The organism is Vibrio sp. Vb0304 (assembly GCF_033338995.1).
GTDB lineage: Bacteria > Pseudomonadota > Gammaproteobacteria > Enterobacterales > Vibrionaceae > Vibrio > Vibrio alginolyticus.
This window is the reverse complement of sequence record NZ_JAWOTT010000009.1, coordinates 57,672-159,986: the sequence shown is the minus strand read 5'-3', so window position 1 is coordinate 159,986 and position 102,315 is coordinate 57,672. Positions and strand designations below refer to the sequence as shown.

86 protein-coding genes, 1 tRNA gene, 1 other RNA gene and 2 pseudogenes (1 of these 90 cut by a window edge) are annotated in these 102,315 nt (G+C 44.8%); 32 read left to right on the top strand and 58 right to left on the bottom strand.

Going from position 1 to position 102,315, the window contains the following annotated elements:
* Positions 1 to 5 precede the first annotated feature (5 nt).
* The 8 genes from mraY to rsmI form a co-directional block, all read right to left on the bottom strand.
* A complete protein-coding gene (gene mraY, locus R7P35_RS13490) occupies positions 6 to 1,088 on the bottom strand; it encodes a phospho-N-acetylmuramoyl-pentapeptide-transferase (RefSeq protein WP_005372931.1) in 1,083 nt (360 codons plus the stop codon).
* Positions 1,088 to 2,452 carry a UDP-N-acetylmuramoyl-tripeptide--D-alanyl-D-alanine ligase gene (locus R7P35_RS13485; RefSeq protein ID WP_054574276.1) on the bottom strand — a complete coding sequence of 455 codons (1,365 nt, stop codon included), beginning with the start codon at positions 2,450 to 2,452 and terminating at the stop codon, positions 1,088 to 1,090. Before R7P35_RS13485 ends, mraY begins: the two co-directional genes overlap by 1 nt.
* Entirely contained in the window at positions 2,449 to 3,930 is a 1,482-nt protein-coding gene (gene murE / locus R7P35_RS13480) for a UDP-N-acetylmuramoyl-L-alanyl-D-glutamate--2,6-diaminopimelate ligase (RefSeq protein WP_053304336.1), read from the bottom strand. Before murE ends, R7P35_RS13485 begins: the two co-directional genes overlap by 4 nt.
* A 62-nt stretch (positions 3,931 to 3,992) precedes the next feature.
* Complete coding sequence (locus tag R7P35_RS13475) at positions 3,993 to 5,786, bottom strand: penicillin-binding transpeptidase domain-containing protein (protein ID WP_086046525.1); 1,794 nt, start codon at positions 5,784 to 5,786, stop codon at positions 3,993 to 3,995.
* On the bottom strand, positions 5,783 to 6,100 hold the full coding sequence (ftsL, locus tag R7P35_RS13470; RefSeq protein ID WP_005387405.1) for a cell division protein FtsL: 318 nt from the start codon (positions 6,098 to 6,100) through the stop codon (positions 5,783 to 5,785). Before ftsL ends, R7P35_RS13475 begins: the two co-directional genes overlap by 4 nt.
* Before the next feature lie 5 nt (positions 6,101 to 6,105).
* On the bottom strand, positions 6,106 to 7,056 hold the full coding sequence (gene rsmH, locus R7P35_RS13465) for a 16S rRNA (cytosine(1402)-N(4))-methyltransferase RsmH (protein ID WP_005372918.1): 951 nt from the start codon (positions 7,054 to 7,056) through the stop codon (positions 6,106 to 6,108).
* Between the two features lie 176 nt (positions 7,057 to 7,232).
* An RNA gene (gene rnpB, locus R7P35_RS13460) (RNase P RNA component class A) lies at positions 7,233 to 7,663 on the bottom strand.
* A 167-nt stretch (positions 7,664 to 7,830) separates the two neighbouring features.
* Entirely contained in the window at positions 7,831 to 8,694 is an 864-nt protein-coding gene (gene rsmI, locus R7P35_RS13455; RefSeq protein WP_149192031.1) for a 16S rRNA (cytidine(1402)-2'-O)-methyltransferase, read from the bottom strand.
* Between the two features lie 68 nt (positions 8,695 to 8,762).
* On the opposite strand from rsmI, the gene R7P35_RS13450 reads away from it, so the two are divergent.
* The 4 genes from R7P35_RS13450 to R7P35_RS13435 are packed head-to-tail and all read left to right on the top strand — an operon-like array spanning position 8,763 to position 12,213.
* Positions 8,763 to 10,574, top strand: coding sequence for a penicillin-binding protein activator (locus R7P35_RS13450; RefSeq protein ID WP_005372905.1), 1,812 nt, complete (start codon positions 8,763 to 8,765; stop codon positions 10,572 to 10,574).
* The gene (locus tag R7P35_RS13445) at positions 10,561 to 10,929 is read left to right on the top strand and encodes a YraN family protein (RefSeq protein WP_005372903.1); all 369 of its coding nucleotides are present in this window, start codon (positions 10,561 to 10,563) and stop codon (positions 10,927 to 10,929) included. Before R7P35_RS13450 ends, R7P35_RS13445 begins: the two co-directional genes overlap by 14 nt.
* Before the next feature lie 3 nt (positions 10,930 to 10,932).
* Positions 10,933 to 11,523, top strand: a complete 591-nt coding sequence (locus R7P35_RS13440; RefSeq protein ID WP_005372901.1) for a phosphoheptose isomerase — start codon at positions 10,933 to 10,935, stop codon at positions 11,521 to 11,523.
* Positions 11,524 to 11,544: 21 nt separating this feature from the next.
* Positions 11,545 to 12,213: a BON domain-containing protein gene (locus R7P35_RS13435; protein ID WP_017633609.1), complete on the top strand. Its 669-nt coding sequence runs from the start codon at positions 11,545 to 11,547 to the stop codon at positions 12,211 to 12,213.
* 71 nt (positions 12,214 to 12,284) lie between these two features.
* On the opposite strand, the gene sspB is transcribed toward R7P35_RS13435, so the two are convergent.
* From sspB to zapE, 8 genes are all read right to left on the bottom strand, one after another.
* Entirely contained in the window at positions 12,285 to 12,770 is a 486-nt protein-coding gene (gene sspB, locus R7P35_RS13430) for a ClpXP protease specificity-enhancing factor (protein WP_318092194.1), read from the bottom strand.
* A 17-nt stretch (positions 12,771 to 12,787) separates the two neighbouring features.
* Complete coding sequence (sspA, locus tag R7P35_RS13425; protein WP_005372897.1) at positions 12,788 to 13,423, bottom strand: stringent starvation protein SspA; 636 nt, start codon at positions 13,421 to 13,423, stop codon at positions 12,788 to 12,790.
* 96 nt (positions 13,424 to 13,519) lie between these two features.
* Positions 13,520 to 14,257: a cytochrome c1 gene (locus R7P35_RS13420; protein WP_005372881.1), complete on the bottom strand. Its 738-nt coding sequence runs from the start codon at positions 14,255 to 14,257 to the stop codon at positions 13,520 to 13,522.
* Positions 14,254 to 15,519, bottom strand: coding sequence for a cytochrome b (locus R7P35_RS13415; protein WP_005372880.1), 1,266 nt, complete (start codon positions 15,517 to 15,519; stop codon positions 14,254 to 14,256). Before R7P35_RS13415 ends, R7P35_RS13420 begins: the two co-directional genes overlap by 4 nt.
* The gene (petA, locus tag R7P35_RS13410; RefSeq protein WP_005372877.1) at positions 15,519 to 16,109 is read right to left on the bottom strand and encodes a ubiquinol-cytochrome c reductase iron-sulfur subunit; all 591 of its coding nucleotides are present in this window, start codon (positions 16,107 to 16,109) and stop codon (positions 15,519 to 15,521) included. The genes R7P35_RS13415 and petA overlap by 1 nt, the downstream gene beginning before the upstream one ends.
* Before the next feature lie 673 nt (positions 16,110 to 16,782).
* On the bottom strand, positions 16,783 to 17,175 hold the full coding sequence (gene rpsI / locus R7P35_RS13405; RefSeq protein ID WP_005372876.1) for a 30S ribosomal protein S9: 393 nt from the start codon (positions 17,173 to 17,175) through the stop codon (positions 16,783 to 16,785).
* Positions 17,176 to 17,190: 15 nt separating this feature from the next.
* A complete protein-coding gene (gene rplM / locus R7P35_RS13400; protein WP_005372872.1) occupies positions 17,191 to 17,619 on the bottom strand; it encodes a 50S ribosomal protein L13 in 429 nt (142 codons plus the stop codon).
* Positions 17,620 to 17,869: 250 nt separating this feature from the next.
* Complete coding sequence (gene zapE / locus R7P35_RS13395; protein WP_104975847.1) at positions 17,870 to 18,973, bottom strand: cell division protein ZapE; 1,104 nt, start codon at positions 18,971 to 18,973, stop codon at positions 17,870 to 17,872.
* Between the two features lie 195 nt (positions 18,974 to 19,168).
* Between zapE and zapG the strand changes: the two genes are divergently transcribed.
* The 3 genes from zapG to degS all read left to right on the top strand — a co-directional run bounded on the left by zapG (position 19,169) and on the right by degS (position 22,435).
* Positions 19,169 to 19,612 (top strand): Z-ring associated protein ZapG, encoded by a 444-nt coding sequence (zapG, locus tag R7P35_RS13390; protein ID WP_005379861.1) that lies wholly within the window; start codon positions 19,169 to 19,171, stop codon positions 19,610 to 19,612.
* 200 nt (positions 19,613 to 19,812) lie between these two features.
* The gene (locus tag R7P35_RS13385; protein ID WP_025768400.1) at positions 19,813 to 21,180 is read left to right on the top strand and encodes a Do family serine endopeptidase; all 1,368 of its coding nucleotides are present in this window, start codon (positions 19,813 to 19,815) and stop codon (positions 21,178 to 21,180) included.
* A 190-nt stretch (positions 21,181 to 21,370) separates the two neighbouring features.
* Positions 21,371 to 22,435, top strand: a complete 1,065-nt coding sequence (gene degS / locus R7P35_RS13380) for an outer membrane-stress sensor serine endopeptidase DegS (RefSeq protein WP_318092192.1) — start codon at positions 21,371 to 21,373, stop codon at positions 22,433 to 22,435.
* Positions 22,436 to 22,472: 37 nt separating this feature from the next.
* On the opposite strand, the gene parC is transcribed toward degS, so the two are convergent.
* The 6 genes from parC to nudF form a co-directional block, all read right to left on the bottom strand.
* Positions 22,473 to 24,758 carry a DNA topoisomerase IV subunit A gene (gene parC, locus R7P35_RS13375; RefSeq protein ID WP_017633605.1) on the bottom strand — a complete coding sequence of 762 codons (2,286 nt, stop codon included), beginning with the start codon at positions 24,756 to 24,758 and terminating at the stop codon, positions 22,473 to 22,475.
* Positions 24,759 to 24,761: 3 nt separating this feature from the next.
* On the bottom strand, positions 24,762 to 26,642 hold the full coding sequence (parE, locus tag R7P35_RS13370; RefSeq protein ID WP_005387417.1) for a DNA topoisomerase IV subunit B: 1,881 nt from the start codon (positions 26,640 to 26,642) through the stop codon (positions 24,762 to 24,764).
* Between the two features lie 249 nt (positions 26,643 to 26,891).
* Positions 26,892 to 27,476, bottom strand: a complete 585-nt coding sequence (yqiA, locus tag R7P35_RS13365) for an esterase YqiA (RefSeq protein ID WP_104975846.1) — start codon at positions 27,474 to 27,476, stop codon at positions 26,892 to 26,894.
* Between the two features lie 47 nt (positions 27,477 to 27,523).
* Entirely contained in the window at positions 27,524 to 28,330 is an 807-nt protein-coding gene (cpdA, locus tag R7P35_RS13360) for a 3',5'-cyclic-AMP phosphodiesterase (protein ID WP_005387419.1), read from the bottom strand.
* Between the two features lie 61 nt (positions 28,331 to 28,391).
* Positions 28,392 to 28,835 (bottom strand): DUF1249 family protein, encoded by a 444-nt coding sequence (locus R7P35_RS13355; RefSeq protein WP_017633603.1) that lies wholly within the window; start codon positions 28,833 to 28,835, stop codon positions 28,392 to 28,394.
* Positions 28,835 to 29,485, bottom strand: coding sequence for an ADP-ribose diphosphatase (gene nudF / locus R7P35_RS13350; protein WP_025768397.1), 651 nt, complete (start codon positions 29,483 to 29,485; stop codon positions 28,835 to 28,837). Before nudF ends, R7P35_RS13355 begins: the two co-directional genes overlap by 1 nt.
* Before the next feature lie 229 nt (positions 29,486 to 29,714).
* On the opposite strand from nudF, the gene tolC reads away from it, so the two are divergent.
* Entirely contained in the window at positions 29,715 to 31,043 is a 1,329-nt protein-coding gene (tolC, locus tag R7P35_RS13345) for an outer membrane channel protein TolC (protein WP_005379884.1), read from the top strand.
* 178 nt (positions 31,044 to 31,221) lie between these two features.
* Here the strand turns inward: tolC and hldE are convergent, their stop codons facing one another.
* The 3 genes from hldE to R7P35_RS13330 form a co-directional block, all read right to left on the bottom strand.
* Positions 31,222 to 32,652 (bottom strand): bifunctional D-glycero-beta-D-manno-heptose-7-phosphate kinase/D-glycero-beta-D-manno-heptose 1-phosphate adenylyltransferase HldE, encoded by a 1,431-nt coding sequence (gene hldE / locus R7P35_RS13340; RefSeq protein ID WP_017633601.1) that lies wholly within the window; start codon positions 32,650 to 32,652, stop codon positions 31,222 to 31,224.
* A 67-nt stretch (positions 32,653 to 32,719) separates the two neighbouring features.
* A complete protein-coding gene (glnE, locus tag R7P35_RS13335; protein WP_213904798.1) occupies positions 32,720 to 35,563 on the bottom strand; it encodes a bifunctional [glutamate--ammonia ligase]-adenylyl-L-tyrosine phosphorylase/[glutamate--ammonia-ligase] adenylyltransferase in 2,844 nt (947 codons plus the stop codon).
* Positions 35,564 to 35,676: 113 nt separating this feature from the next.
* Positions 35,677 to 36,933 (bottom strand): methyl-accepting chemotaxis protein, encoded by a 1,257-nt coding sequence (locus R7P35_RS13330; protein ID WP_005379890.1) that lies wholly within the window; start codon positions 36,931 to 36,933, stop codon positions 35,677 to 35,679.
* 105 nt (positions 36,934 to 37,038) lie between these two features.
* On the opposite strand from R7P35_RS13330, the gene R7P35_RS13325 reads away from it, so the two are divergent.
* On the top strand, positions 37,039 to 37,812 hold the full coding sequence (locus tag R7P35_RS13325) for a potassium channel family protein (RefSeq protein WP_025768395.1): 774 nt from the start codon (positions 37,039 to 37,041) through the stop codon (positions 37,810 to 37,812).
* A 41-nt stretch (positions 37,813 to 37,853) separates the two neighbouring features.
* Here R7P35_RS13325 and R7P35_RS13320 read toward each other — a convergent pair whose 3' ends face one another.
* Positions 37,854 to 39,386: an inorganic triphosphatase gene (locus tag R7P35_RS13320; protein ID WP_053304332.1), complete on the bottom strand. Its 1,533-nt coding sequence runs from the start codon at positions 39,384 to 39,386 to the stop codon at positions 37,854 to 37,856.
* A 212-nt stretch (positions 39,387 to 39,598) separates the two neighbouring features.
* Between R7P35_RS13320 and R7P35_RS13315 the strand changes: the two genes are divergently transcribed.
* The 3 genes from R7P35_RS13315 (at position 39,599) to R7P35_RS13305 (ending at position 42,460) form a co-directional block, all read left to right on the top strand.
* Positions 39,599 to 40,279, top strand: a complete 681-nt coding sequence (locus R7P35_RS13315; protein WP_005379896.1) for a TIGR00153 family protein — start codon at positions 39,599 to 39,601, stop codon at positions 40,277 to 40,279.
* A 131-nt stretch (positions 40,280 to 40,410) separates the two neighbouring features.
* On the top strand, positions 40,411 to 41,670 hold the full coding sequence (locus tag R7P35_RS13310) for an inorganic phosphate transporter (RefSeq protein WP_005379898.1): 1,260 nt from the start codon (positions 40,411 to 40,413) through the stop codon (positions 41,668 to 41,670).
* 178 nt (positions 41,671 to 41,848) lie between these two features.
* Positions 41,849 to 42,460, top strand: coding sequence for a TIGR04211 family SH3 domain-containing protein (locus R7P35_RS13305; RefSeq protein ID WP_005379900.1), 612 nt, complete (start codon positions 41,849 to 41,851; stop codon positions 42,458 to 42,460).
* Between the two features lie 87 nt (positions 42,461 to 42,547).
* Here the strand turns inward: R7P35_RS13305 and ggt are convergent, their stop codons facing one another.
* The 3 genes from ggt to R7P35_RS13290 all read right to left on the bottom strand — a co-directional run bounded on the left by ggt (position 42,548) and on the right by R7P35_RS13290 (position 46,854).
* The gene (gene ggt / locus R7P35_RS13300; protein WP_064353612.1) at positions 42,548 to 44,278 is read right to left on the bottom strand and encodes a gamma-glutamyltransferase; all 1,731 of its coding nucleotides are present in this window, start codon (positions 44,276 to 44,278) and stop codon (positions 42,548 to 42,550) included.
* A 273-nt stretch (positions 44,279 to 44,551) separates the two neighbouring features.
* Complete coding sequence (locus R7P35_RS13295; protein WP_005379904.1) at positions 44,552 to 45,238, bottom strand: general secretion pathway protein GspB; 687 nt, start codon at positions 45,236 to 45,238, stop codon at positions 44,552 to 44,554.
* On the bottom strand, positions 45,238 to 46,854 hold the full coding sequence (locus R7P35_RS13290; protein WP_213896523.1) for an ExeA family protein: 1,617 nt from the start codon (positions 46,852 to 46,854) through the stop codon (positions 45,238 to 45,240). The genes R7P35_RS13295 and R7P35_RS13290 overlap by 1 nt, the downstream gene beginning before the upstream one ends.
* A gap of 137 nt (positions 46,855 to 46,991) precedes the next feature.
* Here R7P35_RS13290 and R7P35_RS13285 point away from each other — a divergent pair, with 137 nt between their 5' ends.
* A complete protein-coding gene (locus R7P35_RS13285; protein ID WP_064353610.1) occupies positions 46,992 to 48,212 on the top strand; it encodes a multifunctional CCA addition/repair protein in 1,221 nt (406 codons plus the stop codon).
* Between the two features lie 52 nt (positions 48,213 to 48,264).
* On the opposite strand, the gene R7P35_RS13280 is transcribed toward R7P35_RS13285, so the two are convergent.
* From R7P35_RS13280 to folB, 3 genes are read right to left on the bottom strand one after another with little or no spacing between them, the layout of a single operon-like run.
* Positions 48,265 to 49,068 (bottom strand): undecaprenyl-diphosphate phosphatase, encoded by an 804-nt coding sequence (locus R7P35_RS13280; RefSeq protein ID WP_017636143.1) that lies wholly within the window; start codon positions 49,066 to 49,068, stop codon positions 48,265 to 48,267.
* Positions 49,069 to 49,082: 14 nt separating this feature from the next.
* Positions 49,083 to 49,565, bottom strand: coding sequence for a 2-amino-4-hydroxy-6-hydroxymethyldihydropteridine diphosphokinase (gene folK / locus R7P35_RS13275; protein WP_005387457.1), 483 nt, complete (start codon positions 49,563 to 49,565; stop codon positions 49,083 to 49,085).
* Entirely contained in the window at positions 49,562 to 49,921 is a 360-nt protein-coding gene (gene folB / locus R7P35_RS13270) for a bifunctional dihydroneopterin aldolase/7,8-dihydroneopterin epimerase (RefSeq protein WP_005387458.1), read from the bottom strand. Before folB ends, folK begins: the two co-directional genes overlap by 4 nt.
* Before the next feature lie 250 nt (positions 49,922 to 50,171).
* Between folB and plsY the strand changes: the two genes are divergently transcribed.
* On the top strand, positions 50,172 to 50,783 hold the full coding sequence (gene plsY / locus R7P35_RS13265; RefSeq protein ID WP_005379857.1) for a glycerol-3-phosphate 1-O-acyltransferase PlsY: 612 nt from the start codon (positions 50,172 to 50,174) through the stop codon (positions 50,781 to 50,783).
* 34 nt (positions 50,784 to 50,817) lie between these two features.
* Here the strand turns inward: plsY and R7P35_RS13260 are convergent, their stop codons facing one another.
* Both R7P35_RS13260 and tsaD read right to left on the bottom strand, forming a co-directional pair.
* Positions 50,818 to 51,633 (bottom strand): alpha/beta fold hydrolase, encoded by an 816-nt coding sequence (locus R7P35_RS13260; RefSeq protein ID WP_005379855.1) that lies wholly within the window; start codon positions 51,631 to 51,633, stop codon positions 50,818 to 50,820.
* 176 nt (positions 51,634 to 51,809) lie between these two features.
* Positions 51,810 to 52,826, bottom strand: a complete 1,017-nt coding sequence (gene tsaD / locus R7P35_RS13255; protein WP_005379854.1) for a tRNA (adenosine(37)-N6)-threonylcarbamoyltransferase complex transferase subunit TsaD — start codon at positions 52,824 to 52,826, stop codon at positions 51,810 to 51,812.
* A 230-nt stretch (positions 52,827 to 53,056) separates the two neighbouring features.
* Between tsaD and rpsU the strand changes: the two genes are divergently transcribed.
* The 5 genes from rpsU (at position 53,057) to R7P35_RS13230 (ending at position 57,852) form a co-directional block, all read left to right on the top strand.
* Positions 53,057 to 53,272, top strand: coding sequence for a 30S ribosomal protein S21 (rpsU, locus tag R7P35_RS13250; protein WP_001145625.1), 216 nt, complete (start codon positions 53,057 to 53,059; stop codon positions 53,270 to 53,272).
* Between the two features lie 27 nt (positions 53,273 to 53,299).
* The gene (locus R7P35_RS13245) at positions 53,300 to 53,743 is read left to right on the top strand and encodes a GatB/YqeY domain-containing protein (RefSeq protein WP_005379720.1); all 444 of its coding nucleotides are present in this window, start codon (positions 53,300 to 53,302) and stop codon (positions 53,741 to 53,743) included.
* Between the two features lie 149 nt (positions 53,744 to 53,892).
* Complete coding sequence (dnaG, locus tag R7P35_RS13240) at positions 53,893 to 55,659, top strand: DNA primase (RefSeq protein WP_005379719.1); 1,767 nt, start codon at positions 53,893 to 53,895, stop codon at positions 55,657 to 55,659.
* Positions 55,660 to 55,758: 99 nt separating this feature from the next.
* Positions 55,759 to 57,621, top strand: a complete 1,863-nt coding sequence (rpoD, locus tag R7P35_RS13235) for an RNA polymerase sigma factor RpoD (RefSeq protein ID WP_005395986.1) — start codon at positions 55,759 to 55,761, stop codon at positions 57,619 to 57,621.
* A 155-nt stretch (positions 57,622 to 57,776) separates the two neighbouring features.
* A tRNA-Ile gene (locus tag R7P35_RS13230) sits at positions 57,777 to 57,852 on the top strand.
* Between the two features lie 224 nt (positions 57,853 to 58,076).
* Here R7P35_RS13230 and R7P35_RS13225 read toward each other — a convergent pair.
* The 3 genes from R7P35_RS13225 to R7P35_RS13215 all read right to left on the bottom strand — a co-directional run bounded on the left by R7P35_RS13225 (position 58,077) and on the right by R7P35_RS13215 (position 59,957).
* Positions 58,077 to 58,208 (bottom strand): hypothetical protein, encoded by a 132-nt coding sequence (locus R7P35_RS13225; protein WP_017634400.1) that lies wholly within the window; start codon positions 58,206 to 58,208, stop codon positions 58,077 to 58,079.
* Between the two features lie 67 nt (positions 58,209 to 58,275).
* Entirely contained in the window at positions 58,276 to 59,151 is an 876-nt protein-coding gene (locus tag R7P35_RS13220) for a phage integrase N-terminal domain-containing protein (RefSeq protein ID WP_033906066.1), read from the bottom strand.
* Positions 59,152 to 59,633: 482 nt separating this feature from the next.
* Positions 59,634 to 59,957 (bottom strand): hypothetical protein, encoded by a 324-nt coding sequence (locus tag R7P35_RS13215; protein ID WP_017634402.1) that lies wholly within the window; start codon positions 59,955 to 59,957, stop codon positions 59,634 to 59,636.
* A gap of 314 nt (positions 59,958 to 60,271) precedes the next feature.
* On the opposite strand from R7P35_RS13215, the gene R7P35_RS13210 reads away from it, so the two are divergent.
* The 3 genes from R7P35_RS13210 (at position 60,272) to R7P35_RS13200 (ending at position 62,190) form a co-directional block, all read left to right on the top strand.
* Positions 60,272 to 60,775, top strand: coding sequence for an Hcp family type VI secretion system effector (locus R7P35_RS13210; protein WP_140331584.1), 504 nt, complete (start codon positions 60,272 to 60,274; stop codon positions 60,773 to 60,775).
* Entirely contained in the window at positions 60,772 to 61,557 is a 786-nt protein-coding gene (locus R7P35_RS13205; RefSeq protein WP_158173645.1) for a DUF4225 domain-containing protein, read from the top strand. The genes R7P35_RS13210 and R7P35_RS13205 overlap by 4 nt, the downstream gene beginning before the upstream one ends.
* Positions 61,558 to 61,941: 384 nt before the next feature.
* Positions 61,942 to 62,190, top strand: coding sequence for a hypothetical protein (locus R7P35_RS13200; protein ID WP_213906564.1), 249 nt, complete (start codon positions 61,942 to 61,944; stop codon positions 62,188 to 62,190).
* A gap of 60 nt (positions 62,191 to 62,250) precedes the next feature.
* Here R7P35_RS13200 and R7P35_RS13195 read toward each other — a convergent pair whose 3' ends face one another.
* The 7 genes from R7P35_RS13195 to R7P35_RS13165 form a co-directional block, all read right to left on the bottom strand.
* Positions 62,251 to 63,021: a hypothetical protein gene (locus R7P35_RS13195; protein WP_213906565.1), complete on the bottom strand. Its 771-nt coding sequence runs from the start codon at positions 63,019 to 63,021 to the stop codon at positions 62,251 to 62,253.
* 183 nt (positions 63,022 to 63,204) lie between these two features.
* Positions 63,205 to 63,405 carry a helix-turn-helix transcriptional regulator gene (locus R7P35_RS13190; RefSeq protein WP_318092187.1) on the bottom strand — a complete coding sequence of 67 codons (201 nt, stop codon included), beginning with the start codon at positions 63,403 to 63,405 and terminating at the stop codon, positions 63,205 to 63,207.
* 195 nt (positions 63,406 to 63,600) lie between these two features.
* Positions 63,601 to 64,869, bottom strand: a complete 1,269-nt coding sequence (locus R7P35_RS13185) for a VapE domain-containing protein (RefSeq protein ID WP_213906566.1) — start codon at positions 64,867 to 64,869, stop codon at positions 63,601 to 63,603.
* On the bottom strand, positions 64,853 to 65,053 hold the full coding sequence (locus R7P35_RS13180) for a helix-turn-helix transcriptional regulator (protein ID WP_213906567.1): 201 nt from the start codon (positions 65,051 to 65,053) through the stop codon (positions 64,853 to 64,855). The genes R7P35_RS13185 and R7P35_RS13180 overlap by 17 nt, the downstream gene beginning before the upstream one ends.
* A 387-nt stretch (positions 65,054 to 65,440) precedes the next feature.
* Complete coding sequence (locus R7P35_RS13175; RefSeq protein WP_213906568.1) at positions 65,441 to 65,995, bottom strand: hypothetical protein; 555 nt, start codon at positions 65,993 to 65,995, stop codon at positions 65,441 to 65,443.
* Positions 65,995 to 66,591, bottom strand: coding sequence for a ComF family protein (locus R7P35_RS13170; RefSeq protein ID WP_213906569.1), 597 nt, complete (start codon positions 66,589 to 66,591; stop codon positions 65,995 to 65,997). Before R7P35_RS13170 ends, R7P35_RS13175 begins: the two co-directional genes overlap by 1 nt.
* A 408-nt stretch (positions 66,592 to 66,999) precedes the next feature.
* Positions 67,000 to 68,757, bottom strand: a complete 1,758-nt coding sequence (locus tag R7P35_RS13165; RefSeq protein WP_213906570.1) for a hypothetical protein — start codon at positions 68,755 to 68,757, stop codon at positions 67,000 to 67,002.
* 224 nt (positions 68,758 to 68,981) lie between these two features.
* Between R7P35_RS13165 and tnpA the strand changes: the two are divergent.
* A pseudogene (gene tnpA / locus R7P35_RS13160) lies at positions 68,982 to 69,263 on the top strand (IS200/IS605 family transposase); the annotation flags it as partial.
* Between the two features lie 375 nt (positions 69,264 to 69,638).
* Here the strand turns inward: tnpA and R7P35_RS13155 are convergent.
* On the bottom strand, positions 69,639 to 70,934 hold the full coding sequence (locus R7P35_RS13155; protein ID WP_213906571.1) for a tyrosine-type recombinase/integrase: 1,296 nt from the start codon (positions 70,932 to 70,934) through the stop codon (positions 69,639 to 69,641).
* A gap of 490 nt (positions 70,935 to 71,424) precedes the next feature.
* On the opposite strand from R7P35_RS13155, the gene R7P35_RS13150 reads away from it, so the two are divergent.
* Entirely contained in the window at positions 71,425 to 72,228 is an 804-nt protein-coding gene (locus R7P35_RS13150) for a MetQ/NlpA family ABC transporter substrate-binding protein (RefSeq protein ID WP_017633488.1), read from the top strand.
* Between the two features lie 95 nt (positions 72,229 to 72,323).
* Here R7P35_RS13150 and R7P35_RS13145 read toward each other — a convergent pair whose 3' ends face one another.
* Positions 72,324 to 72,599 (bottom strand): hypothetical protein, encoded by a 276-nt coding sequence (locus R7P35_RS13145; RefSeq protein WP_005379716.1) that lies wholly within the window; start codon positions 72,597 to 72,599, stop codon positions 72,324 to 72,326.
* A 223-nt stretch (positions 72,600 to 72,822) separates the two neighbouring features.
* Positions 72,823 to 73,542, bottom strand: a complete 720-nt coding sequence (locus R7P35_RS13140; RefSeq protein WP_005379714.1) for an SIMPL domain-containing protein — start codon at positions 73,540 to 73,542, stop codon at positions 72,823 to 72,825.
* Positions 73,543 to 73,775: 233 nt separating this feature from the next.
* Between R7P35_RS13140 and R7P35_RS13135 the strand changes: the two genes are divergently transcribed.
* The 5 genes and pseudogenes from R7P35_RS13135 to dhaR all read left to right on the top strand — a co-directional run bounded on the left by R7P35_RS13135 (position 73,776) and on the right by dhaR (position 82,036).
* Positions 73,776 to 75,527, top strand: coding sequence for a lysophospholipid acyltransferase family protein (locus R7P35_RS13135; RefSeq protein WP_064353604.1), 1,752 nt, complete (start codon positions 73,776 to 73,778; stop codon positions 75,525 to 75,527).
* A 608-nt stretch (positions 75,528 to 76,135) separates the two neighbouring features.
* Complete coding sequence (locus tag R7P35_RS13130; RefSeq protein ID WP_005379710.1) at positions 76,136 to 78,088, top strand: PTS mannitol transporter subunit IICBA; 1,953 nt, start codon at positions 76,136 to 76,138, stop codon at positions 78,086 to 78,088.
* 111 nt (positions 78,089 to 78,199) lie between these two features.
* The gene (locus R7P35_RS13125) at positions 78,200 to 79,348 is read left to right on the top strand and encodes a mannitol-1-phosphate 5-dehydrogenase (RefSeq protein ID WP_054579256.1); all 1,149 of its coding nucleotides are present in this window, start codon (positions 78,200 to 78,202) and stop codon (positions 79,346 to 79,348) included.
* A gap of 86 nt (positions 79,349 to 79,434) precedes the next feature.
* Complete coding sequence (locus R7P35_RS13120; RefSeq protein ID WP_005379708.1) at positions 79,435 to 79,965, top strand: MltR family transcriptional regulator; 531 nt, start codon at positions 79,435 to 79,437, stop codon at positions 79,963 to 79,965.
* Between the two features lie 145 nt (positions 79,966 to 80,110).
* Positions 80,111 to 82,036 (top strand): annotated as a pseudogene (gene dhaR / locus R7P35_RS13115) (dihydroxyacetone kinase operon transcriptional regulator DhaR).
* 62 nt (positions 82,037 to 82,098) lie between these two features.
* Here dhaR and ptsP read toward each other — a convergent pair.
* The 3 genes from ptsP to dhaK are packed head-to-tail and all read right to left on the bottom strand — an operon-like array spanning position 82,099 to position 86,227.
* Entirely contained in the window at positions 82,099 to 84,516 is a 2,418-nt protein-coding gene (gene ptsP / locus R7P35_RS13110; protein ID WP_318092183.1) for a phosphoenolpyruvate--protein phosphotransferase, read from the bottom strand.
* 1 nt (position 84,517) lies between these two features.
* Entirely contained in the window at positions 84,518 to 85,153 is a 636-nt protein-coding gene (gene dhaL, locus R7P35_RS13105) for a dihydroxyacetone kinase subunit DhaL (protein WP_005379705.1), read from the bottom strand.
* A 15-nt stretch (positions 85,154 to 85,168) separates the two neighbouring features.
* Positions 85,169 to 86,227: a dihydroxyacetone kinase subunit DhaK gene (gene dhaK, locus R7P35_RS13100; protein WP_318092181.1), complete on the bottom strand. Its 1,059-nt coding sequence runs from the start codon at positions 86,225 to 86,227 to the stop codon at positions 85,169 to 85,171.
* A gap of 353 nt (positions 86,228 to 86,580) precedes the next feature.
* Here dhaK and R7P35_RS13095 point away from each other — a divergent pair, with 353 nt between their 5' ends.
* Positions 86,581 to 87,663: a glycerol dehydrogenase gene (locus tag R7P35_RS13095; RefSeq protein ID WP_005379703.1), complete on the top strand. Its 1,083-nt coding sequence runs from the start codon at positions 86,581 to 86,583 to the stop codon at positions 87,661 to 87,663.
* Positions 87,664 to 87,747: 84 nt separating this feature from the next.
* Here the strand turns inward: R7P35_RS13095 and glmS are convergent, their stop codons facing one another.
* Together glmS and R7P35_RS13085 are read right to left on the bottom strand one after the other, a co-directional pair.
* Positions 87,748 to 89,580: a glutamine--fructose-6-phosphate transaminase (isomerizing) gene (gene glmS, locus R7P35_RS13090; protein ID WP_054574261.1), complete on the bottom strand. Its 1,833-nt coding sequence runs from the start codon at positions 89,578 to 89,580 to the stop codon at positions 87,748 to 87,750.
* A gap of 110 nt (positions 89,581 to 89,690) precedes the next feature.
* Entirely contained in the window at positions 89,691 to 90,452 is a 762-nt protein-coding gene (locus tag R7P35_RS13085) for a DeoR/GlpR family DNA-binding transcription regulator (protein WP_054574260.1), read from the bottom strand.
* 433 nt (positions 90,453 to 90,885) lie between these two features.
* Between R7P35_RS13085 and pykF the strand changes: the two genes are divergently transcribed.
* Complete coding sequence (gene pykF / locus R7P35_RS13080; protein WP_005392243.1) at positions 90,886 to 92,298, top strand: pyruvate kinase PykF; 1,413 nt, start codon at positions 90,886 to 90,888, stop codon at positions 92,296 to 92,298.
* Between the two features lie 157 nt (positions 92,299 to 92,455).
* Positions 92,456 to 93,142: a GntR family transcriptional regulator gene (locus tag R7P35_RS13075; protein WP_080659233.1), complete on the top strand. Its 687-nt coding sequence runs from the start codon at positions 92,456 to 92,458 to the stop codon at positions 93,140 to 93,142.
* 54 nt (positions 93,143 to 93,196) lie between these two features.
* On the opposite strand, the gene R7P35_RS13070 is transcribed toward R7P35_RS13075, so the two are convergent.
* The 6 genes from R7P35_RS13070 to R7P35_RS13045 all read right to left on the bottom strand — a co-directional run.
* Positions 93,197 to 95,077 carry a GGDEF domain-containing protein gene (locus R7P35_RS13070; RefSeq protein WP_005379698.1) on the bottom strand — a complete coding sequence of 627 codons (1,881 nt, stop codon included), beginning with the start codon at positions 95,075 to 95,077 and terminating at the stop codon, positions 93,197 to 93,199.
* A gap of 110 nt (positions 95,078 to 95,187) precedes the next feature.
* Complete coding sequence (ilvN, locus tag R7P35_RS13065; RefSeq protein ID WP_005379697.1) at positions 95,188 to 95,682, bottom strand: acetolactate synthase small subunit; 495 nt, start codon at positions 95,680 to 95,682, stop codon at positions 95,188 to 95,190.
* 1 nt (position 95,683) lies between these two features.
* Positions 95,684 to 97,408, bottom strand: a complete 1,725-nt coding sequence (locus R7P35_RS13060; RefSeq protein WP_005379695.1) for an acetolactate synthase 3 large subunit — start codon at positions 97,406 to 97,408, stop codon at positions 95,684 to 95,686.
* Positions 97,409 to 97,857: 449 nt separating this feature from the next.
* On the bottom strand, positions 97,858 to 99,666 hold the full coding sequence (locus R7P35_RS13055; protein WP_033906039.1) for an AMP-dependent synthetase/ligase: 1,809 nt from the start codon (positions 99,664 to 99,666) through the stop codon (positions 97,858 to 97,860).
* A gap of 293 nt (positions 99,667 to 99,959) precedes the next feature.
* Positions 99,960 to 100,919: a LysR family transcriptional regulator CalR gene (gene calR / locus R7P35_RS13050; RefSeq protein ID WP_005379693.1), complete on the bottom strand. Its 960-nt coding sequence runs from the start codon at positions 100,917 to 100,919 to the stop codon at positions 99,960 to 99,962.
* Between the two features lie 555 nt (positions 100,920 to 101,474).
* Positions 101,475 to 102,315, bottom strand: partial view of an MJ1255/VC2487 family glycosyltransferase gene (locus tag R7P35_RS13045; RefSeq protein WP_005379691.1) — the 3' portion only. Its footprint extends 206 nt past the window's final position; the window shows 841 of its 1,047 coding nt (coding positions 207-1,047); the start codon falls outside the window, past its right edge; the stop codon is at positions 101,475 to 101,477.

Genomic DNA, 102,315 nt, shown 5'->3' with positions numbered 1-102,315 from the left:
TGCGATTAACGCACTTTCAATGTCGCAAGACCAATCAGAACAAGAACCATAGAAATAATCCAGAAACGCACGATTACGCGAGGTTCTGGCCAACCTTTCAATTCGTAGTGGTGGTGAATCGGTGCCATACGAAAAATGCGCTGACCACGCAGTTTGTATGAACCCACCTGCAGAATGACTGACAGCGTTTCCATCACAAACACACCGCCCATGATCACCAACACCAACTCTTGACGAACGAGAACAGCAATAGTGCCCAATGCACCGCCAAGCGCTAGTGAGCCGACATCACCCATGAACACTTGTGCTGGATACGTGTTAAACCACAAGAAACCAAGGCCTGCACCGACGATTGCTGTACATACGACAACCAACTCAGAAGCATGTGGTAAGTATGGAATATGAAGGTATTCAGAGAAGTTAACGTTACCGGTCGCCCATGCAATAACCGCGAAGCCTGCTGCAACAAGAACCGTTGGCATGATTGCCAAACCGTCTAGACCATCAGTCAGGTTAACCGCGTTACTTGTACCTACAATGACAAAGTAAGTCAGAATGATATACATCAAACCAAGCTGCGGCATGATGTCTTTAAAGAATGGCACCACTAGCTGAGTTGCTGCTGTGTCTTTACCGTAAGCATACAATGCGAAAGCGACGACAAACGCGATCAACGACTGCCAGAAGTACTTCCAACGCGCGATCAAGCCATCGGTATTTTTGCGTACCACTTTACGATAATCATCAACAAATCCGACCGCACCGTAGCCAAGTAAGACTGTCAGTACCGCCCATACGTAAGGGTTGGATAAGTCTGTCCATAGCAAAATCGTGATTGAGATGGCCGCTAAGATCATGATACCGCCCATTGTTGGGGTACCACGCTTACTAAAGTGAGATTCAGGACCTTCGTTACGCACTACCTGACCAATTTGCAGCATTTGCAAACGCTTGATCATGATCGGTCCCATCCATAATGACAGACCTAGAGCGGTTAATACGCTTAGGATTGCTCGAAAAGACAAGTATTCAAACAATCGGAAAAAAGACAGGTATGGCTGTAGCAGCTCGGCAAGCCAAATAATCATTAATAATACTCCTTCAAAGCAGCAGCGACTTCAAACATACGTGCACCGTTCGCTCCTTTCACCAATATCGTATGGTTTTCAGGAACGGCTTGGTCTAGATGCTGCTTGATGTATTCAATCATCTCTTGGTGCGTCTCAAAATGAATGCCTTGGCAAAGATCACTGATCACCTTGGCGTCTGCACCATATGTGAGAACATGTTCAAATTTTTGTGGGGCAGCATGTTCCCCGACTTGACGATGAAGTGCAAGACTTTCCTCGCCCAATTCCGCCATATTACCTAAAATCAGCCAGCGTTGACCTGGGAAAGCGGCCAATAAATCAACTGCCGCTTTCATGGCTGGCACGCTCGCGTTGTAGCTGTCGTCAATCAATTTTATCTTTTCGCTCAGCGCTTCAACCTCGACGCGACCTTTCACTTTGTTCAAATGTTTAAGGCCAGCGCGAACCTCTTCTAATGTGGCGCCCATTTGTAACGCAATAATAGAAGCAGCGATGGCATTCGCAACGTTGTGTTGACCTATAATACCCAGAGACAGTTCAATTTCTTGTGAGCTTGCTGCGATATGTAAGTCAAAGCTTGCTTCACCTGCGGCGTTCAATACGATGTTAGAAGCGAAGAAGTCTGCATCAGTATTACTTTGTGAAAAAGTAATGACTTTCTTATCTGCTAACACTTCATCCCACTTGGCTTCACCATTGCTGTCTAGGTTAACAATCGCAATACCACCAGCTGAAAGGCCTTGGTAGATTTCACCTTTGGCTTGTTTCACGCCATCGATAGAACCAAAGCCTTCAAGGTGAGCGGCTGCTACATTGTTCACTAACGCGATATCTGGTTTTACTAACTGAGTCGTGTAAGCAATTTCACCTATATGGTTAGCACCAAGCTCAATCACGGCATAATCATCATCCTGCTGTGAGCGTAATAATGTCAACGGAACACCAATATCATTATTGAAGTTACCCGCCGTGAATAGCACTTTGCCTTTCAATTGCAGGATACTCGCAACCATTTCTTTTACGGTCGTTTTACCGCAACTTCCGGTGATCGCAACGGTAGGTGTTTGGCATGCTTGATGCACCCAAGAAGCAAACTCACCCAATGCAAGTTTGGTATCCGACACCACAATTTGCGGCACATTCACATCTAAGCGTTTTTCCACGAGTAAAGCACCGGCACCTGCATCTACCGCTTGTTGGCAAAAGTTGTGCGCATCAAAGCGCTCCCCTACTAACGCCACAAATAGAGCCCCACGCTCAATCGCTCGTGTATCAGTAGAAACCGCGTCGATAAGTAGATCGTCGCCGAATCGCTCGCCACGTGTGATGTCTGCAATTTGAGATAACGTTACTTTGATCATGAGGTCAATCCTAAAAGTTGCATTGCGGACTCGCGGTCGGAGTAATGAATCGTTTCGCCATTACGAATCTGATAATCTTCATGGCCCTTCCCTGCTAACAAGATAATGTCGTTTGGCGAAGCATTTTCAATGGCATAAGACAGTGCTTTGAAGCGGTCATGCTGAACAATCGCTTCAGCAGGTTTTGACAGCCCAGCTAACATGTCTTTCACAATCTGAACCGGGTCTTCGCTGCGTGGGTTATCGTCAGTCAACACCACTCTGTCGCCTAGACGCTCTGCAATTTCCGCCATCATTGGGCGCTTACCTGCATCGCGATCGCCACCGCAGCCAAAAATAGCCCACAGCTGGCCTTCACAATGAACTCGTAAAGCTTGCAGCGCTTTTTCTAAAGCATCAGGAGTATGGGCATAATCAACCACGACTTTGGCACGATCCTCAGTTTGGAATAACTCCATTCGGCCGAGTACAGGTTTCAGTTGACCTGCGGTTTCGAGTAACGCTTGTTTCTCTTTACCTAAGCTTAATAAGGTCGCAAAAGCGAGCATTAAGTTGGTTGCATTAAACTCACCAATCAATGGCGCGTGCAATTCACCTGAGCCAAATTTACCATCGAACTTAATAGTAATCCCTGACTCCGCGTAACTGACTTCCGTCGCCCAAATTGCGCTTTCAAATTCAGTGTTCGGTTTGAGCGAAACAGCGACCGCATTACTTAACTGCGACGCCCATTGATGACCTACTTCATCATCAACATTGATAATGGCACGTTCACATTGGTGTTGCGTGAACAACCCAAGCTTTGCATTGGCATACTCTTCCATCGTGCCATGGTAATCAAGATGGTCACGACTTAAGTTAGTAAACACGCCCGCCGCAAATGATAATGCTTTGACACGACCTTGCGTCAGGCCATGGGAAGATACTTCTAGCGCGGTGTATGTGGCTTGTTGATTTGCGAGAGAGGAGAGCGTTTTCTGAATTTCAACGGCATTCCCCGTTGTATTCGCAGCTTGTTGCAAGTTATTGAGGAAGCCATTTCCTGTTGTTCCCATTACCGCCGCTTTATGGTCAAGCAGTTCTAGCCATTGCGCTATTAACTGGGTAATGGTGGTTTTGCCGTTGGTGCCGGTGACACCGATCAAATCCATATCAGGGTAAGCATAAAGCTTTCCAGCAATTGCGGATAAACGTTGGTCCAACCTATCGATGTAAATGACGGGAACATCATCAATGATTTCCACCGTACCATGTGTTTTGACATCGCAGGCTTGCGCCAGGGCTGCATTTGCACCTTGCTCAATTGCAGAAGCAATGAATTTACGCCCATCCACAACATGGCCAATCACTGCTACAAACGTGGTTCCAGGTTGAACTCTTCGGCTGTCGAGCTCCAATTCAGAAACAAGAACGGACGATAAGCTAGGGCAATCCACCCAAGGGGAAAGCAGCACGTCCATACTGATGGCTTTAGTCATATTTGTTCTCCGAGCTTTGGCTCAGGTTTTCTTAATTTTGTTTGCTCAGTAAACCACAGGGCTTACTGTTGGAATTTGTTTTCGTCAGGTGCAACATTGAGTATTTGTAGCGCGCCTTTCATGATTTCAGAGAAGACAGGAGACGCTACCGAACCACCATAGTAGTCATCGCCTTGAGGCTCATTTACGATCACCACCAAAGCAATTCGCGGATCGCTAACCGGAGCAAGCCCAGCCGTGTAGGTGATGTACTCATCGCTGTACCCACCAGCAGAAGCTTTACGTGATGTACCCGTTTTCGCTCCCACTCGATAACCAGGAACTGCCGCTCTGCGAGCCGAGCCCCCTTTTTGAGTTACGGTTTCCAACATGTCTAATACTTGACGCGCATACTTCGCACTCACCACTTGGCGTGACATGTCATGATCATTGCTTTCGATAATATGAATAGGCTCGTATTTGCCAAGGTTTCCAAGCGTCGCATAAGCATGGGCTAGCTGGATTGGTGTAATCGATAGACCATAACCAAACGCAATCGTGGCGCGCTCAATTGGCGACCAACGAGTTCGTGTAGGAAAAATACCCGTCACTTCCCCAACTAGGTTTAGGCCAGAAAGCTCACCAAAACCCACTGAACTGTACAGCCCAAGAAGCGCCTCTACCGGCATTTGCATTGCTAGCTTCGTCACACCGATATTACTCGACTTTTTAAGGATCGTGGTCAAGCTCGCTTTGCCTACGCGAGAGACATCTCTGACTCGACTACCACCTAAACGTAGGACACCATTACCGGTATCTACGATGGTATCTTTATCGGCTATCCCATTTTCTAAGGCGGCTAAAATAACGAAAGGCTTAATGGTCGAACCGGGCTCCATTGAGTCCGTGATCACTCGGTTACGCATTTGATAGCTTTGCCAATCGCTACGATTGTTAGGGTTGTAAGAAGGAGCATTAACCATGGCCAATACGGCGCCCGTTTTTACATCCAACATGACAACGGAACCTGAAGTGGCGCGGTGGTCCGCAACAGCTTGCTTAATCGCACGATACGCAATCGCCTGTAGGCGCTGATCGATGGTTAACTGAAGTGATTTACCTTCTTGCTTGTCTTGCCAAGCAATGTTTTCCACAACACGACCATAACGGTCTTTACGAATAGTTTTCTTACCCGCCGCGCCAGTGAGCCACTCATCGTAGCTACGCTCCACACCTTCTAGGCCATGCCCGTCAATGCCTGTCACACCGACTAAGTGAGCACTGACCTCACCTGCAGGATAATAACGACGAGATTCCGACTTAAGGCCAACACCTGGCAGCTTTAGCTCACGAATATAGTTCGCCATGGCCGGACTGACCTGGCGCTGCAAGTAGATAAAGCGGCGTTTTTCATTGCGCTTGATTTTGTCTATTAACCCTTGTCGGTCAATACCAAGAACATCCGCTAATGCATGCCAACTTTTGGTCTGGCTTAACGCGTTTTCTTTAAATATCGTGGCAGGATCTGCCCAAACCGCCTCAACCGGTACACTGACAGCAAGCGGCTCACCATTTCGATCCGAAATAATACCGCGAGCAGAAGGAATGGATTTAACACGAACCGAACGGAGGTCACCTTGTTTAATCAGGTTATCTGGCTCAATGATTTGGATGTAGGCTACGCGTGCCACCAAAAGGGCAAATGCACAAAAAACAAAAAACAGTAATAGATGGAAGCGCCAACGAATCAAGAAAGATTCTTCGACCGCCACTTTCACTGCTTTGTTATCGGTTTTCTTATCCCCCGTAGCCGCTTTCTCTTTTGCTACAGGTTTACGCTTATTGGCTTGTTTCGTGTTGGATTTTTTTCTAATCATTTGAGCGTGACAACCACTTCTTTATCGCCATCAGGTCGTTTCATTTCAAGTTCTTTTTTGGCAAGGTCTTGAACACGACTGTGTTCCGCGAGGGCAGTTTCTTCCAACATTAAGTTACGCCATTCGCTATCTAATCGTTCTCGTTCAACCAACGTATGGTCTTTCTCGGTGATCGCTTGACGCGCATGGTGGGTAGCAAATACCACTCCCATTGCCGATGCCACGATCAATAGCAACAACAGTAATGGCCAGCGACCAACAGTGAGGAGATCTGTTGCAATCAACTTAGCAAGATTAGGAGTGGGTTTCGTCATAATAATTAAAGCTTTTCCGCAATTCTTAACACAGAGCTGCGCGAGCGAGGGTTCATTTCAATTTCTTGTTTGCTTGGCTTGATCGCTTTGCTCACCGCTTTCATATTCGCACTACCAAGAGCACGAATTTGCTCTTCCGTCATTGGAATACCGTGTGGCACTTCAGGCCCTTTGCTCTCTTTACGGATAAAACGTTTGACCATACGATCTTCCAGAGAGTGGAAGCTAATCACAGATAAACGGCCTTCAGGAGCCAGAATGCTCGCCGCGCCTTTAAGTGCTGTATCAATTTCTTCTAACTCACTGTTGATGTAAATACGAAAAGCCTGGAAAGCACGAGTCGCAGGGTGTTTTTTCTCTTTAAAACTTTTCGGTGCGGCATCTGAAATCAATTTTGCCAGCTGACCTGTGCGAACCATTGGCTCATTTTCTTCATCTTCACGGTAGGCAACAATCGCTTTTGCAATACGGCGCGCATGTTTATCTTCCCCAAACTCGCGAATGACCCAAGTGATATCATCGAGGTCTGCTTCCATCAACCATTGAGATACTGGAACACCTGATGTCGGGTCCATACGCATATCTAGCGGACCATCTTTCATAAAGCTAAAGCCACGCTCTGCGTCGTCTAACTGAGGAGAAGAAACGCCTAAATCCAGCAGAACACCATCCACTTTTCCAACTAGCCCATACTCTTCAGCATACTCAGCAATACCAGAAAATGGACCATGAATAATGGTGAAGCGAGGGTCATTGATTTTTCCTGCCTCAGCGATCGCTTGAGGGTCACGGTCGATACTGTACAGTCGGCCATTTTCACCGAGTTTAGATAGAATTGTCCGGCTGTGACCGCCACGGCCAAATGTTCCATCAATATAGACGCCGTCTGGTTTGATAGCTAAGCCATCAATGGATTCATTTAATAACACGGAAATATGTTGGAAGGTTTCGGTCATAGCTTTCTCGTTGAATGATCTTGAAGCGATTCTTTAGTGTACTGATTTCCTACATCATCGCCACCACAAGTCTAAAGTTAGACGTGATTTACGCCAAGTTTATTGGTAATGACATAGTTTGCGTCAATTAAATGCAAAAAACCCATCACTACTAAAAGTAATGATGGGTCTCGAATAGGTGGAGCCGACACATAAGCCGGGTTCTGTTCCGCTTGCGCGGCGGTAGCCATTCGTCTAGGCCAGCAATCACTCACTGGCTCGAGCAACCTACCCGCCTCCTTACGCGAGCAACGCAATGTGGAGGCCTATTTGGTCTTGCTTCAGGTGGAGTTTACCCTGCTACGAACTATTGCTAGTCGTCCGGTGCGCTCTTACCGCACCCTTTCACCCTTACCTGTACCCTTACGGGCCATCGGCGGTCTTCTCTCTGCTGCACTTGTCGTAGGCTTGCGCCCCCCAGGCGTTACCTGGCACCTTGCTCTATGAAGCCCGGACTTTCCTCCCCTTTGTCAGTCTCCCGAAGGACGTCAACGTCAGTCTCCCAAAGGGACTTCGACGTCAGTCTCCCGAAGGACATCAACAAAGCAGCGACTACCCAGTCAGCTCCGAGGGCGGATTGTATAGAGTTCTCACTTCAGAGTCTAGTTAGATCACAGATATGATGAAATGAATGCACTAAGTGATGACTTTTTAGTCAACGTGCCAAAAATAGATAATAAAATGGCCGATGCCTAAACATCAGCCCTCATTGACCATTTATCTCGCTAGCGGCACTTAGTCTAAGTTTTCTAAGCCCCATTTATATAGCGCATTCTTCTTCAAGTTATGTATTTCTGCCACCAAAGCAGCTGCTTTTTTCAAAGGCAGCTCTTTGGTCAAAATCCCTAACGTGCGTAAAGCATCTTCAGGTAGTGAGTCGTCTGTTATTTCACGATGGCCATGTACCAACAATACCATTTCACCACGCTGTTGATTATCGTCACTTTTCACCCATTCAATCAGCTCACCTAACGGCATGCCTTGAATGGTTTCAAAGGTTTTTGTTAGCTCTCTTGCCAACACAACTTCTCTATCTGGGCCAAGAACGTCTAACATGTCTTGTAGAGAGTCTAAAATACGGTGCGGTGACTCGTAAAAAATACACGTACGCTCTACCGAAGCAATCTCTAGGAATTTATCCTTACGACCTTTGCTTTTCGGTGGTAAAAAACCTTCGAAGCTAAAGCGATCAGATGGCAAGCCAGAGGCACTTAACGCCGTAATGACCGCACAAGCACCTGGAAGAGGCACAACTCTAACGCCCGCTTGACGACATTTTGTCACCAAATGGTATCCTGGGTCGCTGATAAGTGGCGTACCAGCGTCAGAAACTAATGCGATAGACTGACCGGAAAGCAGCTTTTCTACCAAAACTTGTGCTTTTTGCTGCTCATTGTGGTCGTGTAGAGCAAAAGTTTTGGTTTGAATATTGAAGTGAGACAGTAATTTGCCCGTATGTCGAGTATCCTCAGCGGCAATGATGTCCACAGTCGACAGAATTTCGATAGCACGTTGGGTGATATCCGCTAAATTTCCGATTGGAGTCGGTACGATATAGAGAGTTGGCCCCTCATTCGGCAACTTATTTTTATCTGTCATTTGTTTACCATCACTTCAACGATTAATATAGAGACAATTTTGTACAAAATTATAGAGAACTCACGGCAATGATTAACCATAAGAGACTCAGTGTACCACGCATACTTACTCCTGTTGCACTAGCAATTACGCTCGCCGCCTGTTCTTCAGGTCCAAGACAGCCTGATGGCGTTGATGTAACACTTGAGCCTACTCAGTCTGTTCAGAACTATATGATCCAAGCTGATAGCACGGAAGGCAGTTTACAAAATGACTGGTTGATCATGGCAACCAAAGCCGCGATTCAAGCAAACCAGTTTGATCAAGCAGAAATGTTGATCAAGCGCCTGGCTCGTCAACAGTTAACCGAAGTTCAGCAAGCAGAGTGGCAACTAGCGCGTGCGACCATACAGCAAAAACAGGGTAATTACTCTCAGTTGCTGCAATTGTTGAATTTTAAACCTTGGTGGAAGTTGCCAAATGAGCAATGGAAAGACTATTACTTGATGCGTGCCGACGCTTATCAAGGTCTTAACCAAGCGTTTGAGGCAAACCGCCAACTGGTTGCATTTGGCCAATATGCATCGTCCGCGGAGCAGAGAGAGATTTCTAGCCGTATTTGGATGAACTTTGGCAGCTACTCCGAGTACGAACTGACCTCATTAGAAACAGAGCCAAATGAAGATGTTTTAGATGGTTGGCTACAACTCGCTATTTATGCGAAAACGCTGTCGGGCAACTTATCCCAACTAAAAAATACCCTAGAACGCTGGTTAAACGAGAACCCATCTCACCCAGCCGCTATCTACACACCAGAAGAGATTCAAAACATTCTCTCTCTAGACATTGTTAAACCAAACAACACCGCTTTGTTACTGCCGCTTACTGGTAAATTCTCGCCACAAGCGCAATTAATTCGTGATGGTTTTGTGTTTGCGATGATGAATGATCGTAACCGTGATCCAAGCGCTACCCTCACGGTAATAGACACTAATGCGTATAACGCCGACCAAATTAAACAACGTTTGATCAATGAAAACATCGACTTTGTTGTTGGTCCCCTAGAAAAAGAAAACGTTGAGCTATTGCACACAACCATGGATGGCTCAGAAAATGGTCCTACGATTCCAGCCCTTGCGCTAAATATTCCCGAAGATGTGCAACCAGATAGCAATATTTGCTACTTGGCATTATCACCAGAACAAGAAGCCGCACAGGCAGCGAAACACTTGTTCAGCGAAGGCTATAACTTCCCTCTGATTCTGGCACCAAAGGGCAGCTTTGGTGAGCGTGTAACTGAAGCGTTCAACAAAGAATGGCGCAAGTACAGCTCTAATAAAGTCGCAGCAAGTTATTTTGGCGACAAGCGCCAACTTCAAAAAGACATCAATGAAGTATTTGGTCTGCAAGAAAGCAAACAACGTATTGCTCAGATGCAATCACTAATGCGTATCAAGCTTGAAACACAGCCACGTAGCCGTCGTGATGTCGATGCGGTTTATATTGTTGCTAGAAGCACGGAACTGACTTTGATCAAGCCGTTTATTGAGGTAGCGATTAACCCAGACGCCAAAGCACCACAAATTTTCTCTAGCTCGCGTAGCAACAGTGGCGGCGCGACTTACGAAGATCTAACAGGCATCATCTACAGCGATATCCCATTACTGATTGACCCAGACCCTAGCGTGACCGCTGAAATGAACGAGCTGTGGTCAGAGCAATCTAACATGGAAAAACGTTTGAAAGCACTGGGTATGGATGCGTATAAATTGATTGGGGAGCTGCCACAAATGAAGGTCGTTCCGGGCTACTCAGTTGGCGGCCAAACCGGTATTTTAAGTATCGACAATAATTGTGTTGTACAGCGTGAGCTAAGCTGGGCTGAGCGTGGGGCTCTTTAGTAAGCGCCAAATCGGAAATCAATATGAAGCTCTGGCGAAGCAGTATTTACAACGCCAGGGCTTAAACTTTATTGAACAAAATTTTCTGACTAAGGTCGGTGAGATTGATTTAATCTTCCAACAAGGTGAAACTATTGTGTTTGTTGAAGTCAAATACCGTAAGAACAATCACTTTGGCTCGGCAGCAGAAATGGTGACGCACGCTAAAATGCGCAAGCTAGTCAAAACCGCACAAGTTTGGCTTAGCCAACAAAAGCGCTTAAAACACAATATCGATTATCGATTTGATGTCATCGCCATTCATGATAATGGGCGAGATATCAACTGGATAGAAAACGCAATCTCTGAAGGATAAGCGATGCTAGACAGCATTAAAGACAGCTTTACAGAAAGTATTCAAATTCAAATCGCAGCAGCAGAGGCGCTGCCTGATGCCATTACTCATGCAGCTCAAGCGATGGTGTCGAGCCTGCTTAATGGCAATAAAATTTTATGTTGTGGTAATGGCGGCAGTGCTTCAAACGCTCAACAATTTGTTTCTTGTCTTTTAAACCGTTTTGAAACTGAGCGCCCTAGCCTACCAGCAATGGCCTTAACCGCCGATAATACCACCCTAACCGCAGTGGCCAACGATTACCACTACCAGGAAATCTTCTCAAAACAGGTACGAGCGTTTGGTCAACCAGGCGACATTTTGCTTGCCATGTCGACTAGCGGTAACAGTAAAAATATTATCAAAGCGATGGAAGCAGCCGTAACTCGAGACATGACGATTATCGCGCTCACAGGAAAAGATGGCGGAGAGATGGCAGGGCTGCTCGGTGAGAACGACGTCGAAATTCGTATTCCATCACACCGCACTGCACGTATTCACGAAGTACATATGGTAACACTCCATTGTCTTTGTGATCTTATTGACCAGGTGCTTTTCCCTGCTCACGAAGAGTAACCAAGACTGAGAGTCAGAATTATGATACGTAGCCTTGTTATCTTATTAACAGCATTGAGTTTAAGTGGTTGCGCAGGTTTGTTTATCGCAGGTGCAGCAACCACAGCGAATATTGTCACGGACACACGCACGACAAAACAAATCTGGCAGGACAATAACATCGAATTCGAAGTTGCGGCGATCGGCAATAAAGCACCGTTTAAAGGTGAAGTTCGTGTCGTTGCCAGTTCATATAATGGGACTGTAGTCCTTATGGGACAAGCTCCGACACAAGACCTTATCCTTGCTTTAGAGCGAAGGGCTCGAGAAGTTAGTGGTGTAAAAGTCATACACAATCAAATCAAACAAAAAGAGCCACTCACTGTTACCCAGATTAGCAATGACAGCTGGATCACAACCAAAGTAAAGTCAGCTTTGCTTACTGATTCTGAGCTTAATGGTGTTAAGGTTAAAGTGATCACCGAAGATGGCGACGTTTTTCTGTTTGGTTATGTCACGCCAGAGCAAGGCGATCGAGCGACAGAAATCGCGCGTAATATCTCAGGCGTAAAACAAGTCATTAAAGGGTTCCAATACGGCGAAATGGAGCCTGTTGAAGTAGACTTACCGAGTGACGGTGTACAAACAATAGAAAGTGAGGCAAGTACAGAAAGTGAAGAGAACGTCGAAGTCTTTACGATTAGTGAGTAATTTCCAAAGTCTGGCTTGAAATCATCTTCAACAAGTTAAAAAGAAAAAAGCAGCGTTACGCTGCTTTTTTATTATTTAATCACTCTTAAGCTTGGTTTGCCTTTTGGTCGAGGAGCATCGTCCTCTTCGGCATCTGAATCAGAAACTAACTCAGAAGGCTCATCACTAACCGTTGTGAACGATGGGGATGATTCTTCCTCGGTCATCGCTTCTTCTTCGATGTGAGTGTACGCTTCTTCTGGTTCAAACATAGTACCAGCACCATTCTCACGTGCATAAATAGCTTGAACAGCATACACAGGCACGATCACTGAGTGCGGACGACCGCTAAAGCGAGCATGGAAGGTAATCGCATCATTACCTAACTCAAGATTACCCACTGCACGTGGCGCAATATTCAAAATAATTTGACCATCTTGAATAAATTCAACCGGGACACGCACCCCTGCCATTGTTGCATCCACAACCAAGTGAGGAGTCAAGTCATTGTCTACTAACCAGTCGTAAAATGCGCGAAGCATATACGGGCGGCGAGCAGTCATTTTTGCAATATCCATAACGTGTTTTAAATCGCTTAGCGAACTAGGCGCATTTCACGTTCAGCTTCAGTCAAAGAAGCAAGGAACGAATCACGTTCAAATACGCGGTTCATGTATACCTTGATTTCTTTTGAACCAGGGCCAACAAGATCGATACCAAGTTGAGGCAAACGCCACAATAGTGGAGCTAGGTAACAATCGATCAAGCTGAATTCTTCGCTCATGAAGTACTCATATTCAGCAAAAATTGGCGCTAACGTCAGAAGATCATTACGCAGCTTTGTGCGTGCTTTTTCTGATTCTTCCGCATTACCTTTCATCACTTTTTCAGCGAGTGAATACCAGTTGCGTTCGATACGGTACATCATCAAGCGGCTGTTGCCACGAGCAACAGGGTAAACCGGCATTAGAGGTGGATGAGGGAAACGCTCGTCCAAGTACTCCATGATGATTTTTGAATCGTAAAGAGCTAGCTCACGGTCAACAAGAGTTGGCACTGATTTATATGGGTTTAGCTCAACAAGCTCAGCAGGAAGGTTTGCTTCGTCAACAAGCTCAACTTCAACACTTACGCCTTTTTCAGCTAGTACAATGCGAACCTGATGGCTATACAAATCTGATGCACTTGAGAAAAGAGTCATCACAGAACGTTTATTGGCAGCTACAGCCATGGAGCCCTCCAGTACACTTACAAATAAAAACAATGGAGGCTAAGCCTCCATTGTACATCAATTAAAATTGGGAATTAGCACGGTATTTTAGCACAATTAATGCACATCGCGCCAATACTCTTTCTTGAGCATCACAACAACGATGGTTAGAAGCACTAAGAAGCCCATTACCCACCAGCCTAAAGCATGACGCTCAAGCTGCACTGGGTCACCTGAATAAACTAAGAAGTTAACGAGATCGCCAACCGCTTTGTCATATTCGCCTTCACTCAGCTCACCCGTGCCATCGGTTTCAGTACCAACAACAACTTGTACTTCTTCGCCATCTACGATTTTCGTATCGTAAATCGGCGTCGGGATGCCCTGTAGCTCTTCAAGTACATGCGGCATACCAACACTCGGGAAGACGATGTTGTTCACGCCGAATGGACGAGATGGATCAACATAGAAAGAGCGTAAGTAAGTGTATAACCAATCAGCACCACGAACTCGTGCAACCAACGTAAGATCTGGTGGTGGAGCACCAAACCAGTTTGCCGCTTGCTTCGGTGGCATAGCATTGACCATTAGATCACCGATTTTCGCTTCAGGATTGAAAATCAGGTTTTCTTTCATTAAGTCTGTTGGAATTTCCAAGTCTGTTGCTACACGCTCGTAACGCTGGTATTGCGTAGAGTGACAAGCAAAACAGTAGTTCATGAACAACTTCGCGCCGTTTTGTAGCGAAGCTTTATCCGTAAGGTCAACATTCGCTTTATCCAGCGGAACATTGGCCCCAGCTGCCATCGCTAGTGATGGCAACATAGCAAATAGAATTACAATCCACTTCTTCATTTGAATGTCACCCTCTCTGGTAATGGTTTGGTTGCTTCATTTTTGCTGTAGAAGAACAGCAACACAAAGAACATGAAGTAACACAAGCTAAAGATCTGAGATAGTAGTGTGTACGTTGGTGTCGCAGGTAACGCACCTAAAATACCCAGAGCGATAAAGGCGATAGTGAACTGTACAATATTCAATAGATGAAGTTTGCTACGGTAACGGTATGAACGAACTTTACAACGATCCAACCAAGGTAGAACAAACAGCACTGCAATTGACGCGCCCATTAGGATAACACCTAATAGTTTGTCTGGAACCGCACGTAAGATTGCGTAGAACGGCGTGAAGTACCATACCGGAGCAATATGCTCTGGTGTCTTCAGTGGGTTTGCAGCTTCAAAGTTAGGCGGCTCAAGGAAGTACCCACCCATTTCTGGGTTAAAGAACAGCACGTAACAGAAGAAGAACAAGAAACCAGCGACACCGACCAAGTCCTTAACCGTGCCGTACGGATGGAAAGGAATCGAATCAATGATGTCATATTTCTTCGTATAGTAATCGTGGAACTTGAATTGCGTTTTGTAATCGTCGCCCATTGAGCCTTTTGGCAGCTTAGTTTCGATACCATCCGGGTTGTTTGAGCCTACTTCGTGCAGCGCCAATACGTGCAGAACAACAAGAAGAAGCAAAACAATAGGCAGGGCAATAACGTGTAGTGCGAAGAAACGGTTTAGCGTTGCACCAGAGATGATGTAGTCACCACGAATCCAAAGCGTTAGGTCATCACCGATAACAGGAATAGCACCAAACAGGGAAATGATTACCTGTGCACCCCAGTATGACATCTGACCCCATGGAAGTAGGTAACCCATGAACGCTTCAGCCATGAGAACAAGAAAGATCAACATACCGAAGATCCACAATAGTTCACGAGGTTTTTGGTATGAACCGTAGATCAAACCACGGAACATGTGAAGATACACAACAACGAAAAACGCTGACGCGCCAGTGGAATGCATGTAACGCAGAAGCCAACCGTACTCTACATCACGCATAATGTATTCGATAGACGCAAATGCACCGTCACCTGAAGGAACATAGTTCATCGTTAGCCAAATACCCGTTAGGATTTGGTTAACAAGAACCAGCATCGCCAGAGAACCGAAAAGGTACCAAAAGTTGAAGTTCTTAGGCATTGGGTATTCAGACAAATGCTTTTTATAAGCATTCATTGCAGGAATACGCTTTTCAACCCAATCTAACATTGCTTGCATTATGCATCTCCCTCATCAACACCCACAATGAGCTTGGTATCGCTCAAATACATGTGCTTAGGAACGACAAGGTTCAACGGAGCAGGTACTCCTTGGAACACTCGACCAGCCATGTCGAACTTAGAACCATGACAAGGACAGAAGAAGCCAGATCTTACGCCCTGCACCTGCTCTGAGAAAGAGTCAGGTAGATAGGTTGGTGAACAACCTAAGTGGGTACAGAAACCAACTGCGACGAAAAACTCTTCCTTAATCGAACGAAACTCATTCTGAGCGTACTCAGGCTGCTGCTCCATTTCAGATTGTGGATCGCGAAGCTTATCACCGATCGATTTTAAGTTATCCAGAACGCTTTGAGTGCGGCGAACAATCCATACAGGTTTTCCCTGCCACTCAACACGAACCAGCTGACCTGGTTCAATTTTACTTATATCCACTTCCACCGGTGCGCCCGCCGCTTTGGCTTTAGCACTCGGATTCCATGATTTGATAAAAGGCACGGCGACGGCGACTGCCCCTAACCCACCAACAACTGCCGTTGTAGCGGTTAGAAAACGCCTGCGACCGTTATTTAAAGGCGCGTTGCTCATCCAAACATTCTCCCATTTGCTCCCTTTGGATCGTTATTATTCCGCTTATAAGAGCATGGCTAACAAATAATGAATTTAGTTCTATTTATTGGAGGGAAATGATAAAGAAAACCCTACTTTTTGACAAGATAAAGCTACCTTTTTGTAACATTTGTGAGGCAAATCGCTCGCGTCGTCACAAAAGCGGCAGAATTATAAAAAATTGATGTGATTTGTAACAAGAAAGCACCACATAGAAGCCCCGCTGAAAGCAGATAAAACCTTTTATCTTGGTAGTTTTCAGTTAATTACACAGAGAAATATTTCGTATTACGCGTTCAGCTTACTGTGTTTATATTTTCAATTTTGTAGCACGCAGAATGCTCAAAAAGGAGCGTAAGTCATTTTAAAACATGTTACAGGAAGAATAAGATACAAAGACATTCTTGCTGATGAATACATCTATGCTGCATCGCAAGAGAAAGCGTGGTGAGTCGCGATTAAATAAGGCACAGATATAAAACGGCACTGGCAACCTTTCGACGAAGAGGACGAATAAGAAGGCCTGCTCGGAGTGTGATGATAAGTGAAGGCTGTTCGTTGCTTTAAATACAAAAAAGCCCGGCATAGAGCCGAGCTTTTGGTACACAGTTTCCAGAGTAACTCTGAAAGCATAATTCCCGATAAGAGGAAATTAACGCTTAGAGAACTGTGGACGACGACGTGCTTTACGTAGACCAACTTTCTTACGTTCAACGCAACGAGCGTCACGAGTAACGTAGCCAGCTGCGCGTAGAGCAGGACGTAGAGACTCATCGTATTCCATAAGCGCGCGAGTGATACCGTGACGGATAGCACCAGCTTGACCAGAAATACCGCCGCCTTTAACTGTTACGTAAAGGTCTAGCTTTTCAGTTAGTTCAACTAGCTCTAGAGGTTGTTGTACAACCATACGTGCTGTTGGACGACCGAAGTATTCGTCAAGGTTACGCTTGTTTACTACAATGTTACCGCTGCCTGGTTTAATGAAAACACGTGCAGCTGAGCTTTTGCGACGGCCAGTGCCGTAGTATTGATTCTCTGCCATTTTCGAAATCCCCAATTAGATGTCTAGTACTTGTGGTTGTTGAGCAACATGGTTGTGCTCAGCGCCCGCGTAAACTTTTAGCTTACGGTACATAGCACGGCCTAGAGGACCACGTGGAAGCATGCCTTTAACTGCAAGCTCAAGAGCCATCTCAGGTTTACGATCGATCAACTTTTCAAAAGTGATAGATTTTAGACCACCTGGGAATTCAGAGTGACGGTAGTACACTTTGTTCTTAGCTTTGTTACCAGTTACAGCAACTTTCTCAGCGTTGATAACGATGATGTAATCACCAGTGTCAACGTGAGGAGTGTATTCAGCTTTATGTTTGCCACGTAGGCGAGATGCAATTTCACTTGCTAGACGGCCAAGAGTTTTACCTTCAGCGTCTACAACGTACCAGTCGCGTTTTACAGTTTCTGGTTTAGCAACGAAAGTTTTCATGCTAACAATAACCCGTTAATTAAATTTTAAACTTTAAAGGAACACCCAATAGTGCTCCCACACTGTCTAAGAGCCCAGTCATCACCCCTTCGAGTCGTTGGTACTCTCGACCTTCAATTTCGAAATAACTTCGATAATCAGGTCTGCAGTAACGGTGGGTCGCAGGATTATAGAGAAGAGCGAAGAAAAAATCACCTTTTTTTGCGCCAAATCACTAATTTTTTCTTCACTTTTTAAGAACCCATTGGATCTAGGCCAAATGTTCACGCGCGAGATACTCATGACTTTGCATCTCAGTAAGCCGAGACAAACAGCGCTTAAATTCGAACTCTAACTGCCCGTCAGTATATAAATCGGCCATTGGCACTTCAGCAGAAATAATCAACTTAACATTGCGCTCGTAAAACTCATCGACCAGCGCGATAAAGCGTCTCGCCGCATCATCTATTTTTCGGTTCATTTGTTGAACATCTGCCAGTAATACCGTGTGGTAAATACGAGACAATTCAATGTAGTCATTTTGACTGCGAGCAGTTTGACACAACTGAGCAAACGACGCATGCAGCACCCCGTCGCTTGCTTCAATCACCGCTAGTTGACGGTGGTTAACTTCGATTTGATGAGCAACAAACTGACGCTCTCCAGTCAGCTGCTGATAATATTTGTTAAGGTTTATGCTAGCCTGCTCATCAAGCGGGTAATGGTATATTTCAGCCTGTTCTAACGTTCTTAAGCGATAATCAACGCCACTATCGACATTCAACACTTCACAACGTGCCAAAATCATATCGATCGCGGGCAAAAAGCGCGCTCTTTGCAAACCGTTACGATATAAGTTCTGCGGCTCAATGTTTGAAGTCGCGACTAGGATCATCTGCCGCTTGAACATTTCTTGAAGTAGCGTTGCAAGGAGCATCGCATCAGTAATGTCGGAAACAAAAAATTCATCAAAACAAACCACATCTGCTTCTTCTTTAAATTTATCCGCCACTTTTGATAGAGGATTTTCGACATCACCTAACAGCTTCAACTCATCATGTACTCGATACATAAATCGATGGAAGTGGACGCGCATTTTTCTTTGGGTCGGTAAAGCATCAAAAAATGCGTCCATAAGGTAGGTTTTACCGCGACCTACCCCACCCCAAAAGTAAAGGCCTTTTGGTGGTTCAGGCTTGTCGATTTTTTTCCCCATTAGCTTTTGCCATTTGGAAAGCTGAGGCACAGGCGCTGACTGAAATTCAACGATAGCATGGTAAAGCTTGTCTAATGCAACGACCGCTTGATACTGAGCTTCATCACGCTGAAATCCGTGTTCTGCTATGTCTTTTTGATATTGTTGTAGTGGTGTCATCGTATTAAGTCGTATAGAGGTATAGAGAAAAGGGTTACCTCGGGGTCAACTTTGAGAATAGAGAGAAGTAGTTATCAGTCCCCGAAGACATACTGCTATTTTTCTTTATCGGCTGTTCAAGCCATAGTAACATGGACGAGCACCGCGTGTAACTAAGTAGTAAAAGACTTGTTAAAACAACTATAAGGAGCAGTTATGCCTTGGATTTATGCCATTGTGGGTTTGCTGGTCGGTACAATCGTAGGCGTAGTCATTAGTAGACTAACCACCCCTGAATACAAGAAACAAAAGTCTGTGCAGAAAGAACTTGAAGCGGCCAAGTTTGAATTAGAGCAACAACGTCAAGAGCTCGTCGATCATTTTGCACAAACCGCAGAAATGTTGGACACCCTAGGTAAAGATTACACCAAGCTATACCAACATATGGCCAAGACCTCTTCTGAGCTTTTGCCAAACTTACCAGAACAAGACAACCCGTTTGATAAGAAAACGGCAATGTCGTCTGAAACCATTGCAGAAGATCAACCAGAGTTTAACGAACAACCAAAAGACTACGCTAATGGCGCCACCGGTCTTTTGAAGGATCAAGAGAAAGAAATCATTAATGCTCCCGAAGCGGTAACCGCAAAAGCATCATAATCCTCTCTTACTTCTATCTAGGGCCGATACATTTGTATCGGCCCTTTTTTGAACTTTTTCACCTCACCTTCGCTCTAACTTGGATGTGCACTGCCTCCCCTTTTGATTGTCCGAACTAGACCCTATATTAGTTATTAACAAAGTGAACTAACCGTTCGGATATTTCTTTTTGGCAGACATGTTTCAAGAGGAGTTATTGGATGAAAAAACCACTGCTTGCGCTCACCGTTCTATCTCTGAGTTTGGGGTCGATTATTGCCCCAGTTCAAGCCACTGCCGCATTACCTTTGAATGTGGATGGCCAACAGTTACCTAGCTTGGCACCAATGCTTGAGAAGGTGACCCCAGCTGTTGTGAGTATTGCTGTAGAAGGTAAACAAGTACAAACCAGTCGCATTCCCGAGCAATTTCAATTTTTCTTTGGCCCAGACTTTCCTATGGAACAAAGGCGAGAGCGCCCGTTCAGAGGTTTAGGGTCTGGTGTCATTATTGATGCGAAGAAAGGCCATATTGTCACTAACTACCATGTGATCAAGGGGGCAGATGAGATTCGAGTTCGCCTCTTTGACGGGCGCGAGTATGACGCTACGCTCGTTGGCGGTGATGAAATGGCCGATGTTGCGTTACTTAAATTAGAGAAAGCGAAAAACTTAACGCAGATTAAAGTCGCGGATTCCGACAAACTGCGTGTCGGTGACTTTACGGTTGCGATTGGTAACCCATTTGGACTCGGTCAAACTGTGACTTCGGGTATTGTTTCAGCCCTTGGTCGTAGTGGCTTAAACGTTGAAAACTTCGAAAACTTCATCCAAACCGATGCCGCAATTAACAGCGGTAACTCTGGTGGTGCATTGGTCAACCTTAATGGTGAGCTGATCGGTATTAATACTGCGATTTTAGGCCCTAACGGCGGTAATGTGGGTATTGGCTTTGCGATTCCATCAAACATGATGAAAAACCTCACTGATCAAATTCTAGAGTTTGGTGAAGTCAAACGCGGCATGTTGGGTGTGCAAGGTGGCGAAGTAACCTCTGAGCTAGCTGATGCATTGGGTTACGAGTCGAGTAAAGGGGCCTTTATTGGTCAAGTCGTACCGGACAGCGCAGCCGATAAAGCAGGGTTAAAAGCCGGTGACGTAATTGTATCGGTGAACGGCAAAGCGATTAATACTTTCTCAGAGCTCCGCGCAAAAGTGGCAACACTGGGCGCAGGTAAAGAAATCACATTAGGTGTGGTTCGAGATGGTAAGAATAAAACCTTTGATGTAACGCTTGGCGAATCTACGAATATGAAAGCTAAAGCGGAGACATTACATGAGGGACTCAAAGGTGCGGAATTAAGCAATACAACACCAAGTGATGTAATCCAAGGTGTTAAAGTATCGAGCGTTGCAGATAACTCTCCGGCTGCTCAATATCAATTACAACAAGGTGACATTATTATCGGTGTGAACCGTCAACGAGTGAAAAACCTTGCCGAGCTTCGTACAATCGTAGAGAAACACAAAGGTGTACTGGCTCTTAATATTCAACGTGGTGAACGTACTATTTATCTTGTCATTCGTTAACCACTTTCAAAGTGATAGAAAATAAGGTTTTCGATGCATAATGCTGAGTGATAAGGCTCGATCACTTTTCCTTATCGCTCAATAACTAATGAAAAGGGCAGCGCGATGACGTGCTGCCCTTTTGTTATTTTTCAATGTAATGCTATTCTTCATCTTCGATGCCATTTTGGCGCTCACGCATGGAGAGGATATGCTCAGCTTTTTATTACGTTCTGTCTTTTTAGGCTTGGCTACTGCCGCAGTGGTATTACTGGCGATTCCATCTTTGCGCAACAACGTAATTCCTGCCGCGCTTGATCCTCAACCTGTTAATATCGCATCAGTCGAGTTGACGTTTAATCAAGCGGTCCGAAGAGCAGCGCCTGCAGTGGTAAACATCTACAGTCGTAAGTATGTTGAGAATGATCGCAGTAAACTCTCGACTCAAGGCCTGGGGTCAGGTGTCATTGTTAGTGAGAAAGGCTACATCATTACTAACTATCATGTGGTTGCTCAAGCTGATCAAATTGTTGTGGCATTACAAGACGGCAGAGCCGCAGCGGCTCAGCTCGTAGGGACAGACAAACGTACTGATATAGCCGTGCTGCGTGTCGAAGGTTCGAATTTGCCCGTAATCCCTCTGAACTCTAATTACAAACCACAAGTGGGCGACGTAGTACTAGCCATCGGTAACCCATACAACCTTGGACAAACCACAACGTTCGGCATTATTTCTGCCACAGGTCGTTCATCTATTAGCGACGGTCGTCAAGCATTCATTCAAACCGATGCCGCCATCAATGAAGGTAACTCTGGTGGAGCCCTAGTGAACACACAAGGCGAGCTCGTCGGCATTAACACCGCCTCTTTTCAGCAAGCGACAGACTTAGAAACTTACGGTATTTCTTTTGCGATCCCTGCGCCGCTAGCCAGTAAGATCATGCAGAAAATCATCGCTGATGGCCGCGTGATTCGTGGTTATATTGGAATCGACGGCCAAGACATTAATGCGGTCACTGCTCGCCTACTTGGAAATGAACACATAGGTGGTATTGTCGTACTTGGTATTGATCCAAATGGTCCAGCCAATGCGGCAGGCTTCCAAAAGCAGGACATCATTATCAGCATTGATGGCAATAAAGTGCAAGGGCGTCAGAGCGTTATGGATATCGTCACCGATTTACGTCCTGGCACCACCGTGGACGTCGGTATCATTCGCAAAGGAAAAGAGATGACCTTGAAAGTCACCATTGCCGAAGACAAGCAAGAAGCATAAAAAATCCCAGCCATTGGCTGGGATTTTTATTTGTGCGTTACTCGCTATCGCTCGGTGTTTCCGTCGTATCGGAATCATCTAGCTCAACTTCAATGCGAGTGACTCGCTGCAAACCTCTCGGTAATAACCCACCTCGGCGACCACGTTCGCCACGGAAGTTATCAAGATCAGACGGTTTAAGACCCAACTTTCGCTTACCCGCGTACAGCGTTAACGATGCACCTTTTGGTAAAGACATTAAGTGAGATAGTACTTCTTCTCGCTCTTTTGCTTTAGCAGCAGGAATGTTGATGATCTTATTCCCTTTACCTTTCGCCAGTTGTGGCAAGTCTTTGATTGGGAACAGCAGCATGCGACCTTGGTTAGTGATTGCTAAGATTTCATCAGAGTCTAAATCTTCAATCTCTTTTGGCGTCATGATCTCAGAGTTGGCAGGTAAAGTGACGAGCGCTTTACCACTGCGGTTTTTAGACAGCAAGTCCGCACCTTTACATACAAAGCCGTAACCTGCATCTGAACCCACCAGCCACAGCTGATCTTCTTCACTCATGATGACTTGGCGAATACTGCTACCAGCCGTAATATTCAAGCGACCGGTAATCGGCTCACCTTGACTACGAGCAGAAGGCAGTGAGTGCGATTCCAGAGAGTAACTTCGACCGTCACTACCTAGGAATACCGCAGGCTGATTACTCTTACCTCGAGCATGCGCTAAATACTTATCACCCGACTTATAGTTTAAGCCTTCGGCATCCACGTCATGGCCTTTCGCGTGACGAATCCAACCTTTCTCAGAAAGCACAACCGTGATTGGCTCACTTGGTACGAGGTCACGTTCAGTCAGCGCTTTTGCTTCTGCACGCTCAACCATTGGAGAACGACGGTCATCACCGTATTTCTCTGCATCTGCTTTGATTTCTTTTTTCAGTAGTGTGTTCAGACGACGCTCAGAACCGAGTAGCTGTTCTAGCTTCTCACGCTCTTTCTCTAGCTCGTCTTGCTCACCACGGATCTTCATCTCTTCTAGTTTTGCTAGATGACGAAGTTTGGTATCTAAAATTGCATCCGCTTGGATATCGGTAATACCAAAGCGTTCCATCAGCACCGCTTTTGGATCGTCTTCAGTACGGATGATCTCAATCACTTCATCTAGGTTGAGGTAAGCAACCAACAAACCTTCCAAGATGTGTAGACGAGCCATGACTTTGTCTAGGCGGTGTTGTAAACGACGACGCACAGTCGTACGACGAAACTCGATCCACTCAGACAGAATTTGCACCAGACCTTTAACTTGAGGACGGTTATCCAAACCAATCATGTTCAAGTTAACGCGGTAACTGCGCTCAAGATCCGTTGATGCGAACAAATGGTTCATCAACAAGTCACAATCGACGCGGTTTGACTTAGGCACGACAACAATACGCGTAGGGTTCTCGTGATCCGATTCGTCACGAAGATCGTCAACCATTGGCAGCTTCTTCGCACGCATCTGGTTAGCGATTTGCTCAAGCAGTTTGGCACCCGATACTTGGTGAGGCAAAGAAGTGATAACAATATCAGAACCTTCTTTATGCCAAACCGCGCGCATTTTGATGCTGCCACGACCGTTGCGGTAAATCTTCTCGATATCCGCTTGCGGCGAGATAATTTCTGCTTCTGTTGGGTAATCTGGACCTTTGACATACTGCATCACGTCCGGCAGTTCTGCTTTCGGGTTGTCGATCAAATGAATAGTCGCATCTGCGATTTCACGAACGTTGTGCGGTGGGATGTCTGTTGCCATACCAACGGCAATGCCGGTTACACCGTTAAGCAGGATGTGAGGCAGACGTGCTGGCAACATTTGTGGCTCTTTCATTGTGCCATCAAAGTTAGGTTGCCATTCAACCGTGCCCTGGCCAAGTTCGCCAAGCAATACTTCAGCAAACTTAGACAGTTTTGCTTCGGTATAACGCATTGCCGCAAATGATTTCGGATCATCTGGCGCACCCCAGTTACCTTGACCATCCACTAATGGATAGCGGTAAGAGAATGGCTGAGCCATCAATACCATCGCTTCGTAACACGCTGAATCACCGTGCGGATGGTATTTACCTAGCACGTCACCAACGGTACGTGCAGATTTTTTGTATTTTGCTGATGCAGAGAGACCAAGCTCTGACATCGCATAAATGATGCGTCGTTGAACCGGCTTTAAGCCATCACCAATGTATGGCAAGGCGCGGTCCATGATTACGTACATCGAGTAGTTCAGATAAGCGTCTTCAGTGAACTTGCGCATTGGCAATTGTTCGACGCCATCGTAGGTAATTTCTGTAGACATCCGTTACACCTCTGCCAAGTCGCCGTTGTTTTGTAGCCAAGAACGACGGTCATCTGCACGCTTTTTACCTAGCAGCATGTCCATCATTTCCATGGTCGCCGTAGAGTCGTCAATGGTTAACTGCACTAAGCGACGCGTGTTCGGATCCATGGTGGTTTCACGCAACTGAAGTGGGTTCATCTCACCCAGACCTTTGAATCGTTGCACGTTGATTTTGGCTTTCTTCTTCGACAAGCGCTCTAAAATGCCATCTTTTTCATCGTCATCGAGGGCGTAGAACACTTCTTTCCCGCAGTCGATTCGATACAGAGGCGGCATCGCCACATAGATATGACCCGCTTCCACTAGTGCGCGGAAGTGACGAGTAAATAGAGCACAAAGCAGCGTTGCGATGTGAAGACCATCCGAGTCCGCATCGGCAAGGATACAGATCTTACCGTAACGAAGACTCTCGAGGTTGTCGCTATCTGGGTCAATACCCAAAGCAACAGAGATATCGTGTACTTCTTGAGACGCAAGAACTTGATCGGCAGAGACTTCCCACGTGTTCAAGATCTTACCACGCAGTGGCATCACAGCTTGGAATTCACGGTCACGTGCCTGTTTTGCCGAGCCACCCGCAGAGTCACCCTCCACAAAGAAGATTTCCGTGCGACTTAAGTCCTGTGCAGAACAGTCGGTCAACTTACCTGGCAGTGCCGGGCCGGACGCTACTTTCTTACGTACGACTTTTTTCGCCGCTCTCATACGACGGTGCGCGTTAGCGATACAGACTTCTGCCAATTGCTCTGCGAGCTGAGGCTTTTCGTTCAACCAAAGACTGAACGCATCTTTTACAACGCCAGAGACAAATGCCGCGGTTTGACGAGAAGAGAGACGTTCCTTGGTCTGGCCTGCAAATTGTGGATCTTGAATTTTAACCGACAGCACGTAAGAACAGCGGTCGAAAACGTCATCACCCGTTAGCTTCACACCACGAGGTAATAGATTACGGAACTCACAGAATTCGCGCATCGCTTCCAACAAGCCTTGGCGTAAACCATTAACGTGCGTACCACCTTGAGCGGTTGGGATCAGGTTAACGTAGCTTTCGGTGATCATCTCACCGCCTTCTGGCTGCCAAATTACCGCCCAGTTTGCCGCTTCAGTATCCGCCAAGAACTCACCAGTAAATGGTTCTTCAGGAATAACTGGATAGCCTTTTACACCTTCCGCAAGATAGTCTTTAAGACCGTCTTCGTAGTACCACTTATAGTCTTTGCCATTAACTTTGTCGGTTAATGTGATTTCTAAGCCCGGGCACAAAACCGCTTTTGCGCGGAGGTTGTTGACTAGGCGCGTCACAGAGAAGTTAGCCGAATCGAAGTACTTCGCATCAGGCCAGAAATGCACGCTGGTACCGCGATTGCGACGACCACATGTGCCAGTTACGGTCAGATCAGACACTTTCTCGCCGTGTTCAAATGCAATTTCATACACTTGACCATCACGACGAACTGTTACTTCAACGCGTTTTGACAACGCGTTTACTACAGATATACCTACCCCGTGCAAACCACCAGAGAATTGGTAGTTTTTGTTAGAGAACTTACCACCCGCATGTAGCTTACATAGAATTAGCTCTACGCCTGATACTTTCTCTTCTGGGTGGATATCAACAGGCATGCCTCGACCATCATCGATCACTTCGAGTGATTGGTCAGCATGTAGGATGACTTGTACTTTTGAGGCATGTCCGGCTAGCGCTTCATCGACACTGTTGTCGATAACTTCTTGGCCCAAATGGTTTGGGCGCGCTGTATCCGTATACATCCCTGGTCGGCGACGTACTGGCTCTAAGCCATTCAGTACTTCAATGGCACCAGCATTATATTGTTCAGTCATAATACGGAATTATTCTCAAAGTTTACTTGTTGCCTGAGTATCACCAATGGGCGTACCCATACTCAGGAAACGAAAAAGCCACCCTGTTCACATCACTAAGAGTTTGTAAACATGATGCATAACAAAGTAGCCAGGGTCCTCGACCCTTAAGATCTTTTGGCAAAACATAGTCGGAAAGCATACCGCCCATGTCAAGAAACGGTTGGATATATCAATAAAAACTATGAGCCTTTTCCAATCGCTTTCGAATTACAGTTCTAGAAATTCGATAATCTGTGCAGGATAACGCTCAAAGCCTACAAAACTGTGATCACCGCCTTGTTCTACTGTTTGCTTAGCGTCTGCAAACTTATCTACCGCTTGTCGATAGTCTAAAACCTCATCTTCTGTTTGTTGCAATAACCAAAAAGAATGTGGCGACGCGATGCTTTGTACATCAAGAGCTTTTAACTCGTCAATATGACAAGCTTCAAGTGTATAGGTTTCATGCGTATATGGGTTAGTTTGCTTACCCAAATAATCTACTAGCAACTCATAAGGCTTGACTGCGGGGTTGACCACTACCGCTTTAAACCCAAACTTGTCATTTAGCCACGTTGACATAAAACCGCCTAATGAGCTGCCCACTAGACCAATTTTATAGTCGTCTTTATATTGCTCGATAATATCCGACAACATTTTCGCCGCTTGCTGAGGATAACAAGGTAACTGGGGAACAATCACCTTAATATCAGGCCTATGTTGCTCGCAGTAGGCTCTCATCACATTCGCTTTCATGGAGAGTGGAGAGCTATTAAAGCCATGGATATAGAGAAGAAGTGAAGGTTTACTCATAGATATCTCGCACAAAAAAGCGAGCCCGAACAGAGAGCTCGGGCGCGTTAGTAGCCGTTAGAAGAGAAGTCTGGTTGGAACTGGCCATCAGGAAGCCGACCTACTTGGGTCGTAATATCGCCACAAGCGTGTAGTTGCAGCTCCCGCCAACCAGGCGAAGTGGTATCAAGGGCAAAATCATCCGAGTTAGGCTTAAACTGAACACAAGTTGAGGGTGTTGCCATCACTCGAATACCCTTGTGAAGCACATTCATATCTTGATGAACATGGCCACAGAGAATGCCTTTCACGTTATCAAAACGCTCGACAACCTGCCAAAACGCTTCGGCATCTTTTAAAGTATGTTGATCAAGCCACGCGCTTCCCACCAGTAACGGGTGATGATGCAACAAAACAAGTGTGTGTCTTTCTGGGTGTTCGGCTAGCTTTTCTTCGAGTAGCGTTAATTGCTGATCACTCAAGCGCCCATGAGGAACGCCAACCACTTGCGAGTCTAAAAGAATTAACTGCCAATGCTCGCCAAGCAATACATGCTCTGCGGCTTTGATTTGTGGCGAAGGCAAAACACTGCCCATATTAGGCTTGTAATCATGATTACCAGGTAGCCAAAAACAGTCTTTCTCTAGCGGTTCAATGCCGTTGGCAAAGCGCTGATAAGATTCTGCACTATGGTCTTGGGAAATATCCCCCGTCGCCAAGATGTAATCAAACGCCACGTTGCGGCGTAAAACATCAGCAACAACAGCATTGAAGCTATCGACTGTTTTTACGCTTAGCAAACTTCCCTCATCGGCAGCAAACAGATGAGTATCCGTAATTTGTAAAAGTTTGATGCTGTCACTAGATGATTGCAAAATGAAAACCTGATTCGTCCACTATATCGTTATTTGTTATTTTCCTTTAGTGACGTGACGATCAATTGAAGGCAAGTGGTGTTCTACTGATACCACTTCGTAAACAAAACGTCAGCCATTCACCGAGGAATGTGTTTAATTGATGCTTTTCATCTTTCTGCATCAGTTGGTCATTGGGATAATCATACTTAGCTTTTATGCGAGAGAACTCTCCGCTTGAGCATACTTCGGCTACTCTCGCATCATGATAAAGCCTGACAGACATCGTCGGTAAAGGAAACACTGGCGTTTCATCACTCTGACATATCTCAACAACTGTGGTGTATTTTGTGATTTCATTCACGGTCAATTGGTAAACCATGTTCGCCGCTTGGTAGCAACGTACATCCCCAACTTCAGCAGAAGCAGGCAATAAGGCATTCAATTTAGCGTAGTTGGTCTCATAGGTTCTCATAAGACCAGCTAAATCAACATGATATTGTTGTTTTTCAGCCAATTGTGCCATTACTCACTCTCCACCGTTTGGGATTGTCCCCATTCTGACTTTAACTCTTGATGGTGTAATTGCAGCCATTGCAACGCAATAATCGACGCACCATTTTCAAATTTCCCGTCCTTCACCCATTGATACGCCGTTTCACGACTCATGACATGAACTCGGATATCTTCATTCTCATAGTCTAAACCATGAATGCCGTGCGCTTTAGACGCATCCACTTCACCAACAAAGACGTCTAGCTTTTCCGAGCAACCACCAGCCGAAGGATAATAAGAAGTGACAGGTATAACGCGCCCCACCTGAATCCCCGCTTCTTCGACAGCCTCTCGACGAATTACGGCTTCAGCTGATTCATCGCGGTCAATCATACCGGCGACAATTTCTAGCTGCCAAGGGTGTTCATGTTCCAACGCGCCAATACGAATCTGTTCAATGATTACGACCTGGTCCGTCTTTGGATCATAAGGAAGCATCGCTGCTGCGTGACCACGCTCGAACATTTCTCGTTCGACAACTCCACTCCAACCACCAGCAAATAGCCTATGCTGAAAGCGGTATTTCACCATTTTGAAAAAACCTTCAAATAAGGTTTCTTTCGAGATGACTTTTACATCTCGCGAAGTAAAATCTTGTTGTTGTTTGTCACGCTGTTGCATTCAACACCTCTCTGAGTGAATCCTGTAGTTTACTCATTGTTATTCGCTTGCTCAAAGGACTTGGCTCAACTTTTTGTATAATAGTTACAAATTAATTTAAGTCTTCGCTAAAAATTTATTGCACAAGCGGATAATTACGTGTAAAAAAGTGCAAACTTTAGAGTAAATATCGTGCAAATTGAGTTAAACTACTGAGAATTAACCAATCTATGGACCGCGGGAATAGAAAATGAAAAAATTGCTTCCACTATTTATCAGTGCAGCGCTAGGTAGCATGAGTACGTCTGCGTTCGCAGACTCTTTGGCTGAAATCTACGACTTGGCAAAACAAAATGATCCACAATTGCTCAGTGTAGCAGCACAACGTGACCAAGCTTTCGAAGCAATCACCTCAAGCCGTAGTGCTCTATTACCACAGATCAACCTTACTGCGGGTTACAATTTAACTCGTGGTGATACTGAATACGATTCAAATCTAATTAGTGACGTATCAAACGATGGCAACGCGCTAACCGCGGGCGTTAGCTTTTCACAAGCACTTTACAACCGCGCATCTTGGATCTCTCTAGATACTGCTGAGAAAAGTGCTCGCCAAGCAGACGCAACTTACGCAGCGACGCAACAGGCACTGATTCTTCGCGTGTCACAAGCGTATTTTGAAGTTCTACGCGCACAAGATAATCTTGTTTTCGTACGTGCAGAAAAAGCCGCGGTTGGCCGTCAACTTGAGCAAACTAAACAGCGTTTTGAAGTAGGTTTGTCTGCAATCACTGACGTGCATGACGCACAAGCTCAGTACGACCAAGTGCTAGCGGACGAAGTGTTGGCAGAAAACGCGCTAACTAATAGCTACGAGTCACTGCGTGAAATTACAGGCCAAGAGCACAAAGATCTCAACATTTTGGACACTGGCCGCTTCACTGCTAGCCCATCGACCGTACCAGCTGAATCGCTCATTGATGAAGCAAAAACCAAAAACCTGACCTTGCTATCATCACGTATTCTTCAAGACATTGCGCGTGACAATATTTCACTAGCAAGCTCTGGCCACCTACCAACGCTCTCTCTAGACGGTGGTTACAACTACGGTGATACTTCTCATAGCTCTCGTGACAACACGACAGACAACTTCAATATTGGTGTGAACCTTGCTGTACCGCTATACACAGGTGGTAACGTAACCTCTCAAACCAAACAAGCTGAATACGCGTACGTGGCAGCAAGCGAAGATCTTGAAGCACAGTACCGTAGCGTAGTCAAAGATGTTCGCGCACAAAACAACAACATTAACGCCTCTATCGGCGCATTACGTGCGTATGAGCAAGCGGTTATTTCTGCACGCTCTGCACTAGAAGCAACAGAAGCTGGCTTTGATGTAGGTACTCGTACTATCGTTGATGTACTGGACGCGACTCGTCGTCTATACGATGCGAACAAAAACCTATCGAACGCTCGTTACGACTACATTTTAAGTGTTCTTCAGCTACGCCAAGCAGTTGGTACGCTAAGCGAACAAGACATCTTGGACGTTGATGCAGGTTTGAAAGCGGCAAAATAACCGCGAACTGAATACTTCAGGTCTTAATAAATAAAAAACGCCAGTTGAGTTATCAGCTGGCGTTTTTTATTACTTGTAGTTCAGAGCTTAAAAGTGCCTCTGAACTACAAGTATCAAAAAGGCCGCACTTAGCGACCTTTATGAGCAAATAGCATTTCAATGCTAACAAACAGCAGCCTTAGCCCTTACCGCCTTTGATTGCATTAATGATTTCACTGGTCGAGCAGCCATCTTCAAAGTTCAATACACGAACTTCACCACCCGCCGCAATGACTTCTTTACCACCAGCAATCTCTTCTGGTTTGTAGTCACCGCCTTTTACTAGCAAGCTTGGTAGAACTTCTGAGATCAAACGCTGCGGCGTATCTTCACTAAATGGTACAACCCAATCCACAGCGCCCAAACCTGCCAACACCGCCATGCGGCGATCGGTTGGGTTTACCGGACGACCAGGGCCTTTAAGGCGTTTTACTGACTCATCGGTATTTACCGCAACGATTAGGCGATCGCCCAGTTCAGCAGCATGGTTTAAGTAAGACACATGGCCAGCGTGTAGAATATCAAAGCAGCCATTTGTCATAACGACTTTCTCGCCACGAGCTCGTGCTTTTTTCACCGCTTCGATCAGTGCTTTTTCTGAAATCACACCGTAATCCGTGTCTTGGCTGCCATGTACCGCTTCTGCTAATTCAATCTCAGAAAGCGTTGACGTGCCTAGTTTACCAACTACAACACCTGCCGCTGCGTTTGCTAGTGCACACGCTTCTTCAAATGATTTGCCTGCGGCAACAGACGCTGCCAATACAGAGATAACCGTGTCGCCCGCACCTGTCACGTCGTACACTTCTTTCGCTTGAGTTGGAAGGTGGAACGGTTCCTGACCACGACGAATCAAGGTCATTCCGTTTTCGCTGCGTGTCACTAAAAGCGCTTCAAATTCAAACTCTTCAACCAAAGCCAGCGCTTTCTCTACTAGCTCTTGGTCAGATTTCACTTTACCTACAACGTCTTCGAACTCTTTCATGTTTGGCGTAAGAAGTGTTGCGCCACGGTAGCGTTCAAAATCCGCACCTTTCGGGTCAATGAAAACCGGAATATTTGCTGCGCGCGCTTTTTGAATGTATGCCTGAACATGCTCTAACGAACCTTTTGCGTAGTCAGACATAATCACGGCTTTAACGTTTGGCAGTGCGGCATCCATACGCGATAGCACAGGTGCAGAATCTGTGTTTTCAAATTTGTCTTCGAAGTCGAGGCGGATCAGTTGTTGTCCACGGCTCATTACACGAAGCTTCGTAATCGTTGGGTAATCAGGCAGCGCAACGAAATCGCACTTCACATTGAGCGAGCTCAGCGTCTCCGTCAGCACTTTTGCAGGCTCATCTTCCCCAGTTAGACCAACAATGTGAGCATGGCCACCTAATGATGCGATGTTCATCGCAACGTTCGCAGCACCACCAGGACGCTCTTCATTGTTTTCTACTTTTACAACAGGAACCGGCGCTTCAGGAGAAATGCGCCCGGTTGGGCCATACCAGTAACGATCTAGCATGACATCACCGATGATGAGCACACCAGCGCTGTTGTAATCAGGTAGAATTGGTTTCATTGTTGGTCTCCAAAAATTAAATCGAAGTGAGTTTATCACAGCCCTTATCGAGGCTAAATATATGGTCTTAACTGAACCACTGATTCCAAGCCTGTTTTACCCACTCCCTTTCGGCAACAAACTTATCTTCCACCACATCAGCGTCTAAATTGAGTAGATTTCGGCGGTGTATTTCGTTGCGCATTGTCGTGTAAGCACGTATCAACTGCATTGCTTGGTCTTCGTCCATAACATCTTGCGCAATGAGCGTTTCAAAGATGCGCACATTATCACACCAACGCGTCAATTTCGGCTTATCGTGACTATAGTTGAGCACTAGGTACTGAGCGAGAAATTCGATATCGGTAATCCCACCTACATCTTGCTTGAGCATAAAGCGGCCTGGCTTTTTCCCCCCAAGATGACCGCGCATTTTTTCTCTCATTTCGACAACGTCTTTTTTCAGTGCAGCTTGATCGCGTGCTTTGCACAGCACATCATGCCGCGTATTGTGAAATGCAATTGCCAGTGGTTCATCACCATAAATCATGCGCGCGCGGACAAGTGCTTGATGCTCCCATGTCCACGCGTCTTGATGTTGATAGTCGTCGAACGCGTCCGTTGGACTAACCAACAAACCCGATGCACCGGACGGACGCAATCGGGTATCGACCTCGTATAAAATACCGGAAGCGGTGCGAGTGGAGAAAATATGAATGATACGCTGTGCTAAACGAAGGTAGAACTGACGACCATCAATCTCTTTTTTGCCGTCAGTGTAGACATTGACTGGGCAGTCATGCATGAAGACAATATCCAAGTCGGAGTTATAGCCGAGCTCCCACCCTCCGACTTTACCATAGCCAATTACAGCAAAGCCTTTACCTTCACGATCTTTCACATGCGTTGGCTCGCCGTACTTTTCAGACACTTGCAACCAAGCCTGACTGATCACCGCATCAACGATAGCTTCCGCTAAATAAGTTAAATGGTCACTCACTTTCATCACTGGCAATGCGCCAGCAATATCTGCCGCTGCAATACGCAAAATACAAATTTGCTTAAACTGACGCAACGCTTCCATTTGCTGTTCCATATCATCTTCAGGAATACGCGCCAAATAATCACGTAGCTCTGTACGGTAACTGTCTAATGGAATGGGATTGTACAGCTGCGCAGGGTCGATCAACTCATCAAGCAAGATAGGATAACGAGACAGCTGCTCTGAAATCATTGGGCTTGCGGTACACAAACGTACGAGCTGCACCAGAGCCGCTGGATGCTCATCCAATAATTCCAAGTAAGTCGTGCGAGTGCAGATGTTGTGTAGCAAGTGAAGTACACGAGATAAACCAAACTGTGCATCAGGATGGGCAAAGACCGCATCAAACACTTTCGGCATCAAACGATTGAGCACTTCGCGTCCACGTGGGCCTAACGTTTTTTTGGCCAGATCGGTTTTAAAGTTGATGATGGTTTTCGCGCATGAAGCAAAGTCTTCAATCTGAATATCCTGCTGCAAGATATGCTCAAGAACATCTTGTTTGTCGGCCATATCCCATAGCTCATGAAAATGACGAGCAACGGTAGTCCCCTCGTCTTCTTCATCATCACCAATTAGTGATTCAAAAACTTGGTGAACATTTGCCATATGCTGCTGGGTTTGCTCAATCAATTGATCCCAACAGCTCATTTTCATCGCGGTGGCGAGCTTTAAGCGTTCGGTTTCGCAATCAGGCAGCGTCTGGGTTTGCTTATCCGCCATTGCTTGCAACAAGTTTTCTAATTGACGCAAGTACTTGTATGCGGCTTCTAGATCGCTGACTTCTTGTGGAGTAAGCAATGCCAGTTCTTCAATGCCTTGCAGTGTTTCCAACAGCCCTCGATTACGTAAAGAAGGTTCTCGACCACCTCGAATCAATTGAAAAACTTGAGCGATAAATTCAATTTCTCGAATGCCACCCGCACCTAGCTTAATGTTGTTATTCAACCCTCGGCGGCGAACCTCGCTACTGATCATCGACTTCATTCGACGCAAAGATTGAATCGCACTGAAATCAATATAACGACGAAAAACAAAAGGGCGCAGCATTTGGCGTAGCTCTTGATACTGCGGGTACATCTCACATCCCATCACCCGAGCTTTGATCATCGCGTAACGTTCCCAATCTCGCCCCTGCTCTTGGTAATAATCTTCAAGTGCGGCATAGCTCATTACCAAGGGGCCACTTTCTCCAAATGGGCGAAGTCGCATGTCGACGCGGTAGCAAAAACCATCGAAGGTTTGTTGGTCGAGCGCTTTGATGATGCGTTGACCAAGACGAGTAAAGAACTGGGCATTGGCAATGCTGCGGCGTGCGCCTTGGGTTTCGCCATTCTCTGGATACGTGAAAATTAGATCAATATCGGAAGAAAAGTTTAGCTCGCCACCACCCAGTTTCCCCATGCCGATAATTAACATCGGCTGCACTTCACCGTCCTCACTTGTTGGCGTGCCCCACTCCTGACAACACACTTGATATTGCCATTGATAGGTTTCAAAAATCATCGCTTCTGCCAACTCAGATAAGTGGCTTAAAGACGTCTCTAGAGACCATGCATGCGTGAAATCCTTCCACGCAATGTACACCATTTCTCGATTGCGAAACTGACGCAATACGCGATGACCAGACATCTCATCAGGACATTGTTCCAACAGTTCAGCAAGGCGTGAGCGGTAAGACTCCTGACGACTTGGCTGCGCTAACATACTTGGCAACTCACGGGCTAGGACTTCATCGCGATGAATGGCTTCAGTTATAAACTGGCTTAAGCCCGCCACATAACGAAATTGCTGCGCAACCTCATCGGGCCAAAGGGGAAAATAACCTGCGTCTTGGGCGTTTTGTACGGCAGATTCAGCGATAGAAATCAGTGGCGAAGGCAGCTGCATTTTTCTTCCTTGTTTGAAAAGCACGGTAACTCATTCTTTATACCAGACTGAAAGCAAATAAAAACGCCCACAAAAGGTTTGTGGGCGTTTTATCAAAAGTTCGGGATCGAATATTAAACTTGGAAAGATTTGATCTTCTTGTCTAGCTCACCTGCATTATTTTGCATCATTTCAGAGGTTTCTAGCAGCTCGGTAACAACAACAACTGAGGCTTCAACCAACTCACGTACATTGGTGAGGTTTTGGCTCATCTCTTCTGCAACACTGCTTTGCTGACCAGACGCCGTCGCGATCTGGAAGTTCATGTCATTGATTTGCGTCACTTGCCCAACAATACCATCGAGCTCAGATCCAGCATTAGAAACCAGCTCGTTTCCATCTGCCGCTTCTACAACGCTTTTTTCCATGAGTTCTACCGCAGATTCAGCACTGGTTTGCAGCTGTGCGATCATCTCTTGAATTTCTACCGTCGCTTGTTGTGTACGTTGGGCAAGGTTACGAACTTCATCTGCAACCACAGCAAAACCCCGCCCAGCCTCGCCAGCTCGCGCCGCTTCAATCGCCGCATTCAGTGCAAGCAGGTTGGTTTGTTCAGAAATGCCTTGAATCGTCCCTACAACGCTACCAATGGCTTCAACACGTTCTTCAACTTGGTTAACCGCTTGTGCCGATGAAGCGATATCCGACGAAAGTTCACTCATTTTCGCCATTGTACTTTGCAAGAACTGCTGACCAGAAATTGCTTGTGCGGAAGCTTGCTCTGTTAGAGAAGATGCCGTCTGGGCATGTTCCGCAACCGTTTGGACCGTCGACGACATTTCACTCATCGCCGTAGCAAGTTGATCAATTTCGTTAAACTCTTCTTGCGCCGATTCCTTCGTTTCCGACATGCTCAGCGTCATGACTTCGGTGAGCGTTGATAATTCATCAGACGCATTAATTTGCATTTGAATAACATCGTGCAATTGTCGACGTGTCTTTTCTAATTCACGTGCCACGTCTCCGTATTCATCTTTACAATCCATACCAAATGGAACAGAGAGGTTCTTGCTCGCCATCAGTTTGATCGCGTCGCTCAGATACTGTGTTTGACGCAACATCACTCTAGCCGCCGCTAATAAGAGCACGACAAAAACCACAATCAATAAGGCGGTTTGCCAAGCAACTTGCGTTAAATATGCTTCATAATGCTGTTGGGCAACTTGCGCGTTTTGTGTCGCCGCTAAAAGTGAGTCGTAAAAAGTGTTTGCGTCCCACAGTTGTTTTGCCACGATCAGGACAGTACTGAAGACCATCAACATGACCATTTTAGGCACCAGTCGAATGTCGGATATGACCCTTTCCCATGGCTTAAATGCCAGCTTTTCCATTGTCAGTTCTCCACCGAGTCTTATATAGTCTTTATCTATAATCTTTATATTACTTATAGTTATGTTCGCGCTTTGCGTGGTTACGCGATTTATTTTGAGCTTCGTATGAAAAACAATGATATCAAAGACAGCACACGACCGATGGGCCTGTTGTCACTAATATTGTCTTTTATGGCACTATTTGTGATCTCTGGCTTGTTGTTTTTCCCGATCGATCACGAAACCCGTCAAGTTCTTATCGGTCTGGATTTCATAATCTGTAGTATTTTTCTACTACAGCTCACCATTGATTTGATCCGGTCCACAGATCGCTGGTTATTCCTTAAACGTCATTGGATAGATTTCGTGGCGAGCATCCCATTGATAGAGCCCCTGCGCTTTGCTCGTATTTTTCATATTATGCGAGTGGTATTAGTACTGCGTTCGTCAAAGTTCATTTTGCATCAGCTCAAAGAAAACCGCCGCGAAACCACGGTCGCCTCTATACTGCTATTGATGGTTATCCTCATAACACTCGGTTCTAGTGCAATGCTGTTTATCGAAGCGAAAAACCCAGAAGCGAATATTCGTACTGGCGCCGATGCTTTGTGGTGGGTATTTGTAACAATCTCAACGGTTGGTTACGGCGATCATTATCCAGTGACCTCCATAGGAAAGTTTTTGGCTGTCATCATCATTGTTTGCGGGGTGGGTATCTTTGGTATGATCTCGGGTCTTATCACCTCTATCCTTACTGCCCCAACGAAACAACAGACGCACAGTTCAATCAATAAAGAACGTATGCTCGAGCAGCTTCTAACCCAACAAGCTCAAATACTAGAACGACTCGATTTCATGGAAAAAGAGCTACAACAACGTAAAACAGAGACAAAAAAATAGGACCATGCGGTCCTATTTTTTTGTCGTTATCACCAGAACGATCATTCACGCCAATAAGGCTGAACTTCCACACTGATCGCTCGGGTTTGATCCATTGCATGCAAAATTGAGCGCTCTTGACGGTGCAACCAGCGTTCTAACTGCTCTTTTTCTGCGTCTTCCAGCATATCAACCAACGGGAGCAAGTGGTTCAGCATTAGCAGATCATCGATACCATGCACTAGATCCGCCCATGGTAAACGGAAGCTGTTACGCTCATCCGAGTTATACAAACTCGCGAAACCAATACCAGTATAGAGGTTACGCAATAAGCGATAACGCTGATCAACGTACTCTTGCGCCGTCAAATCGCGCTCTGCTGGGAAAGCTTCCATTAGCTCAGCCCAAGTGCGATCGAGCTGAGTAACTGAAAACGGCATGATGTTGCTTGCCATTTTTTCACGTGCTTTTTCATCAAGAAATGGCTGCCAACCGCGTGCTAAGATCCAGCGGCTTAGATCCAGCAGTAACCCTGTGTAACGAGCGGAATTGAGCAACCCTAGCACTTCTTCACGGCTTGGCAACTCTTGTAACTGCTGAGTCAGCTCAGATACTAAGAACTTACGTGCATCCAACTTGCGCAGCACATTGCCTTTGTCATCTAAAAGCTCTTCAAGGTGTGCATGCTCATCCAACCAACTCAGTTCTTCTTCCAACCATTTAAGCTCTTGGCGCAGAATCGCGCTCGCGCGACGAGGGACAATCCCGCCAAAAATAGTCAATGTTTGACGAATGAAACGAATGGCATTACTGATTTCACGCAGTGCTTCCACGCTGTCACGCTCAGCATAAATTTGCTCGTGATAATGCCAATGAGACAAAGCGTGCTCTAATGAGTTGATCAAGCAAAATTCAACGGTATCCGTCGGACTACTGTCCACAAGTGCCAATGATTTTACTTCATCACCCGCATAACCGCTTGCAAGTCGATAACCTTTCGCCGCTTTGCTCAAGTTACCCAAGCGCATACCGCCTTGCTCGCAAAAGCTGCGTGCCAGTGTGAATAAAGCTTCGGTTTGGCCAGACTTAAGCTCCAGTTCAACTTCGCAAATTGGCTCTTGCTTCTCTTCTTCGTCTTCACCTTTGGCTACAACTAAACCTTGGTCAAAGGCAACTTCAATCTGACTGCCATCGGGCATGCCAATCAGCCATTGTTCACGTGTGAAGTTGGTCGAGAATAATGGCATAAGCTCGGATTGCAGCGTTTCTGCATCTTTACCTGGAGGCCAAATATCTAGAGGATGAAGCGACAGATCAGGCTCGTCGCTAGTGTGCTCAGCATTGTATTCTGGTCTTTGATGTAAGCCTGCGACGACGCGTCCTGCTGTCTTTACGGTTTGGACGAATACATCATCAAAACGGCGAATTCTTAAACCAATGTCGTGCTTTCTAAGCCATTTATCGGCAGTATCAAAATAGGTGTTACCCAAGTCACGACAACTATGCTGAAGTACTTTTGTCTCAGAAATTTTTTCTTTTAAAGTTTCTGAAAATTCAGGAGAAACAAAAAACTTCAGTTCTATTTCGGTTTCCATAGCTATACCTTTCAAAGCAGATAGAAACAGGATATTGCGTAATTTCTCACACGGCAAGAGAGAAATATCGCCGGAATGATGATCTAAAACAGTTTTAATGAGCGATTTAATGCGTTACCATGCGCGCCTTTATAGCCATCGTTCAACATTTCGCCAAGCACTCAGAAATGGTGTATGTTTTTTTAAGGTTATAGTTATTAGGTTGAATGACCATGCCAGTAAATACAATTATGGGGTTATTTGCAAAGTCCCCAATTAAGCCTTTGCAACGCCACGTTGTGTGTGTCAACGAATGTTGTTCACACTTGGTGAAATTCTTTGAAGTATCTTCAAAGGGTGATTGGGAAAAAGCAGCAGAAATCCGTGCACAAATTTCTCACCTAGAGAAAGAAGCGGATGTGCTGAAACGTGAAATCCGTCTAAAACTGCCTCGCGGTTTGTTCATGCCAGTCGACCGTACTGACATGCTTGAGCTTTTGACTCAACAGGACAAACTTGCAAACCTGGCAAAAGACATTGCTGGCCGTGTATATGGTCGTCAACTTGTCATCCCTGAGGCTCTCCAACCAAACTTCCTCGCTTACGTTCAACGTTGTCTTGATGCTGCCGATCAGGCGCAAAAGGTAATCAATGAACTTGATGAATTGCTAGAAACCGGCTTCAAAGGCCGTGAAGTGACGCTCGTCGCTGAAATGATTCATCAATTAGACGTTATCGAAGATGATACCGATGCCATGCAGATTGAACTTCGCCAACAGTTGATGGTGATTGAAGCTGACATGAACCCTATCGATGTCATGTTCCTGTACAAGATTCTTGAATGGGTAGGTGGTATTGCCGACCAAGCGCAGCGCGTAGGTGCTCGTTTGGAAGTCATGCTATCTCGATCTTAAAACATAAAGTTAACGACATAACGAAGAGCATAATTAACACGTGTCATAGGGACGATGACTATTTTCATCGTCTTATGGTTTGGCGCGCGTAAAATTTTGTTCCGCTTGTTATAAAACAACTAGGTATTACGATGGATATCCTTGCGAACTACGGCACTGTCCTGATTATTGTTGCAGCGATTTTTGGTTTCATGATGGCGATTGGTATTGGCGCGAACGACGTTGCTAATGCGATGGGTACATCTGTAGGTTCAAAAGCGCTAACTGTAAAACAAGCTATCATCATTGCGATGATCTTCGAATTTGCAGGTGCTTACCTTGCAGGCGGTGAAGTAACCGACACTATCCGTAAAGGTGTAATCGAAACTTCTTTATTTGCTAGTCAACCAGATGTTCTTGTCTACGGCATGATGTCTGCGCTTTTGGCAGCAGGTACATGGCTGCTTCTTGCTTCTTACATGGGCTGGCCAGTATCAACGACTCACTCAATCATAGGTGCAATCATTGGTTTTGCATGCGTATCAGTAGGTACTGAAGCGGTTGACTGGGGCAGCGTTCAAGGCATTGTTGGTAGCTGGATTATTACGCCAGTGATTTCAGGTTTCTTTGCTTACGTTATCTTTGTCAGCGCACAACGCCTGATTTTTGATACAGAGAACCCTCTGTTTAACGCGAAACGTTTTGTACCTGTTTACATGTTCATCACAACAATGGTGATTGCACTTGTAACCATCAAAAAAGGTCTGAAACACGTTGGTCTTCACCTGACCAATGGTGAAGCCTGGATGTGGGCAGCAGCAGTTTCAGCACTTGTGATGATTGGCGGCTACGTATACATCCAGAAAAAATTCGCTAATCGCGAAGAAGACCGCAGCTTTTCTGGCGTGGAAGGTATCTTCAGCGTTCTGATGGTTATCACCGCTTGTGCGATGGCATTTGCACACGGTTCAAACGACGTTGCAAACGCCATTGGTCCACTGTCTGCTGTCGTATCGACTGTTGAACACATGGGCGAAATCAGCACGAAAAGCACCATCGCTTGGTGGATTCTACCTCTTGGCGGTATTGGTATCGTGGTCGGTCTTGCAACACTGGGTCACAAAGTAATGGCAACCGTTGGTACAGGCATCACTGAGCTAACGCCTAGCCGCGGTTTTGCAGCACAGCTAGCAACAGCATGTACGGTAGTTCTAGCGTCTGGTACAGGCCTGCCAATTTCAACCACTCAAACATTGGTTGGTGCGGTTCTCGGTGTTGGCTTTGCTCGTGGTATCGCAGCACTGAACCTAGGCGTAGTTCGTAACATCGTGGCATCATGGATCGTTACACTACCAGCGGGGGCGTTATTGGCCGTAGTATTCTTCTACGGACTTCAAGCGATGTTCGCTTAAGACACTCGTCAATAGAATGTAAGCGCTTTGTCATTATTGACTCAAACGCACAGAAAGGGAGGCTTTGCCTCCCTTCTTTGTTGCACCGAGGTTTGAAACTGCATACTATTCGTCTATTTCCGGCTCCAATCATTCGGTGCCAACGCTGTCTCCAAGAAAAATCGTTAAGGGATTTACTGTGAAAAAACTAATCATCACGGTTTTGTTTACTTTGCTAGCAGCGCCAGCGGCCCTAGCAGCAGACCGTTATATTTCTGATGACCTCTTCACTTTTATGCACTCAGGTCCAAATAACACCTACCGTATTATTGGTAGTGTTAACGCCGGTTCTAAAGTACAACTGATTAAAACCAACCGAGATACTGGCTACACGCAAGTTCGTGATGACCGTGGTCGCACTGGTTGGGTACAAAGCAAGTTTGTGACAAACCAAGAGAGCATGGCAATTCGCCTTCCTCGCATTGAGAAAGAGCTAGCCGAAGTAAAAGAGCAGCTTGCTAATGCTCGTCAAACTTCTGATGCAGAGAAAGCCGGTCTTGTTACCTCTCTCGAAACACGTAACCAACAAATTTCAGATCTAGAAAATAAATACTCTGAGATCAGCGATCAGCTTACTTCTGTTGAAACAGAAAACCGCGAGCTACGCGCAAAACTGGATACACAAAAAGATGACATGCTGCTTAAGTACTTCACTTATGGCGGCGGTGTCGCAGGTTTAGGTTTACTATTTGGTTTGATTCTTCCGCATGTCATGCCTCGTAGAAAGCGCTCTCCTGCGGGTTGGGCATAAACCTCACGCTTTTATCTTTAAAAAGAACGCAAAAGCCAGTCGATATCGACTGGCTTTTTAGTTTGCTTCGTTTGACAGAAGTGAGTATTACTCCCCCATTGAACTAGAGGCTCGACGACGATCCGTTGCGCCATAAAGCTTGCCATCTTTTAGCTCAATTGCATTCAAACCGCTTACCACTGGAATAACGTGCACTGGGTAGCCAAGCTCCATAAACTCAGGCACCAGCATTTCTGCGAACGTTTTCTTTTCCACCAGCAAGCCAGTCGGGTCATAAGGCTTAGTGCGGTCTATTTTGGTGCCGTACTGAATGTTTGGTAAGTCAATTGCCTCTTGCGCTGATAAGTTCCAATCCAGCACCCCAACCACGGTTTTGAGTACATACCCCGGGATTTGTGAACTACCTGGTGACCCAACCACCAAACGCAAATTATCATCACTGTCCATCACCATTAATGGCGTAATAGCCGAACGTGGACGCTTGCCCGCTTCAATTGAGTTTTGTGTAGGTTTGCCGTTAACCGTTGGCAGAGGTGAGAAGTTAGCCATCTGCGCATTCAAGACAACGCCATCGACCATCACACCCGAGCCCATACCCGTTCCTACCGTGCTGGTCATCGCAATTGCATTTCCATCTCTATCGACGATAGAAATATGCCCTGTATCTTTGCTCTCGAAGCCTTGATATTGCGCATACTGAGTTTGCGTTATCTGTCCTGCTTTTGGATCCTCTTTTGAAGTGCCATTATCGGGGATTAAATCACGTCTCTGATCTAGATAGGCTTTAGACAACAACTGTTCAACTGGCGCTTCCACATAATCTGGGTCTCCGGCATACGCAATACGATCAGCTTTTGCAATTCGCATCGCTTCAGTCATGAGACGCCAAGGTTCCAAATCCGTTTTCGCCATATGGGCAATGTCATAGGGTGCGAGCAGTTCAAGACTCTGAGCGACCATCACACCGCCCGAAGCTGGGTAACCAAAAGAGACGATTTTATTCCCACGGTAGTCGCTCTCAATGATGTCACGCTGCTTCACTTGGTAATGTTTAAAATCTTCTAAAGACAACTTCTCGTGTTGGTCATCAATACGACTATTAACCGTCTCTACGATGTGCTGACCAAGCTCACCACCATAAAGGTAACGATCGCCTTGTTGCGCGATCTTCCTCAGCGTCTCAGCCATCTTAGGGTTCTTCATCAAGGTTCCCGTCGGCTTAATATCGTCCCCTTGCCAATACAAGGCTTTCACTTCCGGATCTTGCTCAAGTCGGCTTTGCTCTCTTACTACGATGTCGTAGGTGTAGCTGTTCATCGCGTACCCATTGCTCGCCAATGTAATCGCCGGCTTAATCAGCTCTGCCCATGGCAACTTGCCGTATTGTTCATGAGTGGTGTAAAGCAACCGCAATGTGCCCGGAACCGCAACAGAACGAGGGCCTAATATTTCGTTGCGACTGAGTACTTCCCCATTCTCAACAAACATTTCAGGGTTCGCGCTAGAGGGCGCTTCATCTCGACCATCAAGGGCCAGAAATTTTTTCTCGTCATGTTGATAAAACAGCGCGAAAGTCCCGCCGCCAATTCCGGTCATATCTGGCTCAACGACAGACATCACCATCTGCATCGCGACCATAGCATCAACAGCGTTACCGCCTTCTTTCAATATTGAGTAACCGGTACTGCTCACGTAAGGATTCGTCGCACTGACCATGAAATCTTGCCCGCGACTATCTGGTGTAACTGGGAATGGGTCTGGCTTTGCAGCATAGCTTGTCGATGCAACAATGCTTAAAGAAAAAATCAGAATACGCATGTGTCTCTGTTTAGACTCCTATTATGTGATGGGGTCTAACGTGGACCAAGTCATTACTCCGAAGTTCGTGAAGATGGTGTCTTTTTACACAACGCTGACTGGAATCGCGCTATCAATAGATGAATGATATTGGTGCTATTTAAACGACTGAGGAAAGCTATATTTTGCTTGTTTGAGTATCTAGAAATCATCACCAGAATAGATGCAAAAGATGCTCTGAAAAATAAAAAGCCAGCGATATGATTTCGCTGGCTTGATGTGTTTCTACAAGAGTTACCCTTTCCACTCATACAACGCTGGTATACGAATTTGCTCACCTTGGAACTCAACAATCACAGCTTGCGGTTGTATTTCTCTTAGAGTGACCTGATCATCAACGACATCCCCCTGATGATACTCAACATTGTTAATTTTCACCCAACGGCGATTTTCATCACTAGCGTACATATGGGTTTGCAAATTAAGCGCAGGTAGACGCCCTTGCCACTGGTGAGCGTTGCGCTCTAAATCGTTCACGCGTGCCGTTTGTGATGACGAATTGTCATCATCTCGGGATAAGGCATTTTCGACCTTCCTAGCTAAATCAGGAGATAATGAGGATAAATCCAGATCATCCAAAGACAACCCGAGGTCCTCTTCAGCAGCAGAAGTCGTTTGGGTTGATGCTGAGTCGCGTGTTTCATCTCTGCTTGGTGTATGGCTCGTGTATTCATCGGGGGTGGTAAATGTACCAAAATCACGCGATAGCTCTGCACTTGGCCACTCTCTTGGCAATTGGGCCAACTGGGTGTTCTCTGGATAGTCTAATACTTTGAAAGGTGATACCACTTCGACCTTTTCTATCGGGGACGTTGTATCTACTTCAACACTCGGTGCAAAGAGATCTAAGTACCAAGCGACTCCGATAGCAGAAGCAGTGATTGGCAGCAAGAACAGACCTATATGTTTCACAGCTGACATTATACGTCCTCCTTCTCTATTCTCGCCAGTTGAGGCGCATCTGGTTGAACATTTTGCTGAAGTCGGTCTAGCGTTCGCTTACCTGCAATACCATCGACACCAATTCCTTGCCAACGTTGAAATAACTCGACTCGCTCTTTCATCGCACCATCAAAAATAGACGTTTCAAGCAGTGGCTCACTCACCGCTTCTGCTAATAATCGGTCTAATACTTCAATCGCAGGGCCTTCCATGTCTAACCGTAATGTTTCATTCAGCGGAGCATGCCGCAGTTCGATAATATTGCCCTGCCACAACGGCTTTAGCCACGAAACTGGCAGACGCAGACGCTGCTTGCCATTGAGCACTTCAGCTTGGTCATTACCGACGGCATATAGAATGACATACCCAACATCACCTTGATAATTCAACTCCAAGATCACAGGGCGATTTTGTTGCATCAACAGCGGCCAAGTCGCCATTTTACGCTCACAACGCATAGTCGACTGCGGTTCTGACAAACAAAGATTATCGCGAACCGATGCTTGATACCCCCACAAACGATACAAATCATTTACAGCGAGGTTCGACTGTTTTTGTGCTAACAATAAATCACGCTGCTCATCCGTTAACTGTTGGCTTACGACGGTTGGTGTTGGCTCTACTCTTGGCTCCGTCACTTGTGTCAACACTGACGTCGCTTGAGCTGGCATATAATTCACGACCGCCCACCCCGTACTTAATGCAGCAATAAGGCCTACCGTGACAGAGCCCCAAGCAGGCCAACGGAAAGTCCGGCGCTCTTTTTTATCTTGCTGATAAATATCTGCCTGAAACTGCATCACCTCTTCACAGGCCTGCTGAACGGTTTGCTTATCCACCACCACATTACCCTGGTGATAACTAATGTTGAGGGATTTGTCACAGATAAGGTTGATGAGCCGCGGTATACCGTGACTGTATTTGGCTATAAGTTTACAAGAAGCACGATTAAACAGTTGCTGGTCGCCACCTGCTGTATGTAGTCGAAATGCGATGTAATCTTCTGTCTCTTTTTCATCCAACGGCAACAGGTGATAACGCCCGGTAATACGCTGGGCAAGTTGGCGTAGTTGTGTTGTTTGTAATAACCGCTGCAATTCAGGCTGCCCGACCAACAACACTTTGAGCAATTTTCTGGTATCGGTTTCCAAGTTGGTCAACAAGCGCAACTGCTCTAGAACGTCGGCAGCAAGGTGTTGAGCCTCATCAATGACCAGCAATGTCTGCCAGCCTGAACGATAATTACGCAGCAAATATTGATGGATAACCTGGTTTAGCTGTTTGAGGTTTGCATCTGGCGGATAGGTGATTTTGAACTCATCGCAAATGGCTTCGAGCAAGTCTCTACTCGAAAACGTGGGATTGAGAATAAGACCCGCTTTGGTGTTATCCCCCAAATTCGCCAGCATCGCTTTTGCGACGGTCGTTTTGCCTGTACCTACTTCGCCAGTAAGCATAGCAAAGCCACCGCCATCGCCTAGCCCAGCTTGGAGATGTGTGATTGCCTCTTTGTGACGTTGGCTTAAATACAAATAACGTGAGTTTGGAACAATCGAAAATGGTTGTTCGACAAACCCAAAAAAGTCCTTATACATTAGGCTCTCCAGCTAAAAAACCACCTGGGAATAGTCAGACATGGTATAAACGCTCTTCTTCTATTCTTAGGAGTAAAGAAAAGTACCATTGCTTGCTACAATGTCCAACGGCATATCCATAAATTAAGAGGTAATTCGTGCAAGTTTATTTAGTAGGTGGCGCAGTTCGAGATAAATTGCTCGGAATTGATAGTTATGACAACGACTGGGTGGTCGTAGGCGCGACGCCCGAGATGATGCTGTCCCAAGGATACACCGCCGTTGGTAAAGACTTTCCTGTATTTCTGCATCCCAAAAGTAAAGAAGAATATGCCCTTGCACGAACAGAGAGAAAGTCAGGTTCTGGTTACACTGGTTTTGAATGTTTCTTCGATCAAAACGTCACCTTAGAAGAAGATTTGATACGTCGTGATTTAACCATTAACGCGATGGCAATGGAGAGTGATGGCACGATCCATGACCCATATGGTGGCCAGCAAGATCTCAACGATAAACTGCTACGCCATGTATCAGACGCCTTTATTGAAGACCCTCTACGCGTTTTACGTGTCGCTCGCTTCGCAGCGAAGCTTGCTGATCTAAACTTTACGGTTGCCGACGAAACCATGCGGTTAATGCGTCACATGGCAGAGTCCGGAGAGCTGAGCACACTGACTCCCGAGCGTGTTTGGCAAGAATGGCATAAATCTCTCTCTACTCCTCGCCCTGATATTTTCTTATCGGTTCTACGAGACTGTGGTGCATTAACCGTGGTGTTACCTGAAATTGATGCACTATTTGGCGTACCTCAACCTGAGAAGTGGCATCCAGAAATCGATACTGGCATCCATACTTTGATGGTGGCAGAGCAAGCCGCAAAATTGAGTAACTCACTCCCCGTCAGGTTTGCCGCCCAAGTGCATGACTTGGGTAAGGGCGTGACGCCAGAGAGCGAATGGCCAAGCCACAAAATGCATTGCCATACAGGATTAAAACTGATCAAAAAGCTGTGCGAACGTGTCCGGGTACCAAATGAGTTTCGTGATTTAGCCTTGATGGTGTGCGAACAGCACTCCAATATTCATCGCGCGGCTGAACTTAAACCACAAACCATAATTAAAATACTCAATAAGCTTGATGGGTGGCGTAAGTCCGAACGTCTGCAAGATATCTTGCTTTGCTGCCAAGCGGATCACGCTGGTCGTAAAGGACTGGAAACGCAACCATATCCACAGGCGGATATTTTTAGGCAAGCCTACCAAGCAGCAGCGGCAGTTGACGTTCAAACCATAATCAAAGAGGGCTTTAAAGGCCCTGCGATTCGTGACGAGCAAGAAAAACGACGTATTGAAGCAGTGAAAGCAGTACTTAAGAAGTAACGAACAAACAAAAACGCCCGCGGATTTCGCGGGCGTTTTTCGTTAGCATCAATTATGCACTTAATAGAAAAGCGAACAAACCGACGCCCAAAATGAGACGGTAAATCACAAACGGTGTCATGCCCATGCGTGAAATCATCTTCAAGAAGAAGTGGATACAGATGTACGCACTGATAAACGATGTGATAATGCCAGTAAGTAAGAAACCAACATGGACAGGTTCACCACTGGTCACTAACTTCATGCCTAAGTAGCTACCAGCTAATGTAATGATTGGGATCGACATTAAAAACGAAAATCGGGCAGCCGCTTCTCGAGTAAAGCCAAGGTAAAGCGCTGCTGTGATGGTCGCCCCTGAACGTGAAGTTCCAGGAATCATCGCTAAGGCTTGAGCAATACCGATAAATACAGCTTTCTTCCAACCCGTTTGGTATTCATCGGCAACGAGTTTAGCGTTTTTGTCTACCCACCATAGCAACAAGCCAAATACGATCGTGGTAGTCGCGATGACGTAAGCGCTACGTAGATACACTTCAATGATGTCTTTCATCAATAGACCGAACACACAAGCTGGAATCGTCGCAATCACGATCATCCAAGCCAATTTAGCCTCTTTACTGCGATCTCCTTTAAAAATCGAAGCAAATAACGCTTGAAACAAAGTGATTACTTCATGACGAAAATAGATCACGACAGCCATTAATGTACCGACGTGAACAGCAACATCAAAGGCCAGACCTTGGTCTTCCCATCCTAAAATAGCGGAAGGCAGGATCAAATGGGCAGAGCTTGAGATAGGCAAAAACTCTGTCAGCCCCTGAATCAGAGCCAAAATAAAGGCTTCAAAATAACTCATGTAAACAACTCAAATTAAAAATGAAAGGAAACGGGTTTGAGCGAATCGACTGGCTGCATAGCATGCCAAATGTCTGCGACTGTGCGTCCATCGCCTGGGATCACTAATTGCGGTTCGAGATCATACAACGGCTTTGTGACAAAAGGATATTTGTAGATATCACTGCGAGGTAGCTCAGGTTTTTTCTTGGAGACGCGCTCACCGAACAACACTATATCGAGATCCAGTGTTCGATCCTGATACTTTTGCGCGTTTTCTTCGCGTCCCCATTTAAATTCAATCTCGCGTAGTTGATGGCTCAACTCTTCTAATGACAACTCGGTACGCATTGCAACGACAAAGTTGTAGAAATTCTTACTGCTAAAACCAATAGGTTCGCATTCATATATCGGTGATACGAGGAGATTTTCTCCAAGCCGTTGCAGCTCCTGATACGCAGCAAGCACATGTTGCTCTCTTTCTACGTTCGTCCCAACACCGATATAGGTGGTGATCATGCTCGGCCTCGCTCAATCACCACACCAACAGCACGTGCTTGCGGCACGGCGCCAGGCTTCGCTAGGCGGATTTTCACCCAAGGCACAGAGAAACGCTGCATGATAAGCTCTGCTACTTCTTCAGCCACGCGCTCGACCAGTAAGAAACGACCATTTTCAATGTGGTTAAGTACCGCCTCACTCACCTGCGAATAATCCAGTGCATCTTGCACATCATCACTTTTGCCCGCAGGTTTATTATCGTGTGCCATTTCAATATCTAGAACCAACTTTTGTTTGATTTGTTGTTCCCAGTCGTACACGCCAATGGTGGTGATTACTTCTAACTGTTCAATAAAAACTTTATCCAGAGCCATCTTATGTCCTTCTATTACAGAGGTCGGATACCCGTGAGGGGTAATTTGATCGTAGTATTCTATACCTAAGTAACATTTACTTTGGTCATCACAATGTTACTTAGGTATAAACTGCGAAAGCATCTTTATATACAAGAAATCACATAATGCAAGCTCTATCACAGTGAGGATTTCTGCATTATGTAAATTCGGGGTATGATAGCAACTACGCGGGAACCGAGCATTAAATTCCAATCCATCAAGGACTTCTATGGACGCACTGGCACTGATAATGACAATGGCCGCCTATTTATTAGGTTCGGTTTCCAGTGCGGTTTTGATCTGTCGACTCTTAAAACTGCCAGACCCACGCAGTGTGGGATCTAACAATCCTGGAGCAACGAACGTATTGCGTATTGGCGGACGAGGAGCCGCTGTTTCAGTCTTGTTGTGCGATATGCTCAAAGGCACTATCCCCGTGTGGGGCGGATACTTTCTTGGTATCGACCCTATCATTCTTGGCGTCATCGCCATTGCTGCCTGTCTTGGCCACATGTACCCCATCTTTTTCCACTTTAAAGGCGGAAAAGGTGTCGCAACCGCGCTTGGCGCTATCGCTCCGATTGGTTTGGACTTAACTGGATTGGTAATGTTAACTTGGCTGTCAGTAGCCGCGCTATTCCGCTATTCATCCTTAGCGGCTCTCGTCACGGTTTTGGTCACTCCGTTTTATACTTGGATGTTTAAACCGCAATACACGTTACCTGTTGCTATGCTGTGCTGCTTAATCGTATTTAAGCATCATCAAAATATTCGTCGGCTTTTGTCTGGCGACGAGCCAAAAATCGGCGAGAAAAAACTGACACAAAAAAACTCGGCTTAATGCCGAGTTTTTCGTTTAAAGAAGGATGTATTGGTTACGCATGAACTCGATTCAGGAAGTTCAACAACATCTGGTTGACGAACTCAGGTTGCTCTAAACAACTGATGTGTCCCGCTTGGGGAATCTCCACCAACTCACTGCCTGTGATACAGTCTTTCATTAAATAAGATTCAAAAACTGGACGTGGTTTATCTTCACAGCCCACTGCAATTAACGTCGGCAGAGCAAATTTTTCCGAATCCTCAATCACATCCCGGCGACCAAACACCATGCGCCCCATGCGAGCTACTTCCACCGCACGCTCACCGTTCAGCTCTTCTAAACTGCGTTTGAATGAAGCGACAAGTTTAGGGTTATCCTGATTGACGTTGTTGGCAAAGAACAGCGGCACAACGGCTTCAATAATTGGCGCAGGCACTGCTTGGACTTGGCTGATGGTATCAAGCATTGCAAAATACTTTTTATACGTAACTTCTGGCTCCCAGCCAATGAAGGTATCCATCAATACCAGTGACTTAACACGTTGCGGCGCTTGAGCCGTTAGCTCAGCTCCCCACATGCCGCCAACAGATAAGCCCACTATCGAGAATTCTTCGATATCTAAATGATCCATCAATGCCAACATATGTTGTGCATAGTCGGCCAATGACTGTGTCGATGCAGGTGCAGCGTCCGATTCACCATGTGCCCAAAGATCTGGCACAATACAACGGAATGACTGGCTTAAAACCTCAACTTGTGGCGCCCACATTTGGCTATCCCAAAGGTAACTATGACCAAATAGAAGCACAGGGCCCTCACCTTTATCTAGATAAGCAAGTTGCTGACCTTCAATTTCAAACTTATTCATTGTTATATCCATTTCTTATTCTTCCACGTCATCCTAGCACTGAAACAATCGCGAACTGATCGCATCAGTCAGAATGTAAAACGAGGCGGTTCATTGAATAATTAAAAATAAAGGCCTCTGAGGAGCAGAGACCTTTATTACAAAGAACCGGTTTCAAACCTACCGCATAAATTTGACTAAGCGACAGGTGTTAGTTGATCAATTGGCCAACGTGGACGAGCCTCTACTGACATATCAGCCACTTCGCCATTCTTCAAGCGCTGCATGCCTGCGTAAGCGATCATCGCACCGTTATCTGTACAGAACTCAGTACGTGGGTAGTAAACTTCGCCGCCAACTTTCTTCGCTAACTTCTCTAACTCAGCTCGCAAACGACGGTTAGCACTCACACCACCAGCAATAACAATGCGTTTCATGCCTGTTTGCTCAAGCGCGCGCTTACATTTAATAGCCAACGTAGCACACACAGCCTCTTCAAATGCCAATGCGATGTCCGCGCGGGTTTGCTCGTCATCACCGTTTGCAGCAATCGTGTTAGCCGTAAAGGTTTTTAGACCAGAGAAACTCATGTCCAAACCTGGCACATTCGTCATTGGGCGCGGGAACTTAAAGCGGCCCGGTGTACCTTTTTCCGCCAGTTTAGATAATAGTGGACCGCCTGGGTAATCCAAACCCATTAGCTTCGCTGTTTTATCAAACGCTTCGCCCGCCGCATCATCAATCGACTCACCTAGAATTTTGTACTCACCGATGCCTCTCACTTCCACCATCATAGAGTGACCGCCCGATACTAATACCGCCACAAACGGGAACGGTGGAGGGTTATCTTCCAACATTGGGGCCAATAGGTGACCTTCCATATGATGAACAGGTACCGCTGGCACTCCCCAAGCATAAGCAATACTGCGACCGATAGTCGCACCCACTAATAGCGCCCCAACAAGACCAGGCCCCGCGGTATACGCGACACCATCGATGTCTTTTGAAGTTAAGTTCGCTTCTTTTAGTGCCTCTTTAATAAGAGGAATGGTTTTCTTTACGTGGTCACGTGAAGCCAACTCAGGCACCACACCGCCGTAATCTGCGTGCAGTTTTACTTGGCTGTATAGCTTGTGTGACAAGAGACCGTTTTCATCGTCATAAATTGCGATGCCAGTCTCGTCACAAGAGGTTTCAATACCAATAATGCGCATGGTTTTCTCAGTATGCTTTCTGTATAGAGGAAATTTGGGCGTCATATTACCTCGCCTTGGTGCTGCAAACAAATTTTGTACAGACAATAATCGACAAAAGGCTTTACAAAGTAGTTGTGATCGGATTAAAATTCCGCACCATTTTTGATCAAGCTGGTAAGAGACCTAACAATTGTGATTTGGTCTGTTGAATACCAGCGTTAACGAATAACCCCTGAGGTGAAAGGCATATGCCAGTAGTTAAAGTACGTGAAAACGAACCGTTCGACGTTGCTCTACGTCGTTTTAAGCGCTCTTGCGAAAAAGCAGGTATCCTTTCTGAAGTGCGTCGTCGTGAGCACTACGAAAAACCAACTACAGTTCGCAAACGCGCTAAAGCAGCAGCTCAAAAGCGTCACGCTAAGAAGCTAGCTCGCGAAAACGCTCGTCGCGTTCGCCTGTACTAATAACTGAGCTCCAAAAGGAATTTAGTTATGGCTCTGATTGATCAACTCAAAGAAGAGCAAAAATTAGCGATGAAAGCCAAGGACAAATTGCGCCTTGGTACTATTCGTTTAGCCCTATCAGCAATCAAGCAACGTGAAGTTGACGAACAGATTACTCTGAACGATGACGACATTCTTGCAGTATTGACCAAGATGGTTAAACAACGTCGCGATTCTGTAGCGCAGTTTGAAGCAGCGGGTCGTCAAGATCTTGCTGATGCGGAACAAGCAGAAATTACCGTTCTTGAGGACTTTATGCCTCAACCACTGACAGACGAAGAAGTAGCGGCTCTCATCGAGAACGCGATTGCTGAATCTGGCGCAGCTGGCATGCAAGACATGGGCAAAGTAATGGGCGTTCTGAAACCGCAAATTCAAGGGCGTGCAGATATGGGTAAAGTAAGCGGTTTAGTTCGCGCTAAATTGGCTTAAGGTACCCCACCCAATTGCAGCAAGCCGTGCTATCCTTTGGAGCGCACGGCTTGTTTGTATCTGGATGGATGGAATGAAATCAATGGGCAATACGCTCATTCTTTTAAGGCATTCACTCCACTCATCATCTTCTTTTTTTGTTAGGTTTTATGGCTGGACACATCCCTCGCAGTTTTATCGATGACCTTCTAGCTCGACTTGATATTGTCGATATCATCGACGCACGTGTGAAACTTAAGAAAAAAGGCAAAAACTACGGCGCATGCTGCCCGTTCCACAACGAAAAGACACCCTCATTCAGTGTCAGTCAAGAAAAGCAGTTCTACCATTGTTTTGGTTGTGGCGCGCATGGAAATGCCATCGATTTTTTGATGGAATTCGACCGACTAGAATTCGTCGAAGCCATTGAAGAACTCGCTTCATACTTGGGTTTAGATGTTCCTCGCGAACAACGTAGCGGCGGTAATGGTTCGTTTCAATCAGGCCCACAAGCAAGCAGCAGTGAAAAACGTAACCTATACGACTTAATGGGCAGCATTGCTCAATTTTATCGTAACCAACTCAAACAGCCAGCAAGTAAGGTGGCGATTGAGTATCTAAAAGATCGCGGCCTGTCTGGTGAAATCGTCCAGAAGTTTGGCATCGGCTATGTGGCTGATGAATGGGATTTAGTTCGTAAGAACTTTGGCCAGAATAAAGAAAACCAAGACATGCTCGTCACTGGCGGCATGTTGATTGAAAACGATAAAGGCAACCGCTACGACCGATTCCGTGGTCGAGTGATGTTTCCTATTCGAGACAGACGCGGTCGAGTAATAGGCTTTGGTGGTCGAGTATTAGGTGATGGGACACCAAAATATCTCAACTCACCCGAAACCCCGATATTTCATAAAGGTAAAGAGTTGTATGGCCTTTATGAAGTACTACAAGCGTACCGTGAGCCACCACAAATTTTAGTGGTTGAAGGCTATATGGATGTTGTCGCGCTTGCTCAATATGGCGTAGATTATTCCGTTGCCTCATTGGGAACCTCGACAACGGGCGATCACTTGCAAGTGTTATTCAGGCAAACAAGCACCGTCGTGTGTTGTTATGACGGTGACCGCGCAGGCCGTGAAGCCGCGTGGCGTGCCATGGAAAATGCATTGCCTTACCTAACGGATGGTCGCCAGTTAAAATTCATGTTTTTGCCGGATGGAGAAGATCCCGACTCTTATATCCGACAAAACGGAAAACAAGCATTTGAGCAGCAAGTGTCTAATGCGATGCCCTTGTCTGAATTCATGTTCAGCTCATTGACTCAGCAGGTCGATATGAGCACGAAAGAAGGCATGGCAAAACTGAGTACTCTTGCGGTTCCTCTCATTGATAAAGTCCCTGGCGGCACTTTAAGACTATACTTGAGAGAATTGCTTGGCCGCCGTTTGGGTTTGGTTGATGAACGCCAACTACAGCAGCTAATTTCAAAACAAGGTAAAGAGGATAAAAGGCCTCAACCTCATAAAGAAATCAAGCGAACGCCGATGCGAGAAGTGATCGCGTTACTGATTCAAAACCCACAATACGTAAGTATGGTGCCAGATCTAACTAGCGTTAGAGATTTGCCCATTCCTGGTCTAAGTTTATTTGTTGATGTACTTGATAAATGCCAAGCGCATCCCCATATCAACACAGGCCAATTATTAGAGCATTGGCGAAACAGCCAAAATGAGACCCTTCTGTCTCGTCTCGCGAGTTGGGACATTCCACTCGATGAGGACAACCAAGAAGAAATCTTTTTAGACTCACTGGATAAAATTATTGCCCAGTGCGTAGAAAAACAAATTGAAAACCTGCAGGCCAAAGCAAGAAGTGTCGGTTTATCAGCCGAAGAGAAAAGGGAGCTGCTAGCACTTATGCTAGATTTAAAAGCGTAACCCTGTTTAATTAGTCAGCAACGATTTAATTTGTTATAGTAAGTGGTTTGCATTTCGCATACTGATTCCTTCACCAGATTACGAAGTTGGATACCGTCTATGGATCACAATCCGCAGTCACAGCTAAAGTCACTTGTTATTAAAGGCAAGGAACAAGGCTATCTGACCTACGCCGAAGTAAATGACCACCTACCTGCTGAAATCGTAGATTCAGAACAGGTAGAAGACATCATTCAGATGATCAACGACATGGGCATTAAGGTAGTAGAAACTGCTCCTGATGCTGATGATTTAGCACTGAACGATGACACAAATATTACCGATGAAGATGCAGCCGAAGCTGCAGCCGCTGCACTTTCTAGCGTAGAGAGTGAGATTGGTCGTACAACAGACCCAGTACGTATGTACATGCGTGAGATGGGTACTGTCGAACTTCTAACTCGCGAAGGCGAAATCGACATCGCAAAACGTATTGAAGAAGGTATTAACCAAGTTCAATCGTCTGTTGCTGAATACCCAGGCACAATTCCGTACATTCTTGAGCAATTTGACAAAGTTCAAGCTGAAGAACTACGTCTTACAGACCTAATTTCAGGTTTTGTAGATCCAGATGCTGACGACACCGCTGCACCAACGGCAACACACATCGGTTCTGAACTGACTGAATCTCAGTTAGAAGAAGAAGACGATGAAGACGTTGATGACGACGAAGATAGCGATGACGATTCAGATGATTCTGAAGAAGATGTAGGTATCGATCCTGAATTAGCGCTAGAGAAATTCAACCAACTACGCAGCACCTATCAAAATCTTCAATTAGCAATCAACGAGTACGGCTATAACAGCCCGAAAGCAACCGTTGCTAATGAAATGATGCTAGACGTATTCCGCGAGTTTCGTCTAACACCTAAACAGTTTGATCACCTAGTGAATGAACTGCGTACTGCTATGGATCGCGTTCGTACTCAAGAGCGTCTGATCATGAAGTCAGTGGTTGAATACGGCAAAATGCCGAAGAAATCATTCATCGCGCTGTTCACTGGTAATGAATCAAGTGAAGCTTGGCTGGATGAAGTTCTTGCTTCAGACAAGCCATACGCTGAAAAGATCAAACGTAACGAAGAAGAAATCCGTCGTTCAATCGCTAAGCTAAAAATGATTGAAGAAGAGACTTCTCTAAACGTACAGAACATTAAAGACATCAGCCGTCGTATGTCTATCGGTGAAGCAAAAGCTCGCCGTGCGAAGAAAGAGATGGTTGAAGCGAACTTGCGTCTTGTAATTTCTATCGCGAAGAAATACACCAACCGTGGCCTACAGTTCTTGGATCTGATCCAGGAAGGTAACATCGGTCTGATGAAAGCGGTAGATAAGTTCGAATATCGTCGTGGTTACAAGTTCTCGACTTACGCAACGTGGTGGATCCGTCAGGCAATCACTCGTTCAATCGCGGACCAAGCACGTACGATTCGTATCCCGGTACACATGATCGAAACGATCAACAAGCTAAACCGTATTTCTCGTCAAATGTTGCAAGAGATGGGTCGCGAGCCACTACCGGAAGAACTGGCAGAGCGCATGCAAATGCCAGAAGACAAGATTCGTAAAGTTCTAAAAATCGCTAAAGAGCCTATCTCAATGGAGACACCAATCGGTGACGACGAAGATTCGCATCTAGGTGATTTTATCGAAGATACAACGCTAGAACTTCCGCTAGATTCTGCAACAGCAACTAGCCTTAAAGTGGCAACAAAAGACGTGCTTGCAGGTCTAACGCCACGTGAAGCGAAAGTACTTCGTATGCGCTTTGGTATCGACATGAACACTGACCATACTCTAGAAGAAGTTGGTAAGCAGTTCGACGTTACTCGTGAGCGTATCCGTCAGATCGAAGCAAAAGCACTACGTAAACTTCGTCACCCAAGCCGCTCAGAGACTCTGCGCAGCTTCCTAGACGAATAATCGCAGCGCATACAAGCTTTTAGAAATCAAAAAAGGTGACTTTAGGTCACCTTTTTTATTATCTACTGTTCTAAGTGGATAAAAACTAAGCGCAATTGCCCTAGTTGGTATCTAGACACCTTGCAACGCTTCCCCTATAATCGTTGTCCTATTAAGGCCCCTTAGCTCAGTGGTTAGAGCAGTCGACTCATAATCGATTGGTCCGCAGTTCAAGTCTGCGAGGGGCCACCATATTCTAGAAGGCGTAGCAGGTTAGTACCTGCTACGCTTTTTTTGTACCTAGTGATTTTGGGTGTAGTTGTGGGTGTAGTTAGGAAGTTGCTTAGCTCACAATTTTGGACGCTTTGCTGAGCTTGCCAACATTTTTCCATCACGAGCAGAACAGAAAATTCGATAAGATAATAAAAAAGCGCCCCCTTATGTGAAAGGGGGCGCTTTTTTATTATCTGCCTATTTTACTCAATTCCGTGTTTACGATCATACCAAATAGCTAACAAAGGCAAACCGATTGTACCAACGGTAACTAGAGCTAAAAATAAAAGTTGAGCTAAAGTCATACCCGTTACATCCAAAAGTTGTACTAACATATTGAAACCCGCCCTAGTGTACTTGTGGTTATATTTTAACCTAAAAATACAAAACTTGATAATGTGCTTACCGGCCAAGATAGATAACTGTAATCTCTTCTCGCTCATGCCCTAACTCTCTACTAATAATAAGGCGAGCTTCTTTATCTGCACTTTTTTGTTCTCTACTCAGCTCTCTGCTAGTTAAACCACCCGCTTTAGGTGCATTCATTCCTGTCAGTTCTATGTATCGCTGTTGAGCATATTGATGGCGTAGACCATGGTTCTTGCATAACCCAACCTTCCTACAAGTATTTTCGTAGTGCTTTAGCTGTTGAATGTACTTTTTGCCTGCGGGAATCAGAGAGCCTCTTGGGGCAATAGCTATAGCCCGCTCTAATACCTGCTTTTGATATTCGTTTCTGATTGGTACCTCTCGCGCCTTGCCACCTTTAGTCCAAGAACCCATTAAATGAATTCTATCTGCTTTAATCGCTATACTGGGGTTAAACTTCAAAGCTTCTTCCCGCCTCAGACCGAATGCAGATTGTAGCTCTAACGCTATTTTTATATATGGGTCTGAGATTGCGTTAAACTTTACTTCATCAAGCTCTTTCGCCTTGTTGGTACTATTGTCACTGAAAACTCTCTTTCCTATCCCCAACTCTTCATTGGACTTGGGTAACAAATGCTCACGTCCAGTCTTTTCGAATACCCAACGAATATGTGCCATTCGGTTTTTTATAGTTCCAACGCTTAAGCCTTGACTTTGCCAATGCTCAACCAAAAATTTTACGTGCTTTAACTTAAGTGTATGTGGAGTTAAGTGCCTGTACCCTCCTCTTTTTAATTGTTTTTCGATTTGGATGAGGATGTTTTTACGTGCAGCTTGAGATGCATAACTCCCATCAATGTTGCGCTTCATTAACAAAACTAGGCCGTGTCGTAAGTTTGGTTTGCTCATGACTCTTACTCCTAAACAAATAAGAGCCATATAGCTCATATGGCTCTATCTACTTGAAAAATGATGGAGAAAACGTAATCAAACCACGTGAACCTGATGGTTAGTGATAAGCCCAATTCAAACTTATGGTTAGTAAGATGAATGCCTCAGAGACGATTAGGGCAAGAGTGATGGTTTGTGTATCGATAGTTACGAATGTCGTACATGATCTACTTGAAGAAGCGTGAGCATCTACGAGAAGAGCATTGTGACATCACAATGCTGGTTACGTTTCTTTCTCCTGTTGAACATTTATGATTTATGAAGAGTCTTTATAGCGACAGCTACTTTTTTATTTACGTGATGAGACTACCAATCTGTCACTTGGCTGTCACCAAGTGACCCCGCTTAAAAGAAATAACGAGAATATAGAAAAAATAAGGTGATGCGCTCGTGGTATACCTCCTGTCACTACCTATTTCACAGCTAGTGACAGGAGGGCTTTAACGTGCGTTCTTTATGCTGTTGAGCAGTGGTTCTTTGATATTATCGATACATAGAACAGCTTCTTGCAAAGACGACTCAAGGCGTGGATCAAAGTAACCATACTGAACGAATATCTGACGTTTGATGTCATCTGGAGATTTCAAGTAATTGATTATATTTTCATCTGTAAGCTTAAATGGTGGCTCTTGGATTAACATGGCCGTAATTGCTTTAGCCATGACGGCGCGATGCTGCAAGTCCAAACTCGTGACAGCATCTCTAAACATACCTTCTATGTCTTCCATGTAGCGCTTCCAAATAAATTCGTCCATCTGCACCATACATCCCCCTTTACGTTGTTTTGTTCGCACTGCGAACATTCACTTACAGTATCACTATAAGCGAATCAGAAAATCTTAATGTGAACAAAGCCAAGAGCAATGAATAAAATGTAATGAAGATGCTCTTCTAAGCAGTAATTAGGTTAATACTAAGGCCTGACTAAAGAATGCTGCTGACCTTCACGAATTTGATAATACCTGCTTTTAGAGCGTCTTCACGGACATTTCAACTAATAAGAACATCGATATGCAAGGTGACCCACTTAGTTTAGTTTGCTAGCATTTTTTGCACGTTTAAGATTCAGGAAAAACCAATGAGTACAAAAGCTTACCTATCCATAGAGAGCATCATGAGTGGTTGTCTATCAACAGGCTGCAATACTTTCTATTCTATGGGAAACAGCTATCAGCTAGGTCATGAGGATGAGATTACCGTCCTATCTTTCTCTCATTCGATTGCACACGATAGCCGCTCGATCCATGCTCCAATTCAAATTGTTAAGAAAATTGATAAATCTTCACCAGTATTGGCTCAAGCGTGCTCCGATGGGGAAGAGTTAAAATGCCGCCTGACTTTTTATAGGCCAAATCATAAAGGTGGGGATGAGCTTTTTTATGAGATAACGTTGAGTGGTGCCCTAATTAGGTCAGTTTCATCTCATATGCCACATGTCGTCGACTTCAACGAAAGCGAGATGACAGAAACTGTCGCTATTTCATACAGGGATATTAACTGGCGTCATGTTGGAGCAAACACTGCTGCTTTTGCATCTTGGATACAGCCACTTTCCGAACTTAAGGAAAAAGCAACCCAATGAGCAATATTCCTACGCACATAGAAGAAGACGAAGTAAGAGTTGCAGTTAGAGGTTTGCTTCGTCAAGCTAACATGTACAGCATGAGTCACTTGCAAGACCCAACCGTCCAACATCAATTTCGGGAAGAATATCGTTTTCTTGGTCAATGCCTATTGAATGATTACAGAGATGGGATTCTAGTAGGGAGCAAAATTGTTCGTCTGGTAAAGCAAGAACGACAAAGCTTGATTGATCAAGCTCTTGAACTGGGCAAATATGGTATTGGTCTTATAGCTGGAGTAGGACAATTATCTGCTGGATATGGTATCTGTGTTACAAGCTCTGTTTTTTCTATAGCTGGCGCGTCTTGGTGCAGTGGCGTTGGTACTCCAATGATTACTCACGGGGGAAACAACATTTATGAAAACTCATACAATATAACTGGTAATATCGTTCAGAACTGGAAAGGGCGATATACCGGCGATTATGGTGACAATAATAGCTTTATACGAAAAGGATATCACTTAGCAGCAGAACAGATGGGAATGGCACCGAGAGATGGTGATGCCGCATACGCTGCCGTAGATATCGCAACAAGCTTATATGGATTAAAAAGCACTTTAAAGGCCGTCCCACATGCGAACGTGCCGAATGCTCGCCAATTTAAACTTTTTTACTACTCATCTAAAGATTTTTCGAAAGGGTGGAGAACAATGTCTAGTGGTGCATTACTCAACGAAACGTTTGGTAATTATAATACTATGGAAGGTGCGATCTCCCCCTACCTTGAAGAGGGCCAATAATGTCAGTAGTGCAATACGCATTCATTAGTCTAATTGGACTAGGAACAAGTCACTTTTTGTCAGAGCGTTACAGAAAAAAAAATACTAATATAAGATTTATTTTATATGTTGCTGCGGCATGTGCATTTGGCCATCAGCACTACAGCATTTTGTTTGAAAAAACCATTGTCGACAATTGGTTATTCTTCATTAATTCTAACTCCGAAACTGTATCAGACTCTCTGAGGTTTATGAGTTTTGTTTTCCTAGTGTCCACTACTGCTACATTACCACCATCTAAGTTTAGCAAGCTCTTTAGTCACTTCTCTCGTCGTGATTGATTAAAGCGCTTCACAAAGTTCGGAAGCCTTATCTATAATTTGAAAGGCAATGTGAGGACGGAACATGGAAGATAAAAAAGCCCTCAGCCCACTATCAATACTCAGCATGACTTGTATTTCACTAATCGAAAGCATCATTTTAATTCTAGACGCCTCAAGAGATAGTGAAGATAGTGAGCATATCAGCTTTGACGATGGGCTATCAGACAACATCTACTTTGATGACATCGGATGTGAGTTCGAGCGGGATTTAGAGGGTAAGTTGAGGAATAGGATTACAGAAAAACGACATAGAGATGATTCAGATTGGTAGCTGGGGAAAAGTGACTCAACATTTACTGTACATTAAGTCACTTCATTCTAATTATATGCTTCAGTCAAGTGTATTTGTTTGGTGATAAGAGAAAGACCATAACCAATCGCCAGCTTCCGCTTCATCTAAAGGCACTGGCTCTTGGTTTAAGCCAAAGATCATCAATTTACTGCTTCTTCCATCTACACTATGAACCAGTTTAAGGTCAACAAGCTCAACTTTCCCATTAAATCTGCAAACGTAGTAAGAGCCTTCATTTGTAGGTTGGCTCATAAACCAAGGTGAGCGCTCTGGTCCTAATGCACTAAAACAATGGATATTCCTAGCAAAGTTAAATACCGCCTCAACGAGCTCCGGTTTACTAAATTCAGACGTAATCTCTACATCATGGGCAAGTTGAAATGGAGATATGCTCCAACCATAACGATTAAAGCTATCAACAAAAAAATCGATTAAGTTATCAGCATTATCTCTTAAGGCATCCATGTAATCATCTAGATAGAATCCAGGCTCATCAAACAATGAGAGGTCCACATATCTAAATACTTTAACCCCCATAACTGACTTAGCCCAATCTAAAGCGGTGCTAAGGTTCAAAAACTGCTTTGTGTCCTTACCGTAATCAACTATTACACAACCAATGTCTTCTATCACAGAACAGAGAGCATTATCATGATTTAACGGAGTCATTGGAGATAAATACTCCTCATAATAACCAAACAACACATTTCTCATGTCAACATGACAAGACATAGCTATACTTGTTTGGTTGCAATATTTAACTGATGCAGAATCAAACTGCTTGCTCCAATTACGCTTAATCCTATTCATATTTCCTTCCTTCTGGTGAATGAGAAGCGAACAACCCCTCAATGTCAGAAAGAATGTTAAAGCCGATGAAGTTAAATATTTTTTTTAAGCTAACGATTACTGCATTTATCCCAACAAGTGGGATTAACGTTCGCAGTGCGAACAAAAAGCGAGGCTCATAGCCTCGCTTACACTTAAATAACTTTAATTGTAATCTTCAAAATACTGTTCTTGAGTAACCAACCAATCAACAAAATCTCTTTTTCGCCACCCCAAACAGCGTCCGTTGATTTGAATTGGTTTAGGAAAGCACTTGTCTTTGGCCCACCAACGCCAGATCGTCCTCGGACTGCGACCTAGTGAGTCTGAAACTTCTTTAAGGGACATAATTCGGTCTCTTGCCATGAACATCCTCCTTTTTTCATTTGATGACTGAACCAGTATCTTTGATAAAAAGAGGTGTAACGGTTTTAAGAGGTCGATTGATTGAATTGATAACAATGTTCGCAGTGCGAACGGTATACACTTGGTTTTTCTCAATTTACTTCACTTACTCCACTTTAAGTGAGGTAAGTGAAGTAAAGTTATAAACATACAATCTCAGAAATGTGGACGATAGCTGCTTGGAAACAAATACAGCCTGTAGCCATCTTTGTAACGAGTTTCAATTTTCCCCTCATCAGCTAATCGCTGTAGAGCTCTGCCGACATGAGCAACATAGTTACATGGTATGCCTAAGATCTGGCTAATTTGGCCAGGTGCAAGCCATTCAGTCTGGCTTCGATTATCATCAGCCTCCATTGATATTCGCTCCTGAAGCATTTTATACCAACGCCCTTTATCCAAATATTTATCTGATACCGTATCAACCAGAGCCTGCTCGTCCATTGACAGTACCCAAGGCTCACCAGCTTCATACATGTGCTTGACCTCCAACCAAAACTGCCGCAATGACTCGGGCTCTTCTTGGCGAAGGCTGCCAGTTCCGTTGTATTGCCACCCGAGAATCCGATTCACAGTAGTCATATCAATGGGTTCATTTAGTTCAATCACACCAAACCGAGTATTACCCGTTCTGTCCTTCAAGAAATCTTGGCCGTTTACCGTCGCTATCAAAAGCGTTTGCCTCGGTTTTTTGAGGTCGGTACGCGCATAGGGCAACCTGATTGTGTCTGCCTCTTGGGATATAAATGCTTTCAGCTGACCTTGACTGTGCTTTGTTGAAGACTCCAGTTCACCGAGTTCAACAATCCATGACTTAATAATAGGTAACACGCTATCTTTACAGCGAGGATCTAAAGCCCGACCTCCAAGAAATGCCCCTTGTACGATGTCACCTATTCTTGATAAGAAAGCAGTTTTTCTAAAAGACTGCTTACTCTGAAGCACTGGCACTAACTTACTACTAAACCGAGGCTCGTACAGCGCCGCAATACAACCAACAAGCCACCTCCGCATAATTAGCTCCGTAACTTCAGGTCTCTTAGAACGGATGCACCCAATAACTTTTTTCACTCGTTCGACGCCATCCCATTTAGAGTCAGCCAGATACAAAACAATAGGGTGATATGAACGCTCTTTTGCCAAAACATGTAGATGATCACCAATTGCTGCTTTTGGTACATCGAATCTTGCACATTCGCTTATCAGCTTACTCATTAACACCTCATATTCCATAACCTTACCGTTATGGATCACTTCTATCTCAGTGTTCATCGCATTTAAGTAAGGGATATACCCTTTGTGCTCTAACAGTACCCTTAGGTTGTCATCTGTATTCAGAATAAGCTTCTTAAGCCCTTCTTTTTTCTTGTCTGGAAAATCGAGTTGATGCTCGCTCGGCTGACTTTTATCACTTGCTGCTGTCACTTTTCCCCCCTTGATTCTCCATCCAGTTATCTAGCTCAGACTCTCGCCACCCAAGGCAGCGTCCATTAATCAGAATGGGTTTCGGAAATGTTTTCTCTTTTGCCCACCATCGCCAAATAGTTTTGGGAGTTCGTCCTAAGGCTTCTGAGACCTCTTTCAAGGACATGATTCGGTCATGTGTCATCAACTTTCTCCTTATCTCATCAAATGACAGGAGTTAGTATCTTGGAAAAAAAAGGAGGGAACGGTTTTAGGAGGCCGATTGCTTTAATTGTTCTTGTCAACAAACTGCAACCAGAGAAAACTGCTCGCAGTGCGAACAGAAGATGAAACTCGGAGCCAAAAGATTTGCTAATAAAAAGTTTGTCGTGATCGACTCAGGCTCCTTCTGGACATAAATTAATTTAGGGTTTCAGTAGCGCTTTCGCTTTCGGATAACTCTTAGTATTGCAAAACGCAATCAGGCTCCCCTTACAGCAGTACTTTAGATAGAAGAAATTGGACAAAGGCATGTTAGCGCTATTGCACTAACACATTCACAATAGATTAGAAAAAGTATTTAGAAGTTGTGTTAAAAGAGTTCGAAAGACTTATGTTTAATAGCTTCAATCTTAGCCTCTAACTTAATCTTGTCGTTCGCTTTTTTATACGCAAAGTCGCTCATGAACGTAACTAAGTGCTCTAAATCTTGTACGGCAGTTATTTTTACGAAAGATTTTTCTTTGTTGACGTATATACGAGACTTTTTATCGCGCTGTAGGAGCTCCACAGCATTACTCAAAGTTCCGGTACTTTTAGTGTCCCAAACCATCAACCCAAAGTCACAATCTTGAGTCATAGCTAAGTCTTTGGCGGTAAAAAACGCCCTAGAACCGGGGGATGCGTTACTAACAATATTTTTTACAGTCCAACGACCTACGTTGTTTCTAGGCTGTCCGCCTGTACAATACACAGTTACATTCTGATAGGAATGTTGCAGTAAGAACTCTTGTATCGAGGTATCCACACCATCAGCATCACCTACTATCACGTCAAACCCAGAGTCAATGATATGCTTTAGACGAAAACGTACATTTTCGTCTAAATTTTTAATTCTCATTGAGCCTGAAATAAAAACCGTAGTCATTACCTTTTCCTAGTAGCTGTAGCAACGAATATTTGGTTAATTTTATCACACTCACGTAGTGTCTGTGTGGCAGCTTCTAAAGATGTACCAGTATCGTACAAATCATCAATTATAAGCACGTTATAACCTGTCTCCGGCAATGTCTTTGCCACTACTTTATCATCGATTTCAAATGCCTCCATCAACAGTTCTATGCGCTCCTGACGACTGGCAATATCTTTCATTTGTGGTGTGGACTTTGATTTAATTAGCAGACCGTCAATACATAGTTTGCCAGCGATGTTAGCGAGCTCTAACGCAATTTCTTGTACAGGTTGTTTGGGTCTGATTTTCGAGGGTGGCATCGCCACGATAAAAGATATAAAAGGCAGTTTCGATACAATATCGTCATTTATGCTTTGAGCAATTTCAGCACACTTAGTAAAGTCATCTCGGTACTTCAAGCGAAACACTGCTTCACCGACATCGGTTCTTACAGTATCAAACTGTGCATGACCCCATTCGTTATCACCAACATATGTACTACTTACAATGTGCTTATCAAGAGAAAAACCAGAGTCCCAGACTCCTGTGATTTCTTTTACATTTACATCCATAATTACACTCCTAGCTTGACGTTGATATTTATCATTCTCTGAAAGGCATAACGAATGATATGGACTCCCTCTCCCTGTATTCCTCCTATGTTGCGGCCGTTTACTATAAGGTGCAATGGGTGTCATATAATTGTGTGAGTCGAAAGCGAATCTAAGGAGAAAACTACGGAAAATTCTCGTATAACTCCCCAAACACATGAATTAGATTAATCCTGTGAGATGTAGTGTCGACGGAGTCGGTTCGACGACACTGAGAAGGAAAGGGGGCACAATATGTCATGCAGCCCTTATAGTATCTGACGCAAAACTAACGATAAACCACTTAGGGCTTTTCTCTATCACCTACTCACCATATTCATTAAGGTATTGATCTGTCCCAGAAAAACTGCACACATTACTAGATGATATTTAGTGGATGACAAATAGCGACATATTTTGCGGTATATCCTCGGTGTTCATGAAATAGTCCTCGTTACCGAGGTGCATAAACGCACCAGCCATGGTATATCCAGAATCCAAAGATTCTTTCTCTAATTTTTTAATAGCGCCAATGGATACAAATTCATTTTTGGCGAGATCATAAATCTTCTCCATTGAAATGGTGTCGTATTCTATCGTGTAATCACCGACAGAGATTTCCTCAGTTTCGCGTTTGGTACACTCATCAATAAATTTACTATGTCCTCTTAGGTGGAAAAGGATGTAGTTAGTGTCACCATCACTTTCATCGATGATATGACCCAAAGTATCTCCATCTATGATTGGGATCGTGTTTTCTGGGAAAAACATCCCAGTACTTTGAGAAGATATTATTGCTGTATCTACAACGATACATATTCCATGTGGGAAAAGATGGCCTATGTCTAGGTTAGGAAATGCTTTGGCAGCGAGATCATAAATGAACGCTAACCCATCATCAGTCTTCAAGAAACTCTTTATAGTCTCGATCTGCGATATAGCTTTTGTAATGAATCCTTTTACTCCGTTGGCTTTTAGATAGTCTTTCCCCCACACTGCAGGTAAATTGTTCTTCACTTCCCCAACAAAAACGTGAAAGCCAAGTGATGGCTCATAAGATATCGCCAATAAATCAATGTCCGGCAGTTTGGGGTCAAATTTATCAAGCTTCACATCGCTGTATACTTTGTAGTTAGGGTATTGTTCGAGTTTTGACTTAATTTTTTCAACCAACCCTTTACCCATAATTGCAGAAACATTACTAGAAAAACTATCTGGATCAGTCTTAGCGAAGTGTCTCAACATGTTTGTGATCCCATCCACCAATGAAAAACAAGTAGGATTCAACATGTACTTATTTTCTTGCTGGATATAGTTAAATGTACATCTAGATGATTCAGCTATATCTCGGAATATCTTTGTCAATGACTCTCTACTTTCTTCAGGATACTGTTGTATAGCTTGTCCCAGAAGTTCATCCTCTCTATAGGTAATGACTCCTGAAATGTTATTTGCTTTAGAGAAGTAGCGTTCATACAACGCTAGTGTTAACAGAGACTTATAAATACCAATGAATGTAGAGTATTTATATCCATCAAGCATCACATTGCTGTCTTCTGGTATATAAGAAAAATAGTACTGTATTTTCCAACCAACAATACCGTCTATTACGGCAAAAGCCTTTTCTACATTAGGGTTAGAAAAGTCGAAAGGTCTAGTGCCTTTGAGGAGCACTTCCGGCTGGTCTCGTTCTTGATCGTAAGGTGTGTATTTTGAGTTTAGGCCAAAAGTCATCCTTTCCGAAGCATATTGTCTTAAAATCGAATCGTCATTTAAAGCAACCTTGATGTTATTATCTTTCATTTTCCATGTTACGGCTTCATCGTTGTCATATGAGTAGAATATAACGTCTCTTAAGGTTAGGAATGTTCTCAGAAAATTAAATAGTTCGACATAATCTAAGGGGCTATATTGTTTTTTTGGAGCATCATTAGATTTATAGTTTTCTAATAGAAAAGGGACAAGAAGTTCACTTGCAGTTCTGATGTGTTCGCCTTCATTGAAACGATCTTGTCTATACATAAACTCAGCAGCTTCACCTAACATGTGAAGGGTATCTGAGTTCGCACCTATATCCTTTACTATGGCTCTTAATTTTTGCTCAAAGATTTTAGCTACTAAAGTTCTAACTGGATTTTCTTTTTTCATGTTCATCTGTCATAGCTGAGAAAGATAACTAATTAGTATCTTATGGGGAGAGAGTGACGCTGCAACAGCAAATAGAATTTAATTCTAGACAATTAAAGCATTTAATGCAGGGTCTTTTTTTTAATTTTCAGCCCTAAACCACCTACTTCAGTAGGTGGTTATCATCCGCTTCGGCTTTGCCTGTAAAACTACTCATGCTAAATGCATCTTTGATTTTTCCAGAAGTCAAAGAGCTAAACGTACAAGTTGACCGAGTACATTTAGTTGTAAAGGTTCCACCAAAGCTTTCGATATCCAAGTTGATGGGGGTATTGAAAGGCAAAATAGCCTTAAAGCTATTTAGCAAGTTTCCTCACCCTAGGAAGAACAGGCTTTGGGGTAGTCACTTTTGGCAAAGAGGCTATTTTGTCGATAGTGTTGGAATCAATGAAGAAATAATACGCCGATATGTAAGACATCAAGAGAAGCAAGAGCGAGCAGAGCAGCAGCAATTGGCGCTGGACTAAACAAAGCCCCCCTTTTAGGGGGCTCACACAAAGCCACCTTCTTTAGAAGGTGGTAATTTACTTTCACCATAAAATCAAGTAGTTAAAATCAAACCTTAGAAGTCAGACTGCACAGTGAGACACAACCTCTGGATACGCTGAATTCAGATAACTTTTAGTAGGGGAAAAGCGCTCACTCGAAATGCAGGCGAATATTTACTCTAAACCATTTTGGGGCACTTCTGAGTTACGGAGTGCCAACTGTGAAAGTTCTGGACATAATCGAGTGAGAATCAATTGAGCATGAAATCGTAAGACGTTATTTACAACTCTACGATACATCAATAAAAAGAAACAAAATAATGCAGCGTTCGCAGTGCGAACATCAATCCCACTTCACCAAAGACTAACCACGTTTGAATCTGTTTTCTCTGCTCTAGATAACTTGCTTTCCCATAACTCCAAAGCATAACGCTTCTCAGCCAAATATTCGTATCTATCGTAATGTTTTGAGCTAACGTCGTTTAGAGCATGGTTTTGTAGCCTGTCTCTCAATGCCTTACTTACCCCAATCTCTCCCATCAATGTTTTACAAGTTCGACGTAAATCCCTAGGGATAAAATACTCAAATTGCGGGTGATCATCTCTATAACGAGCAATGACTTGGCTCAATGAATCTAAGCGAACGTGGTCATTGTCATCTTTATGATGCGGGAAAATAAATGGACTAGCTGAGTTGCTTTCTCTGAGCCTTTCTAAGATAGACATCGCTGATTCAGTTAAAGGGACCAAGTGGCTACGCTTGTTTTTCGAAAGGTCCGGAGTGACAAGTAACGTTCGTTCATCCCAATTGATTGCCGTCCATTTTGATGCTGCAATCTCATAAGGTCTTTGTCCACCAGTATGAATACAAAGAAGAATAAGGCATCGCATCATTTCTGAGGATCGAACTCCTTCTATATCAAACTCAATATCATGCATAAACTGATGTAATTCCGTGAACGTTAGATAGCGCTCCCCTACTCGTTCTGCATCTTTTTGTTTTGGTATAGAAGATACTGGATTAAAGACGAGACCAAACTTAGCGTCTCTCAAGTAATTCGCAGGATCATTGTCATGTGAAAGGCCATAATTAAATGCGGCATGAAGGTAGCTTCTGACTCGATTGCTTTGTGTAGCGGCACCACGTTGTATCATGTGAGCTAATATCGTAACGATATTAGACGTCGTCACATCACAAGCCTTTGTTTCTTTGGAGATAAATGGATAAACCTCTTTCTCCAGTGACCGATAAACGTTTTGATAAGTCCGCTTCCCCTCTTTTTTCATTTGGTTTACATAACTTTGAAACAGCAACTCTAAGCTTCCCTTGCTCTCCTCCTCTCTTCGAGCTACTTCACGCTTTTTCTCTGCGTTAGCTAATTCAAATTTAGGATCGAGTCCCTGCTTTAACATTAAGCCCAGTTTATGCGCCTCCTTCCGCGCATCAACAAGACTGAGCGCCGGAAATCGCCCTAACTGAATAAAGAGACGTTTACCCTCGCGGTAGTAGCGAAAGACAAACCCTTTATTTCCACTAGCAAACACTTTCACTCCAAGACGTCCAGCGCCTTTAGTTCGGTCATCATCCCAAACGTAATACGCATTACTTTTAGGCTTTAAACCCACAATTTCTTTTTGCGTAATTGCCATAACAGTTCCTTTGTTGCGCAACTACACCCAGAATTAAATTGGGTGTAGTTGTGGGTGTAGTTAGGAGGTCTCTTAATGACAGTTTGTGAGATGTCACAAGATAAGGCAAGCTAAATAATCCACTAATTATCAATAATTTAAATACAACTTGAGATAACATGGAATTTGATAAAACAAATATTATCACGACTCATAATCGATTGGTCCGCAGTTCAAGTCTGCGAGGGGCCACCATATTTCGAAAGGCGTAGCAGGTTAATACCTGCTACGCCTTTTTTGTATCTTATATCTTTAGGTACAGTTGCGGTAACTCGTCACTAACCTCGTAATAGCTTTTCCTCTTCCCCTCTTCTTTAACTATTATCTGGCTTTCTATACGAGCAATAGAAACAAAATGTCTGCTCGTGATTTAAACCATTGACCCTCAGACAACTTCTGATAGCATGGACATATAAACATATGGACGTCTAAAACAAAAAATGGAGCTACAATGAAAAGTATTGGTCACTTAAAGAAACTAGCTTTGATTCTCACGGCAGTAGTCGGCTTAAGCGCTTGTGGAGAAAAAGATGACTCTGTCATTAAAGTGGGCGCGACAGTTGGACCACATGCACAAGTAGTCGAGGCGGTAGCGAAGGAGGCAGCGAAGCAAGGTTTGAATGTCGAAGTCATTGAGTTTTCTGACTACGTGACACCTAATGCCGCTCTTAGCGATGGTAGCATCGATATTAATAGCTATCAGCACCAGCCATTTTTAGACAACTTCAACAGTAGCCATAACGCCCAATTAGTATCAATTGGTCAGTCCATTCTTATGCGTATGGGGCTTTATTCCAATAAGTATCGCTCACTGCAAGAGCTTCCAAACAATGCACGTATAGCGCTTCCAAATGACCCTACCAACGGTGGTCGTGGTCTGTTGCTACTCGCCGATGCAGGTTTAATTGAGCTGAAACAGGGTGTTGGCCATAAAGCCGCCCTAACTGATATCACAAAAAACGCAAAATCATTTGAATTTGTCGAGGTAGATGCCGCTCAGCTACCAAGAACATTAGATGATGTGGACGCGGCTGCGATTACAATGAACTACGTAATGTCTTCTGGTTTAGATCCGAAGAAACAAAGTATCTATCTTGAAGCAAAAGACGCCCCATTAGCAGTCATGGTCATCGCCACTCGTGACGCAGACAAAAATAATGAAGCGTATAAAAAGTTCGTTTCTATTTATCAATCTCAAGCGATTCGTGATTATCTCGATCGCACTTTCAAAGGCACAATCGAAGCAGCTTTTTAATCAATAAAGCAGCGAATACTTTGCCCCACGAATCAGATAGAAAAGAGGCTAATGTTTTCTCATAGCCTCTTCTTTTCATTACTCACTAAATCGACTCATTGTCGACTTTCAGCCTCTAACTTCATTGCCAAATAAGCTTGGTCAGCAGAAACCAATTCAGGACGGTTAATCAACTTCCAGAGGAAGTATGGTGGGATTAAAAATACGATGAAGTAGAGAGATTCATGGAAGAAAACATCGGCTATCGTTTGCTGATGCTCCCAAAGTGCCGTCAGTGCGAAGAGCTCTAACATCACGCCTAATACGCCAAAGACGACAGAGACAACAATCGCTAAACCCAGTAGTTCTCTAACAAAGTGCTTGTATGCCATGATACTAATTCCTTCTAGCAATAAGTCATACTAACTTACGCTCATAAGAAACAAGTGAGCTTGATTATTATCAAACTCACCTCATCACTGTTAAGAACTTAGTTTTATAAAAAAGTACTTGTATATAGCGTCATCGAAGACTGATTTCCCTATCACAGAGCATAGATACCTCTACAAATAGAAGGTGATGGAACGACCAACTATTGACTATATGAGCGCAACTTTAATCAGATAAGTAATATTGAACCGTCGATACCACTCGTACTTTCTTAATGTAAGGCGTGTTGCTGTCTCGGTCATAAATCGAGAACTGCCCTTGAGTTGCACGTTTGATCTTACCCAGTGAACTTTGTGAGTCTTTCGCAAATTTCTCAGCCACTTCACGCGCATTCTTAGTCGCTTCTTCGATCATGTCTGGCTTCACATCATTCAGCTTAGTAAAGCTGTACTCAACACGATTTGCATAAGGATCTTGGTTAAGCAAAACGCCTTGCTTTCCTAGCTCACCTATTTCATTGATTGCCGCTCGAACAACATCAACACTCTGGCTATAAACCGTAACGGTTCGCGAGGCCAAATAACGATACTCAATGTCTTGCTCGCTCCCATATTGCTGTGCTTTTCTGTCAATGACCGCTGGGGAAGAAAGGGAAACGCTGGTTTCAGGAAGCCCTTTGGCACTTAGAAAGTCCAAAATCAAACGGGTTTGCTGGTCAATTTCATCAAACATGGCTCCCATATCATTACTCGCTAGAGTAAATTGAATCGGCCAAATCACCGTATCAGCAGGATACTCACGCTCCGACAAACCTTTTACTGTCACGACTCTTTCATAGGCTCGGTATTTCACCGCCGTCTGCTGCATAAAATAGCCAAGTATGCCAAGACCAAGTATCAAACTTAGCCCAATCCAAAGTGCTGCTTTATTGGAAACTCGTTCCATTATTTCCCCCTGATAAATATCAACTTAGCTTAATCTTTGTTCTAGATAAGATAGCCTATCTCTTGTTTTAAGAGGGAGACATAACGCGAGTTTTGATTCATAGCACAGTGATATACCGTTTTCTTTAGTCAATAAAGCTTCATTGGTTTGTCACCAAAGGCTCATGCTTTTGCCTCTGAATTGTCATCTGTAATTTCTACTATCCAATCAGCAACTTGTACGCTGAGGTAAATATGGATAGTTCGACCCCTTTTCGTCTCCCACGTAAAACGCCGTTTGGCATTGGTGAAAACGTTGCTGAATGGGCAACCGGTTTAAACCAACTTGATAAGTTCTACGCCCAACGCCCCGTTAATGCCGATACCAAAACTTTTCTCCGCTTCACGCTGGATATCTTAGGTATCGATTATCGCATTGCTCATGGTTCACTCGACTCAGTACCTAAGCAAGGTGCTACCGTCATTGTGGCGAACCACCCGCTTGGTTGTGTGGAAGGCGTCATCTTGGCCGAACTCTTGTTGATGGTACGAGACGACATCCAAATTCTAGCCAATCAATACCTGAAAACCGTGCCGGAGTTAGATCAGCTCTTCATTGGTGTCGATGTGTTTGAAGGAAAAGACGCCGTCAAATCGAATATGAAGGCCCTCAGAGCGGCTAATAAACACCTAGCAAGTGGCGGCTTATTGCTTGTCTTTCCTGCCGGTGAAGTGTCCCAGTTAGTCGATGCCAAACAACAACGCTTGGAAGACAAAGCGTGGAGTCGAAGCGTAAGTAGCCTAATTCGCAAAAACAAAGCCACGACAGTTCCAGTATTCATCAGTGGCCAGAACTCGAAACGCTTCTATATGGCAGGGAAAATCCATCCACTTTTGCGCACCCTACTGCTTGGGCGAGAACTGCTGAACAAACAGGCGCAAACCATCAACTTATCCTTTGGCCAAGCGATAAAATTTAAAGAGATCAACACGCTTAACGATGATCAAGTAGTGAACTATTTGCGGCTCAACACTTATTTGCTCAATCGTGAAACCCATTCAGTGAAGCCTTCTTCTTCATCAGAAATGCTCTCTCCAATAGCGGCAGGGTTACCCGTAGGCGAATTGCTTGAAGAGCTGAACAACTTACCAAAAGAGTCCAAGCTGCTAACAAGTGGTGAGTTCGATGTTTACTGCACGGAGTCGCAGAGTATCCCTTCCCTACTGCATGAAATTGGTCGCCTACGTGAGCTCAATTTCCGACAAGTTGGCGAAGGGACGGGACTAGCAATAGACATTGACCATTTCGATCATGATTACCTGCATCTGTTTGTGTGGGACAGAGAGGACCAATGCTTGGTGGGCGCGTATCGTTTAGGTCTGGTTGATCAACTGATTGAAAAGCGCGGCGTAGCAGGTCTGTATTCACGAACGTTGTTTAACTATGACCAACGCTTTATCGACCAAATGGGTAAATCCATTGAGATGGGGCGCTCAGTGATTGCGCAGCAATATCAAAAGAGCATGAGCGCGCTACTGCTGCTGTGGAAAGGCATCGCAACGTTCGTTCATCAAAACCCAGATTACACGCACCTATTTGGTCCGGTAAGCATTAGCAACGACTATAGTGATACTGCACGCCAACTGCTTGCCCAATCAATGACACTGCACCACTACGACAACAACTGCGCAGAGTACGTCACGCCTTCTAACCCACTTCCTGAGCACCATCGTGACTGGAACACCAGCATGCTTACTGCTCTGGGAGATTTACAGTTACTATCACGCGTAATTGCCAGAATCGATGAAGGAAAAGGTGTCCCTGTTTTACTGCGTCAGTACTTAAGCCTCAATGGCAAGCTGGTATGCTTCAACGTCGACCCTGCATTCAATAACGCTCTAGATGGATTGATTATGGTGGATTTGCGCGATGTTCAAGAAAAGACATTGGCAAGGTATATGGGACGCGAGCAAGCTCATGACTACCTCGTCTATCATACTAAATAGCAACGATGATTAAGAACAGTGATTAAATAGAGAGTTGGGAATCACAAGAAGAACCGTGTGGCGACTCTCTTTATTTACCCTTTCATTAACTAATTAGGCGTGCTCCGTGAAGTGCGCCGAAAAGACTCTTATAGATACAATCTATCGAAAGATCTAGATAGCATTTATCTCACCAATTCCGTCACAAACTTTCACAAAAAACAAAAACAGATCCAAGTCACACTTTAAATTCACCACAACTCAACACAAAACGTGACATTGATCATCACAAGTATTTAATTCGAATTTCAAAAAAAATTAAAAGTGATCAAAATCACAAGGTATTTTAATTTTAAATTTGTCAGAAGATCGGATTGATCACTAAGATTTTTATTGACAGACTTGAAAGTGGCTTTTTGTTATTAAGTTACAAGTTAATAAGTTGAACTTGGTCACTTAAAAACCGTTTCTCAGCCTAAGAAATTCGGGCGTAGATCACAAAAAACCCGTTGTCAGTTCCAATTGGAAAATGTGTGGTAAATTGATTGGGTACTAAGCAATCAAACAAACGGTTTTGGCGAACCGTTTACTACAACAAGATTCATCAGAACATCGAACGGGGAATTGTTATGATATCACCAGATGCCAAGATCAAGATACAAAATTTTGGTCGTTTTCTGTCAAACATGGTAATGCCAAACATCGGCGCGTTTATCGCGTGGGGCTTTATCACTGCTCTATTTATCCCAACGGGATGGCTACCAAACGAAACATTAGCCTCTATGGTTGGCCCAATGATTACCTACTTGCTGCCACTACTTATCGGTTACACCGGTGGTAAATTAGTTGGTGGCGATCGTGGTGCGGTAGTCGGTGCAATCACAACAATGGGTGTGATTGTCGGCACAGACATCCCAATGTTTATGGGGGCAATGATGGTCGGCCCAATGGGCGGCTGGGCTATCAAGAAATTCGATAACTACATCGATGGTAAAGTAAAAAGTGGCTTCGAGATGTTGGTTAACAACTTCTCTGCGGGCATCATCGGCATGCTATGTGCGATCCTTGCCTTCATCTTTATCGGTCCATTCGTAAAAATTCTTTCTGGTGGCTTGGCGGCTGGCGTTAACTTCCTAGTTTCTGCTCACCTACTACCACTGACTTCAATCTTCGTTGAACCTGCGAAGATCCTGTTCCTAAACAATGCGATCAACCACGGTATTTTCTCTCCACTGGGTATCCAACAAGCGTCTGAAACAGGTCAATCGATCTTCTTCCTAATCGAAGCAAACCCAGGTCCTGGTCTAGGTATCCTGCTAGCTTACATGGTGTTTGGTAAAGGTACGGCTCGTCAAACGGCAGGTGGTGCATCAATCATCCACTTCTTCGGCGGTATCCACGAGATTTACTTCCCATACATCCTAATGAACCCTCGCCTAATCCTTGCGGCTATCGCAGGTGGTATGACTGGCGTATTCGTTCTAACTATCTTTAACGCAGGTATCGTTTCTCCAGCATCACCAGGTTCAATCTTTGCAATCTTGTTGATGACTCAGAAAGGCTCAATCGTTGGTGTTCTAGCGTCTATCGCAGCAGCAACAGGCGTGTCATTCGCCGTAGCAGCACTGCTAATGAAGACTCAAACGTCAACAGAAGAAGACGGTGATGAAGCAGCACTAGAGAAAGCAACATCACAAATGAAAGACATGAAATCTGCATCTAAAAACGATGCGGTGGTAAACAGCCAAAGCAAAGGTGACGTAGACCTAGCGACAGTACAAAGCATCATTGTCGCTTGTGATGCGGGCATGGGCTCGAGTGCAATGGGCGCGAGCATGCTACGCAAAAAGGTTCAAGACGCAGGTCTGAACATCCACGTAACCAACCTTGCCATTAACAGCTTACCAGAGAGTGCAGATATCGTGATTACTCATAAAGACTTAACGGATCGTGCACGTAAGCATGCTCCAAACGCACACCACATTTCATTGACTAACTTCCTAGACAGCGAAATGTACAACCAGCTAGTCACCAAACTACTAGCCGCACAAAACCAATCCGCAGCCAATGACGACCAAATGGTAAAAGTGTCGCTCGTGGCAGCAAACGACGACAACTTCGAGCCACAGCAAACGTCGGTGTTCCAAATCCAGCGTGAGAACATTCACCTAGGTTTGAAAGCTGCCAACAAAGAAGAAGCGATTCGCTTCGCGGGCAACAAGTTGGTCGAACTTGGCTACGCAGAACCAGAATACGTAGACGCGATGTTTGAGCGTGAAGCATTGGTTCCAACTTACCTAGGCGAATCTATCGCAGTGCCTCACGGCACGGTAGAAGCGAAAGACCGCGTGAAGAAAACCGGCATTGTAATCTGCCAATACCCATCGGGTATCCAATTTACTGAAGACGACGATGATGTAGCGAAACTGGTTATCGGCATTGCCGCTAAGAACGATGAGCACATCCAGGTGATTACCACCATTACGAACGCGCTCGATGAGCCGGAGGCAATTGAGAAGCTAACCAGCACCAACGATGTGGAAGAGATTCTGAACATCCTTGGCGGTCAACAAGCGGCTTAATTACCCCTTTAATTTGCTCCTGAGGCAAATGAGGTCAGCTGTCACCCCCTATGCGGTTGGCCTCCCCCTAGTTTCGTAAGTCAACATTTTAGACATTGGTAGGTAAGAATTATGAAAAACGCAGTTCATTTTGGCGCAGGTAACATTGGTCGTGGCTTCATCGGAAAACTCTTAGCAGATGCAGAAGTCGAGGTCACATTTGCAGACGTTGACGCTCCACTCGTCGACCAACTGAGTCACAAGCAAGAATACAAAGTAAAAGTGGTCGGTACTGAGTGCCAAATCGACACAGTAACTCACGTCACCGCGGTAAACTCAGCCAGTGAAGATGTCATCGACCGCATTGTAAAAACCGACTTGGTAACAACAGCGGTTGGCCCTAACGTACTGGACATCATTGCAAAAACCATCGCTACCGGCATTGCTAAACGCTTTGCAGCAGGTAACGATAAACCATTGAACATCATCGCGTGCGAAAACATGGTTCGTGGCACGACTCACCTAAAAGGTGAAGTGTACAAACATTTGGATGAATCATTACACGCGAAAGCAGACGAGCTAGTTGGCTTCGTCGACTCCGCAGTGGACCGCATCGTACCACCAGCAGAAGCGGCGAACGATGACCCACTAGAAGTCACTGTAGAGAGTTTTAGCGAATGGATTGTGGATGAGCAGCAATTCAAGGGCGAAATCCCTGACATAGCTGGCATGGAAAGAACCAACAACCTAATGGCATTCGTAGAACGCAAGCTATTCACTCTCAATACAGGCCACTGCATTACCGCTTACCTAGGTTGCTTGAAAGGCCATCGCACCATTCGTGAAGCAATTGAAGACCCAAGCATTCACGCTGAAGTAAAACAGGCGATGCAAGAGAGTGGTGAAGTGCTGATCAAACGCTACGGCTTCGACCGTGACATGCACAACGCCTACATCGAGAAGATTTTAGGACGCTTTGCCAACCCATACTTAGTGGATGAGGTGGATCGCGTAGGTCGTCAACCAATTAGAAAATTGGGTGCAAACGATAGATTAGTGAAGCCTTTACTCGGTACAATTGAGTATAGCACTGAAAATAAAACACTTTTGAAAGGCATTGCCGCTGCGTTGAAGTACACTAACGACACCGACCCACAAGCAGTAGAACTGCAAACCTCATTAAAAGAAGTGGGTGTGAAGAAGACGCTAGCGACATACACAGGTCTTGCAGAAGACAGTGATGAAGTGGCTCAAATCGAGACACTTTACAACCAACTTTGATTTACCTAGGGGAGCTTGGCTCCCCTTCTATGTCCTTCTCTGCTTGAAGAGTTGGGATAGCTAATAATTAGAAATGTATTCAGTATATGGCAGATAACATCAACGAAACCGAGATCATTGAGCGATTAAACAGCGCACCATCGGTACGAGGCTTTTTCATTGCAGCAGTCGACGTTTTTAACGATTCGATCGACGGGTTGGTGCAAAGAATCTTTCGTAAAGATAACTTCGCTGTTCAATCGGTTGTCGGTCCGCTGCTACAAGACTCTGGACCGCTGGGCGATCTATCTGTTCGTTTGAAGTTATTGTTTGGCTTGGGAGTGCTCCCCGATGACATTTACCACGACATCGAAGACATCATCAAACTCAAAAACCAACTCAATAGTGACGCTTCAGATTACGAATTCACTGACCCGAATATTCTAGAACCAATTAAGAAACTGCACTTGGTGAAGAAAATGGGCATGGTGCAACTGGAAGTCAGCGAACCAGATGACGACATCGACCTTGAGTTTTATCAGCTACAGCTGCAACGTCAACAACAAATCATTAAGTCAGGGCTCTCACTTGCCATTGTCGAGATTTGCAATGAGCTCGGCAAAGACAGCCCTTTTTAATCGAAAAACTGGCAAGGAAGCCTCCTCAACTCGCCCCTCTTTTTGCACATTCTTCTATACAACGTGCGTGAAAGCCATCACAGTCCATATTCCGATGTCTCTGTAACATCAGACCAATCTATCGCTAGTATTGAAACGGGATCGCATGCTTTCAATCGAAGACACTAAAACTAAGTGGGAGTTTTTCCAGAAACACCACTGGGTATCTCCAGAATTTTCCCGCACTCCCGTCCTCGAGTCGTGGGAGCGTTGCATAAAGCAATGCAGCCCTTACACCTGGTCAAAGCCACATATTGCCTCTGGATTTACCTTCTCATCTCTGATGAAACGCAACGAGCACCTCATCGAATGCGCCACGACCGTACTTGAAGACACTTACGACATGCTAGGGGACGAAGACCTGCTATTGATGGTAACCGATGGCAACGGCTGTATTCTCTCCACCGTCGGGCACGACTCTATGCGACAAGAGATGCAAACGCTCGGCATAAAACAAGGCTGTTTTCTCTCCGAAGGAAAGATAGGCACAAATGCAGTCAATCTCTGTATCAATACTCATATCCCGTGTGAAGTTTTTGCTGCCGAACATTTCAATCGCCACTTGCACTCTTATGCCTCTGTAGCTGCGCCTGTTTTTGACCAATTTGGAAAATTACGCGGTACAACATGCCTTTTCAGAAAAGCGGAAAGCTATAAGAAAGAAGACTTAGTCATCATCGCGTCGAGCGCGAAAGAAGTCAGCTTGCAAATCCACATTCAGTCGGAACAATAAAACATGAACCGCCTCACTTGTGCGCATAACGCAACGTTAGAGTGCATGGATGACGGCCTTCTAGCGTGGGATGAAGAAAATCGCATCACCATGGTAAATCACCAGTCCGAGCGTTTGTTAAACATTGAAGCCAGTCAGGTCTTGGATAAAGAAGTCTTTTCTGTTTTGCGCTTCCCACCGAATGTCCTTACTAGTATTGAGTCAGGTGCGAGCATAAACCGTAAACTCACAACGGTAGAGGTTCGTGGCGAGTTTGTTGAGGCGATCATCACCTTGCGTCCACTCAACGACGGCACACACTTATTGTTCTTGCACCCTATCGATAAAATTCGCGAACTTGCTCAACAACAAATAGGTGGCAGTGCGCGCTATACGTTCAGCACTTTGCCCGTCATTTCACGAAAAATGAAGCATGTCATTACCGTGGCAAAACGGGCCATAAAGTCAAAATCACCGATTCTAATTACAGGTGAAGAAGGCGTAGGAAAAGCCACTCTCGCCATGGCGATTCATAACGAAAGCGCCTACAAAGAAGGACCATTCATTACGCTCAACTGCCGCTCCATCAATACAGAGCAACTGGTCAAAGAAACCCTGGGGTACGACGAAGGGCAAGGCATGCCTTCAAAGTTTGAGCTCGCCCATGGCGGTACGCTCTTTTTAGAAAAGGTGGAATATCTGTCGCCCGATTTACAAGCCGTGCTACTTAAGTTGTTAAAAACTGGGCTCGTCAGCCGCAGCGACAGTTTGCGATTGATCCCCGTAGACTTTCAACTTATTACCAGCACCGCTTCAGAGATCAGCGAGTATGTCACTCAGCGCTCATTTGGTCGGCAACTTTATTATGAAATCTCCTCGAACGAGCTGCATATTCCGCCACTACGAAAGCGTAAAGAAGACATTGAATTTCTCGTCCAGCAGCTTATCAGCCATTATGAACGCCGCCACAATGTGACGATCTCGATAGAGCCAGTCGCACTGGAAGCGTTGATGAATTTTCGTTGGTCAGGCAACAACTCTGAATTAAGAAACCGAACTGAGCGAATTTTGCTTAACCGCAGTTCCAACTTAATCAAGCTGAACGATATTCCTGAAGACATTAAACTGAATTCTTGCCATACCGCAGAAAATACGCCAGTAATCACGTTAGAAGAAGCCGAGAGAAGAGCGATTGTTCAGGCTTGGAATCAGTGTGATGGCAAAATGCATGATATGGCGAAAGCATTGCAAATTGGCCGCACGACCTTATGGAGAAAAATTAATAAGTTTGGGCTGCAGGAGCAAATGAAGCTGTATTAAGTCGTGAATTGGCGTTCCTATAACAAAAGTAAAACCGGCGTAAGCACGCCGGTACAGGTGTACTAACGATAAGGTATCGAGTAAACATCGACAGACAACTGACGAATCTGCGCTTTTAGTCCCGGTAGCATGCTCGAACTGGCGCTGAATTTTCGCAACCCCACGCGGAGCAATGTTTCTGTGGCATTTGGATCGCCAGCCATCTCACCACACATACTAACCGGTATGCCCGCGCGATCGCCTGCTGCACACGTGAGCTCAATGGCTTTTAGTACCGATGGTTCAAAGTAGTTCACCAATTCAGCAACAGCAGCGTTACCTCGATCGGCGGCCATAACATATTGAGTCAAATCATTGGTGCCGATAGAGAAAAAGTCGACTTCTTGGGCTAACGCATCAGCATTTAACACCGCGGCTGGTACCTCAATCATAATACCAACGGGCAAATGAGTCGCATCCAAGCCGAGTTGGTTTGCTTGATGCGCCAACAGCACTTTTACTTTTCTCACTTCTTCAACCTGAGCCACCATCGGTATCATCAATTGAATATTCGGTTGCTCGTGAAAGGCTCTCAGAATGGCTCGAAGTTGAGCGGTAAACAATGACTCATGTTGAAGGCACAACCGCACCCCTCTCAAACCTAAAAATGGATTATCTTCTGCTGGCATAGGATAAGCGGCTAAAGGCTTATCACCGCCAACATCTAGACTACGAATCGTAAGTGGCTTATCACCAAGTGCGGCTGCAATATCACGATACACTTGGTATTGCGCTTCCTCAGTCGGCAACTCATCACTGTTTTGAAATAGAAACTCAGTCCGAAATAGACCAACGCCCTCAGCTCCTGATGTTAGTGCATCATCAATATCTTTCGGTCCACCAATATTGGCGAGTACTGGAATATGGACACCATCACAGGTGACTGCGGCTTGCTGAGCACTCGCTAATGCACGTTGTCGGATGCTTTGCCACTCAATTTGCTGAGCTTCTAATTCCTGCAGTACGGCATCTGAAGGAGAGAACCATAAATGCCCTCGGAAGCCATCAATAGTCACCACTTGACCAGCACGCACAGCATCAAGGCAGCCCTGAGCTTTAACGATGGCAGGAATCCCCATCGCACGAGCAAGAATCGCACTGTGAGAGGTTTTCCCTCCCTCACTCAAACAGATACCAAGCACTTTCGATTTATCAAGCCCGGCCACATCAGAAGGCATCAGGTCGCGGGCCAACAAAATACTCGGTTCCTGAATGTCGATGGCATTAGGCGTTACGCCTGTCATTTCGACCATAACTTGGCGTGCTATATCATGCACATCTGCTTCGCGTTCCCGCATGTACTGACTTTCTGCCTGGCGAAACTCTTCGGCCAACGTTTGCAGTGATTCTACCCAAGCTTGCTCGGCTATCATGCCCGTTTGAATTCGCGACTCGACCGATGCCCATAATTCTGGGTCACTGAGCATCATGCTATGAGCAGCAAATATTTCCCCTTTCGGCTGCTTCGCTTGCTCCTGCAAATGTTGAACAACCACGCCTATCGCACGCTTAACCCGTTCAATTTCATCTTGTTCACTTTGGAAATCATGTTCAGGCACTGCTGGCATTTCATGAGTAAAAAGGACAGCAGGAGCAGTAGCGATACCGTCATTGACTCGAATACCAACAACAGCACCTTCAATCTGATTTGAGGCCATGCCATCGAGCAGAGTATCTGAACTTTCTTCAGGTTCGATAATGCCTTGCTCAACCGCCTCTTTTTCTCCGAAGTGCTCATAAGCTAAGGCTTCAAATGCCTTGATTGCTTCACTGGATTGAGAGCCGAGTGCGCACAGCGTGATCGTCTCTTGGCTACGAACGCCAAGTTTCGCAATGCTGTTTAAGCTTTTCGCGTTCACACGGCGCTCGCCTTTTTTCAACCATAATTGGCAGTCAAAAGGCGCGAGTGCACCAACAATGGCCGCAGCGGGACGAGCATGTAATCCATGCGGATTTTGCACTACCCAATCAAATGTCCATTCTTGCTCAAAGTTCTCTGATACTGGCGCTATCTCAGCGGATGTTAGTGGCTGATCACCAAGGTGCTCTTGTTTTACGCTTAACGCATTCTGTGCCTCTTCGACTACCGTCGATAAAGGCAGTCCGGCGGCGGCAGCCACCGACGCCGCCATGGTTCCTTCAACAATAGGTGCCGAGATAAGGGTGACATTTTCCCTCACATGATCATCAATCAGGTCCAGAGCCATTTCCGTGCTAAGCAACGCGCTGCCAAGATCCATCAACACAACAACCCCTTGTTGATCTTGTACCTGCTCAATCGCTTCCATCACGGCAATGGCATCGGTTCCGATCGGGTTCTCTGGATCATCAATCCCAGCAGCAATCGCAAGCTTGGCTTTGCCTTGCGTCATTTGGGTGGCAAGTTCTGCCACCCCTTCGGCAAGTCGACGACTATGAGATACAACTACAATTCCCACCATCTTAATTACCTGCTATTGCCTGCTGTAGTGCTTTAATCATTAACAAAGAAGAGGTTGCACCGGGATCTTGGTGACCAATACTGCGTTCACCTAAATAGCTTGCTCGCCCTTTTTTCGCCAACATTTCAATCGTGGCAACCGCGTTCGTTTCTGCTAGCTCAACCATTTCATTAAGTAAGTGATCGGCGCTCATGCCATTTTCTAACGACGCCTTCACGCTAACTAAAACGGGTAACCAAACATCACACATGGTTTTATCACCCAGTTCCGCTTTACCACGAGACACCACGCCATCCACACCGCTTTTTAGTGCATCGACCAACTCTTCAAACGTTAGTTGCTCTCGGGTTCCGACAGCGGCAGCCGTGCGAATAAACAGCGTGCCATACAGCGGGCCACTTGCCCCACCAACACTAGAAAGTAAGGTCATGCCCGTATTCTTGAGAATGCTGCCGATATTTTGGTCCGCAAATTGCGGCAGTTTTTCAGCAACTTTTTTAAAGCCACGGTTCATATTGAGACCATGGTCTGCGTCACCAATATCACGATCAAGGTCGGTCAGAAAATCTTGATTCTCTTGATACGTTTTTGCACATAACTCTAGCCAGTGAACGATATGTTGTTTTTCAATTTGCATGTTTGCTCCCCCCTCTTACCACTTGATCGCGGCCGTATCGACAGGAGCATCGAACAGCTCCAACATCTCTTTATCTGCCTTCAGCAACGTAATCGAAACGCCTTCCATATCGAGTGACGTACAGAAGTTACCAACCATATTACGCACGATACGGAACCCTGCTTGCTCGCAGTTATGAGCCAGACGGCGGTACACTCCGTAAAGCTCTGAAGTTGGCGTACCACCCATACCATTCACCATCACGATGTAGTCGTGTTCAGCGGCGAAAGGCTCAATGCTGGATTCCACTTCATCCCATTCACCTTCGTCACGATTCCAAATACGCAATGTGCGCTGATAAGGCGTGTTTTCAGCAACTTCAGCAAACATCTCATCCACTAACGTATCGGCGTCGGTGTATTTCACTCGCTTGATACCTGGTTCACCATGGATACCAACACCAAACTCAACTTCATCATCTTCCAGAACAAAAGATGGTTTACCCGCCGCTGGTACAACACAAGCATTAAGTGCCACACCAAATGAACGACAGTGATTATTCACGCGACGAGCCAGTGCTTCACATTGCTCCAACGAATAACCTTTGTTCGCGGCAGCCCCAACTAACTTTTCAACCAATACCGTTCCAGCAACGCCACGGCGACCAGCGGTATACAGGCTGTCTTTGACTGCAACATCGTCATCCACCAACACCGACCCAACTTTGATGCCATCGGTATGAAGCAGCTCCACAGCCGTTTCAAAGTTCAACACGTCTCCGGTGTAGTTTTTAATGATAAATAGCACGCCTTCACCAGTATTCACTTGGTTGCCACATTCGTACATTTGATCTGGCGTTGGTGAAGTAAATACCTCTCCATGGCAGGCGCCTGTCAGCATGCCTTTACCAATAAAACCTGCGTGCAAAGGTTCATGACCACAGCCACCACCAGAAACCAGTGCCACTTGCCCCGGTGTTTCCTCGTGCCACATGTAACGAGGTTCGTAGTTCGCTTTTAGCTCTGGGCGAGATAAAGCCAGACCTTCCATTTGCTGCAATACAACATCATCAACTTGGTTAATTAACTTTTTCATCGTTCTATCTCATTCCATTTATATTTTTATGTAGGGTATGAATTCATCTTAAACAGAGAAAATGCGTGCTCAACAAAAATCAATCCGTTTCATATTGAAACAAAAACTTCGGCATTATTGTTTCAATATGAAACGAAAAACGACAAATTTTCCTGAATAGTGATCGTCGCCATAAAGCATGCTGATTCTTATTACTTCTGGCAGTCGGTTTGACACAGAGGTCATAAAAGCATGGAACAAAACCAGAGATATCCTTCACCACTTACCACACCAAACCTAATATAAACCTTATCCCTACAATGGATATTCATTGCAGTCCAAAACACTCATAAAAAAGGTTAAAGGTTTGAATTATGGACAAAATTATTATCAGCCCAAGCAAATACGTCCAAGGTGAACAAGTACTTACATCTATCGCTCACTATGTGAAAACATTGGGTGAACGCCCGTTAGTAATTGCCGATGAGTTCGTGACTAACCTGGTTGGTGATGACGTCAAACAAAGTTTTGCTGACGAAAAGCTTCCACTCACTATGAACATTTTTGGTGGCGAATGTTCACGCGTTGAGATTGAACGCATCACGGACATTTGTGCCACTCAGAAACACGATGTCATTGTCGGTATTGGTGGTGGTAAAACGTTAGATACAGCAAAGGCTGTTGCGTTTTACACAAAAATTCCTGTCGTGGTGGTTCCTACGATTGCCTCGACTGATGCGCCAACCTCAGCGCTTGCGGTGATATACACACCTGAAGGTGAATTTGCAGAATATTTGATGATCCCTAAAAACCCAGACATGGTCATCATGGATACGTCAGTCATCGCCAAAGCCCCTGTTCGCTTACTTGTATCGGGGATGGGCGACGCGCTTTCCACCTACTTTGAAGCTCGTGCCAACATGACTTCTGGTAAGGCAACAATGGCTGGTGGGTTAGCGACGCGTTCAGCACAAGCGCTTGCGAAACTTTGCTATGAAACCTTGCTTGAAGATGGTGTAAAAGCAAAAGCTGCAGTAGAAAATGGTGTGAGCACCAAAGCGGTAGAAAACATTATTGAAGCCAATACATACCTTAGCGGTATCGGTTTTGAAAGCAGTGGTCTAGCGGGTGCTCACGCTATTCATAACGGCCTAACTAAGCTTGAAGAGTGTCATCATCTCTATCATGGTGAGAAAGTCGCGTTCGGCACACTAGTTCAGCTGGTACTAGAAAACGCAGCGATGGAAGAGATTAATACGGTTCTTGCATTCTGCCGCTCTGTAGGTCTACCAACCAACTTATTTGATATGGGCGTTAAAGAGCTTAACCACGCTAAGTTGCGCGAGGTCGCCGAAGCCTCAACGGCCGAGGGAGAAACCATCCACAATATGCCATTCCCAGTGACGGCAGAAAATGTCTACTCTGCAATTCTAACCGCTCACCAGTTGGGTCAATAACTCACAAACCTTAAAATGGGTTTAAATAAAAAAGCGGCACATACTCTCGCATGTGCCGCTCAGGATTTTTGCTGTTAAGCGTAATTACTCAACCGTTACCGCTTTCGCTAGGTTACGTGGTTGGTCTACGTCCGTACCTTTGATCAGTGCTACGTAGTAAGACAGCAACTGCATTGGGATGGTGTAGTAGATCGCCGCCGTGATTTCACTAACGTGAGGCATAGTGATGATCTTCATTGTCTCATCGCCTTCGAAGCCTGCGTCTGCATCTGCGAATACGTATAGAAGGCCGCCACGCGCACGCACTTCTTCAACGTTTGATTTTAGCTTTTCAAGTAGGTCGTTGCTTGGTGCAACCACAACAACAGGCATGTCAGCATCAATCAGCGCAAGAGGACCGTGTTTTAGTTCACCCGCCGCGTACGCTTCTGCGTGGATGTACGAGATCTCTTTCAGTTTTAGAGACGCTTCCATCGCGATTGGGTAGAACTCGCCACGGCCTAGGAACAATGTGTGGTGCTTGTCTGCAAAATCCGTTGCTAGTGCTTCAATTTCTTTCTCGAAAGAAAGTGCCGCGTTGATTTGCTTAGGAAGTGCGTGTAGCGCTTCAACAATCTCTTTTTCTTTATCTTTGCTGATGCGACCTTGCTCTTTACCCAGTGCCGTTACCAACATAAGTAGTGCAGAAAGTTGAGTCGTGAACGCTTTGGTTGAAGCCACACCGATTTCAACACCAGCGCGAGTCATGAATGCAAAATCTGATTCACGAACCAAAGAGGAACCAGCTACGTTACAGATGGTCATCGCCGCCATGTAACCTTTCTCTTTTGCTAGGCGAAGTGCTGCTAGGGTATCAGCGGTTTCACCAGACTGAGACAACGTGATCAATAGGCTGTTTGGACGAGTCACAAACTTACGGTAACGGAACTCAGACGCGATTTCGACGTCACAGCTCACGCCTGCAATGTCTTCAAACCAGTAACGTGCCGTCATACCTGCGTTGTAAGACGTACCACACGCGACGATTTGTACGTGTTCTACTTTGCTTAGAATGTCTGCCGCGTGCACACCGATCGCGTCTGTCACAACAGAATCTGACGTGATACGACCTTCCATTGTGTTGATCAACGCTTTAGGTTGCTCATAGATTTCTTTTTGCATGAAGTGACGGTATTGGCCTTTATCACCTGCATCATGCTCTGCGTTAGATTCAACAATTTCACGCTCAACTGGCTCACCCGTTGCATCAAACACAGTGACTTCACGGCGAGTAATTTCTGCTACGTCACCTTCTTCTAGGTACATGAAACGGCGCGTAACGTTAAGTAATGCAAGTTGGTCAGACGCTAGGAAGTTTTCACCCACACCAAAACCGATCACGATCGGGCTGCCTGAACGCGCTACTACGATGCGTGAAGGATCTTTGCGATCCAACGCTACCGTGCCGTATGCGCCTTCAAGTTGTTTTGCTGTTTTTTGTACCGCTTCTAATAGCGTTTCTGAAGTACGAAGTTCCCACTCAACCATGTGTGCGATAACTTCTGTATCCGTTTGCGATTCAAACACGTAGCCACGAGATTGAAGCAGCTCACGCAGCTCTTCATGGTTTTCGATGATGCCGTTATGGACCACTGCGATATCACCAGACATGTGTGGGTGAGCATTGATTTCAGAAGGTTCACCGTGCGTCGCCCAACGAGTGTGCGCAATACCAGTTCCGCCGATCACTTTTGCTTCTTCTACTGCATCAGCCAATTCTTGTACTTTACCCAAGCGACGAACGCGCGTTAGGTTTGATTCGCCATCAACAACCGCAACGCCAGCAGAGTCGTAACCGCGGTACTCTAAGCGGCGTAGACCTTCAACCAAAATTTCTGCAACATCTCGTTGTGCTACTGCACCTACGATTCCACACATGTGTTTATCTCCGTTTGTAGTTTTGTTCTTCCCTAGCCATGATTTCAAATAGAGGCAGCAAGCAAAGGCCTTTATCCAGAGGGAAGTGAAATATGAAACTGATTACATTATTAGGCGCAAATGACTTTCACGCCATGTTGTTCAATCTGTACTTTATGCTCTGCTTCGATATCTGCATCGGTCACCAACACATCAACTTGATGCCAAGCGAGCTCTAAGTTTGGGATCTTACGGCCGATTTTTTCGGACTCGATCATTACGATCACTTCACGTGACGCTTCTGCCATTACCTTACTTAAGCCAACCAATTCATTAAATGTCGTGGTTCCACGCTCGAGATCGATGCCATCCGCACCGATGAATAGTTGGTCAAAGTCGTAAGCTCGTAATACAGATTCGGCTACTTTGCCTTGAAAGGACTCTGAGTGCGTATCCCAAGTACCGCCAGTCATCAGCAGTGTCGGTTCGCTCTCTAATTCATTTAGGGCGTTAGCAACATGCAACGAGTTGGTCATGACCACTAAGCCACGTTTATCATTCAACTGTTGAATCAGCGCGGCAGTCGTGCTGCCACTGTCGATCACGATGCGATTATGATCGCGAATCAATGATGCTGCTGCTTTTGCTAAGCTTAACTTTCGAGTCGAAACATTAGCGCCCAATTCTTCGTGAATGACTTCCTTTGGGATAGCAATCGCACCGCCATAGCGGCGTAGAAGTTGGCCGTTTTTCTCTAAAGAAGCTAAATCCTTTCTAATCGTGACCTCTGAGGTTTCGAATTTCTGAGCAAGTTCATCAACGCTGACTTCTCCTAGTTCAGAAACCAAGTTAGAAATGGCGTGTCTTCTTAATTGAGTATTTCGTTTCGACATTTAAGTTTTGATTTTAAGTTTCGATGTGAAACTTATTATAGTCAAACCGAAACTTTTAAGTCCATTTATTTCGATCCAAAAAATTAATATTTCTCGATAAAACCTTGTCCTAAGACAATTCTTAAACAGTGATATTGGATTCATTCAGTGGTAGAATTCGCCACCGAAAAGAAAAAAAATTACAGAATTGAAGGCTATTTTTTTGCAACTTTCTGCATATAAAGTGGGATTAGTCACAAAAAGGTAACCAAAATCGCCGATCTTTTAGTCATAAAATGACTAAACTTGGTGAAAGACTTTCAGAATCTGAAGTTCTAATAATGAGACGAAAAATCGGTGGGTGACAGGTACTAAATGTCATCAAAAACGTCCTGACTTCAGAGTAAATAACCGACTTTCAAATTGTAACTATACTTACCGGAGAGTATCTTCCATGAAAAAGACCAAAATCGTATGTACGATTGGCCCTAAAACAGAATCTGTAGAGAAGCTAACTGAACTAGTTAACGCAGGCATGAACGTAATGCGCCTTAACTTCTCTCACGGTGACTACGAAGAACACGGCACTCGTATCGCGAACTTCCGTAAAGTAATGGAAGCTACTGGCAAACCACTAGCAATTCTTCTAGATACTAAAGGTCCAGAAATCCGCACTATCAAGCTAGAAGGCGGTAACGATGTTGATCTAGTAGCAGGTCAAGAATTCACTTTCACAACTGACACTTCAGTTGTAGGTAACAAAGATAAAGTTGCAGTAACTTACGCTGGTTTCGCAGCCGACCTAAACGTAGGTAACACTATCCTAGTAGACGACGGTCTAATCGAGATGGAAGTTATCTCTAAGACTGAAACTGAAGTTAAATGTAAAGTTCTTAACAACGGTGCACTAGGCGAAAACAAAGGTGTTAACCTTCCTGGCGTTTCTGTAAACCTACCTGCACTATCTGAAAAAGATAAGAACGACCTTAAGTTTGGTTGTGAGCAAGGCGTTGACTTCGTAGCAGCTTCTTTCATCCGTAAAGCGTCTGACGTTCAAGAAATCCGTGAAGTACTTGCTGCAAACGGCGGCGAGAACATCCACATCATCTCTAAGATCGAAAACCAAGAAGGTGTTGATAACTTCGACGAGATCCTAGAGCTTTCTGACGGCATCATGGTTGCACGTGGTGACCTAGGTGTTGAAATCCCAGCTGAAGAAGTAATCTTCGCTCAGAAAATGATGATCGAGAAGTGTAACCGTGCACGTAAGATGGTTATCACAGCAACTCAAATGCTTGATTCTATGATCAACAACCCACGTCCTACTCGTGCGGAAGCAGGCGACGTTGCTAACGCGGTAATGGACGGTACTGACGCAGTAATGCTTTCTGGTGAAACGGCGAAAGGTAAATACCCTGTTGAAGCGGTAACTATCATGGCTCAAATCGCGAACCGTACTGACTCAGCGCTAAAAGCCGAACTAGGTTCTCGTCTAGACAGCCCACGCCTACGCATCACTGAAGCAGTATGTAAAGGTGCAGTAGACACAGCTGAGAAACTAGCTGCTCCACTTATCGTTGTTGCAACTGAAGGCGGTAAGTCTGCACGTTCAGTACGTAAGTACTTCCCAACTGCAAACATTCTAGCGCTAACAACTAACAAGAAAACTGCTGCACAGCTAGTTCTAACTAAAGGTGTTACTCCTGTAGTTGTTGATTCAATCGAAAGCACTGACGCATTCTACGTAGCGGGTAAAGAACTTGCTCTAGAATCAGGTCTAGGTAACAAAGGCGATATCGTTGTTATGGTTTCTGGCGCTCTAGTTGCTTCAGGTACTACGAACACAGCTTCTGTACACGTGCTATAAGACTGAACTTTTAACACTTCAGTTTCTTGAGAAGGAGGGCTTATGCCCTCCTTTTTTATATGGCTTTCTTGCTCTCATAATAGGCTAATTGTATTATTTACCTCTATCAGAATTTCGTACTGTTTAATTTTATCGTCACGATTAAAGTTTCTATGAGGTGTATGTGTCTAGTCCCACTCTTACCGACAAAGTATTAAGAATGATCCGTCAGGATATTCTCGATGGCGAGCTTAAACCAGGTCAAAAACTCGTGGTTGCCGAACTCAAAGAGAAGTACAACGTAGGAGCGTCACCCATTCGAGAAGCATTGGTGCAATTATCTTGGAGCAAATACGTCAAACTCGAGCCGCAAAAAGGCTGCTGGGTTGCACCTGTATGTAAAGATGAGTTACATGACTTGTACGAAAGCCTGCAAATGGTCTCCGCATGCTTACTCAGTAAGGCAATTATGATTGGCGATGAAAAATGGGAACTGGATGTACTAACTGCTTATCACAAGTTATCCCGAGTAAAACCTGGCGAAAGCTTTTGTTGGAGGGAATGGGAAGAGCGCCAAAATCAGTTTCTTACTGCGCTGTTTGAAGGTGCTGGCTCTGTCAATATGTTTGGGTTTTTCCGCGATCTACTCACGCAAATTAAACGCTACCAATACTTCGCGATGCAGATTTTAGGCACAGGGAACCCTGGGCACTGTAATCTCGATGAGCAAGAAATACTGATGAAGGCATCGCTAGACAAAAAGAGTCAGGATGCTTTAGGTTATCTAGAGCGTTATTTGAGACAGTCAATACAGTGTATCGAAGCCGCCATCGACAACCAATGTCGCATACTGGCTAGCGAATAACGCTGAGACTAAAAAGCGGGGGTCTATCCCCGTTTTTTCGTTTTTGTAAAAGCACTAAGCAATATCATCATAACTATGACACAGCGATACGCAGTTACGCCCTGCACTTTTTGACTCATACAAAGCAATATCAGCACATTTATACGTTCTTGTACGATCAGAGGTTAAATCACTATACCCAGCACTGACAGTAATGCCTCTATCACTACGCATTTGAACCGCGACACGTAGCCTGTTCAATACAATTTCAGCCTCTTCTAGTGTTGTATGCGGCATGATCACTGCAAATTCCTCACCACCGACACGAGATACAAAGTCTGTGCTGCGGACTTCTTCTAGGAGGGTTTCTGCGACACTACAAATCACCTTGTCTCCTTCGTCGTGGCCTAGCTCGTCATTAATACGCTTAAAATGGTCAATATCAAACAACGCCAAACAAGCAGGAGGGCTATCAGGATAGCGTTCAATAATCCCCGCATATTGCGCCAATTGCTCTTCAAATTTTCGGCGGTTCCACAACCCCGTCAAGCCATCTTTTTCGCTTAGGTTTCGTAATTTTTCTTCTAACTCTTTTTGCCCAGAGATATCCACCAGCGACGTAATGTAATAACTCACTTTACCTGACTTGGTTAAATTCGCCTGAATACGCATTATTGCAGTAAAGACTTGATTAAACTTAGTTCGACAACGAATCTCCCCTTCCCATACGTGTTCACTCTTCAGTGTTTTCCAGATACTCAGGTTTGCTTCGAGATCTTCAGGTAAGAGAATTAGATGATGTGCACTCCAACCTTGGGCATGCTTGGTTGAGTAACCCATCATATTTTCAAACTCTTGATTAACCATGATGATTCTATGTGAAGCATCCGAGATCATCACCGCAGTCATACCATCAAGAGCAGCTCGAGCCAACTTCGATTCCATACTATGACGCCGATAATGCAGAGCAAGGGCTGCCGTCGGCAAAGTGAAGCCGAGCACCAAACTTAAAACAAAAAACGCTTCTTGGATTAAGTCATCAATATCCCTCTGAGCTCGGGATAATAACTGCTCATTGGTAAGATCAATAACCAGATGAAGAGGTTCGCTAGAAACAAACTGGATGGTGCGATACGCGACCAAATTCGAACCATTGTAAGCATAGCCCGAATCTTTTGAATTTAAACTACGCCAAATGTTTGGGTACATCCGGCCAAAATTAAATTGAGAGCGAGCGGGAATTATATGGCCATACAAACGAGCTGATTTAGGGCTATCAATGTAAAATCCGTCACTCTTAATCAGCTCAATATGGAAATCGAGCACTGACGAATAGTTGAGTCGAGAGGATAAATAGTCAATATCAACATTAAGCACAAGATACCCTTCGCGCTTTCCGTTAAGCGAAATAGGCATCAAAATACGCAGTGACGGGCTATAGGGATAGACTAACTCGCCATACTCTCGTTCTAAACCTATCCCCCACGAAGCGATTTCGCCATCGTCTAAGTTCTTAGCGAATTGAAAGTAATCTCGCTCTGACTTATTTTGCAATTTGATCGCGGGCAACGCAGCGCCTGTTTCAATCTCATAATTAATCCTCACTTTTTCTCGACCAGAAACATCAAGAAAGCGAATTTGCTTATACAACTTTTGATTGATTGCGACCGAGATCCACATGTCTTCTAAGATGGAACGGTTCACCCGGTTAGGTTGGCGCAGATATTCATACAGACTTTGGCTGTGACCAAGTAGGTCACTGATCGTTTCGATTTGATCCTGAATATTGCTGTATTCACGGCCAGTATAGGCCAATTGATGTAACGCTTCTTGAGCGGTGTTCTCAACATTGTTTTCTAACAACGTCAGATATTTCTGATAGTAGTAAGCGGCAGTGAGTGCACTAAAAAATAGTGCTGTCGCCAATAAGGTGCCGACTCGCTTAGGTACTTTCACACGTCTAATGCCTATCATGCTTACTAAAACGACAATTATATCATTAATTGTTATTTTCTAAACAAAAAAGCCACTTAGATTAAGTGGCTTTTCTATATGCAATCAGAGAGTTAAGGTTTGAGGGCTCGCTCTCCTCGCGCAATGCCAACGACACCACTACGAGCAACTTCGACAACTTCGGTCACTTCGGATATCGCTTGAATGAAGGCATCTAGCTTTTCACTCGTACCCGCAAGTTGTACGGTGTATTGGGAAGCCGTGACATCCACGATCTGGCCACGAAAGATGTCTGCCGTCCGCTTCACTTCTGCTCGCGCAAAACCACTGGCTTTCACTTTCACCATCATCAGTTCACGCTCAATGTGCTCATACTCGGTGACTTCTTGTACTTTCAGCACATCGATCAGTTTGTGTAACTGCTTCTGAATTTGTTCCAACTGCATCTCATCAGATGTCGTGGTAATGTTCATTCGCGACAGGGTTTCATCATCAGTCGGTGATACCGTCAAAGATTCAATGTTGTAACCACGTTGAGAGAACAAACCAACAACACGAGACAACGCACCCGGTTGGTTTTCCAATAGCAATGAAATAATGTGTCTCATATTAAGTTCTCTCCGTTTTGCTTAGCCACATTTTATCCATACCCTCACCTTTGATTTGCATCGGGTATACGTGTTCGGTTTCGTCTACGTTGATGTCCACAAACACCAGACGATCTTTCATATCCAACGCTTTTTGTAGCCCTTCTTCGAGCTGATCAGGCGTTTCGATACGAATACCGACGTGACCATAAGCTTCTGCAATCGCTGCAAAGTCAGGAACAGAACTCATGTAAGAATTAGAGTGACGGCCTTGATAAATAATGTCTTGCCACTGTTTTACCATGCCTAAGAATCGGTTGTTCAGGTTGATGATCTTCACCGGAATGTCGTATTGCATGGCTGTCGACAATTCTTGAATATTCATCTGAATACTGCCGTCACCAGTCACAACCACGACCTCTTCTTGTGGCATGGCAAACTTCACGCCCATGCCAGCCGGAAGACCAAATCCCATGGTGCCAAGACCACCAGAGTTTATCCAACGGCGCGGCTTATTGAATGGGTAGTACAGCGCCGCAAACATCTGATGCTGGCCCACATCAGACGCCACATATGCGTCACCATTAGTTAGCTTGTGCAGCGTTTCAATTACTTGCTGTGGCTTGATTCGTTCTGGAGACGTTTCATAAGACAAGCAGTTGCGGTCACGCCATACTTGAATGTCATCCCACCATGCAGTGATAGCATCTTGATCATTTCCACTACCTTGCTCTGCAAGCAGCCCGAGCATGGTTGTCAGCACTTTTTCCGCAGAACCTACGATCGGCAAATCCACTTTCACGTTTTTCGAGATCGATGACGGATCGATATCAATATGCATCACTTTTGCGTTTGGGCAGTACTTTTCAAGGTTGTTGGTTGTACGGTCATCAAAACGCACACCGATACCAAAAATAAGATCCGCTTCATGCATTGCCATATTAGCTTCGTAAGTGCCGTGCATACCCAACATGCCCAGTGAGTTTTTATGTGTACCCGGGAATGCCCCCAAGCCCATCAAAGTACTCACAACGGGTAGGTTCAGTTTGTCGGAAAGCTCTAAAATATGTTCATGGGCGCCAGAAATCACCGCACCACCACCGATATAAAGCACTGGTTTTTTCGCTTCTAATAGCGATTTAAGCGCTTTTTTAATCTGGCCTTTATGGCCCGAAGTTGTCGGCTTGTAAGAGCGCATTGAAAGCGTTTCTGGATATTGATAAGGCAGTTTGATTTGCGGGTTCATTACATCTTTTGGCAAATCAATCACAACTGGACCAGGTCGACCTGTAGTCGCGATATAAAACGCTTTTTTGATTGTTTCAGGAATATCTTCCGCTTTTTTTACTAAAAAGCTGTGTTTGACCACTGGGCGGGAGACACCGACGATGTCACACTCTTGGAAAGCATCATTACCAATTAGGCTATTCGGTACGTTACCCGAGATAACGATCATTGGGATAGAATCCATATACGCTGTTGCAATACCCGTAATGGTATTGGTCGCGCCCGGCCCCGAGCACACAAGTACGACACCCGGTTTACCGGTAGCTCGAGCGTAACCATCTGCCATATGAGTGGCGGCTTGCTCATGCCTTACAAGTACGTGTTTGATTTGATCGGTTTTGGCATGCAGTGCATCGTAGATATCCAAAACAGAGCCACCTGGGTAGCCAAAGATCTGCTCTACGTGCTCTTCTATCAGAGATTGAACCACCATCTCTGCGCCTGACAACATTGCTGTCATAATTGCTCTCCTTAGCCAGTTTCCTCACCGTAAGGTCAACGGATTGGTCTGGTTTTACATAGTCTAGGTCTTATTCGTAGCCTAATCGAAATACTTCCACGTTTTCGGCTATGTCTTGCGTTCGCCATAACATCCCGCAAGGTTACCCAACAAATGTAACGTTTTATTATCAAAGGGTCTAATGAGAGATTGGTCTACTTTTTAAACAAGATACTAGTAATTAGAATGTTAGTAGGAATAGCAGCCACACATCTCCTATTTCACAGTACAACCTAAAAAGTTAACGCTCAAAAAAAGAACATTATTTCATAAGCTTTTAGCTACAGGGTGCGAAATAGCGTTATTTGACGAGCAGAACAGAAAAAATCAATACAAACAAAAATCCCCAGCAATGCGCGATCACATCACTGGGGATTTTTTCATCAATATAAAATCTAAGTCAGCTTAAGTTACTTTTTATCCGACTTTTCCTTATACATTTCTTCAATTTCATCTTGGTATTTGTCATTGATGACTTTACGACGAAGTTTTTGAGTTGGCGTTAACTCACCATCATCCATAGAGAAAGCTCTTGGTAACAATTTAAACTTCTTCACTTGTTCAAACTTTGCCAACTCTTTTTGAAGATCGTTCACACGCTTCTCAAGCATTTCGACCACCTGGTGGTGCTTAATCAACTCAACGCGATCGTGATATTTGATATTCAGCTCTTTCGCGTACTCTTCTAGCGAATCATAACAAGGCACGATAAGCGCAGAAACAAACTTACGAGTATCCGCAATGACTGCGATTTGCTCGATAAAGTGGTCTTTACCAATCGCACCTTCAATCATTTGTGGAGCGATGTATTTACCACCTGAAGTTTTCATCAACTCTTTGATACGGTCGGTGATGAACAAGTTGCCATTTTCATCAATGTAACCAGCGTCGCCCGTTTTTAGGAAACCGTGCTCATCAAAGGTCTTTTCCGTCTCTTCTGGCATTTTGTAATAGCCACGCATCACCATTGGACCACGAACCAGAATCTCGTTGTTTTCGCCGATCTTAACCTGTGCGCCAGGCATCGACATACCAATAGAGTCGGGGTTAAAACATTTATCATCCCAACACGATACTGTCGCCGTGGTTTCAGTCATGCCGTAGCCCAACTTAACGTTGATACCAATCGCATGGAAGAATCGACCGATGGTTTCATCCAGCTTTGCACCGCCACAAGGCATAAAGTTGATTTGCCCGCCAAGTAGCGCACGCAGTTTGCTCAGAACCAACTTATCCGCCAAAGCGTATGACTTACGCAGCAAGAGCGATGGCTGACGTTTTTCTTGATGACAAGCGGCCATTTTTGCGCCCATGTTGACTGCCCAAGTAAACATGATCTTACGGTGAATCGGCGCGCGAGACACTTTCTCGTGAATCGCAGAGAAGATCTTCTCATAGAAACGCGGTACGGCACACATCACGGTAGGTCGCACCTGGCTCAGTGCATCACGTACTTGCATGGTGTCTTGCAAATAGCAGTTGGTCGCCCCTTTGTACAATACATAAAAGGTCCAAGCGCGCTCAAATACGTGTGACAACGGAAGGAAACATAATGACACGTCACTTTGAGAAAGGCTCAAGCGCTGATCGTGCCCTTCCAATTGCGCCGCAATGTTTGCGTAGTCCAACATAACGCCTTTTGGCTGCCCTGTTGTACCCGAGGTGTAGATCAGCGTGAGTAGATCATCTTCTTTTGCCTGATCTAAACGCGCATCCAATTCAACTTGATATGTAGTGTCGCCTTTGGCAACAAATGCTTGCCAAGAGATAACGAAATCATGATCGCCAAGTTCTATATCATCAGACATCGCAACAATGAGCTCTAACTGTTCGCACTGGTCGAAAATGCTCACGGCTGCATCAAATTGAGGCTGTTCACCAACAAACAGAACTTTGACGTCTGCATTGTTAATGATGTACGCCGACTGAGCGGCAGTATTGGTTGGGTAAATAGGTACTGTCACGCTGCGTAATTGCAGTGCTGCGATATCAGCGATCGTCCATTGCGGCATGTTGTTCGAGAAAATGCCGATCTTATCTTGGACTCCTAATCCCTGAGCCAAAAGTGCAAGTGATAAAGCATCAACTTGCTGACCAAATTGCGTCCACGTAATACCTTGCCACTCCTCACCCACTTTATGCTTGAGTGCAACGCGTGTACCACCGTTCGCAATTTGTTCACGAATACGTTTAACGATATGAAAATCTAACTTGGCCATTCTTTTACTTACCTTTTGGCTTACAGGCGTAAGCTAATTGAGCGAACAAGTGTACTCACGGCTTGCTAAAACGCAACTGACCAGTATCAAACTTATCACTAATAAGAGACAACTATCACTTATACGTCGCGAACGTACCTAAAATTGCTGAATGATTACTCTATTTAACTTACTGTTTAGATTGTTTATTACGAAAACAAAAAGCCCCGAGAGACAAAAATCGCTCGGGGACCAATGAATTGTAAAAATTGATGATTACCAATATGGTCTAATCGAGAAGACCAAACGTCATCTTATTTTGCGGCAACGACTTCACCACAAGTGATCATCAGTTGATCGCGTAGCCAAATGTGGCCTTTATCTTTTTCACTTGATTCATGCCAGCTTAAGAATCCGCTGATTTCTTTGTTCGCAAATGGGAAATCAAGAATTTGCAGTTGATCGCTGTTTACCGCATTTTCCGCCATCCAACGTGGTGCAATAGTCACAAGCTCAGATTGACCCACCACGTATAGTAGGTTGCTTAAACTAGAACCTTCATACGCCGCTTGGCAATCCAGTTCACGGTACGCTTGCTCTGAGAAACTACGTTGGCCATGCACTTTCGATAACTTCGCATGCTTTTCGTTAAGCAGTTGCTCAGCCGTCACACCACCTTGAATGCGTGGGTGGGTTTTTGATGCGATAACCACTAATTCATCTTTGAAGATTTCAGTACTTGAGAAACCTTGCTCATCAAAACGAGCGTAGTCGATCACGAAATCAATTTCTTGGTAGCGCATACGCTCAGACAACAAACGGTCAAATTCTGCATCTAGATGAAGCTGAACGTTTGGTGCTTGTTGATTCACTTTTGCCATGATCTTCGGAGCAAAACGCATGTCACAAGGGCTGCAAATCGCAAGCTTGAATAAGCGAGTCGAAGATTCTGGCTGGAATACGGAGCTAGGAAGTTCATTGCGAATCAGCTGCAGTGCTTGGCGAATAGGACCAAACAGTTGACGTGCTCGTTGCGTAGGCTGAATACCACGGCCTTGGCGCATGAATAGCTCGTCGTTAAACATCACTTTTAAGCGTGCCACGGCGTTACTTACCGCCGGTTGAGACATGCCTAGGTTATGTGCTGCACGAGTAATATTTTGCTCTTGCATTACAGCATCAAATACTGTCAGTAGGTTTAAATCTACACCACGCAAAGTGCTTTCCATACGGTAGCTAGCAATTGCGCTCATCGCGTCTTTCTTCTCTAACATTGAGTGCGCCTCTTTTGTAATCGTCAACTTTGTTCATTAAATTCATAACGAATAGAATCCCATCTCGCACAAAAGACGGCGGCTGGATTCGAATCATTTTACGAATAGATAACCTAACTTTTTATTATATTTATCGTCCGGATACTTCCGGCTCGAACTGTACTATCAACTAATCGATTGCGGTTTCGCAACCAGATTGATATTTAATCAGTAAATTTTAGCCAATTAGGTATTTATTTGTTAAATAACAAAGGCTTGATAAAAACATAAAAAACTATAAAACACGTAAAAATGCATTCTTTGAGGACGTATTTAGCAAATTGATAGGACAGGCGGTCAACACAAGCATGCATTTAGCTCAGTTATTAGTTGAAATAAGAACAACAGATGACAGCTATATCTCTGATTGAATTTTGCACTTATCAGTCAAATTATCAGCAAATACACACTGAATAGAAATGAGAGAGGAAGAATAAAAATGCAGCCTTCCAAACAGAAAGGCTGCAACAAAATCGTGTCAAAAATGGAAGGAACAATGTACTTAGAACAACGTACTTAAATGTTCGACACGTAACTTGGAAAATCAACCTGCTCCCACAGTTGTCTGGATAACTCTGCTTTTGAATCCCATGCACCTTGCAGTACCCAATGAACAATAGCCTGAGCAACATCTGGGTATTTCACACTTTCGGCTTGTTGCTCCTTTAGCCACTGGCGTACTGCGGAAATGTCTAAGCTCTCCATCGACATCGCAAGCCCTAAGTCTTCTAAGGTCGCAACATTGCTCTGCTGCTCGAATTGACCCGCGAGTGGCTTTAGTAACAATTTTTTCCCCAAAGACAAGGCTTCTGAAGGAAGCTCAAACCCACCATTAGCAATGACACCACTACAGCGATGCAAATGATGTTGGAAGTTGCTGTGGCATAAAGGGCGCAGTTCTATGTTTTCTACCTGCTCACATTCGATCACATCCGGGTGATAACAGATAAACGCTTGTTGATTAAAGTGGAACAATAAGTCCGAGATATCTTCAATCGATTCGAACGGTAGATACACCAACACGAAGTCGTCGTTTTCTGCTTGGCTATCGACGGTATGCACTATCGGTGGTAACAAAGGTTGATCAAAATGATGCCAATGCAAACCAAGGTGATGTTGAGAAGGCGCAAAGTATTCAATGACGGATTTATCTAACCAACTTGCTCCCTTTAGTGGCACTGGATAACGGAAAGCATTTTGGTGGCTGATACCAATAGAAGGCTTATTTTGTTGTCTCGCTGCCCACGCAGTCACAGGTTCGAAATCATTAATGATAAGATCGTAGGACGACAGATCGAGTTGCTTAACTTCTTTGAAAAACTGCACCAAATTGTTATTCAATGCTGTTTTCGCGTAG

Bases quoted from the DNA above. Each gene is read 5' to 3' on its own strand.
- R7P35_RS13170 (WP_213906569.1), bottom strand. From the start codon at position 66,591: ATGGATGTAAATGTAAAAGAAATCACAGGAGTCTGGGACTCTGGTTTT.
- ggt (WP_064353612.1), bottom strand. From the start codon at position 44,278: ATGCGTATTCTGATTTTTTCTTTAAGCATTGTTGCATCGACAAGCTAT.
- R7P35_RS13180 (WP_213906567.1), bottom strand. From the start codon at position 65,053: ATGACACATGACCGAATCATGTCCTTGAAAGAGGTCTCAGAAGCCTTA.
- R7P35_RS13125 (WP_054579256.1), top strand. From the start codon at position 78,200: ATGAAAAACGCAGTTCATTTTGGCGCAGGTAACATTGGTCGTGGCTTC.
- R7P35_RS13150 (WP_017633488.1), top strand. From the start codon at position 71,425: ATGAAAAGTATTGGTCACTTAAAGAAACTAGCTTTGATTCTCACGGCA.
- R7P35_RS13200 (WP_213906564.1), top strand. From the start codon at position 61,942: ATGGAAGATAAAAAAGCCCTCAGCCCACTATCAATACTCAGCATGACT.
- mraY (WP_005372931.1), bottom strand. From the start codon at position 1,088: ATGATTATTTGGCTTGCCGAGCTGCTACAGCCATACCTGTCTTTTTTC.
- R7P35_RS13290 (WP_213896523.1), bottom strand. From the start codon at position 46,854: ATGTATAAGGACTTTTTTGGGTTTGTCGAACAACCATTTTCGATTGTT.
- R7P35_RS13145 (WP_005379716.1), bottom strand. From the start codon at position 72,599: ATGGCATACAAGCACTTTGTTAGAGAACTACTGGGTTTAGCGATTGTT.
- R7P35_RS13320 (WP_053304332.1), bottom strand. From the start codon at position 39,386: ATGGAAACCGAAATAGAACTGAAGTTTTTTGTTTCTCCTGAATTTTCA.
- R7P35_RS13435 (WP_017633609.1), top strand. From the start codon at position 11,545: ATGATACGTAGCCTTGTTATCTTATTAACAGCATTGAGTTTAAGTGGT.
- nudF (WP_025768397.1), bottom strand. From the start codon at position 29,485: ATGCAACAGCGTGACAAACAACAACAAGATTTTACTTCGCGAGATGTA.
- R7P35_RS13260 (WP_005379855.1), bottom strand. From the start codon at position 51,633: ATGAATAAGTTTGAAATTGAAGGTCAGCAACTTGCTTATCTAGATAAA.
- glnE (WP_213904798.1), bottom strand. From the start codon at position 35,563: ATGCAGCTGCCTTCGCCACTGATTTCTATCGCTGAATCTGCCGTACAA.
- R7P35_RS13140 (WP_005379714.1), bottom strand. From the start codon at position 73,542: ATGGAACGAGTTTCCAATAAAGCAGCACTTTGGATTGGGCTAAGTTTG.
- R7P35_RS13165 (WP_213906570.1), bottom strand. From the start codon at position 68,757: ATGAAAAAAGAAAATCCAGTTAGAACTTTAGTAGCTAAAATCTTTGAG.
- R7P35_RS13310 (WP_005379898.1), top strand. From the start codon at position 40,411: ATGGATATCCTTGCGAACTACGGCACTGTCCTGATTATTGTTGCAGCG.
- yqiA (WP_104975846.1), bottom strand. From the start codon at position 27,476: ATGAGTAAACCTTCACTTCTTCTCTATATCCATGGCTTTAATAGCTCT.
- rpoD (WP_005395986.1), top strand. From the start codon at position 55,759: ATGGATCACAATCCGCAGTCACAGCTAAAGTCACTTGTTATTAAAGGC.
- folB (WP_005387458.1), bottom strand. From the start codon at position 49,921: ATGGCTCTGGATAAAGTTTTTATTGAACAGTTAGAAGTAATCACCACC.
- dhaL (WP_005379705.1), bottom strand. From the start codon at position 85,153: ATGCAAATTGAAAAACAACATATCGTTCACTGGCTAGAGTTATGTGCA.
- sspB (WP_318092194.1), bottom strand. From the start codon at position 12,770: ATGGATATTGCAAAAATGACTGCTCGCCGCCCGTATATGCTTCGCGCA.
- rpsU (WP_001145625.1), top strand. From the start codon at position 53,057: ATGCCAGTAGTTAAAGTACGTGAAAACGAACCGTTCGACGTTGCTCTA.
- R7P35_RS13195 (WP_213906565.1), bottom strand. From the start codon at position 63,021: ATGAATAGGATTAAGCGTAATTGGAGCAAGCAGTTTGATTCTGCATCA.
- R7P35_RS13295 (WP_005379904.1), bottom strand. From the start codon at position 45,238: ATGTCAGCTGTGAAACATATAGGTCTGTTCTTGCTGCCAATCACTGCT.
- R7P35_RS13055 (WP_033906039.1), bottom strand. From the start codon at position 99,666: ATGGCCAAGTTAGATTTTCATATCGTTAAACGTATTCGTGAACAAATT.
- R7P35_RS13450 (WP_005372905.1), top strand. From the start codon at position 8,763: ATGATTAACCATAAGAGACTCAGTGTACCACGCATACTTACTCCTGTT.
- zapE (WP_104975847.1), bottom strand. From the start codon at position 18,973: ATGACACCACTACAACAATATCAAAAAGACATAGCAGAACACGGATTT.
- R7P35_RS13355 (WP_017633603.1), bottom strand. From the start codon at position 28,835: ATGGCACAATTGGCTGAAAAACAACAATATCATGTTGATTTAGCTGGT.
- rplM (WP_005372872.1), bottom strand. From the start codon at position 17,619: ATGAAAACTTTCGTTGCTAAACCAGAAACTGTAAAACGCGACTGGTAC.
- glmS (WP_054574261.1), bottom strand. From the start codon at position 89,580: ATGTGTGGAATCGTAGGTGCAGTAGCACAACGAGATGTTGCAGAAATT.
- petA (WP_005372877.1), bottom strand. From the start codon at position 16,109: ATGAGCAACGCGCCTTTAAATAACGGTCGCAGGCGTTTTCTAACCGCT.
- R7P35_RS13245 (WP_005379720.1), top strand. From the start codon at position 53,300: ATGGCTCTGATTGATCAACTCAAAGAAGAGCAAAAATTAGCGATGAAA.
- ftsL (WP_005387405.1), bottom strand. From the start codon at position 6,100: ATGACGAAACCCACTCCTAATCTTGCTAAGTTGATTGCAACAGATCTC.
- R7P35_RS13155 (WP_213906571.1), bottom strand. From the start codon at position 70,934: ATGGCAATTACGCAAAAAGAAATTGTGGGTTTAAAGCCTAAAAGTAAT.
- parE (WP_005387417.1), bottom strand. From the start codon at position 26,642: ATGACTGAACAATATAATGCTGGTGCCATTGAAGTACTGAATGGCTTA.
- folK (WP_005387457.1), bottom strand. From the start codon at position 49,565: ATGATCACCACCTATATCGGTGTTGGGACGAACGTAGAAAGAGAGCAA.
- R7P35_RS13060 (WP_005379695.1), bottom strand. From the start codon at position 97,408: ATGACAGCAATGTTGTCAGGCGCAGAGATGGTGGTTCAATCTCTGATA.
- calR (WP_005379693.1), bottom strand. From the start codon at position 100,919: ATGTTAGAGAAGAAAGACGCGATGAGCGCAATTGCTAGCTACCGTATG.
- R7P35_RS13315 (WP_005379896.1), top strand. From the start codon at position 39,599: ATGCCAGTAAATACAATTATGGGGTTATTTGCAAAGTCCCCAATTAAG.
- ilvN (WP_005379697.1), bottom strand. From the start codon at position 95,682: ATGAGACACATTATTTCATTGCTATTGGAAAACCAACCGGGTGCGTTG.
- sspA (WP_005372897.1), bottom strand. From the start codon at position 13,423: ATGGCTGTAGCTGCCAATAAACGTTCTGTGATGACTCTTTTCTCAAGT.
- R7P35_RS13175 (WP_213906568.1), bottom strand. From the start codon at position 65,995: ATGACTACGGTTTTTATTTCAGGCTCAATGAGAATTAAAAATTTAGAC.
- rpsI (WP_005372876.1), bottom strand. From the start codon at position 17,175: ATGGCAGAGAATCAATACTACGGCACTGGCCGTCGCAAAAGCTCAGCT.
- R7P35_RS13475 (WP_086046525.1), bottom strand. From the start codon at position 5,786: ATGATTAGAAAAAAATCCAACACGAAACAAGCCAATAAGCGTAAACCT.
- parC (WP_017633605.1), bottom strand. From the start codon at position 24,758: ATGTCTACAGAAATTACCTACGATGGCGTCGAACAATTGCCAATGCGC.
- R7P35_RS13205 (WP_158173645.1), top strand. From the start codon at position 60,772: ATGAGCAATATTCCTACGCACATAGAAGAAGACGAAGTAAGAGTTGCA.
- dnaG (WP_005379719.1), top strand. From the start codon at position 53,893: ATGGCTGGACACATCCCTCGCAGTTTTATCGATGACCTTCTAGCTCGA.
- ptsP (WP_318092183.1), bottom strand. From the start codon at position 84,516: ATGGTGGGAATTGTAGTTGTATCTCATAGTCGTCGACTTGCCGAAGGG.
- zapG (WP_005379861.1), top strand. From the start codon at position 19,169: ATGCCTTGGATTTATGCCATTGTGGGTTTGCTGGTCGGTACAATCGTA.
- R7P35_RS13485 (WP_054574276.1), bottom strand. From the start codon at position 2,452: ATGATCAAAGTAACGTTATCTCAAATTGCAGACATCACACGTGGCGAG.
- tsaD (WP_005379854.1), bottom strand. From the start codon at position 52,826: ATGCGCATTATTGGTATTGAAACCTCTTGTGACGAGACTGGCATCGCA.
- dhaK (WP_318092181.1), bottom strand. From the start codon at position 86,227: ATGAAAAAGTTAATTAACCAAGTTGATGATGTTGTATTGCAGCAAATG.
- hldE (WP_017633601.1), bottom strand. From the start codon at position 32,652: ATGAAACCAATTCTACCTGATTACAACAGCGCTGGTGTGCTCATCATC.
- R7P35_RS13440 (WP_005372901.1), top strand. From the start codon at position 10,933: ATGCTAGACAGCATTAAAGACAGCTTTACAGAAAGTATTCAAATTCAA.
- R7P35_RS13135 (WP_064353604.1), top strand. From the start codon at position 73,776: ATGGATAGTTCGACCCCTTTTCGTCTCCCACGTAAAACGCCGTTTGGC.
- R7P35_RS13215 (WP_017634402.1), bottom strand. From the start codon at position 59,957: ATGGTGCAGATGGACGAATTTATTTGGAAGCGCTACATGGAAGACATA.
- tolC (WP_005379884.1), top strand. From the start codon at position 29,715: ATGAAAAAATTGCTTCCACTATTTATCAGTGCAGCGCTAGGTAGCATG.
- plsY (WP_005379857.1), top strand. From the start codon at position 50,172: ATGGACGCACTGGCACTGATAATGACAATGGCCGCCTATTTATTAGGT.
- degS (WP_318092192.1), top strand. From the start codon at position 21,371: ATGCTCAGCTTTTTATTACGTTCTGTCTTTTTAGGCTTGGCTACTGCC.
- R7P35_RS13415 (WP_005372880.1), bottom strand. From the start codon at position 15,519: ATGCAAGCAATGTTAGATTGGGTTGAAAAGCGTATTCCTGCAATGAAT.
- R7P35_RS13120 (WP_005379708.1), top strand. From the start codon at position 79,435: ATGGCAGATAACATCAACGAAACCGAGATCATTGAGCGATTAAACAGC.
- R7P35_RS13420 (WP_005372881.1), bottom strand. From the start codon at position 14,257: ATGAAGAAGTGGATTGTAATTCTATTTGCTATGTTGCCATCACTAGCG.
- R7P35_RS13385 (WP_025768400.1), top strand. From the start codon at position 19,813: ATGAAAAAACCACTGCTTGCGCTCACCGTTCTATCTCTGAGTTTGGGG.
- R7P35_RS13095 (WP_005379703.1), top strand. From the start codon at position 86,581: ATGGACAAAATTATTATCAGCCCAAGCAAATACGTCCAAGGTGAACAA.
- R7P35_RS13130 (WP_005379710.1), top strand. From the start codon at position 76,136: ATGATATCACCAGATGCCAAGATCAAGATACAAAATTTTGGTCGTTTT.
- R7P35_RS13220 (WP_033906066.1), bottom strand. From the start codon at position 59,151: ATGAGCAAACCAAACTTACGACACGGCCTAGTTTTGTTAATGAAGCGC.
- rsmI (WP_149192031.1), bottom strand. From the start codon at position 8,694: ATGACAGATAAAAATAAGTTGCCGAATGAGGGGCCAACTCTCTATATC.
- R7P35_RS13280 (WP_017636143.1), bottom strand. From the start codon at position 49,068: ATGAGTTATTTTGAAGCCTTTATTTTGGCTCTGATTCAGGGGCTGACA.
- R7P35_RS13210 (WP_140331584.1), top strand. From the start codon at position 60,272: ATGAGTACAAAAGCTTACCTATCCATAGAGAGCATCATGAGTGGTTGT.
- R7P35_RS13190 (WP_318092187.1), bottom strand. From the start codon at position 63,405: ATGGCAAGAGACCGAATTATGTCCCTTAAAGAAGTTTCAGACTCACTA.
- pykF (WP_005392243.1), top strand. From the start codon at position 90,886: ATGAAAAAGACCAAAATCGTATGTACGATTGGCCCTAAAACAGAATCT.
- murE (WP_053304336.1), bottom strand. From the start codon at position 3,930: ATGACTAAAGCCATCAGTATGGACGTGCTGCTTTCCCCTTGGGTGGAT.
- rsmH (WP_005372918.1), bottom strand. From the start codon at position 7,056: ATGACCGAAACCTTCCAACATATTTCCGTGTTATTAAATGAATCCATT.
- R7P35_RS13225 (WP_017634400.1), bottom strand. From the start codon at position 58,208: ATGTTAGTACAACTTTTGGATGTAACGGGTATGACTTTAGCTCAACTT.
- R7P35_RS13325 (WP_025768395.1), top strand. From the start codon at position 37,039: ATGAAAAACAATGATATCAAAGACAGCACACGACCGATGGGCCTGTTG.
- R7P35_RS13330 (WP_005379890.1), bottom strand. From the start codon at position 36,933: ATGGAAAAGCTGGCATTTAAGCCATGGGAAAGGGTCATATCCGACATT.
- R7P35_RS13085 (WP_054574260.1), bottom strand. From the start codon at position 90,452: ATGTCGAAACGAAATACTCAATTAAGAAGACACGCCATTTCTAACTTG.